This is a genomic window from Cycloclasticus zancles 78-ME (assembly GCF_000442595.1).
Classification (GTDB): Bacteria; Pseudomonadota; Gammaproteobacteria; order Methylococcales; family Cycloclasticaceae; genus Cycloclasticus; species Cycloclasticus pugetii.
The window spans coordinates 633913-749255 of record NC_021917.1 but is presented as its reverse complement, the minus strand read 5'-3'; the positions used below and the strand labels follow the sequence as shown (position 1 = coordinate 749255).

The window sequence follows — 115343 nt, the reverse complement described above, 5'->3', positions numbered from 1 at the left end:
TTGTGCGTATATATGACGTGGTGAACGGTGCACGCTTAAACGTGCTTTTCCACTTTCTTTAATACGTGACCTTGTTTTGGTTGCTCTACGCAAACGTGAAGTTTTCTTATTCATTATTCCGCCTATTTCTTCTTAGCTTCTTTCATAACAACGTGCTCACCAACATACCTAATACCTTTACCTTTGTATGGTTCTGGCGAACGATATGCACGAATATTAGCAGCAACTTGACCAACTAATTGTTTATCACAACCCTTGATAACAATTTCAGTTTGAGAAGGTGTTTCAATCGTAATACCTTCTGGAATATCATATTCAACAGGGTGAGAAAAACCTAAGGTTAAGTTAAGAGTTTTTCCTTTAACCTGTGTTCTGTAACCAACACCACGTAATTCTAATTTCTTTTCAAACCCATCAGTTACGCCAACGACCATATTGTTAACAAGCGCTCGTTGAGTACCGGTTAATGCGATAGAACCTTTCACTTTATTATTTGCTTTAAAGGAAAGAACGTTATCGTTAACATCAATATCAACACACTTAAACAATTCACAGCTAAGCTCGCCATTTTTACCTTTAACAGATAAGTGACCGTTAGCATTGTTGAACTCTACACCTGCAGGCAATACAACTGGATTATTCGCAATTCTTGACATAATAAAACCTAACCTAACTTACGTAACAAAGAACTTCACCACCATGACCTTCAGCTCTCGCTGTACGATCAGCTAACAAGCCTTTAGATGTAGAAATAATAGCCACACCTAAACCACCCTTAACTTTAGGAAGTTCATCTTTTGATTTATAAATACGTAAACCAGGTTTGCTGACACGGTCGATTGTCTCAATAACTGGTTTACCTTGAAAATATTTCAACGTAATCTCTAACTCAGGCTTACTTTTTGAGTCTTCGATTTTAGTCGAACCACTTACAAAACCTTCTTGTTCTAAAATGTTAGCTAATGCTTGTTTTTTAGTAGAAAAGGGCATTCTAACTACAGCTTTTTCAGCAGACTGCGCATTACGAATGCGAGTTAACATATCTGCAATTGGATCACTCATACTCATTTTAATACTCCTTCTTTACCAGCTAGCTTTAGATAAGCCCGGTACATCACCGCGCATCGTAGCTTCACGTAACTTGTTACGTCCAAGACCAAACTTTCTATAGTAGCCATGTGGTCGACCGGTCATATTACAACGGTTACGAACACGAGACGCACTTGAATCACGAGGTAAAGACACTAATTTTGTTTGTGCCTCTGTTACTTGTTCAAAAGTAGACTTAGGGTTTCTAATAATTTCTTTAAGCGCTGCTCTTTTGGCAGCATATTTAGCCACTAAACGAATTCGTTTATTTTCTCTAGCTATCATTGATTTCTTAGCCATTTCTTAACCTTGTTGTTTAATGGGAAAATTGAATGCTTTCAATAAAGCACGACCTTGCTCGTCATTCTTAGCACTTGTCGTAATAGCAATATCCAGCCCACGTAGCGTATCAATCTTGTCGTAATCAATTTCAGGGAAGATTATTTGCTCAGTTACACCAAGAGAGTAGTTACCTCGTCCATCAAAAGATTTATCACTTAAGCCACGAAAATCCCTAATTCTAGGAATTGCAATTGAGATAAGTCTCTGAAGAAAATCATACATACGCTCATTTCGTAAAGTGACTTTACAGCCAATTGGCATATCATCCCTTATTTTGAAACCAGCGATTGATTTTTTTGAAATCGTAATAATTGGCTTCTGGCTTGAAATCTTTTCTAGGTCAGAGACAGCATTTTGGATAATTTTTTTATCAGCAACAGCCTCACCAACACCCATATTAAGTGTTATTTTAGTGATCTTAGGCACTTCCATAACAGTCTTAAGATTCAATTCCTTTAATAAAGCAGGAATGATTTCTTTTTTATAGCGTTCTTCTAAATTTGACATAAAATTCTCTATTTCTTAAGCGTCAAGCACTTCATTATTTGATTTGAAGTAACGAACCTTCTTACCATCTTCAAGTACTTTAAAACCAACTCTATCAGCCTTGTTAGTTTGAGCATTATAGATAGCAACATTAGAGACATTGATTGGCATTTGCTTCTCAATAATCCCACCTTCAATACCTTTATTAGGATTAGGTTTTTGATGTTTTTTTACTGAATTAATTCCTTCAACCAAAACTTTTTCATCAGAAACAACAGAAAGAACTAGGCCTTTTTTACCCTTATCTTTCCCTGTTAAAACGATTACTTCATCACCTTTCTTTATTTTATTCATAATTAATTCAATCAGTTAAATCACTTCAGGCGCTAAAGAAATGATTTTCATAAACTTTTCATTTCTTAATTCGCGAGTAACAGGGCCAAATATACGAGTTCCAATTGGTTGCAAGTTTGCATTTAAAAGCACCGCCGCATTACCATCAAAACGAATAGCTGAACCATCTGGACGACGTATTGCTTTTCTTGTTCTAACGACGACTGCATTATGAACATCACCCTTTTTTACTTTGCCACGTGGGATCGCATCTTTAATGCTGACTTTGATGATGTCACCAATTTTAGCATAGCGTTTATGAGAACCACCTAGTACTTTAATACACATAACATTGCGGGCACCGCTGTTGTCTGCCACATCAAGTCTTGTCTGCATCTGAATCATTACTTAACTCCCACTCACTCTATTTAGTTTTTTCAATGATTTCATGAAGTTTCCATGATTTCGACTTTGAAACAGGTCGACAAGAAACTAAAGAAACGATATCGCCTTCAGAGCATTCGTTACTTTCGTCATGAGCATTATATTTAGTTGATCGTTTAATCACCTTGCCATACAAAGGATGTTTAACTTGACGAGTGACTTTTACAGTGATGCTTTTATCACCTTTATTGCTTGTCACAACACCAGATATAGTTCTTAGAGTCTGCTCTTTTGCACTCATTTAGATTCACCTGCTTGATCATTCAAAATAGTTTTAATACGAGCAATATCACCACGTACTTCACCAAATTGATGAACTTGATTTAATTGACCAGTAGCATTTTGCATACGTAAATTAAATTGCTCTTTTCTTAATTCAAGCAATAATTCGTTAAGCTCCTGAACTGTTTTTTCTCTTAATTCTGATGCCTTCATTACATTATTGTCCGTTCAGCAAATTTTGTTTTAAAAGGGAGTTTTGCAGCAGCTAAATCAAAGGCCTCAACTGCTAACTCTTTTGATACACCCTGCAATTCAAATAACATAGTTCCTGGTTTGATTTGCGCAACCCAGAATTCAACACTACCTTTACCCTTACCCATACGTACTTCAAGAGGTTTTTTTGTAATTGGTTTATCTGGGAACACGCGGATCCAAACCTTACCACCACGCTTAATATGACGTGTAATAGTACGACGACCAGCTTCAATTTGACGCGCAGTCATTCTACCGCGTTCAATAGATTTCAAGCCAAATTCACCAAAACTAACACTACTACCACGATGTGCAAGTCCAGTGTTTCTGTTTTTATGTGCTTTTCTAAATTTAGTTTTTTTTGGTTGTAACATATCGCTTACCTATTCTCCCGTCGCTTCCTTATTACCTAAGATTGGTAGGGCAGACTTTTCGTCAAAAACTTCACCTTTGAAGATCCACACTTTGATACCTAAAATACCATATGTAGTTAGTGCTTCAGTAAATCCATAATCAATATCAGCACGAAGTGTATGTAGTGGAACACGTCCTTCTCTGTACCATTCGTTACGAGCAATATCTGCACCGTTCAAACGTCCACTTACTTTAATTTTGATACCTTCAGCACCTAATCGCATGGTGTTAGTAACCGCTCTTTTCATTGCACGTCTGAACATAATTCGACGCTCAAGCTGTTGCGCAACACTTTCAGCTACTAAAAGAGCATCCAGTTCAGGCTTACGAATTTCCTCGACGTTTATCTGGACAGGCACACCCATGATATTACTTACTTCCGCACGTAGCGAATCAACATCACCACCTTTTTTACCAATAACAATACCAGGACGAGCCGTATGTATTGTAATTTGTGCATTACCAGCAGGACGATTAATTTGGATTTTGCTTACAGAAGCTGCCATTAATTTCTTTTTTAAGAAATCACGTGCAATTAAATCTTGTTTTAACATGTCAGGATACGCTTGTGAACTAGCATACCAACGCGAATTCCAATCTTTAACTATACCAAGGCGTATACCAGTTGTATGTACTTTTTGACCCATATTTATTTACTCTTTTATTTAGTATCACTAACTTCAATAGTTAGATGGCAGTTTCTTTTAAGAATTTTATTACCACGACCTTTAGCACGCGCTTTAAATCGTTTGTAAGTAGGTGCTTCATCAACAAATACTGTTGAAACATATAACTCATCTACATCAGCACCTTCATTATGTTCAGCATTAGCAATAGCAGAATTAAGAAGTTTCTTGAAACTATCTGCTGCTTTACGTGTACTAAAACCCAATAAATTCAAAGCACTCTCAACATCCATGCCTCTGATTTGATTTGCAACTAATCGGCCTTTTTGGGCTGAAAAATTAGCGTTTTTTAATTTAGCTTTAACTTCCATCACTGCACCAATGTTTATCTGGATTTTTTGTCAACAACATGACCACGGTATGTACGCGTTAACGCGAACTCACCTAATTTGTGGCCAACCATATTTTCGGTAATCAATACCGGCATATGCTGTCTTCCGTTGTGAATAGCTATCGTCAAACCAACCATAGTTGGCGAGATCATTGAACGTCTAGACCAAGTTTTAATTGGTCTACGATTATTACTTTCTGCGGCTGCTTCTACTTTCTTCATTAAATGAAGATCAACAAAAGGGCCTTTTTTTATGGATCTTGGCACAATATATCCTTAACGTTTTGTTCTATTTCTAACTATTAATTTATCAGTACGCTTATTTTTACGCGTCTTATAACCCTTTGTTGGCATACCCCATGGAGATACCGGGTGGCGACCACCAGAAGTACGACCTTCACCACCACCATGCGGGTGATCAACAGGGTTCATAGCAACACCACGTACAGTTGGTCTAACACCTCTCCAACGTTTTGCCCCGGCTTTACCAAGGGAAATCAAGCTATGCTCAGAATTACCAACTTCTCCGATAACTGCTCGACAACCAGATAAAACCTTGCGCATTTCGCCAGAGCGTAACCTTAACGTAACATGGTCACCATCTCTCGCAACAATTTGCACAACAGCACCTGCACTACGTGCTATTTGGGCACCTTTATTTGGTTTTAACTCAACACAGTGTACTTGTGTACCAACAGGTATATTCCTCATTGGTAAACAATTGCCTACTGTAATTGGAGCTACTTCAGAAGAAATCACTTCATCACCAACATTTAAGTTTTTTGGTGCAATGATGTATCGTCTTTCGCCGTCATTATATAGTATCAGCGCAATATTGGCAGATCTATTTGGGTCATATTGCAGACTTTCTACCTTACCAGGTACATCGAATTTGTTTCTTTTGAAGTCGATAATACGATAATGTTGCTTGTGACCTCCACCACGATGTCTTGTAGTGATCCTTCCGTTATTATTGCGCCCGCCTGACTTGCTTTTTTTAGCTAAAAGCGGCCCATGTGGTGCAGACTTACTAAGCTCAGCATTTTTTACTCTGATTACAAAGCGTGAGCCTGGTGAAGTTGGTTTTGATTTTACAATAGCCATAAGATTAATTTATCTTCCAGTTAGGCAGAAACAAATTCTATTTCTTGCCCAGATTTAATACGAACATACGCTTTTTTTACATCTGATCTTTTACCAAAACCTTTACCAAAGCGTTTAACTTTTCCTTTTACATTCAATGTTTTTACAGACTCAACATCTACACTAAATAGTTTTTCAACGGCAGCTTTGATATCAGCTTTATTAGCACTGCTATCAACCTTAAAGACATATTGATTATTAAGGTCAGCAGCAATAGAGCTTTTTTCCGTAACAACAGGCGCAGTAATTAACTGCAATAAGAATTCCTGATTCATTTTAAGCGCTCCTCTACTAATGCAATTGCATCAGCTGTTATACAAACTTTTTCATATGCTAGTAAAGAAACAGGATCAATTTCATAAGCAGTACAAACATCAACTTTATGTACGTTTCTACTAGCTAATTGCAAATTAACGTCTTCAGCCGCTAAAACGATTAAAACATTACTTAGGCCATTTTCAGCCAATTTAGCATTTAATAATTTTGTTTTAGGTTCTTCAATACTTAGCTCATCAACAACTACCAATCTATCTTGACGGATAAGCTCAGATAAAATTGACTTCATACCAACAGCGTACATTTTTTTATTTAATTTTTTGCTGTGATCTTGAGGTTTAGCTGCAAACGTTACACCACCAGTTCTCCAAATAGGACTTCTGATTGTTCCTGCACGAGCACGACCAGTTCCTTTTTGTTTCCATGGCTTGATACCACCACCGCTTACTTCTGATCGAGTTTTTTGCGCACGTGTTCCTGCTCTAGCATTCGCCATATAAGTAACAACAAGTTGATGAATTATCCCCTCGTTATATTCTTGGCCAAAGACCGCTTCAGAAACATCTTTACCTACGACAGGCGTTTGAATATTCATAATTTTGCCTATTTATTTGTTTTAATAGCAGGTGTAATAACAATGTCACTATTCTTTGAACCCGGTATCGCACCTTTAATTAATACCACAGACTTGTCTGTATCAATTTTTACGATTTCAAGGTTTTGAGTAGTCACTCTTTCGTCACCCATGTGACCTGACATTTTTTTACCCTTTAAAACACGACCTGGTGTTTGACATTGCCCAATTGATCCAGGCGCACGATGTGATAAAGAGTTACCGTGTGTAGCATCTTGCATTTGGAAATTATAGCGTTTGATAACACCCGCATATCCTTTACCAATACTTTTACCACGCACATCAATTTTTTGACCAGCTTCAAATATATCAAGTGATAAATCAGAACCTACTTCAAGGTCAGAGTCTTCTTCAAGTCTAAACTCCCATAAACCTCTTCCCGCTTCAACACCAGCTTTTTTGAACTGGCCCGCCTCAGCTTTATTAACTCGAGAGTTCTTTACATCACCCGTTGTTACCTGCACTGCAGAATAACCATCGGATTGTTCATTTAAAACACGTGTCACACGATTTGGCAAAATTTGTACTACAGAAACAGGAATTGACTCACCTTCTTCTGTAAACAATCTTGTCATTCCGCATTTACGGCCTACTAAACCTAAAGACATGATTTATCCTTTATTTTATATATTTAAAACTGATTTAATTCAGTTTAATTTGAACATCAACACCAGCTGATAAGTCTAGCTTCATCAGCGCATCAACAGTTTTATCAGTCGGCTCAACAATATCCATCATACGTTTATGCGTACGAAGCTCATATTGATCCCTTGCATCTTTATTAACATGCGGAGAAATAAGCACTGTAAAACGTTCTTTTTTTGTTGGTAAAGGAATAGGACCCATTACTTGAGCTCCTGTACGTTTCGCAGTCTCAACTATTTCACGTGCCGCATGATCTATTAAACGGTGATCAAAGCCTTTTAAACGAATTCTTATGGATTGTTTTGACATTTCAATTACTCAATAATTTTAGCAACAACACCGGCACCAACTGTTCGGCCACCTTCGCGAATAGCGAAACGTAAACCTTCTTCCATGGCAATCGGGTTGATTAATTTGACGGTCATTTGCACGTTATCACCTGGCATCACCATTTCGATACCTTCTGGCAAGTCACATGCACCTGTTACGTCTGTCGTTCTAAAGTAGAACTGTGGACGGTAACCGTTGAAGAATGGTGTGTGACGACCACCTTCATCTTTACCTAACACATAGACTTCTGCTTCGAAGTGTGTGTGAGGTGTGATTGATCCAGGCTTAGCTAATACTTGACCACGCTCTACGTCTTCACGTTTTGTACCACGTAGTAAGATACCAACGTTATCGCCAGCTTCACCTTGATCTAATAATTTGCGGAACATTTCAACACCGGTACACGTGGTTGTGACCGTGTCTTTGATACCAACGATTTCAATTTCTTCACCAACGTTGATAACACCGCGCTCAATACGACCGGTTACAACTGTTCCACGACCTGAGATTGAAAATACGTCTTCAACTGGCATAATGAAGTCGCCGTCTACAGCACGTTCTGGTAATGGGATGTATGAGTCAAGCGCTTCAACTAGTTTAAGCACGGATGGAACACCAATGTCTGATGTATCGCCTTCTAGGGCTTTAAGTGCTGAACCTGTTACGATTGGTGTGTCATCACCTGGGAATTCGTACATGTCTAATAGTTCACGTACTTCCATTTCTACTAGTTCTAATAGCTCTTCATCGTCAACCATATCCGCTTTGTTAAGGAATACGACGATGTATGGAACACCCACTTGACGTGATAACAAGATATGTTCACGTGTTTGAGGCATAGGGCCGTCTGCAGCTGAACATACTAGAATGGCACCATCCATTTGCGCCGCACCTGTGATCATGTTTTTAACGTAATCGGCGTGACCTGGACAGTCTACGTGAGCATAGTGACGTGTATTTGATTCATATTCAACGTGTGATGTTGCAATGGTAATACCACGCTCACGTTCTTCTGGTGCATTGTCAATTTCATCAAAGGCTTTAACTTCTCCACCCATGGCTTCAGCCATAACTTTCGTTAACGCAGCCGTTAATGTTGTTTTTCCGTGATCAACGTGGCCAATTGTGCCTACGTTTACATGGGGCTTATTTCTTTCAAATTTTTCTTTAGACATTGTAAATACCCGTCATTACTTAATATTAATAAAAAATTCTGCTTTTAATCTTTTCTTCTAACGCTTTAGGCACTTCAGCATAACTATCAAACATCATGCTGTATGTAGCCCTACCTTGCGTTGCAGACCTAAGGTCTGTTGCATAACCAAACATCTCGGCAAGCGGCACATCTGCATCAACCATCTTTCCAGCAGGACAATCATCCATACCATGAATAACCCCCCTACGCTTATTTAAATCTCCAACTACGTGACCCATGTACTCTTCTGGTGTAACCACTTCTACTTTCATCATTGGCTCTAGCACTTTAGGATCTGCTTTTGCTGCGCCATCTTTAAAACCAAGTGAGCCGGCTATTTTAAACGCCATTTCATTTGAGTCAACATCATGATACGAACCATCGTACAAAGTAACTCTAATATTTATCATGGGGTACCCTGCTAAAACCCCATTTTTCATTTGTTCTTTGACACCAGCCTCGACCGCACCAATATATTCGCTTGGTACTGAACCACCGACAATCGCATTTACAAACTCAAACTCTTGATCTTCTAGTGGCTCAATCTTCAACCATACATGGCCATATTGACCCTTACCACCAGACTGCCTTACAAACTTGCCTTCTTGCTTCACGACTTGACGGATAGTCTCACGGTAAGCAACTTGTGGTGTTCCAACATTGGCTACCACATTAAATTCTCTGAGCATACGATCAACGATTATCTCAAGATGAAGCTCACCCATTCCAGAAATAATTGTTTGCCCTGACTCTTCATCAGTATGCACTTTAAATGATGGATCTTCTTGTGCAAGCTTTCCCAATGCAACTGCCATTTTATCTTGATCTTGTATGGTTTTAGGCTCTACCGCAATTGAAATCACGGGATCCGGAAACTCCATACGCTCAAGTGTAATGGGTGCATTAATTGAACATAAAGTATCACCAGTAGTAACATCTTTTAGTCCAATTGCTGCCGCTATATCACCAGCATATACTTCTTTAACTTCTTGCCTATCATTCGAATGCATTTGCACCAATCGACCAATACGCTCTTTCTTATTTTTAAGTGGGTTATAAACAGTATCACCTGCTTTTAACACACCTGAGTACACTCTAAAAAATGTTAACGTTCCAACAAATGAATCCGTTAAAATTTTAAATGCTAATGCTGAAAATGGTGAGTCATCATCAGCACTTCTTATTTCTGGCTCTTCACCCTCAGATACTACTGAGGAAATAGCCGGCACATCTATCGGTGATGGTAAAAATTCCACAACCGCATCCAGCATTGCTTGTACACCTTTGTTTTTAAATGCACTACCACATAATACAAGCACTAACTCATTATTGAGAGTTCTCAAACGCAGTCCAAGCTTAATTTCTTCTTTAGATAACTCGCCAGAGTTAAGATACAGCTCCATTAACTCATCATTACCTTCAGCTGCTGCTTCAACTAACTGTTCACGAAGCGCTTCACATTCATCTTTTATTTCTTCAGGTATTTCACCTGTTACATGTGAAACACCCTTATCACTTTCATTCCAATAGATTGCTTGCATACTTATTAAGTCTACAACGCCTTTGAAAGCATCTTCAGCACCAATTGCATATTGCAAAGGCACTGCATTACAACCTAATCGAACTTTTAATTGATCGACCACACGCATAAAATTTGCGCCAGCCCGATCCATTTTATTCACAAACGCTATACGAGGCACTCTGTATTTATCTGCTTGCCGCCAGACCGTTTCCGATTGCGGCTCAACACCACCAACAGCACAGAAAACAGCACATGCTCCATCTAAAACTCTTAACGAGCGCTCAACTTCAATGGTAAAGTCAACATGCCCTGGTGTATCGATAATGTTGATACGATGCGTATCATACTGCTTATCCATCCCAGACCAGAAACATGTGGTGGCCGCTGAAGTTATCGTTATACCACGTTCTTGTTCTTGTTCCATCCAGTCCATGGTAGCTGAACCATCATGAACCTCACCCATTTTATGCGACACACCCGTATAAAACAAAACACGCTCTGTTGTTGTTGTCTTACCAGCATCAATATGAGCCATGATGCCTATATTCCGATAACGCTCAATTGGAGTACTGCGAGGCATCTTTATTCCTAAATTATTCTAAATATAATTACCAGCGGAAGTGAGAGAATGCTTTGTTCGCCTCAGCCATACGGTGAGTATCTTCACGTTTTTTAAATGCAGATCCTCTACTTTCTAAAGCATCAATAACTTCACCTGCTAATCTAGCAGACATAGATCGCTCACTACGTTTACGAGAAGCATCTATCATCCAACGCATTGACAAACCCATTCTACGATTTGGACGTACTTCTACGGGCACTTGGTAAGTAGCACCACCTACACGACGAGACTTAACCTCAACTGCAGGCTGAACTTTCTCTAACGCCTTAATAAGCGCATCAACAGGTTCCGCATGACCCTTGCCTTCAATCGTATCAAGAGCGCCATAAACAATCTTCTCAGCGATTGATTTCTTACCATCAACCATGATCATATTCATAAACTTTGCTAACACTAAATTACCAAACTTTGGATCTGGGAGGATTTCGCGCTTTATCGCTTTTTTTCTTCTAGACATTATTTAAACTCATTTAATATTAGTTTTTAGGGCGCTTAGCACCATATTTAGAACGGCCTCTACGACGCGCTTCTACACCAGATGTATCCAGGCTACCTCGGACTACGTGGTAACGTACACCAGGTAAATCTTTCACACGACCACCACGAATAAGTACAACCGAGTGCTCTTGGAGGTTATGGCCTTCACCACCAATATAGCTAGTTACTTCTGCGCCATTGGTCAGCCTTACACGAGCTACTTTACGAAGCGCTGAGTTTGGTTTTTTTGGTGTTGTTGTATAAACACGTGTACAAACACCCCGTCTCTGAGGACAAGCCTCTAGTGCTGGCACATTGCTTTTTTCTACTTTACGCTTTCTAGGTTTACGAACTAGTTGGTTAATAGTGGTCATATCTAATTTAGAGCTCCAAAAACTCGTGCAAAACATTTTCCACACATCCTATGACGTGCGTTTAAATTCTTATTTAGGTTATTTCAGTAAATATAAAAAATCCAATCTACCGAAGAGCGGGAATTTTAGGCAGATATCACTTATCTGTCAAGCATAATGAGTGCGTAATTATTCTTAGATAAGAAAATGCCAACCCATGGTTCAGGTTGGCATTCTTTAATCCCGCTACAATAGAATAATTAATTATTCTTGCATGTTAAGCGCTTGCTTCAACGCCTCTTCTGCCTCGTCATGTGCTGCTGCTGTAGTCACTTCTTCAACAATCTCTGGGCTCATCGATGCTGCTTTATTTTTCCTGCGTTCTAGGTGATGAGCCAAGCCTGTTCCAGCCGGTATAAGTCGACCAACAATGACGTTTTCCTTCAAACCATGCAAGTCATCTCTGGTACCTCTTACAGCTGCATCTGTTAGCACTCTTGTTGTTTCTTGGAAAGATGCTGCAGAAACAAACGATTCAGTCGCTAAGGATGCCTTTGTAATACCGAGTAGTACATTATCAGCTGTCGCAGGTACTTTACCTTCTGCTTCTAGTTGATCATTAACTTCAAGGAAACGAGTCTTTTCAACTTGCTCACCTTTGATGAATGAACTATCTCCACCAGACGTAATTTCAACTTTTCTTAACATTTGCCTGATAATTACTTCAATGTGTTTATCGTTGATCTTCACGCCTTGTAAACGATAAACATCTTGGATTTCATTTACCAAGTATCTCGCTAACTCAAAAACACCTCTCAATCTTAAAATATCATGTGGCGTTAATTCACCTTCAGCAATGGTTTCACCTTGCTCAACGTGCTCACCTTCAAATACTGTGATGTGTCTCCATTTTGGTATAAGCAATTCTTTAGTTTCACCATCTTTATCAGTGACTACTAAACGACGTTTACCTTTAGTCTCTTTACCAAAACTTACTGTACCAGTCATTTCAGCTAAGATAGCCGGATCTTTTGTTTTACGAGCTTCAAATAGATCGGCCACACGAGGAAGACCACCGGTAATATCACGAGTCTTACTTGATTCTTGTGGAATTCGCGCCAAAATATCAGCATTCTCTACGCTCATTCCATCAGTGACATTAACAACAGCACCTGCAGGCATAACATAATGCGCAACAATGGTAGTACCAGGGATATAGACCGGCTCACCTTGCTCATCAACCAAGGTAATAGCTGGTCTTAAATCTTTACCGCTACTTCCACGCTGTTTCGCATCTGTCACTACTAAAGATGTTAAGCCTGTGATTTCATCCGAATGTTGTTGAACAGATACACCTTCTACAAAATCGGTAAAGATAACTTTACCATTTACCTCTGTAATAACAGGGTGAGTATGCGGATCCCATGTTGCTAAGACCGCACCGGCTGATAAGGTGTCACCTTCCTTAGCTGATAATTCAGAGCCATAAGGTATCTTATAGTTTTCACGAGTACGACCATATTCATCAACAACACTGATCTCACCGGAACGAGAAATAACAATCAGTTTATTCTCTTTGTTCTCAATTGTTTTTAGCTTGTCATTAAACGTTAGTGTACCTTCAGATTTTATCTGAATACTATTGATCGCAGCTGAACTAGACGCCGCACCACCAATATGGAAAGTACGCATAGTAAGCTGTGTACCAGGCTCACCAATTGACTGCGCTGCTACCACACCTACCGCTTCACCTAGGTTAACTAATTGTCCTCGGGCTAAATCGCGGCCGTAACACATCTTACAAATACCCTTACGATTTTCACAACTAATCGCAGAACGGACCATCACCTTATCTACACCCATTTCTTCAAGACGTTCTACCCATGCCTCGTCAATTAGTGTATTCCTTTCAACAATAATTTCATTAGTTGCGGCGCTAATGACATCTTGCGCGATAACTCGACCCAGTATTAAATTACCCAGTGGCTCAACAACCTCTCCACCTTCAATTAGCGGTGTTACTTCAAGGCCATTTTCAGTACCACAATCATCTGTTAAAACGACCATATCTTGTGCCACATCAACCAAACGACGAGTAAGGTAACCAGCATTCGCAGTTTTTAAAGCCGTGTCAGCCAAACCTTTACGAGCACCATGTGTAGAAACGAAGTACTGTAGAACGTTTAAACCTTCTCTGAAGTTAGCTGTAATAGGTGTTTCAATAATTGACCCATCTGGCTTAGCCATCAGGCCACGCATACCAGCAAGCTGTCTAATCTGCGCTGCTGAACCACGAGCACCAGAATCAGCCATCATGTAAACAGAATTAAATGATTTCTCCTTAACTGTTTCACCTTTGGCATCAACGACATCGTCGCTACCTAAGTTATCCATCATTGCCTTAGCAACTTGCTCATTAGTATGAGACCAGATATCAATGACTTTATTGTAGCGTTCGCCATTAGTCACAAGTCCAGATGCATATTGACTCTCAACATCTTTAACTTCTTTTTGCGCTGATTTGATTAATTTACTTTTACTTTCCGGGATAACCATATCGTTAATACCAAACGATACCCCTGACTTAGTAGCATTTGAGAAACCAAGATACATAAGCTGATCAGCGAAAATAACCGTTTCTTTATCACCCAATTGGCGATAAGACGCATCAATTAACTGCATAATCGCTTTTTTAGTTAAATCTTTATTAACTAAATCAAAGTCTAATGATTTTGGAACAATATTCCATACTTGAGCACGACCCGTTGTCGTTTCAACAAGACGTCTGGTCACTGTGGTTTCACCGTTTTCATCGGTGTGCATCTCTTCAATACGAATTTTAACCTTTGAATGAAGACCAACAACGCCTGACTGGATAGCACGTGCCGCTTCTTCTACATCACTGAACGCCATGCCTTCACCAAGACCATTGATACGTTCGCGTGTCATGTAGTACAAACCCAACACAACATCTTGTGAAGGCACAATCACTGGCTCACCGTTTGCTGGAGACAAGATATTGTTTGTCGACATCATCAATGTTCTGGCTTCTAACTGTGCCTCTATCGATAATGGAACGTGGACAGCCATTTGATCGCCGTCAAAGTCAGCGTTAAACGCAGAACAAACTAACGGATGTAATTGAATCGCTTTACCTTCAATCAAGGTTGGTTCAAATGCTTGAATACCAAGACGGTGAAGTGTAGGAGCACGGTTCAGCATGATAGGATGCTCACGAATCACTTCTGCAAGAATATCCCAGACTTCAGGCCCTTCACGTTCAACCTGTTTCTTAGCTACTTTAATGGTTGTTGCTTCACCACGTAATTGTAATTTGTTAAAGATAAATGGCTTAAATAATTCAAGCGCCATTTTCTTAGGTAAACCACACTGATGTAATTTTAAGGTAGGTCCAACAACAATGACTGAACGCCCAGAATAATCAACACGTTTACCTAGTAAGTTTTGGCGGAAACGACCTTGCTTACCTTTAATCATATCAGCTAAAGATTTTAACGGACGACGATTCGTACCTGTAATAGCACGGCCTCGTCTACCATTATCTAACAATGCATCAACAGATTCTTGAAGCATACGCTTCTCATTGCGAACAATGATGTCTGGCGCACTAAGGTCTAATAGACGATGTAAACGGTTATTTCTATTAATAACACGGCGATAAAGGTCGTTTAAGTCTGATGTCGCAAAACGGCCCCCATCTAATGGCACCAAAGGTCTTAATTCAGGTGGAAGTACAGGAAGCACTCTTAAAATCATCCATTCTGGTTTGTTTTTAGATTCAACCAGAGCCTCTAAAACTTTTAGACGCTTAGATATTTTTTTAATCTTCGTTTCAGATTTAGTTGCATTAATATCTGTACGACACGATTCCATTTCAGCGTTCAAATCAAGGGCTTTCAAAAGCCCATCAACCGCTTCCGCACCCATCAGTGCTGTAAATTCATCACCATGCTCTTCAAGGGCATCTAAGTGCTCTTCTTCTGTCATCAAAGTACCGGCTTCAAGCGCAGTTAAACCCGGATCAACAACAACAAATGATTCGAAATACAATACTCGCTCGATATCTCGTAATGTCATATTGAGTAATAAGGCGATACGTGATGGTAGCGACTTAAGGAACCAGATATGAGCAACTGGAGAAGCAAGGTCAATATGACCCATACGTTCACGTCTCACTTTAGACAATGTGACTTCTACACCACATTTTTCGCAAATAACACCGCGATGTTTTAGACGTTTATATTTACCACACAGACATTCATAATCATTAACTGGGCCGAAAATTTTTGCACAGAAAAGGCCATCTCTTTCTGGTTTAAATGTACGGTAATTAATCGTTTCAGGTTTTTTAACCTCGCCATATGACCATGATCTGATCATATCAGGTGAAGCTAGACCTATACGAATGGCATCAAACTCTTCAGTTTGGTTTTGTTGCTTTAAAAAATTGAGTAGATCTTTCAAGACCGTATCTCCTTGTTATCAGTTTTTGTTCAGCTAAATGCTAATAGAAAAAGAAATTAATCTTGTTCTAACTCTATATTGATACCCAGCGCTCTAATCTCTTTAACTAACACGTTAAATGACTCTGGCATTCCTGGATCCATTGTATGATTTCCATCAACAATGTTTTTGTACATTCGTGTACGTCCAGAAACATCATCAGACTTAACTGTTAGCATTTCCTGCAAAGTATATGCTGCACCGTAAGCTTCTAGTGCCCATACTTCCATCTCACCGAAGCGTTGGCCACCAAATTGTGCTTTACCACCAAGTGGTTGTTGAGTCACTAAGCTATAAGGTCCTGTTGATCTAGCATGCATTTTATCGTCAACCAAGTGATTAAGCTTTAGCATATACATGTAACCTACCGTCGTTTCTCTATCAAACGCTTCACCTGTACGGCCATCATAAAGTTGCACTTGACCCGTGTCTGAACGTCCACCAAGTTTCAACATTTGCTTCACTTCTGTTTCTGATGCACCATCAAACACTGGCGTAGCCATCGGAACACCGCCCTTTAAGTTTTCAGCCAATTCTAGAATCTCATCATCACTAAATGAGTCTAAATCTTCTTTACGACCACTGGTGTTATATACTTTATCTAAAAATTTACGCACTTTATCGACATTGGCTTTTGCTTCAAGCATTTTACCAATTTCATTACCTAAACCTTTAGCAGCCCACCCTAAGTGAGTTTCTAGCACCTGTCCAACGTTCATCCGCGAAGGAACACCCAATGGGTTTAGGACAACATCTACAGGGGTACCATCTTCCATATAGGGCATATCTTCTTCAGGTACAATCATTGAGATAACACCTTTGTTACCATGACGACCCGCCATTTTATCACCCGGTTGAATGCGTCGTTTAACAGCTAGATACACCTTAACCATTTTCAATACACCTGGCTGAAGGTCATCACCCATTGTAATTTTCTTACGCTTTTCTTCAAATAATTCATTAAGATCAATTCGTTGCTGTTCAATTTGTTCAGCTACTGCTTCAAGTTGAACATTAAGCCCTTCATCTTTGAATTTAATTTTTAACCAATCATGATTAGAAATACTAGATAGGTATTCTTTCGTAACTTTAGTGCCTTTTTTCAGTTTCTGTGGCCCAGAAACGGCCTCTTTGTCTAAAATAAGCTTTTCAACACGTAAAAACGTATCACCTTCAACAATCCTTAATTGATCATCAAGGTCTTTCTTAACACTGGCTAATTCTGCATCTTCAATTTCAATTGCACGTGCATCTTTATCAACTCCATCACGTGTAAATACTTTTACATCGATGACAGTACCTTGCATGCTTGAAGGAACTCGTAATGAAGTATCTTTTACGTCAGAAGCTTTTTCACCAAAGATCGCCCTTAACAATTTTTCTTCAGCAGTTAACTGACTTTCGCCTTTAGGTGTTACTTTACCAACAAGAATGTCGCCACCTTTAACTTCGGCACCGATATATACAATTCCAGATTCATCAAGCTTAGATAATGCACCTTCACCTACATTTGGAATATCAGCTGTAATTTCTTCAGAGCCTAATTTCGTGTCTCGTGCAACGCAGACTTTTTCTTCAATATGAATGGTAGTCAGGCGATCTTCCTTAACAACTTTTTCAGAAATAAGAATCGAATCTTCAAAGTTATAGCCATTCCAAGGCATAAACGCGACCATCATATTTTGACCAAGCGCTAATTCACCCATGTCAGTCGATGGACCATCAGCAAGAACGTCACCTTTAGCAATCAAGTCCCCTGGTTTTACCAATGGACGTTGGTTAATACAGGTGTTTTGGTTAGATCGTGTGTATTTTGTACAATTGTAAATATCTACACCCGATTCACCTGTTAACGTTTCTTCATCATTAACACGAACGATAATTCTTGACGCATCAACGTCATCAATTACACCACCACGCTCTGCAACAATTGTTACCCCTGAGTCAACAGCAACAGCACGCTCCATACCAGTACCTACCAGTGGCTTATCTGCCTTAAGGGTTGGAACTGCTTGACGCTGCATATTAGAGCCCATCAACGCACGGTTAGCATCATCATGCTCGAGGAAAGGAATAATAGAAGCCGCAACAGATACAATCTGTTTTGGTGATACATCCATATAGTCAATTTTATCAGCTGTTGCAATGGCAAACTCTTCTGCATGACGACATGTCACCATGTCTTCTACAAACCGGCCATTTTCGTCAATTTCAGCATTCGCCTGCGCGATATAGAAACGACCTTCTTCAATAGCTGATAAAAAGTCAACCTGATCAGTTAATTGGCCATCAACAACTTTTCTATACGGAGTTTCTAAGAAACCGTACTCATTAGTACGCGCATAAACAGCTAATGAGTTGATCAAACCAATATTTGGCCCCTCAGGTGTCTCAATAGGACACACTCGACCGTAATGAGTTGCATGCACATCTCGAACCTCAAAACCTGCTCTTTCACGAGCTAAACCACCTGGGCCTAAAGCAGAAACACGACGTTTATGTGTGATTTCTGATAACGGGTTATTTTGATCCATAAACTGCGACAATTGGCTTGAGCCAAAAAATTCTTTAATCGCAGCCGCTACAGGTTTTGCATTAATGATTTCCTGAGGCATTAAACCTTCAGAGTCTGCAATTGAAAGGCGCTCTTTAACAGCTCGTTCAACACGAACTAAACCGACTCTAAATTGGTTCTCAACCATCTCACCAACAGAGCGAATACGTCTGTTACCCAAGTGGTCAATATCATCAACTGAGCCTTCACCATTACGGATACTAATTAGCTCTTTAAGTACATCAATAATGTCTTCGTTACTCAGTACACCAGGACCTGTTATTTCTTCACGGCCAAGACGAAGATTAAACTTCATTCGCCCAACTGTTGAGATGTCATAACGGTCTAATGTGAAAAACAAGTTCTGGAATAACTTTAGCGCTGATTCTTTCGTTGGTGGCTCACCTGGTCTCATCATACGATAAATTTCAACCAAGGCATCTAGCTGATCTACGGTTGAATCAATTTTCAACGTATTTGAGATAAAAGCACCTTTATCAAGATCATTTACATACAGTGTCTCAATTGTCGTTGCACCGCTATGTACAATATCGTCGATATTATCTTCAGTAACCTCTTCATTCAGATCGACAATAATCTCACCTGTTTCTTGGTTAACTATGGGCGTAGCCATAATTTTTCCAATCAGGTATTCACTCGGTACATCAATTTGCTTAACACCAGCTTTGCTTAAGTCACGAATGTGTTTAGCTGTTACTCTACGCCCTTCTTCAATAAGGGTTTTACCATTGACCTTAACATCAAAACCAACAATTTCACCACGTAACCTTTCAGGCACGAGTTCCATTGTGAGTCCATTTTTGTTTAGGTGAAATACATTCTTTTCAAAGAACATATCTATAATTTGATCGTTAGTAAACTCTAACGCTTTAAGTAATACAGTGGCCGGCAATTTTCTACGACGATCGATACGTACATATACGATATCTTTATGATCGAATTCAAAGTCTAACCAAGAACCACGGTATGGAATAACACGGGCAGAAAAAAGTAATTTTCCAGATGAATGCGTCTTACCTTTGTCATGATCAAAGAACACACCAGGAGAGCGGTGCAGCTGCGACACTATAACGCGTTCAGTACCATTAATAACGAACGTACCATTATCAGTCATTAAGGGTAATTCACCCATATAAACTTCTTGCTCACGTATATCTTTTACGCGCTTAGAGCCAGCAGGAGAGTCTTTATCATATATGACAAGCCTGACCTGTACTCTTAATGGTGATGCATATGTAGCACCACGTGATTGACATTCTTTAACATCAAACTTGGGCTTACCCAATCGGTAACTCACATATTCCAAAACAGCATAACCGGTATGACTAGTTATTGGAAACACACTACCTAACGCAGCGTGAAGACCAACAGAGTCAAGTTCATCTGCTTTTGCAACTTCGGATTGAAGAAAACGTTTGTAAGAACTAATTTGTGTTTCTAACAAGTAAGGCGTTTCCATTGCTCCTTCTTGTCGACCAAATGTTTTACGAATACGTCTTTTCTCAGTATATGAGTACGCCATTTTTAAACCCTTTTTAATCAATTACTTCTAAATTTAGACTACATTCCAATTTAGAAACTTAATACCCTACAACGGGAAATAGGCCGACAGTTAACAACTGCCGACCCTATTCTTTTAAAAGCTTTTATAGCTTTTTAGTAACAACAAGAATTACTTAATTTCAGCAGCAGCACCTGCTTCTTCAAGTTGTTTTACTGTTTCTTCAGCTTCATCTTTTGACACTGCTTCTTTAACTGGAGCTGGAACACTTTCTACTAATGTTTTCGCTTCTTTCAAGCCTAGGCCTGTGATACCACGTACCGCTTTAATAGCAGAAACTTTGTTATCACCGAAGCTTGTCATAATAACGTCAAACTCAGTTTTTTCTTCTACGGCAGCCGCTTCGCCACCCGCAGCTGGTGCAGCCGCTACAGCAGCCGCTGCAGACACACCAAATTTTTCTTCCATCGCTTCAACTAGTTCTACGACGTCCATTACACTCATGTTTGAGATTGCTTCTAAAATATCTTCTTTGGAGACAGCCATTGTCTTAACCCCTATAATTTAAATTTGTTTGAAAAAATAATACCTATGCAGCCTGCTTTTGAACGCGGACAGCATCGACAGTTCTAACCAATTTCGCATGTGGCTCAGCAAGCGTTCTGACGAATTTCTCGACAGGTGCTTTCATCACAGACATCAACATACTGATTGCTTGGTCTTTTGTCGGTAGTTTAGATAGTCGTTCGAGTTCTGAAGCCTCAAGTAATTGGCCACTGACAGAAACAAATTTTGTTTCTAGCTTTGCATGGTCTTTACTAAAGGTTTTCACCAATCGAGCCGCACAACCTGGATCTTCCATCGAGAACGCTACAATTAGCGGGCCCAATAAAGCGTCTTGAATACATTCAAAATCTGTATTTTCAACTGCTTTTCGTACCAACGTGTTTTTTACCACACGTAAATACACACCAGATTCACGAGCTTGTTGACGAAGCTCAGTCATCTCAACAACAGTCAAACCACGGTATTCTGCTGCAACCACTGAAAATGCATTTGCAGCTACCTCAGCCACTTCAGCAACTACCGCTTGTTTTTGCTCAAGATTTAGTGGCATATATACCTCCTGACTACTGTATGTAATAACCTAAGTTATTACGGTTTATAAAACCCAAAAAGGGCACCCTAACGGGGCCATCCTTTAAAATAAAATTAAGGACTTTACCGCCTGCGTAGGAAATTAAGCAAAATCTGCTCCTACGGTCTTTGACGATTGTTAATTATTTTAACAATCCAAAGTTTTGCTTCGAATACGAAGCTTCTAGCCAATAGAAACGCTAGATTGATCAACCATCAGACCAGGGCCCATTGTGGTTGACACACTAATTTTCTTTAAGTAAACACCTTTAGCAGCAGCTGGTTTAGCTTTGATCAAATCAGACAACAGTGCTTCCATGTTTTCTTTAAGTGCATTTTCATTAAACGTTGTTTTACCTATACTGCAATGGATAATGCCAGCTTTATCAGTTCTATAACGCACTTGACCACCTTTAGCATTTCTTACAGCGGTTGCCACATCTGCAGTAACTGTTCCAACTTTCGGGTTAGGCATCAAACCACGTGGGCCCAATATCTGCCCAAGTGTACCAACAACACGCATAGCATCAGGTGACGCAATCACAACATCAAAATCCATCTCGCCCGCTTTTACTTGGGCAGCCAAATCATCCATACCTACAACATCTGCACCTGCTTCTGTTGCAGCTTCAGCATTTGCACCTTGAGTAAACACTGCAACGCGAACAACTTTACCTGTACCATTTGGCAATAATGTAGACCCTCTAACATTTTGCTCAGATTTACGTGAATCAATGCCAAGATTGACGCTTACGTCTACTGATTCTTCAAATTTACTGATGGCCAGTTCTTTTAGAATTGAGAACGCATTGTTTGCATCATATGCTTTTCCGGGCTCAACTTTCTCTTTAATTAGTTTTGCTTTTTTGGTTAGCTTAGCCATTTACACACCCTCCACATCAATACCCATACTACGAGCACTACCCGCAATCGTTCTTACAGCAGCATCCATATCAGCTGCAGTAATATCTGCATCTTTTACTTTGGCAATTTCTTCAAGCTGTTCACGTGTCACCTTTGCAACTTTTACAGTATTTGGTGTACCACTACCTTTTTGAATACCGGCTGCCTTTTTTAATAAAATTGAAGCTGGAGGTGTCTTGGTGATAAATGTAAAGCTTTTATCAGCGAAAACTGAAATAACCACAGGGATAGGCAAGCCTTTTTCCATACTCTGAGTTTTAGCGTTAAACGCCTTACAAAACTCCATGATATTTACACCGTGCTGACCCAACGCTGGACCCACTGGTGGACTTGGATTTGCTTCACCTGCTTTCACCTGTAACTTAATATAGGCATCAATCTTTTTAGCCATCTTACTCTCCTAATTGGGTCAAACGCCTTACGGCTCCCCCGTTAATAACAATCAGACCTTTTCGACCTGACCAAATTCTAAGTCTACCGGTGTGGCACGACCAAAGATCAATACGGATGCGCGTAACGAGCTTTTATCATAATTGACTTCTTCGACTGTACCATTAAAGTCTTTGAATGGCCCATCGTTAATGCGAATAACCTCACCTACTTCAAAGAGTACTTTAGGTCGTGGCTTCTCAACACCTTCTTGTATTCTATTAAGTATTTTATTTGCTTCAGCTTCTGAGATAGGTGCTGGACGATCACTTTTACCACCAATAAACCCTAATACTTTATTTGTGTCTTTTACCAAGTGCCAAGTATCATCATCTAGTTCCATTTGAACCAATACATAGCCTGGAAAAAACTTGCGCTCACTTCTTTTTTGCTGACCTTCACGCATTTCTACAACTTCTTCAGTTGGCACTAAGATCTCACCGAACTTATCTTGCATACCTTCACGTTCAATCGCCTCTTCCAATGAGCTTTTTACTCTGTGCTCAAAGTTTGAATAAGCGTGAACCACATACCAACGCAACGTCATATTATTAGCCTTAACCTGTTATATAGCCAATGCCCCACATAAGCAGGCCATCAAACATCCATAATAAAATTCCAACAAACAAAACCATCACTGCAACAATTAACGTCGTCTGCATGGTTTCTTTTTTAGTTGGCCAAACAATCTTTTTAAGCTCAATTTTAGAGCCCTGAGCAAATTGCCACAATGATTGCCCTAAGCCTGTGCTATACACCAAACCAACTGCAAAAGATAACGCAACAAGCAAGCCTATTACTCGAAACAACAAAGACTCATCTGCGTAATAATAAAACCCAGCTATTGACGCGACTATAACTACAACTGCTAACGCTAATTTTGCTACATCCAGTTGACCAGAGCCTTGATCTGTTTCTGCATTCATAGTGATTAATTTCTCTCGATCAAAGTAAGAAAGGTCAGCACCTTCCAAATGGCAGGCCAGGAGGGAATCGAACCCCCAACCTGCGGTTTTGGAGACCGCTGCTCTGCCAATTGAGCTACTGACCTATACTTATTGAATTAAATTTTATTATGTTATTACTCAATAATTTTAGCAACAACACCGGCACCAACTGTTCGGCCACCTTCGCGAATAGCGAAACGTAAACCTTCTTCCATGGCAATCGGGTTGATTAATTTGACGGTCATTTGCACGTTATCACCTGGCATCACCATTTCGATACCTTCTGGCAAGTCACATGCACCTGTTACGTCTGTCGTTCTAAAGTAGAACTGTGGACGGTAACCGTTGAAGAATGGTGTGTGACGACCACCTTCATCTTTACCTAACACATAGACTTCTGCTTCGAAGTGTGTGTGAGGTGTGATTGATCCAGGCTTAGCTAATACTTGACCACGCTCTACGTCTTCACGTTTTGTACCACGTAGTAAGATACCAACGTTATCGCCAGCTTCACCTTGATCTAATAATTTGCGGAACATTTCAACACCGGTACACGTGGTTGTGACCGTGTCTTTGATACCAACGATTTCAATTTCTTCACCAACGTTGATAACACCGCGCTCAATACGACCGGTTACAACTGTTCCACGACCTGAGATTGAAAATACGTCTTCAACTGGCATAATGAAGTCGCCGTCTACAGCACGTTCTGGTAATGGGATGTATGAGTCAAGCGCTTCAACTAGTTTAAGCACGGATGGAACACCAATGTCTGATGTATCGCCTTCTAGGGCTTTAAGTGCTGAACCTGTTACGATTGGTGTGTCATCACCTGGGAATTCGTACATGTCTAATAGTTCACGTACTTCCATTTCTACTAGTTCTAATAGCTCTTCATCGTCAACCATATCCGCTTTGTTAAGGAATACGACGATGTATGGAACACCCACTTGACGTGATAACAAGATATGTTCACGTGTTTGAGGCATAGGGCCGTCTGCAGCTGAACATACTAGAATGGCACCATCCATTTGCGCCGCACCTGTGATCATGTTTTTAACGTAATCGGCGTGACCTGGACAGTCTACGTGAGCATAGTGACGTGTATTTGATTCATATTCAACGTGTGATGTTGCAATGGTAATACCACGCTCACGTTCTTCTGGTGCATTGTCAATTTCATCAAAGGCTTTAACTTCTCCACCCATGGCTTCAGCCATAACTTTCGTTAACGCAGCCGTTAATGTTGTTTTTCCGTGATCAACGTGGCCAATTGTGCCTACGTTTACATGGGGCTTATTTCTTTCAAATTTTTCTTTAGACATTACGCACCTTTTATTCGAATATTAATTTAAATTAAAAACCACAATCACTTCTTAACAACTAGATACAACTGGAGCCCATAATCGGAATTGAACCGATGGCCTCTTCCTTACCAAGGAAGTGCTCTACCCCTGAGCTATATGGGCTTGACCCATGCCGCAATGGAGCGGGTGATGGGAATCGAACCCACGTGTTCAGCTTGGAAGGCTGACGTTCTACCATTGAACTACACCCGCGGTCATTTCGGCTCTACCAAAAATGGTGGAGGGGGGAGGATTCGAACCTCCGAAGGCTGAGCCGTCAGATTTACAGTCTGATCCCTTTGGCCGCTCGGGAACCCCTCCGAAATTAGCCGACTATTGTCTTTGATTTAATTTTGGCTGTCAACAACCAATATACTTCTTAATAAAAGATTTTAGTCTGTATGTAAACTTTGCATTACCGACTGGATATCACCGGCACAAATACCCGGTATTTTCTCAATTGCACGATCCATTGCAGCCTCAATTAATACATTATCCGCTTTACTGGGCGCCTTTAATACATAATTTACAACTTTATTGCGATCACCTGGGTGCCCCACCCCAAGTCTAAGCCTATAAAACTCTTTGGATGATAAATGCGCGATTATATCTCGAAGACCATTATGCCCGCCATGACCCCCTCCTTTCTTCAATCGCACTATGCCAGGCTCCAAGTCCAACTCATCATGCACAATCATGACATTTTCTGGCTGGACAGAATAATACTTTGCATAGGCCGATACTGACAAGCCACTTTTATTCATAAATGTTTGCGGCTTGATTAACCTAACCATGCTGTTACCAATTACGCACTTTGACACATCGGCTTTAAATTTAGCGTCATAATTAAAGCGCACACCTTCTCTTTGAGCCAAAGCATCTAACAATAAAAACCCGACATTATGTCGGGTTTTTTTATACTCATCGCCCGGATTGCCCAGACCGACTATTACTGAAATCATTTATTACTCGCCAGAACCCTCTTCGGACTCACCTTCAGCTGATTCAGCACCTTCAACATCTTCGTCTACTTCTGCTGCTCTGTTGGCTTGAATTGCAACCACCTGCAGATCGTGGTCTTCACCTTGCAACAAGGCAACCATTTCTAGACCATCGGCCAACTTAATGTCGGACAAGTGCAAACTATCACCAATTTCTAGAGCCGATACATCCACTTCTATAAACTCAGGCAAATTATTAGGTAAACATTGGATCTCAACATCCACTAGGCTATGCGTTACCACACCACCCTGTTTAGCGCCCGGAGCCTCTTCTTCACCAATAAAGTGAATAGGCACATGAACTTTTAATTTTTCCTTCATGCTGACACGCATAAAATCCGCATGCATTAAAATATTTTTCGCAGGATGACGCTGTAACGCTTTAATAATAACGCTTTCTTTCTTTCCGTCCACATCAATAGATAAAATATGCGAGAAAAAGGCTTCATTTTCCGTGCTATGCATTAATTGATTATGGCCCAAAGTTATCGAAACAGGTTCTTCACCCGCCCCATAAATTACAGCTGGAACCATTTCTTGTTTGCGTAAACGACGCGTTGCACCTTTACCTAAGTCATTACGAATCGATGCCGCCAATTCAAAGCTGATACTCATCTAACTTTCTCCAAAAATAATATTTAATTTGCGCTAAACAGCGTATTTTGCCACATTTTTTAATCTACGTATAGCGAACTTACTGAATCGCCTTCTACCATTCGACGAATTGTTTCTGCCAGCATCTCAGCAATACTCAATTGTCTTATTTTTTCACAACCCAATGCTGTTTCACTTAAAGGAATTGTATCTGTAACAACCAATTCATCAAGCACTGAACCTGATATATTTTCTATTGCCTTTCCTGATAACACAGGGTGCGTACAATACGCCTTTACACTTATTGCGCCATTATCTTTTAGCGCCTTTGCAGCCAAACACAAAGTACCCGCTGTATCCACCAAATCATCAACAATAACGCATTCTCTGCCGCTTACATCGCCAATAATATTCATCACTTGCGAAACATTAGCCTTTGGGCGACGCTTATCTATTATTGCCAAATCTGCATCGTCTAAGCGTTTTGCAATAGCCCTTGCCCTTACTACACCGCCGACATCAGGCGACACAATCATTAGGTCTTTTGTTTTTCTCTTCCATATATCGCTCAACAAAAGAGGTGACGCATAAACGTTATCAACCGGGATATCAAAAAAACCTTGGATCTGATCGGCATGCAAATCAACTGTTAGTACATGATCTGCACCGGCAGTATCAATCATTTTTGCTATTAATTTAGACGTTATAGGCACCCGCGCTGAACGTGGGCGGCGATCCTGTCTAGCATAGCCATAATATGGAATAACCGCAGTGATACGATTTGCGCAAGCTCTTTTCAGCGCATCAATCATCACCAATAACTCCATCACATGGTTGTTTGTTGGTGCGCATGTTGGCTGTATGATGAACACATCTTTACCACGAACATTTTCGCCAATTTCAACCATTACTTCGCCATCGCTGAATATCTCAACGCTGGCACGGCCAAGCCTCATATTAAGATGACGAACGATATCTTTAGCTAACGATATATTTGCGTTACCAGTAAACACCATGATGCCATTATCTAGCACTATGAACTCCCACTAAAGTATTGAATGATATAAGTATAAAGAATGGCTGGGGCGCCAGGATTCGAACCTGGGATGCGGAGATCAAAACCCCGTGCCTTAACCACTTGGCCACGCCCCAAACTTTATGGCTGCAGATTATACCTGATTTAACCGATTAAAAAACTGTTTAAGCGACTTCTGTAAAGGTGATTCGCTTACGCCCTTTACTACCCACTTATTCCAGCCATCAGGTAACCTTTCTGACAGCAGCACCGCCTCTTGCCGAGTATCGCATTTAGCAAACATACTCGAGCCAGTGCCTGTTAAATAAACCTTAGAGAATTCAGAAAATTGCAGATAAACAGCATCCAACTCTTGACTTATTTCTCTAACAACCGGCAAGCAACTATTATCTTCTTGCCCGTCTAAAAAGTCGCGTATTGTGATGGCTGAATTATCCCGTGTCAAACTGTTATGTGAAAAAACTTCTTTTGTTGAGCAATGATAAGGAGGATTTACCACAACAAACCACTTTTCAGGCAAGTCAATCACTGTCATTTTTTCACCAATACCTTCCGCCCATGCTGACAAGCCCCTAACAAAAACAGGCACATCCGCCCCCAGTTTAAGGCCCAACATTTCCAACTCTTCAACTGAATAACCGAGCCCCCAAACTGCATTAAGCACAATCAACGTAGTGGCCGCATCAGAGCTACCTCCTCCTAAACCGGCACCCATTGGTAATATTTTCTTAAGTATTATCTTTGCACCTAAACTTGCATTTGCTTGCTGCTTTAGTAAATTAGCCGCTTGAACAACCAAATTAGTATTTGTTGCAAGACTGACCGAATTGCAACTTAATGTGATCTCACCATCCTCTGTAGGCACGACGTTTAACCAGTCAGAAATACCTATTAACTGGAAAACTGTTTGCAACTCATGGTATCCATCAGGTCTTTGTCCAACAATATTTAGCATTAAATTTAACTTTGCCGGTGCTGGCCACCAATGCTCTTCCCACTCTGTCACCGCTATTTTTCCATCCACCATTTATCTACAACCAATTTAATTTTTAAGTCTTCTTTTATAAGCGTCACCCTAGCGGGCAATACAACTTCCCCATAAGTCTGAAACCGTTCTAATTGCACATTCCAGCCACCCTGCTCAAACAACACGGTATCATCGAGATATTCCCTGCTTGATGGTCCTTGAAACTCGGGGGATAACACACCTCTCACCCAATATTTCATATGCTTTAAAGGTGCTGAATATCCCAATAATGAAGCCAACTCCTCCTCCGAAACATGCTGTAAAACACCCTCTTCATCGGTCAGTAAAATACCTTGCTTTGAATACAATATTTTTGCAACCACGCCCCCTAATGAGGTGCTTAAGGTCAGGTCATCTATACCCTTTCGATGATTCCACTCTAGCGTTGTAAACCAAGACTGCCGCATATTTCGAACAGATAAACGACCCAGCAAACGCCACTCATTAATAGCTAAAACCTTCTCTGCGTTGTGTAAGGTCGGTAAAGAACTTTCCTCAGTTTTTATAATGCTTGTAGAGGCACAGGCCATCAATTGCGAAACTAACAGAAGACAAACAAGACAACGGGTCATTTTAGTTTCTGCAATACTTCAAGTAGGTAACGGTTATCTTTATCCCGTTTTAGTGCTTCCTCCCAGATGGTACGCGCTTCTTTTTGACGCCCTAGCATCCAAAGAGTCTGACCAAGGTGAGCAGCTATTTCACCTTCAGGTGTTTGACTGTATGCTCTTTTTAACAAAACCAGTGCGCTTTCGTAATGACCTTCACGATAATCCAACCACCCCATACTATCTAAAATAGCGGGGTCATCTGGCTTTAATGAAAGCGCCTGCGTTAGGTAACCCCTCGCTTCTTTAAAGCGAAAGGTTTTACTCGCCAATGCGTAACCCAATGCATTTAAGGCATTAACATCCTTAGGCTCTTTTTCTAATACAAACAATAAGTCTTTCTCTGCAACGGACAATTTATCTAGCTCCGTGGCTGCGATTGAGCGCGCATATCTGAGCGATAAGTTATCCACATTTTCACTAATTGCCGACGATAATAAGTCATAAGCCAGCTGATAATTCTGAACATCCACCAAAAGCTCCGCCTCTAACAGGTAAAACCGTGCTGTATTTTTTGGGTATTCATTGCGCAACTGTTGCAAAACACTCCTGGCGCCTTGCAAATCTCCCATTTCTGACTTAATCATCGCGATTGAGACCCAAGAATCTACATGGTGAACACCATTATCCACCTTCTCAAACCACAACAAAGCATCTTGGTACTGTTTCTGATAATAATATATTCGCCCTAAATAAAAGGCTGACTTCGAAGCAAACACCTCTTCGTTATATAAATTTTCAAATACTTTCGCCGCTTCTATAGGGTTATCCAACTTTAAATAAACAAGGCCCAATGCAAAACTTGCCTCTGGATAGCTTTCCCCATCAGACAACAACTTTAAAAACTGCTCTTTTGCCTCTTCGTACTGTTCATTCTTGGCTAACAACTGACCATAACCCATCAGCAAAGGTTTCGCTTTAAGGTTCTCGACAGCGTTTTTTAAAACCTCTAACGCACGCTCTGTCTCACCTTTTTGCTCCAACACTAGGGCAAGCTGAGCAAACCCCACAGGCCAGGTCGAATCCAACTCAGTAACCTTCACCGCATCCTTTTCGGCTTGAAGCAGTTGCCCTAAATGAGACATCATTTGCGAGCGAGCAAGATAAGCTCCAGCCTCTTCAGGATAATAACTCACCAACTCATCGATCAGATGACCAGCCAAGTCTTTAGACGCATGACGGGAAACAATGTCGCCAATGGCCAGCAAGGTATTTCGTTGAGGCATATCGCTTTCTTTAAGGATTGAAGTAATCAAATCCAAACTCTTCTCTGCCTCACCCGCACGCAAGTAAACTGTTAGAGCAAGCCGTTGCGATTGAAGCGATAGCTCTCCTTTTGCCACCAATATATCAACGGCTAACTTAGCTCCAACGATATCATTACTATACAACGCTATTTGTGCAGCCCTAAGCGCTACCTGTGGATCATTCGAGCGCTTAGCCGCATCAACATAGAATGCAGAAGCCATTTTGACATCCCCACGTTGACCTGCCACCTCGCCACCTAACAAACTATACAATAAAGCAGCATCTAGCTGGCTCGGTTGTACCTGCTTCGTTTTAACCTCAGGCGTTTCTTGCACAAGATTCGATATTGCTTTGCTTGGCTCTACCACTTCAACAGCATCGTTTTTACCTACGTGTGTACAACCTATAGATAAAACAACAAAAACCATCATCACGAACTTTAGAATCATATTTTTCTCACCCACACCCTAATCAACATCAGCCGCCTATAAAACTAACACCTCATTCTCTTTTTACAAGGCAAATCGAAAACTACCTGTTTAAACATATAGAACATTCATAGGGCTAAAACGCTTATAATAACCCAATTAACCTAAAGTAAAACTACCAAAAGCGCATGCTGCTTACGCTCGGACTCAATCACAACACAGCACCTATCGAGATTCGAGAGAAACTCGCTTTCTCTCCTGAGCGCCTCGGTCAATCGCTTCAGTCATTAGCGCAGCTTTCATCCATTGAAGAAGCCGCTATTTTATCCACCTGTAATCGCACCGAAATATACTGTGATATAGCAACGCAACAAACAGATGAACTGATCGCTTGGCTTGCCAGCTACCATCGCCTAGATGAAAGTAGTATTAGAGACTATCTATACAGCCACATTGGCCCCCAATCAATAAAGCACATGTCACGAGTCGCCTGTGGGCTTGACTCCTTAGTGCTTGGCGAACCACAGATTCTTGGCCAAATGAAAACGGCTTATCAACATGCCTCTGAGGCCGGCACCCTAGGAAAGTATCTTGGTCGCTTATTCCAGCACACCTTCCAAGTCGCGAAGAAGGTGCGTACCGATACAGCCATTGGCTCTAGCCCGGTATCGGTTGCTTTTGCTGGCGTAAAATTAGCACAACAAATATTTGGTCAATTACAAGATCAAACCGCCTTACTTATTGGTGCCGGGGAAACTATCGAACTATCAGCCCAACACCTAAAAGAGCAAGGCATTGGTCGATTAATTGTTGCTAATAGAACCCTTGAAAAAGCACACGCCATTGCTTCTCAAGGTAATGGATACGCCATTGAAATTAAAGATATCCCTGAGCATCTCGCCGAAGCAGACATTATCATTTCATCAACGGCTAGCTCGCTACCCATCCTTGGCAAAGGGAGTGTTGAAACCGCCATTTCAAAACGTAAACACAAACCCATGTTTATGATGGATTTGGCAGTACCACACGATATAGAAAAAGAAGTTGGTTCATTAAGCGACGTCTATCTTTACTGCGTAGATGACCTAAAAAATATAGTTGATGATGGACTTCAATCACGTCGCGAAGCGGCCGAACAAGCTGAAGATATAATCGACATTCAAATCTCGCACTTTCAAACATGGCTACGTGCGCAAGATGCTTCAAAAACCATTTACCAGCTTAGAACCCAATCGGACAATATACGTGAGGAACTCCTTCAAAAGGCGATTAGTGCGGTAAAAAACGGCCAGCCCGCTGAACAAGCCCTAGAACGTTTAGCAAACGATCTCACGAAAAAAATATTACACGCACCTAGCAGCACCCTGAAGAAAGCTGCATCCGAAGGTAACAACGAATTACTATTAGCCGCTCAACAACTTTTTAACTTAAATAAATAACGTGAATATAACTATCCTACAAAAGCTAGACACTCTGTCTGAACGTTTCGAAGAAATTGCTGGGCTACTCTCTGAACCCAGCATACAAAGCGATCAAAATAAATTTCGCTCTTTGAGTCAAGAGTATGCCCAATTAGATCCCATTGTTAGCACCTACCAGAACTATCTAGCGACACTAGAAGATAATGAGTCTGCAAAAGCCATGCTGAATGATAGCGACCCGGATATTAAGGCTATGGCAAAAGATGAGTTAAAGGACACTCAAGCAGCCCTTGAAAAACAAGAAAATGAATTGCAAATCCTTTTGTTACCTAAAGACCCTAACGATGGAAAGAATGCTTTTCTTGAAGTTCGTGCGGGAACAGGTGGTGATGAAGCAGCTATTTTTTCAGGCGATCTTTACCGTATGTACCTACGATTTGCTGAGAAAAAAGGCTGGAAGTTTGAAATCATGAGTGAAAACCAAGGCGACCACGGCGGATACAAAGAAATTATCGCTCGAATAGAAGGTCACGACGTGTATTCACAACTGAAATTTGAATCCGGTGCTCACCGTGTTCAACGTGTCCCAGAAACCGAATCTCAAGGCCGCGTTCACACCTCTGCATGCACGGTAGCTATCATGCCTGAAGCCGATGAAAAAGATGATATTGAAATCAACGCTGGCGACTTGCGTGTCGACACTTTTAGAGCATCAGGATCTGGAGGCCAACATGTTAACAAAACAGACTCTGCGATACGTCTTACTCATCTTCCCACCGGCACAGTTGTAGAGTGTCAAGACGAACGCTCACAACATAAAAATAGGGCTCGCGCGATGTCCTTATTAAAAGCCAGAATCATGACCGCTGAACAAGAAAAAGCTGATGCTGAACAAGCTGAGTCTCGTCGTTCGCAAGTTGGTAGCGGCGACCGCTCTGAACGCATTCGAACCTATAACTACCCACAAGGCAGAGTTACCGACCACCGCATCAACTTAACACTGTATAAACTAGATGAGATCATGCAAGGCGCACTAGATCAGGTGATCGACCCATTAATTCAAGAACACCAAGCAGAACAACTAACACAGTTAAGCGCAGAAGAATAAACCCTCGTTTTGAAGCCCCCCTTGACAATAAAAGAGGCTCTTACAGAAGCTGCAAAAACACTGGTTAGCAGTGACAGCTGCGTGCTTGATAGCGAAGTATTACTAGCCTTCGTACTGAATAAAAACCGTAGCTATTTTAGAGCTTGGCCTGACGAGCTTCTAACTACCGAGAAGCTGGACAGGTTTCAGCAACTTGTTGAACAGCGACAAAAAGGGCAGCCGATCGCTTACTTAGTTGGCGAACGAGAGTTTTGGTCACGACGATTTATCGTTTCAAAAGACGTCTTAATTCCTCGACCCGACACCGAGCTACTCATAGAAATTACCCACGAAACGTTCGCTACCGACCAACATTTCTCAGTATTAGATTTAGGGACTGGTAGCGGCGCCATCGCTATCACCTTGGCATTAGAGTTTCCAAACGCCTCGGTGACAGCCCTTGATAACAGCCAAAAAGCCTTAGCGATTGCTGAAAAAAATGCCCTGCAACATAAGGTCCACAATATTCAGTTTTTGCGTAGCGATTGGTTTGAAACAGTGCCCAATACGAGGTTTGATTTAATAATAAGTAACCCACCTTATATTTGCCCAAATGACCCTCACCTTTTAGAAGGCGACCTTCGTTTTGAACCCTCTTCGGCATTGATTGCTCAACACGAAGGCCTACAGGATCTTGAGCATATTACCTCGCAAGCAAAGTCTTTCCTTAAACACAACGGACTTATCTTGTTTGAGCATGGCTTTCAGCAAGGCACTTTGGTCAAAAACTTGTTAGAATTGTACGGATTTAAATCAACCCAACATTTCCAAGATATTCAAGGGCACGTTCGGGCAACATTAGGCACAAAACCATAAACATTAGGGTTAAAAATGCACGAAAAAGAAATTGTCTTACCTAGAAAACTCGTTAATGAATTACTTCATAACGCACAATTATCAGAAGACCTCGAGGTCTGTGGTTTTATCAGTAAAAACAAAACGGGTCAGTACACCTGCCATCCTGTTCAAAATATAGCTGAAACACCTAGCAAGCGTTTTCTAATGGCGCCTGAAGAACAAATCAGCGTAATGAAAGAAATCCGCGATAAGGGTGAAGAGGTTTTTGCTATCTACCACTCGCACCCCACCGCACCCGCTAGGCCTTCAATAAGCGATACTGAAATGCCTTCACACCCCGAAGCCTATTATTTAATTATTTCGCTAAACACCAAAGGTGTCTTAGAGATGCGCTGTTTCAAATTATTACACGATGAAAATATTGTTGAGATAACCCTAAGAATGGTTGAGGAATAACAACCAGACCGGGGCATCCCTTATTGGCTATTTACTTAACGCTATCGTTGCCAAAAACATTGCTCGTTTTAGTTTTCTTTTGGGCTCATCTGCATAGTCGCTCAATATATATGCTTCTCTGTAGGCTGAAACAGCTTCATCATATCTTTTCAAATACATGTTTCCATCGCCGACTAACAACCAGCCTTTAACCGTTGGTTCATCTTTTAGTTTTTCAGATATACGCGCAACCTGCTGCTCAACTTCCGCTTCCTCTGCTGACAAAGTCTTAGTCGCCAGCCCTTCTTGAGTGGGTTCCACGCCATTTTTAGTCGCGTGGCCACAGGCAGCCAACCATAACGCGATAACAAAAACACTCAACACCTTCAATATACTCATAACATCCTCGCTATTTATTCTAATAATTAACGTAACACTTTAAGAGAAACTACCCTTTTAGTTTACTTTCCAGCAATTTATTTAATTCTTGTGGATTCGCCTTACCCTGGGTTTGCTTCATCAACTGACCAACAAAGAAGCCTATCATTTTTGTTTTACCGGCTCTATATTGCTCAACTTGCTGAGCGTTATCAGCCATTAGCTGATCAATCATGTTTTCTAAGGCACCTGTGTCAGAAATTTGTTTCAAACCTTCTCGCTCAATCACGTCGTCTGCAACATCCTGACTATTCCACATAAACTCAAGGACTTGCTTAGCGATTTTTCCAGAAATTGTCTTATCTGCAATGCGTCTAACCAAGCCTCCTAATCGTTCAGCACTCAAGGGACTTTGCTGGATATCTAAATTATTGTTATTCAAGTTTGCGCTCAATTCGCCCATCACCCAATTAGCAACAAGCTTCGCCTCTCCATCTGAAAAGTTAACAGCATCTTCGTAGTAATCTGCCATCGCCCGTTGTGTTGTTAATACGTCGGCATCATACTCACTTAAACCATACTGCTGTTGGAAACGTTGTTTTTTAGCCGCAGGTAATTCTGGCAAGTCATTACGCACTTCATCCAACAACTCTGCTGTGATTTCGACTGGTAATAAATCAGGGCACGGGAAGTATCGATAGTCGTTCGCTTCTTCCTTAGAACGCATAGAGCGTGTCTCATCTTTATTAGCATCATACAAACGAGTCTCTTGAACCACTTGTCCGCCTGTTTCGATCACATCAATTTGGCGCTCAACCTCATGTGCAATGGCTTTTTCAATAAAACGAAATGAGTTTAAGTTTTTTATCTCTGCACGGGTTCCAAAGGCTTCTTGCCCTACTGGTCTGACTGATACATTAACATCGCAACGAAAAGAACCTTCCTGCATATTGCCATCGCAAATTCCTAAATACTGCACAAGAGTATGTAGTTTTTTAACATACGCTACTGCTTCTGCGGCAGAGCGCATATCCGGCTCAGAAACAATTTCAAGCAACGGTGTACCTGCTCGATTTAAATCTATTCCCGTCATCCCATGATAGTCTTCGTGCAACGATTTACCCGCATCTTCTTCTAAATGAGCCCGCGTAACACCTATTGTTTTTGTTTTACCATCCACCTCTATATCTAACCGCCCTAAACCAACAATCGGCTTATCAAATTGACTTGTTTGATAACCCTTAGGCAAGTCAGGATAAAAATAGTTTTTCCGTGCGAACACTGAATATGGAGCGATATGCGCACCAATGGCCAAACCAAATTTCACCGCAAAACGAACGGCCTGCTCGTTCAACACCGGCAATGTACCCGGTAAACCAAGGTCCACCGCACAAGCCTGCGTATTAGGTTCTGCGCCATAAGCCGTTGAAGCACCCGAGAAAATTTTAGATTGAGTCGCTAACTGAGCATGAATTTCAAGACCTATAACTGTTTCCCACTGCATCCTTATACCTCCTGCTCGTATCCAGCCGGCACCGCAAGATGCCAGTCAGTCAGTTGTTGATATTGGTGCGCCACATTTAACAAGCGAGACTCTTCAAAATAATTTCCTATCAACTGCATACCTACCGGCTTGTTCTCCACAAAACCACACGGCACTGACATTCCAGGCAAGCCTGCTAAATTAACACCAATGGTAAAAATATCTGAAAGATACATTGAAACAGGGTCTCCCTTCTTCTCATCTGATTTAAAGGCAACAGAAGGTGCTGTTGCACTAGCGATCACATCTACTTCTTTAAACGCTTCTACGAAATCTTGTTGAATCAAACGACGAACTTGTTGAGCTTTTTTATAATACGCATCGTAATACCCCGCAGACAAAACATAAGCGCCAATCATAACTCTTCGTTTTACCTCGTCACCAAACCCCTCTCCACGCGAACGCTTATAAAGATCCTCTAAGTCTTTTGGCGATTCGCAGCGATACCCAAATCGAACACCATCAAAACGAGACAAATTAGCAGAACATTCAGCGGGGGCAACCACATAATAAGCAGGCACTGATAGGTTAATATTCGGTAGGCTAATTTCTTTCACATGTGCCCCTGCAGACCGAATGGTATCAACCGCTTCTTCTACTTTTTCTCGAATATCACTATCAAGATCATCGGTAAAAAACTCTTTGGGCAAGCCAACGGTCAAGCCTTTGATCGAGTCACCCAAGCCGCTTAACAAATCATCAACGGGTCTATCAACACTGGTTGAATCCCTCTCATCAAAACCAGACATCGCTTGTAGCATGATCGCTGCATCTTCAGCACTTTTCGCCATCGCACCACCTTGGTCCAAACTAGAGGCGAACGCAATCATGCCGTAACGTGACACACGGCCATAGGTTGGTTTAATACCCGTCACCCCACAAAAAGCTGCTGGCTGACGGATCGATCCACCTGTATCTGTACCACTAGCCAACGGCGCCAAACGTGCCGCTACCGCCGCTGCTGACCCACCCGATGAGCCACCTGGGACCGTTTCCAAATCCCAAGGGTTTTTTACTCCACTATAAAAACTGGTCTCATTTGACGAGCCCATCGCAAACTCATCCATATTGGTTTTACCCAACATCACCGCACCAGCTTGTTCTAATTTACTAACCGCTGTTGCCGAATAAGGGGCAATAAAATTATCCAGCATCTTTGAGCCACAGCTTGTTCGTAAGCCTTGTGTACAAAAGATATCTTTATGTAACAAAGGAATCCCCGTTAACAAGCCGGCATCTCCTGATGCAATTAGTTGATCCGCCTGTTGAGCTGCAAGTAATGCGCCGTCTTCATTTAATGTAATGACGCTATTTAACGCCCCATCGTATCGATTGATACGCTCCAAAAAGTATTGACTAAGCTCAACACTGGATATTTGTTTGTTGTGAAGGTCGCTGGACAGTTCTTTTAATGATTTGTTATACATTGATTACCAATACTGTTTAAAAGGTATATATGCTTATCGCTATAAGCCTTTGTTTAAATAAATATGACACCGCCTCGTTAAAGGGCGACTAATCGATCACTCGCGGCACTAAAAACAAACCGTCTTCAATAGATGGCGCATTGTCCTGCAAAATATCACGTTGATTGCTTTCTGATACCACATCCGCCCGTAAACGTTGAAACTGATCAAGTGGGTGGGCCATAGGTTCAATATCAGTTGTATCAACTTGATTCATTTGCTCAACTAACAGCATTATATTCGACAAGTCTGACGCATATGACTCAAGCTGCTCGTGCTGAATACCGAGCCTCGCCAAGTGTGCGATTTTCAGTACATCTTCTGACTGAATTGGCATAAAATAACCCCCTTGTTTTATTCATACTTTAAAACAGTGCAAATTAACACAATTCGCGCCTTGCCCAAAGAGGTAAAGGGTTGTTAAAGTACAAAATTCTCACCACCTACACTTATAAAATTCATGTTTAAAAAAATACGCGGCATGTTTTCCAACGATTTATCCATCGATTTGGGCACAGCAAACACACTAATCTATGCACTTGGCAAAGGCATTGTGCTTGATGAACCCTCTGTTGTTGCCATTCGAGAAGATAAAGTGCGTGGCGAAAAAAGCTTTGCCGCTGTCGGCAGCGAAGCAAAAGCAATGCTGGGTAGAACACCCGGAAATATCACCGCGATTCGCCCAATGAAGGACGGTGTTATTGCCGACTTTACTATCACTGAAAAAATGCTTCAGTACTTTATCCATAAAGTACATGAAGGTAAATTTCTACGTCCTAGTCCTCGTGTGCTTATTTGCGTACCGTGTGGCTCTACTCAAGTTGAACGAAGAGCCATTCGAGAATCGGCATCAGGTGCTGGTGCACGTGAAGTATATTTAATTGAGGAGCCAATGTCAGCGGCAGTTGGTGCAGGCTTACCGATAGATGAGGCACGCGGCTCCATGGTGTTAGATATTGGTGGCGGCACATCAGAAATCGCCGTTTTATCACTCAATGGTATCGTCTACTCGGAGTCAATTCGCGTTGGTGGTGACCGTTTTGACGAAGCGATTATCAATTACGTTCGACGTAATTACGGCACTATCGTCGGTGAATCGACCGCCGAAAGAATTAAACACACGATTGGCTCAGCTTACCCAGCGAATGAAGTTAAGGAAATGACCGTTACGGGTCGAAACCTAGCAGAGGGCATTCCCCGAAGCTTTACACTTAACAGCAATGAAATTTTAGAGTCATTACAAGAACCTGTTACCGCCATTGTTAGTGCTGTGAAACAAGCTCTCGAGCAAACTCCCCCAGAGCTAAGCGCTGACGTTGCTGAAAATGGCATTGTGCTAACCGGTGGCGGTGCATTACTGTATGGTTTAGATGAGCTTATCCATGAAGAAACAGGCGTACCTGTTCGCACAGCTGACGACCCTCTAACTTGCGTTGCGCGAGGTGGGGGCAAAGTACTAGAGTTGATCAATGAAAAAGGGCCTAATACGTTTGCATTAGAGTAAGAATAAGAGGTTATTCGCCATAAAACCAATTTTCTCAAAAGGTCCTGCTACCAGCACACGCTATATTGCCGCCGCCGTTATTTCTATTTTGCTTTTGCTACTTGCACAGCAAACGAATCAACTCACGCGCCTTAAAGACAGCCTTTCTTTTATCGTTCACCCTGTTCTCATCGTTGTGGACCTGCCTAGCCAGCTCTATGCCTGGCTGACTGAAAGCACAACAGAGTTATCTGAATTAGCTGACGAAAATCAACGCCTAAAAGATGAGTTATTATTTCTTAAAGTCAAACTGCAAAAATTTGAGGCGCTTGAAACAGAAAATACCCGGTTGCATAGCTTATTGGAGTCTTCATTCAAAATTGGAGAACAATTTATTTCAGCGTCTCTTATTAAAGTAAACCAACACCCAAACACAACCAATATTGTGATTGATAAAGGCAGTCGTTTCGACCTTTATAAAGGACAAGCCGCCCTCAACGAAGACGGTGTACTCGGTCAGATTACCAACGTTCACCCGCTCACTTCGTCTATCATCCTGATTACTGACCCCAATCATGCTATACCTGTTGAAATAAACCGAACAGGCTTAAGAACCATTGCCTCTGGTAGCGGACTAAAAAATACATTAACGCTACCATACCTACCCCATAATGCTGACATCAAGATAGGCGATTTATTAACGACATCTGGACTGGGCGGTGTTTTCCCATCTGGTTACCCTGTTGCCACCGTCACCAAACTGGCCCCGCTGCCAGGAGAAGCTTTCATGCATGCCGAGGCTAAAACTGTCGCCAAAATAGACAGCACTCGTGACATTTTATTGGTATGGAGCCAACAACAGCCCATTCCTATTTTATCAGGCGCCCCTGAAGAACCAGAAGTACCCACAGACAATGCACGCTAAATCCTCTGGCGGTACCATCATTGGCTTAACTTTATTTTTTTCCATGGCCCTTAGCATTGCACCTTGGCCTGACCATTTGGCTATATTAATGCCCAGCTGGACGTTGCTAACATTAATCTACTGGAGCATCGCTTTACCGCATAAAGTTAGTATCTTGACTGGTTTTTCAACCGGCCTACTGTTCGATGTTTTAACAGGCAGTTTGCTCGGACAAAATGCGCTAATATTCAGTACCGCTTCTTTTTTTAGCCACTCTCTTTATTCACGCCTAAGAAATTATCCTGTGTGGCAACAATCTACGCTTATTTTAATGTTCTTAGGGTGCATAAAACTACTCTCTTTATGGCTTAACCACTTTATTGTTCACATTGAGTATACTTACCAACATGGGCTTCAAGTTCTTTTTAGCGCGCTGGTATGGCCTGCTATATTTGCTGTCTTACGCCTCATCAGAAGACACTTTAAAGTACAGTAACCTCACATGAACACTCGCTTCGACCTCAAGAGCTCACTCCAGGAAAATCGCCTTTTCCTATTGCGAGCCACCACATTGATCGTTTTTGTTCTTATTTTATTTTTTGCGCTGATTGCCCGTCTTACCTATTTACAAATTGCAACACATGAGAAGTATGTAGACCTCGCTCAAAATAACCGCGTAAAACTATCAGTTATTAGTCCTGTTCGTGGTTTAATTTTCGATACAAAAGGTCGCGTTCTTGCTGAAAACAACCCTACTTATAGTCTTGAATTAGTACCGGAACAAACGCCAGACCTTGCGAACACCCTCGAACGCTTGAGCGCCTTATTACCCATTTCTAAAGATGAACTGGCGTTATTTGAAAAACGTAGAAAACAGCAAAAACGCTTCGCTAGCGTCTCCATTAGAAATCGATTAAACGATCAGGAAGTGGCTATTTTTTCTGCCAACCGTCACTTATTTCCCGGTGTTGACATACAGGCACGTCCATTAAGACACTACCCTTTCCCTGAGCTAACCGCACATGTAGTGGGTTATGTCGGCGCCATTAATGAACAAGAGCTGAAAACTATTGAGCCAGCCAACTACCGAGGGACTCGATTTATTGGAAAAACCGGCATTGAAAGAACTTACGAAACTGAATTACATGGTTATGTTGGATACCAGCAAACCGAAAACACAGCACAAGGCAGATCATTAAAAGTCCTTAGCTACACACCACCATTATCAGGTAGCGATCTAACTTTGAATCTAGATATTGAGCTACAAAAAATCGCTCACGACGCACTCGGTGATTACACCGGAAGTGTTGCCGCAATAGATACTCGTACTGGCGCAGTTCGCGCCTTGGTGAGCAAACCAGGCTTCAATGCTAACTTGTTTGCTAAAGGTATCGATCAAGCCTCATACAGCCAATTACAAAACTCTTCAAAACGCCCTTTATTTAACCGCTTTCTTCGAGGGCAATATCCCCCAGGGTCTACCTTAAAGCCATTTTTAGCGCTCGCCGGCCTCGATTACAAAACCGTTCACCCACATCAAAGAATCTTCTGCCCAGGCTTCTATCAACTACCCAAACAAACACATAAATACCGTGATTGGAAAAAAACTGGGCATGGTATGACCACGCTTCATGACTCAATCGTTCAGTCGTGCGATGTTTATTACTATATATTGGCCCATGAGTTAAAAATTGATCGGATGCATGACTTTCTGCAAAAATTTGGTTTTGGGCAAAAAACAGGCATTGACATTCTGGGCGAAAGATCGGGCTTATTGCCCTCAAGAGAGTGGAAGAAACGCACACGAAATCAGGTCTGGTATCCTGGCGAGACATTGATTGCTGGCATAGGGCAAGGTTTCAATTTAACCACACCCCTTCAGTTAGCCCATGCAACGGCTCTTATTGCTAACAAAGGCTCCACACATATTCCATCACTCGTTGCTAAAATTAATGATAAGCCTCGGCAAACATCAACCACCCTGCCAATTACATTAAATAACCCTCAGCATTGGAATACCATTATTGATGCCATGTATGATGTCGTTAACGGTGCGCGTGGCACTGCTCGAAAAATTAGGGAAGGTGCGCCCTACAAAATAGCTGGCAAAACGGGAACTGCTCAAGTGTTTACCATCAAACAAGATGAAAAATATGATGAGGAAAATGTGCAAGAACACCTCAAAGACCATGCCCTTTTTATCGCTTTTGCACCCGCACGTGAGCCTCAATTAGCCGTTGCTATCGTGGTAGAGAACGGTGGTCATGGTGGCTCGGTTGCTGCGCCTATTGCCCGTTCTATTTTCGATCAATATATACAAGTTACCCCATGAATTGGTCTTTCCAAAAAGCCTCACAAATGAGCCTCTATCATCATCGCAAAGAGAGCCTCTTTCAGCGATTGCATATTGACCTCACCTTGCTCATTCTACTGGCCCTCTTATCGTCTATTGGCATTCTTATTTTGATGAGCGCCGAACACCAAAATATTGGATTATTAAACAGGCAAGCCACTCGATTAGCTGTTGCCTTTTTTGCCATGTTTATCATTGCTCAAGTGCCACCTCATGCGTTAAAAATGTTTGCTCCTTGGTTATTTTTTCTCGGCACGCTCTTATTACTGGGCGTGTTATTTGTTGGTGATATGGGGAAAGGCGCTCAACGTTGGCTAGACCTAGGCTTCTTTCGCTTTCAACCCTCTGAATTACTGAAACTGGCAACCCCCATGATGGTGGCTTGGTACCTAGCAGAACGGCGACTACCTCCCAGTCACAAACATGTCGGTCTCGCCACTGTTTTTATAGCTATCCCTACCGTCTTAATTGCCAAACAACCTGACCTCGGTACCGCTATCTTAATAGCCAGCTCGGGATTAACCGTGCTGTTTCTTGCCGGCATTTCATGGAAGATCATCATCGGCGTCATAGCAACTGGCGCAGGACTCGCCCCTGTTCTATGGAGTTTTATGAAAGACTATCAAAAACAACGGGTTCTTACCTTTTTGAGCCCAGAAGAAGACCCATTAGGGGCTGGTTACCACATTATTCAATCAAAAATCGCCATTGGCTCAGGTGGTATCAATGGCAAAGGCTGGATGCATGGCTCGCAAGCACGCCTAGAGTTTTTACCCGAAAGTTCTACCGATTTTATTTTTGCCGTCTTCTCTGAAGAATTTGGCTTGATGGGTTGTGTCGGCTTATTAACCATTTATTTGATTATTTTCATCCGCTCCATTTACATTGCGATTCAGGCACAAGACACCTTTTCACGACTGCTTGCAGGTAGCTTATCGCTAACATTTTTTATCTATTTATTTGTAAACGTCGGGATGGTCACGGGTATTTTGCCAGTCGTTGGTGTACCCTTACCTCTAGTGAGTTATGGCGGTACATCAATGGTGACATTATTACTTGGATTTGGCATATTAATGTCGATACATACTCATCGAAAATTACTTTCTTCTTAAGGACAAACGATGCGCAACATAAAACTTTTTTCTTTTCGATTAGCATTAACCCTTCTATTAACGCTAGTCTCTATTAGTGCTTGCGCCTCAACATCGTCGTCGCCTAGCAACCCTAGCCTTTATCACGACTTTATTGAAAAAATGGTCGAAGAGCACCAATTTAATCGTGACGAATTAACAACCTTATTAAATAAATCGGTTGTTAAAGAAAGCATCTTAAAAGCCATGTCATCACCGGCGGAGAAACGCCTAGAGTGGCACAGTTACCGTAATATTTTTCTTAAACCTAATCGCATTAATGGCGGTATAAAATTCTGGAAAGAAAACAAAGACCTATTGGATGCCGCCACCGAAAAATATGGCGTACCAGCAGAAATCATTGTCGCCATTATTGGTGTTGAAACACGTTATGGTGGCAACACAGGGTCTTATAAAGTCCTCGATGCCCTAACAACCCTTGGTTTTCATTTTCCAAAACGCGCTAAGTTCTTTCAACGTGAGTTAGAGCATTTCTTATTACTGTGTCGTGAAGAAGGCTTTGACCCTTATGAACCCAAAGGGTCTTATGCTGGAGCCATGGGGAAGTCTCAATTTATTTCAAGCAGCTACCGTGCTTACGCTGTTGATGGTGATGGCGATAACAAGCGGGACTTGTGGAATAGCCAGGCTGATATCATTAACAGCGTGGCCAATTACTTTTCAAGACATGGTTGGAAAAACACAGACCTAGTCACACAACAAACTAACGTTACAGGTGATGCTTATAAAACCTTACTCAATCGTTCACTCAAACCAAAGAACACCTTAAAACAACTGGCTGAACATCAGGTGCAAACACCACCTAATCTTGCAGATGACACTATCGTCAGATTATTGGAACTTAAACAAAAAGACCAATCGGAATTTTGGCTAACATTTCATAATTTCTATGTCATCACCCGCTACAACCATAGTCACTTATACGCAATGGCCGTTTATCAACTTGGTCAAGAAATTAAAAAGGGCTTTATAAATAACACATGATCCGCCTTCACTTTTTTTTATTATGCTGCTTGTCTGCTTACTTTTTAATAGGCTGCACAAGCCAACAACCTTTCGTTACCGATAGCGCCCCATCCGTTCACCCTGCCGGTATTGAACTAACCCCAGATGCGATCCCTAAAATAGAAGCTAAGAGCCGTGGAGGCAACCCCAGCTCCTATGAAGTTTTTGGCAAAAAGTATTACGTACAAGCGTCCAGTAAAAACTTTGTTCAACGCGGCCTCGCCTCTTGGTACGGCACTAAATTTCATGGCAATAAAACTTCGAACGGTGAAACCTACGATATGTATGCAATGACTGCCGCGCATAAAACCCTACCTATCCCAACCTATGTCGAAGTCACTAATCTTTCTAATGGCAAAAAAATCATTGTTCGCGTTAATGACCGTGGCCCTTTTCATGATGAACGAATTATAGATTTATCGTATGCCGCTGCCGCTAAACTCGGCACCCTTAAAAACGGCACATCAATGGTAGAAATCAAAGCCCTCGACCCTCACACCTATCTTTCAACCTCTTTAGATGAGCCACCTGCCGCACCAAAAAGCGACCTCACCTTAAGGTATACTGTTCAGCCACCTCAACCCTTTACTGAACAAAAGGGTTTGTTATTTATTCAAGCGGGGGCCTTTAGCTCTGAAGAAAATGCCAATAAACTCAAATATGAATTGACCAATTTACTAAAAACCCCAGTCACCATAGAGTCTGGTGGTAGCACGTCAAAACCATTGTATTTTGTGCGTGTCGGCCCTTATATACGAATGAAAAGTGCCGACTCAACAAGATCAAAACTTTACGAGTTAGGCTATAAGAGCACTTTTTATATCTCTAAATAAGCCAGCTAAAACAGCCTTCCTCCTAGCCCTTAATGATACGTTTTGCATGATATAATCCGAGCTTATCGTTACCCTAATACCTAACATTGCATTAATATGAAAAGAATTATCCTGCTGCTGAGCTTTTTTCTCTCTTCTCAAGCCATCGCGTTACCTATTCCTTCCGCCCCAAATTTAAAAGCGAGAAGCTACCACCTGACCGACTTTCACAGTGGAACAGTTTTAGCCTCTAAAGACCCTGATTTAAAACTAGCCCCCGCCAGCATGACAAAAATCATGACTGCGTTAATTGTCTTTCGTGAACTAAACCATGGAAATTTGAATTTAGACGATCAAGTTCGTATTAGTGAAAAAGCATGGCGAACTCCTGGTTCTAGAATGTTTGTGGAAGTTAATAAATTCGTTACGGTCGATGATTTAATTCACGGAATGCTTGTGCAATCAGGTAACGATGCCACTGTTGCATTAGCCGAACATATCGCAGGGGATGAATCAACTTTTGCACAATTAATGAACCAAGTTGCTAAAGACCTTGGCATGAAAAATAGCCACTTTACTAATAGTTCTGGTCTGCCCGACGAACAGCATTACACTACCGCTAGAGACCTCTCAGTTCTAACTCGCGCCTTAATCATTGAGTCTCCCGAGTTATATAAAATAAATGCGATCAAATCATTTTCTTTTAACGGTATTACTCAACAAAATAGAAACAAGCTGTTATGGCGTGATAGCACAGTAGACGGCGTTAAAACAGGGCATACAGAGGACGCTGGTTATTGTTTAGTTTCATCTGCTGTTCGCGACAATATGCGTTTAATTTCTGTCGTTATGGGCACAGACAGCGTAGCTGCACGAAATGATATCAATCAGGCCTTGCTGAATTATGGTTACCGTTTTTATAAAACTCACTTGCTGTATAAAGCACAACAATCACTAACCACCACCCGCGTCTGGAAAGGCGCGATTAAATCTTTACCAGTAGGCTTGGCGAAAGACCTTTACCTGACTATTCCTCGCAATGAATATAAATCATTAGATGCGAGCCTAGAGTTAAACCCCCAGCTGATTGCACCCATAAAAAAAGGCCAACTTGTTGGCAACGCGGTTATTCAACTTAAAGGTGACATTATTGCCAAACGCCCACTCATTGCTTTACAAGATATTCCGGAAGGGTCATTTATGGACATCCTAAAAGATGAAGCATTGTTATTGCTTGAGTAGGAGAATTGATGGTGTCGCACAAAACTGATGTTTTCCTTAATGGCCAATTTCTGCCACTAGCTGAGGCTAACGTTTCTGTATTAGACCGTGGTTTTTTATTTGCCGATGGTGTGTATGAAGTTATTCCTGCATACGGCGGCAAGCTTTTTCGCCTTCAACAGCACTTAGACCGCCTCAATAGTAGCTTAGCCGCTATTCGCATGAAACCGGTCATGAGTGATCAACAATGGACAAAAACACTCTCCCAACTGGTTTCACCGCATACGCAATCTGACCAATCGGTCTATGTTCAAGTAACACGTGGTGCTGGCACAAACCGTGATCACCAATTGCCAACTGAGTACTCCGCAACAACTTTTGCAATGTGCCAAACAATAGACCCCAAGAGTCTCGATTCTATTGCTAACGGCATTAACGCTATCACTTTAGATGATATTCGCTGGGATTGGTGCCATATAAAATCCGTCGCCTTACTTGGCAATATATTATTGAAGCAACAAGCCAGTGATCAAGGTTGTACTGAGGCTATTTTATTACGTGATGGTTTTGCAACCGAAGGGTCTGCTAGTAACTTGTTTATCGTTAAAGACCAGCAACTTATTACGCCACCCAAAAGCCATCATTTATTGCCCGGCATTACACGTGATCTTGTTTTAGAGCTTGCTATCAAAGAAGGCATTTCATGCATTGAGCAAGAAATATCAGAACAACAACTGTTTGATGCTGATGAAATTTGGTTAACCAGCTCTACCAAAGAAATTATGCCTGTAGTTAAATTAAACCGCCAAGCGGTCGGCAACGGACAACCGGGGAATTTATGGCAACAAGTCTCAACCAGCTATAGTCAATTTAAGAACCAATTGAGAAACCAGTAAAATGACTGATAACCCAGACGATCAACATAATGCATTAATGGACTACCCTTGTGAGTTCACCATCAAAACAATGGGGCTATCAAACATTGAGTTTGACGTAATCGTTGTCGAGATTGTGCGTCGCCACGCGCCTGATCTGAGTGAAAATGCGGTATCGTCGAAATTCAGTAAATCTAAAAAATACGTGTCTGTTAGCATCACCCTTACTGCTCAAAATAAACAGCAAATGGATGCCATTTATCAGGACTTAACGGACTGCGAACACGTTTTAATGTCTCTGTGAGCATTGACACAACACCCCCAGATTTACCATTAGTTATTCGTCAGCTTAACCAGCAGGACTACCTAGCAACCTGGGAAGCGATGAAAGCCTTTTGCATTGATCGTACCGGCGAAACACATGATGAAATTTGGTTTGTTGAACACCCCTCTGTTTTCACCCAAGGGGTGAGCGGTAAACCCGAACACGTCTTGAGTGCCAGTGATATTCCTATTATTCAAACAGACCGTGGCGGTCAAGTCACCTATCACGGACCTGGGCAATTGGTCATGTACGTTTTATTGGATTTACGCCGCCTAGGAATAGGTGTTCGTGCACTGGTTGATGTGCTCGAAAATATTACTATCTCAGGGTTAAAGAAATACGGATTAAAGGCTGCTGCACAAATAGATGCGCCGGGCGTCTATCTTAATGATAAAAAAATTGCTTCCTTAGGTTTACGGGTAAAAAAAGGCTGTAGTTATCATGGACTCAGCATAAATGTTGATATGGACCTAACACCCTTCAGCTTTATTAACCCCTGTGGTTATAAAGGTCTCGAAGTTACCCAATTATCCAAACATGGCGTAAAATGCACTACTGCAGACTTTTCAGCCGTTTTATTGCATGAATTAAAAGAACAACTCAATTATTCCCAATTAATACTCGGCCCCAATACACTACACGTTTAACACTATGTCACACGATACTGATACTTTAAAAGCACCCTCTCGCGCTACGCCCGAAACACATCAACGCAGTGAAGCAAAGTTGGCTCGCATTCCGATTAAAGTTGAGAAAAAAGCTGACATTTTACGCAAACCCAAATGGATACGTGCAAAAGTACCCAGCGGAAACCGCGTTAACGCCATAAAAAAGGCTCTTCGTGAACACGGTTTATATTCCGTTTGTGAAGAAGCGGCTTGCCCAAACCTTGGTGAATGTTTTAATAATGGCACCGCCACCTTTATGATTATGGGTGATATCTGTACACGGCGCTGCCCATTTTGTGACGTTGCTCATGGTCGGCCAAACCCGCTAGATAAAGATGAACCACAAAAACTCGCCGACACCATTAAAGATATGAAGCTCCGTTATGTGGTCATTACATCGGTAGACCGTGATGATTTACGTGATGGTGGCGCCGACCATTTTGCCCAATGTATTAGTGCCGTGCGTGAAAAAAACCCTACTATACAAGTTGAAGTGCTAGTCCCTGACTTTAGGGGCCGTATGGATATCGCGGTCAACATATTAGCGCAAACACCACCAGATGTTTTTAATCATAACCTAGAGACCGTTCCACGTTTATATAAAAAAGCGCGCCCCGGCTCAGACTATCAGTGGTCGCTTGATTTATTAAAGCGTTACAAAGACGCCCACCCTGATATTCCAACTAAATCGGGACTTATGCTTGGTTTAGGGGAATCCAACGAAGAAACCTTAGCGGTAATGCGAGATTTACGCGCGCATGGATGTAACATGCTGACATTAGGCCAATACTTACAACCTAGCCAAGGGCATTTAGCTGTGGAACGTTATGTCACCCCAGAAGAGTTTGATGAATTAGCCAAACTCGGCAAAGAGATGGGCTTTTCACACGTCGCCAGTGGACCGATGGTTCGCTCTTCTTACCATGCCGATCAACAAGCCTCCGGGGTCATCGACTAGCCTAACGTTTGAGTGGCGTTAACGCTGTTTAAGCTTTAACGCCAACTCAGCAAGCCTTTCCGGTGTTCCTACATCAACCCACTCCCCCCGATGAAGCTCGCTGCTCACTCGCCCCTGCGCTATAAACTGACGAATAATCGGTGCTAAAGGAAAAACACCCTCTGTTTGCTGTTCAAAAACAGCGCGGCTAAACACGCCGATTCCACTGTAAGTATAACGTTGACTGTCTTGATTTTTTTGCTCGCCATCCAGCAAGCAAAAATCACCGTGTTGATTATGATCAGGATTATTAACAAGCACCAGATGAATATCTTTCACTGTCTTGTTTCTTAAACGCTGGAATGGAAAATCAGTCCATACATCCGCATTGACCAATAAAAACGGTTCATCACCTAATAAAGGCAAGGCCCTAAAAATTCCACCGCCTGTTTCTAAGGCGTTATCGCCTTCATCTGAATATTCAATGTGAACGCCCCACTGCTCCCCTTTTCCTAAGGCCGTTTTTATTTGATCGCCCAAATAGGCCACATTAATAACAAAGTCATTAAACCCTTGCGATTTTAACGCCAATAGGTGATGCACAATTAACGGCTGACCCGAAATTTCAAGCAACGGTTTCGGGCAATTATCGGTTAAGCGGCCCATTCTTTCGCCTCGACCTGCCGCTAAAATCATGACCTTCATGCTTCTTCGCGCTCTTGTTGAAGCGTTGTAAATCTCTTCATTAATTGGTACTTATTAATCAAATCTGCTAATGGTTTTAATGTTTCATAACGTGAACACACACGGGTTATATACGCCAGTGTGCGCGGTATATCCTTTAAGTAGCCTTTTTTACCATCCCTTAATAGCAAACGAGAAAAGATACCTACTGCTTTCATATGTCGTTGAACACCCATCCAATCAAACCATTGGTAAAAACGAAGCGAGTCAAAATCATCGCTACAACCACGTTGCTTACGTTGTTGTAGAAACGCATCCAGCCAGGCATAAATTTTTTCATCTGGCCAATTTATATAACAATCCCTGTATAAAGAGACTAGGTCGTAGCTTATTGGCCCGACAACAGCATCTTGAAAATCAATCACCCCTGGGTTGTTCTTCTGTGTCACCATCAAGTTTCTTGAATGGTAATCTCTGTGTACAAAAACCTGTGGCTGCTCGAGAGCAGAGCCTGTTAAGGCGTTTTTAACAGTCACTAGTGTTTTCTTATCTTCAGATGATAACTCTACACTTAATAGCTGACTGATAAACCACTCATCAAACAAGCCCATTTCTTTGTGAAGCAACTGAGAATCATAATGCGGAATTGACAGTTCTTTCAGCGCTAAAGCATGCATCTTATGTAGAACAGTCGCAGCATCTTGGTAGAGCCCATTAACAGACATTTCGTTTAATTTATCCAAATAGCTGTCTGTTCCTAAATCACTGAGCACGAGAAACCCTTCTTCAAGCGATTTGTAAAAAATTTCCGGTGCATAAATGCCGTTTTCGCGTAATACCTCAGCTATCATGATAAAAGAGGTACAGTCTTCTTGAGCAGGGGGCGCATCCATCACAACAAAAGATTGTGCCTGACATTTAACCCGAAAATAACGTCGAAAACTTGCATCACTTGAAGCAGGCTCACAACTAAAATCATCGGTTAAGAGAACCCCCGACAACCATTTAATTAAACGCTGCTTACGCTCATCTCTTACCATAAAAAATACTCTATCAGACCTAATTAACGCAGACCGAAAGTTGCGTGTTAATATATCGAAAAAATTACATGCTATCGTTGAAGATAAGCACCATTCTATGCGATTTTATACAACTTACGTTAGACTCAAGCAAAAAGGTTCAGCCATTATCTGCTCATACAAACACTTTCTTTTAGCCCTAGTGCTTTTATTGATGGCAAGCCAGGCATTTGGTTTCAGTAACTCTCAGTGGGATTGTAAATTAGCAAATGATGGTCAAACCTGGGATTGTTCCGCGTCTACCAAACCGATTGAAAAAAGTGCCAAAGTAGATAGTCCGCAACAACCCTCTAAGGATCAAACAACCATTGCAGACAACACGACTGATAAACCAGCGCCCCCCTCTGTTCCAAGGGTTCGAGTTGCTGGCCAACCAAAAGTCATACAAACAAGCAAAAAAGCACCAACTCAGACTCAAGTCACAACATTAAAAAACACTGGCTCATGGGATTGCAAAACTGGTGAGAATGGAACATGGGACTGCTCACAAACCAGCGCGCCTTCTACAATGGTTGCCACCCTAGACAATAGACAGAGCATTGCCTTGTATGATGATAATGCAGGCCGGGTTAGAAATAATGCGCTGTTTCATCAAATGGTTAGGCAACTTAAAGTTGACCCTTGGGACACTTGTGAAGTCACTACCGACTCACTTCGCGAAAGCAGAAACAGCATTCAGCAAAATCGTTTAAATTCTGAGGTAAACATACAATCAGACTACGCCGAAGTCCTTGATAAAAGTAATGCCAAATTTAGCGGCGATGTCTTGGTTAATCGTGCTGATCAATCTATTACCGCCGACCAACTGACATATAATAATCAACAAGAAAGCGCCTCTGCTTCAGGTGATGTTTTCTACCAAGAAAATGGTTTCGCCTTGCACAGTGACCAAGCTGAACTACAGCTTGCTAAGGATACCGGGCAATTTAAAAACAACCAATTTATTCTTGAAACCACACACGCTCGCGGCAGCACCCAAACAACAACACTGGTTAACCGTAATATCACCCAGTCAACAAACGTTACTTACACCACCTGCGCACCGAGTGTTAGTGACTGGGAGTTACAGGCAAGAACACTTGAGTTGAACAAGGAAACTGGTCGCGGAACTGGACGTGACGTATGGGTTGAAGTATTTGATATTCCATTGCTTTATACGCCTTACATTAGCTTCCCTATTGATGACCGACGTCAATCTGGGGTCTTGACACCGACCTTTGGAAGTTCTGACACAACAGGCGTTGATTTCTCTCTCCCTTACTATTGGAATATTGCGCCAAACTATGATGCAACTATTACTCCTCGCATCATGAGCAACCGAGGGTTTATGCTCGGAGGCGAATTTCGCTACCTAACAGGTAGCAGTGAAGGACAGGTAGCTGCTGAAATTCTAAGCGATACTGAGACGAGCGACTTACGAGGTCAATTTTCATTACAAAACCAATCAACCATTACATCTCGTTTGAGCTCAGATATAGACTTAAACTACATCTCCGATGATGATTATTTTGAAGATTTTGGTAATAGCCTCATCAGCTCTAGTAACCGTTACCTAAAAAGCCAAGCCAGTTTAAATTACCGTGCCGATCACTGGAGCTTACTAACTAAAATAGATAACTATGACTCTATTGATGAATCCCTCTCTAGCACCGCACGTCCTCATCGCCGTTTACCTCAGGTGCTGTTTAATTTACGTGAAACAGACGTATTTGGTATCGCTAAAGTCGATATGCGCAATGAGTTTGTTTACTTCGACCATAGCTCAGATGTAGATGCCAAACGTGTAGACCTTCACCCAGGCATTAGCGTTCCTTTAAGAAACGCCAGTGGCTTTATAACCCCAAGACTAAGCCTAAGACATACCGAATATCGCCTAAACGACCAAGCAAGCACTGTTAACAGTGCCCAAAGCAGAACGCTTCCAATACTCTCTGTAGACTCTGGATTGTTTTTTGAAAGAGACCTTAATTTTGCCAGTGGCATGATACAAACACTGGAACCACGCGTATATTATTTGTACGTTCCCCATGAAGACCAAGATGATATTCCATTGTTTGATACCTCTGAATATGACTTTAGCTTTAATCAATTATTTAGAGAAAACCGTTTCTCCGGCGCTGACAGAGTAGCCGACGCTAACCAGCTTACCTTAGCAGTCACTTCACGTTTTATTGAGTCTAATACGGGTAATGAACGCCTAAGAGCCAGTATTGGTACCGTTGTTTACTTTGACGACCTTGATGTACAACTTAAACCAACCAACAAGCCTATTACCGACGATACTTCTGACTTAGTAACAGAAGTTTCCGCAAAAATCACAGACACATGGTCCGCTCGTTCAGCCTTGCAATACGACCCACATGCTGGCAAAACAGAAAAAGCAACTCTGGGTCTTCACTACCAAGATGGGGCAAATCGTTTATTTAACGCAACCTACCGTTCACGCTATGAAGGCACTACTGACTTCAGAGGAAACTCTAATGATATTGAACAAACCGACTTATCATTCAAATGGCCAATTAGCAAAGAATGGAGTACGGTTGGCCGCTGGAATTACTCACAAGAGCATAACCTAGCACTTGATACCTTCTTAGGGTTAGAGAAAGACACCTGTTGCTGGCGCTTAAGAGTCATCGCTAGGCGCTACGTTAACGACGCAATAGACGAAGAAGCTAAAGAAGGCATTTTCTTTCAATTTGAACTAAAAGGCCTTACCAGCTTTGGTGAAAAACTAGACTCTTTCCTTGAAGAAGGCATATTAGGCTACCAAATACCCGAGCAATAACGTTCAGAAAAATCACTCTCAACAGTAAATAGAAGGTTACATAATAGCAATCCAAATGTTATTTTAACCTTCTATTTAAGCCCCTTTTAACTTGTGAATCTTTCCATCATGAATAATCTTAATCGCGCTCTCTTTATTAATGCAATCGTGCTATGTAGCTTCCTTTCGCCTGCTGTCTTCGCACAAGAGTCTATGAACCGCATTGTCGCCATTGTTGATAAAGGCGTTATTTTAAAAAGCCAATTAGACGAGCAAGTTAAACAAACCTACCAACGCCTACCCGCTGAACAACGTGCCTCAATATCAAGAGACGATATTGAAAAACGCGTATTAGACCGTATGGTACAAACCGAACTACAACTACAAATTGCTAGACGAAGTGCAATGAAAATCTCTGACGCGGAAATCGAAGACTCCATGCAACGTATCGCAGCCGCCAATAAACTTTCAACAGAAGAATTTTTAGACGTTCTACAAAAAGATGGCGTTACGCTGAAGTCTTTTAAGAACTCAATTAGAGATCAGATGTTAGTCAGACGTGTACAAGCAAGTTATGTACATCATGAAGTTAAAGTTTCAGACCAAGAAGTCGCCAGTTTTCTAAACTACCTAGAACAAAGCGAAGGAGACCAGTCTACAGAGTATCATTTAGGACATATCCTCATTGCTACGCCTGAAAACGCATCACCACAACAAATAACAACCGCTCGTAACAAGGCAGAAAAAATTATTACTAGCCTTAAACAAGGAAAGAAATTCTCTACGCTGTCCATTGCAAATTCAGACGCCAGCAATGCATTGGATGGTGGTGACCTTGGGTGGATGAAATTAGCGCAAATGCCGTCATTATTAACGCCCTTCGTTGAGAAAATGCAAGTCAATGAGTTTTCAGACCCTATTGAAAGCCCTAGTGGGTTCCATATTATTAAACTGTTTGGGACACGTGGCCAACAAAAGGTAATGATTACTAAAACACATGTTCGTCATATTCTTATTAAAATTAATGCATTGATTACCGATCAAATTGCGCAGGACCGATTGCTCAATCTTAAACAGCGTATTGAAAACGGCGAAGACTTTGCTGCATTAGCAAGAACAAACTCCGAAGATAGAGGGTCAGCCATTAATGGCGGCGACTTAAATTGGGTGCAACCCGGTGCTCTGGTGCCTGCTTTTGAAGCCGCCATGAACACACTCGAGATCAATGAAATTAGCCAACCTGTACAAACCCAATTCGGCTGGCACTTAATTCAAGTGTTAGGTCGCGAGGAACAAGATAACACCCAACTGATGCGCGAAGCTCAAGCACGTTCTCAACTACAAAAACGTAAAGCAGATGCTGCGATTGAGTCGTGGTTAACTAAGTTAAGGGATGATGCTTACATTGAATATCGCTTGGATAACTAATTATCTTTTTTATCCAGTGATCATGTAATCATGCCATTACCTCGAATTGTTATTACACCTGGCGAACCTGCCGGTATTGGGCCTGATATTTGTCTGCAAATCTGCCTGAAACCATGGCCCTGCGAGCTTATTTTTGTCGCTGACCCTAACCTGTTAGCCCGTAGAGCTACTGAACTAAACCTTTCCATCGACATTCAACAAGCAGACCTAAGGCAAGCCTCTAGCGCCCATAAACCCGGCACTATGAACGTGTTTCCAATTAAACTCGCTAAGCAAGAAATTAGTGGGCTCTTGGATGTCAGCAATGCCGCGTATATCGTTGAAACGCTCAAAGCCGCCGCTCAACTTTGTCTCGACAATCAATGCCAAGCACTCGTTACTGGGCCTGTCCAAAAGAGTGTTATTAATGATGCTCATATACCCTTTTCTGGCCACACTGAGTTTTTAGCTGATTATTGCGGCAGCTACCCAGTAATGATGCTAGCGACCAAAACCTTACGAGTTGCTCTTGCAACAACGCACCTTCCACTAAGCAATGTTAGCGCAGCCATTACCCCTACTTTACTGGAAAAAACGATTACAATTTTAAACCATGATCTTCAACGGCAATTTGCCATCGCCAACCCGCGAATCGCCGTCTGTGGGCTCAACCCCCATGCAGGTGAAAATGGTCACTTGGGCAATGAAGAAATTAACACCATTATTCCTTCACTTGAAAAATTACGCCTAAATAATATCTGCCTGACTGGCCCCCTGCCGGCTGACACCGCGTTTACACAACCCGTGCTTGAAAAACATGATGTGGTGTTAGCAATGTACCATGACCAAGGCTTACCAACCCTTAAGTTCTCTGGCTTTGGCGACGCTGTTAATATCACCTTAGGTCTACCAATTATTCGCACATCTGTTGATCACGGCACAGCTCTTGATTTAGCCGCCACAGGAAAGGCCAGTGCAAGCAGTTTAGCATCTGCTTTAGACACTGCCATACAACTCGCACAAAGGTCAACCCTTGAACAAACAACATAAAGCTCGTAAACGCTTCGGCCAGAATTTTCTACAAGATAGCCAAATTATTCATCAGATAATCATGGCCATAGACCCTATCGCCACTGAACACCTTGTTGAAATTGGACCAGGTCAAGGCGCTATTACAGAACCACTCCTTGATGCTCAATGTGAGCTTGATGTAGTAGAGTTGGATAGAGATTTAGTAGAGCAACTAACTAGCCGCTTTTCTCATATCGACCGCTTTACCCTTCACAGTGCAGATGCCTTAACCTTTGATTTTGCTGCTTTAGACCATGGCCAGCCATTGAGAGTTATTGGGAATTTACCTTACAATATTTCAACGCCCTTATTGTTCCATCTATTAACCCAAGCCTCGCATATCAAAGATATGCATTTTATGTTGCAAAAGGAAATTGTTAATCGGCTTCAAGCACAGCCTGGCAGCAAGCAATTTGGTCGCCTAAGTATCATGGTGCAACTTCATTGTCAGGTTGAAGCACTATTTGATGTCGAACCAGAATGTTTTCACCCACAACCTAAAGTCATGTCGAGTATCGTCCGTATTACTCCTTACCGCCAACAAAAATACCTGATTGATGATATGCAGCTATTTGAAACCATAGTAAAGGCCGCCTTTTCTCAGCGTCGTAAAACCATTAAGAACACATTAAAAAATATTTGTGATGACAACGCACTTGACGCCGCTAACATCGCCCCCAGCCTTCGTGCAGAAGCCCTGACAATTGATGACTTCGTTAACCTTAGCAATCAACTCAGTCGTGCTTAAGTTAAATTATTGAGCAACCAACGCTACTTCAACAGGATATATCAGCTGTATTACGTGGTAGGACAAGTACAAGTAACAAAACGTTAATAATAAACTCACACCCAAACTCTTTTGTATTGTTTGTCGAATAATATTTGCCAGCACAGCAAAGCTCCAACAAACAATTAGAAAGACGACCAAACCTAGCACGCCGGTTGAGCCTTCATTACCAGTCATACCACCCATCAAAAAAACAAATGGAGCACTGATTACGGTAATTAAAGCACCGCTTCCGTAAATCGCTGTTACTGATTGATTAAAACGATTCTTGAGTGCAAAGAAACTCAATAATATATAGACGAATAAGCCCAACAATATGGTTTCAATGAAGGATTGAACAACTGCCTCACCGAATGCCATAGAACTTGAAAGCAGTAAACTACCTGATAGAAAATAAATAAAAAATACGGCTTTCAATAATATTGTAGAGTCCGGCACATCTTGCGGCCCTTTCTTGATGAGACAAAGATCAACAAATAGCCGTAACACTGTTTTAAAATCATTATTCATGCCGCAAGTATGCTGTACCATAGGCGTTTATTCAATGCGCTTTGTGTAAATCGAAATGAGATTAAGTGAAAATGATCAAATAGAGCTCAGGATTATTGAACTCAACCAAGAACATCAAGATTTACACTATATCATCGACCATTTAAGTGAAGAAATTCAGCCTGATCAACTGAGGATTCGTCGATTAAAAAAAAGGCGACTATTTATAAAAGATCAAATCGTACACTTGAAAAGCACCTTAATCCCCGACATTGATGCCTAATGGAAAAAATTAGTTACGAACAATACCTACAACTGATTGACGGTGCGCAGGTAATAGAAAAAGATGGCGCCGGTATAAAAGTACTGGATACTCAGCAAGGTGAAATCATTAAATTATTTCGCCGAAAACGATTCTTTTCGACTGCTCTTTTAAAACCTTACGCGGTTCGTTTTGTAAACAACGCTCAACAGCTTGACACCCTTGGTATTCCAACGGTTAAAATTAATCGACTACTTTGGTGTCACAGCATTAAGCGTCATCTCATTGTATACCAACGCTTAGACGGCTTATTACTGCGCGATGTCTTAAGCGATAGCACACTCAATAGCGATGCCCTCTTTCGACAATTTGGAAGCTTTATTGCCAAGCTACACAATAAAGGAGTTTATTTCCGCTCTGCCCATTTAAAAAACATTCTTGTTTGTCCTAATGGGGACTTTGCACTGATTGATATTTCAGATATGCAAATCAAGAAAAAAGCCCTCAAGTTAACGTTACGCATACGGAATTTTCAACACATACTTCGTTATCAGGCAGATAAAGACTTACTCAAAAAACACACTGAAGCCTTTCTTTCAGCTTACCTTGAGGCCAGCCCGTTAAACAAAACCGATGCAGCAGCTCTAAACCGTGGCTTACAGTCTAATTTGAGTAATACATCAGCGACGTAAACAAAGTACTGCAAGAACACATCACCTAGTCGACGTTATGTTTTCTCACTAAAATATCTTCCATCACTAAATATTCCAAGTCAGACCCATAAAACATATTTAGGGCATCGGTTGGTGAACACACCATTGGCTCTCCACGACGGTTTAGCGAGGTGTTTAACACAACCCCATTGCCGTTGAGCTTTTCAACTTCGCTAATCAGCGAATAATAACGAGGGTTAGTTTTTTCAGTGACAATTTGTGCCCGTGCTGTTCCATCTTCATGCACTACTTCCGGAATACGTTGTTTCCAACTTTCTGCCACATCAAAGGTAAACGTCATATAAGGGCTTGGGTGATCGGTTTGCAATATATCCTCAGCCACTGTATCTAAAATACTTGGGCAAAAAGGTCGCCAACGTTCGCGGTATTTGATCTGTGCATTAATTCTATCTGCCACACCTTTACTACTGGGGTTGCCAATAATACTTCTATTGCCTAACGCACGAGGGCCAAACTCCATACGGCCTTGGAACCATGAAATAGGGTTACCCTCAGCCAACAACTTAGCTGTGTATTGCGTCGTATTTTCCAACACTTCATACTTTGGTTTATTCGGGTGATCTAAACAGGCCTGAATACACTCTTCATTGGTGTATTTTGGCCCAAGGTAGACATGTTCCATTTTTTCAATCTCATCGCCTAATTCTTGAGCCGCATAACTCGCCGCACCAATCGCTGTTCCTGCATCACTTGCAGCAGGTTGTACAAACAGTTCCTTAACATCAGGTCGAGCAATAATGCGCTGGTTCAATTTAACATTAAGAGCAACTCCACCGGCGTAACATAACTTGCCAGTTTCTTTTAAGGTGTCGCCTAGATAGGTATCAATTAGGCCCAGCGCTACTTTTTCAAGCAAGGCTTGAATGCTTGCAGCATAATCAATATACGGGTCATCAATCTCATCACCTTCACGCTTTGGCCCCAGCCACTCAATCAACTTTGGACTAAAGAAATAGCCTTTGCCATTTTCTTTATAACGACGTAAGCCCAAGCAATTAACCAACTTAGTATTCACTCGGAAATCCTTACCATCGGTTTCAATTAAACGTGAAAAATCAAACCGGGAAGGGTCGCCATAGGGTGCCATCCCCATTACTTTAAACTCGCCATCAAGCATTTCAAAACCGAGAAATTCGGTAATTGCGCCATAAACACCGCCCAGTGAATCAGGATCATAAAATTCTTTTATTTTATGAATTTTTCCATGTTCACCGTAACCGAAAAAGGTGGTTGCGTATTCACCTTTTCCATCAATGCCAAGAATAGCTGTTTTTTCTTTAAAACCACTTAAGTGATACGCACTACTCGCGTGCGCTAAATGATGTTCAACTGGAACATACTTAACACGCTGAGAGCCAATGCCAAGGTCATCGAGCATTTTCATAACACTATTGAAGTTACGCTCATATCGACGGTTACCATTAAACAATGCCATCAGCGCACGATCCGGCGCATACCAATGCCGTTTTGCATAATGCCATCTCGCTGGACTAGATAAGCCTATTTTCGCGTACGGAAACGCCACTACGTCGACATCGCTTGGTTTAATACCCGCGTACTCTAGACAGAACTTGGTAGATTCGTAGGGAAACTGACCTTTTGCGTGTTTATCTCGTAAAAAGCGCTCTTCTTCAACCGCCGCAACTAATTTCCCATCAATATATAACGCTGCTGATGCGTCATGACTAACTGCACCCGACAAACCTAAAACTATCATAAATAATCCGTTTTCAATTCCTGTTATTTCACCTAGCTTGGTGATTCTTTTTGCAGCATTTTACAGGATCCAAGGTTCTTGCTGTTTATAATTTCAACCCACAAGACAGCCTTTTCAGCGCCCATTAAATTTATTTTTTATTCAGCTTATTCCAAAGCCGTTGTGAACCATTGCTCAAATAGCTCTCACCTTGGTAGGTCTTATAAAATGCTAACTTATCTTCATCACTCCACGTCTTAGCATGTCGTAATAAGGTATCTAAATCCCTATACATAGCTTGCTTCTTTGTCAGCACTTTTTTTACTTTTTCCAAGTCTATAACGCGTAAATCCACCCCACCCGCTGCTAATTGCTTTGCGAAAACATGCTTTGGATATAAACAGTTATGCTGAAACTTATGCTTATGCATGCTATGGAGTAGTTCAGCCAGTTTTTCAAATAGTGCCGTTTTTTGTTGTTCGTTTGCTAACAGTGCCGAGCCCATCCTATAGTCTTCGGACGATAGCGGAGCATAACCAGACAATTCCTCGGTCATAATAAAAGCACGTTGATGCCCATCTTGCTTCCATTGTTCAAAAAAAACGACTTCTAACGATGGAATATTATGCTGCTGAAAAGCACGAATAACATTGAATTCTCTAGCAAACGTGGAAAACCCTTTAATGGGGTGCCCCAGTGTACGCGTCACATGGTCCTCTTGACGTTTTAAAAACACCCCGACTGAACCACCTAGCGGCAACTTTAACTCAACCCTAGAAACTCCGCTCCAACCACCTCGGCGGTAATTGGGCTCTTCAAACCAATCTGCTTTCAGCGCCCATACTTTTTCATAACTGTCTAAGTCATTAAAAACGAGTATGTCCCGCCATTTTTCAGCTATATAATGTTTCATTTGATCACCAACTTACACATCTAATGTCCTCTAGGAAATCATTATATCGGTATATTTTTCACGGTACTCGATTAAATATAGTCCCTCAATACCGCTCCACTTTATCGACTATCGGGCTCAATGATGCATCGAACTGGCTAACGTTTAATACTGGTGAAACTTTATCATCAGGCAAAACCACCTGCCTAAAAATTACTCTGCCAAGCAATCAAGGAGTTTTTTATTTCAAAAGGTATGTCTATAAAAAAAATCGCTGGGAATTTTTCTTACGCCGAAGCAAAGCCGCTAATGAGTCAATTAACTACCAACGTTTTAAGAACATCGGCATTCCAACCTTAGATACCATTGCCTTATATGAGCAACGCTCCTTTGGCCGCTTAGAGGCTACTTGCATCGTGACAAAGGAACAACCTAATAGCATGCAATTAGATCACTTTTTCAAAAAAGTCCTGTTAAAAATGCCCAACCGTGAGCGCAGACTTATACTTAATAGTCTTAAGGAACAATTATTCCAACAAATAAGAACCGCTCATAACACAGGGCTGTTTCATTTAGATCTCAAATGGCGGAATATCCTTATCCAACAAACAGGACAGACTTACACACCTATTTGGATAGATTGCCCTCGAGGGATTCAGCGTAAATTTTTTAATTACCGCCTTAAGGTGGCCGACTTAAGCGGCTTAGCCCGCAAAGCACTCTGCTTCTTTACCACCCAACAATTATACAGAATGCTTTATTCTTACCTTGGTCCCTCCGCATCAAAAGCAGAGGCTAGAAAGCTGTTTTTGGATATTGCCAAGCATTTAAGCCGCCGCCCACCTAAAAAGATAACGCCTTAAGCTTTTATCGGTTTAGCTTTTAAGATCCGTGCTTTTCTTTTTACTGCAGCCCAAAACTTTTTGTTCCCGGTTAATTCTTTAGTCGCTTTATTCCCAGTGTAGTGATAGATAAAGTAAAACAAATCCTGACGACTGAGGCCAAGATCCATACTTGAAAACCACAAAGCGGCCAAATCTTTTACTAACCAGCGCATCGGCGTTTTAGCTCTTATTTGTACCCGATGTAAGTCTATTAAATAAAGATCAACATCTTTATTGCCATTAAAAACTTCAAGTTCATTCTCTTTCAATAAAAAATGGCAAATATACAAATCTCGATGATTAATGCCATTTTCATGCATTTTCCGCGTTATGCTAGCCACACATCTAATCAATGCTCGCTTTAATTTTAGCGAAGGCTTATCTACTGCCCAATTTGCACAGAAATCTTCTAAGCTTATGGCCGGTTCAAGTGACCGTGTTAGCACAAAGGATTCTTGCTCGGCGATATTCCACCCACGCCGCCCATAAGCTGCAAGTGTCATCGTCTTAATGCCAAGCTTTGTTAGATCACGAATGGCATCATATTCATTTTCGGCACCCAATATAGGTAAACGCCCCTGAATAATGTTTTTTAAAATCTCCTTCCAACCAACACCGTGGTGAATTTTTGCAAAGTAAAACGTCTCCTTAAGAAGAAACTTAAATGTTTTACGTCGCGCCACTTGTCGATACATTTCACCGTCAAGTGCCATTAACTGATCAAAGCTAGGGGTGTCGCCCCAATCTTTTTGAAACTCTTCCGTTACTTCAAGTTTCATTCCGTTTCCTATTTATGACAGTTTCAATCGCCTCTACTGCTTTTTCAGGCATGCTGTATAAGTCTTCTTTGTTTGCAAATGCTAATGCATGGTCACGCCGTTCATTGGTTTTACCATCCGTTAGCATGCTCACTAACTGTTCATTAAGTAACTGCTGATTAAAGGGTGACGACATTACTGCACCTGCTTTAGACTGCGTAACATACTTTGCATAACCACACACATCCGTTACCAACATGGGTAGACCTGCAACCATTGCTTCTAAAATAACCGTTCCCGTATTCTCCTTACGCGCAGGATGTAACAGCAGATCAGCCGCTAATAAAAAATCAGGCACATCTGACCGCCCTCCCATTAAGTGAACCCGTTCACTTACCTTGTTTTCTCGGGCCAAACGCTCATAGCTAGAAAGGTCATCTTCACCAACAACCATTAAAGACGTTTTACTCTTCAACCCTTCAGGTAACGCCGCTATTGCTTTTATCGCTCGGTCAACGCCCTTGGTTTTAAACCCAGTTCCAACCATCAAGACCATTAAATCTTGCTCAAGCATGCCTAGCTGTTGACGAAAAGCTGCCCGCTTACGAAGTGCATCTAATGGTCTACGTCGGTTGATATCAATGCCTGGCGGTAACATCACTAACCTTTCAGCAGCAGTCTGGTAGTGCTTTTTAAACAGTGCCATTTGCACATCTGATATCATCAAACATACCGTACGACTGGGTGCTTTGAAAACAGCTTTTTCCACCCCAGCGTAAAAACGATATCGCGGATTGAGTTTATTGAAAAACGACCGGGCAGAAAAGCGATCGATGTAACAAGGATCCGCGGCATAATACACATCAACACCGGGAATTTTATTAAAACCGATCACTGCCTCATACGATTGTTGCTCCAACCTTGATCTCAATTGCCGGTGAAAGTCAGCAACTTTGGCATGATTACTCCACCCCGAGGAACGCAACACAGAGACATTATAGCCAGCCTTTTGATCACCTTGCCATTCCATTACATACACATCAACTTGGTAACCTTTTTCAAGGCAAATATCCGCAATACGCATAAAATCACGCGCTAGTCCGCCGTACGGGAAATACTTATAAAGTGCAAAAGCTAAACGCATGGAAGCTAAAATAAAATCCTATTGAATTAAAATAATTTTACCCCTAAACACCCTAGCAATGGTCAAACTATGCGTTAAAATGTTGGATTGTTAAGCGCAACGGTTAAACATTGAACAAGCAAACTAAAAAAGCCCCATCCAGCATTAAAATTTACTTAAGGCTGCTTGAATACGTTTGGCCCTATTGGAAGCCTTTTTCCGTTAGCCTATTAGGTTTTTTCATTTTTGCCCTCACACAACCTGCGCTTGCTGCCTTGATGGAGTACTTAGTTGATTCACTTCAAGCTGAACAACGTGATGAAATTTACTGGGTTCCGATCGCAACAGTTGGTATTGTTTTTTTTAGGGGGATTGGTTCATTCCTAGGCAGTTATTATATTGCTAAAGTTGCTAATAACGTTGTACATACCTTACGTTGCAAAATATTTAACAAATATACCCACTTACCGCACGGATTTTTTGACGACCAAAACTCAGGACACCTTCTTTCTCGAGTGACCTATGATGTTCAGCAAGTGACTGCTGCAGCCACGGATGCCGTTAAGATTATTGTTCGAGAGGGCCTTACTGTTATTGGTCTTCTTGGCTACTTAATGTACATGAACTGGATGCTCTCTCTTATTTTCATAGCGATAGCGCCCATCATCGGGCTTCTTGTTAATTACGCCAGTAAGCGATTTAAAGCGATTAGCAAAAACATTCAAACAACAATGGGAGACATTACTCACGTCTCATCAGAACTCATCAAAAACTATCGCGTCGTTCGTAGTTTTGGTGGTGAGGATTACGAAAAAGAACGTTTTACTAAAGCCAGCCTGTCAAATTTTAAACAAACCATGAAAATGGTGCAAACTGGTGCCATTAACACGCCAGTGCTTCAACTCATTGTTGCTTGTGCGCTGGCATTAATGATCTACCTGGCTCTGCTTTTAATGACTAACGCCTCTCCTGGCGAGTTTGTAGCCTACATTACAGCGGCAGGTTTAATACCAAAACCCATTCGGCAGCTGAGCGAAGTGAACGCTAAAATTCAAAAAGGCATTGCCGGTGCCGAAAGCGTCTTTAACGTGTTAGATGAAATCCAGGAAGATGATCATGGTCAATACCAACCCAGCCGTATAGAAGGGAAAATTGACATCAAAAACCTGAGCTTTAGTTATTCAACCGGGCAAAAAAACATATTAAAAAATATCAACATTTCAATTAAACCTGGGACAACTGTTGCCTTAATAGGTCGCTCAGGCAGTGGAAAAACAACCTTATCTAATTTAATACCACGATTTTATAATCATCAACAAGGGGAAATTCTTATTGATGATGTGGACGTTAACGATTACAAACTTGCTAATTTGCGCGAACATATCTCGTTAGTCACCCAAAATGTTACGCTGTTTAATGACACGATTGCCAACAATATCGCCTATGGCACTCTGCAAAAAAAACCTCTTGAGTTGATCAAGCAAGCCGCCAAAGAAGCCAATGCCTATGAGTTCATTGAACAACTGCCTGACGGTTGGGATACATTAGTGGGAGAAAATGGTTTAAAACTGTCCGGTGGGCAACGGCAACGTATAGCGATTGCAAGAGCCTTACTAAAAGATGCGCCTATTCTCATTTTAGATGAAGCCACATCTGCCTTGGACACTGAGTCAGAACAACTGATTCAAAATGCACTTGAAAAAGCCATGAAGAACCGTACTACTATTGTCATAGCGCATAGACTCTCAACCATTCAAAATGCTGATGAGATTTTAGTGATGGACCAAGGTGAAATTATTGAATCTGGAACGCATAGCAGCCTATTAGAAAACAGCGGGCTTTACGCAAAGTTATTAAAAAACCAAGTAAATAATACTTAGACATATGAAGGAAAAAATTATTCATTCGCTAACCAACTCGAATGACGCCACTCAAACTGAGTTACGAACCCTTCTCTTTTTTACTGTCGTTATAAGTTTACTTTTATCGTTGTCTCAATTGATAGATGATTCCGTTATCAATAGTGACGGAATATTTTATTTGTATCTAGCATCACTCATTCAACAAGGAGGGTGGCAAGCTGCAACAGAGGCCTATAACTGGCTCTTTTACCCTTATATTATCTCACTAGTTTCTACACTGACTTCACTTACTTTAGAGTCTTCAGCTCATGTCTTGAATGCATTATTTACAGCGACTACTTGTGCCGCATTCATTCTGCTCATTAAAGAGTTTGGTGGCAAACAAAAAGTACACCTGTATTGTGCTAGCTTAATTATTCTCTGCTATCCAAACTTAAATGAATATCGTAACCTAATCATCCGAGATCATGGTTATTGGGCATTTTATCTACTCAGCTGCTATTTTTTTATTAAAGCCTATAAAAAACCAACACTAAAAACTGTTATTTCTTTAGCATTATTCACTTCTATAGCTGCTTTATTTAGAATTGAAGGTGTCATTTTTATTATCACCTTACCGCTACTATTATTACTTCGTCATATTTCGTTAGTACAAAAACCAAACTCTCTTACAATTTTAATACTTGCGGCTACTTTACTGAGTGTCTTTGCCTACAGCAGTACTTATCAACCTTTAAACGTCAGTGGCTTCACAAAATTCAACCAACTTCAGCAAGCCCTTACATCCGCTATTACAAGTATTTCATCTGCTCTTAGTTCAACCCAAACATTCATCAATACACTTTCTCCCCAAGGCTTTTCTAATGACTATGCCCCTGCTCTTCTTATCTTCTTTTTCATACTTGTTTTATTAACTGAAATAGTTAGCGCAACCAGCCCTCTTTATGCCCTTGCCTTAACGTCCATCTTTTTCTTAAAAAGAACAGTCTTAAACCGCCAATTAATATGGCCATGGATTTACCTAATAGCCATTAACATTATTATTTTATGTGGTTTTCTAACGTCTACATACTTCCTCGCAGGGCGCTACCCAATTCCTCTTGCTCTAATACTCATCATTCCACTACCCTTTTTAGTTCAATTAGCTTACCAACAACTACAAAAAAAAGCTTTTTCAACAACACAAACGTACATAGCAAAAATTACGCTCGTATTCTTTATAGTCTTAACTTTTGATGGGCTCATATCAACGGGCGTCAGCAAGGATTACTTGAAGGATGCAGGCCGATGGATTGCTGCAAATAAAGACAAAAACGCTTTATTATTCACCAATAATCAATTTGTCAGTTTCTATGCTGGCGCTCATAATGGAAAACGAATTAACGAACCTAGCTTTAACACCGTGATTCGAGAAATAAATAATGGAAAGTTAAATCAGTTTGACATTTTGGCTGTACAAATCAGCCGAAAGAACACTGATGGCGCCTCAAGCTTGCTTACTTCATTAGCTATCGAACCAGTAAAAGCTTTTAAGAACCGTAAAGGTGATAGTGTTTTTATTTTTAAACCATAAATTATTAATGCTTTTTAATAACTACGAGTTTATTTTTGCTTTTCTACCCGTATCAGTCATGATCTTTATTCTATGTTAACGGGTTGGCAACAAGGAGCTGACATCACTTTAGTTTATTTCATGCTCACTTTTCTTTTATGGATAGTGGTGTAGTGACCGGTTGAATCCATAGGTGCTTTAAAGCGATACGCTGCGATAATGGCCCTGAGTACATCAGCCAAACTCTTAAAAAATGGACAGTAAACAGGAAATTACGTTACTTTATGTTCAGCTGGGCAAACCAACTCAGAATACCTATATTGAACGATTCAACCGAACAGCTCGACATGAATGGTTAGATTTACACCTATTTGAGTCTATTGAACAAGCTCAATTATTAGCCACAAAGTCGCTTTGGTCTTACAATAATGAACGTCTGCATACAGCAATTGGGGCGTACCGCCTAGACGTTTAATAAATGCAGCATAACCTCTACTTAAAACTTCGGTTACTTATGGGGGGGGGATTACAACAAACATTAGGACTAATTCTTTGTAAGCGACTACAAAATAATTTCGGCATCTAGGCCTATCATCAACAATCTTAAAAACTTATTCCACCTAACCCTGTTCAATAATGAAAAAAAAACATCATAAAAAAATTTTAATTCTTGATGGAATTAGCGGCGTCTCTCTGGCTAAAGACATATCAGAGTCCATTATATCTGCTGGCATACATTGCGACTACATTGATTGCGCTCAACTTAAGAAAAAAAAGTTTTACAAGCCAAGGCAGGCTATCAATAAGATCATTCAGAAATCTTTATTTTCCCAAGAGTTTTACTATACGCCAAAAATACCCTCTCAAATTTTCGCACAAGCGATTGAAGCCAGCCAAGCTAACATTGTTTTTGTAGTCGGCTTTTTATACCGTTTTATTGATATCGAATACATTATTCATCTAAAAGAAAAACAGGGGTTTTCCTTATATTTATACGATACAGACAGCTGCAACCTATTTTCCAGAAGAAGAGAGTTACTGTATTTTATCAACCAAGAGTTCCCCATCTATGACCGTGTATTCTCTTTTTCATCTGTAATGGCAAACTTCAGCAACAAGCTAAATAAAACTGAAGCTTATTACTTCCCTTTTGGTTCAAAAGACATCCCGCCGCCAACAAACAAGCAAAAAGAACACGATGTCTTTTTTATTGGCAGTGCAGACTTAAGACGAATATTTCTGCTTGAAAAACTCACTAAACATAACACCGTTATTTATGGGAGCCGCTGGGGAAAAAACTGGTCAGTTATTTCCTCACAGTTGCAAAAGAAAATTATTGAACAAAACTTATGGGGCAAGGAGCTCCACCAACACCTTCACCAAAGTAAAATCATCCTAAATATAACCCGATCAGGTTTTTATGGCGTTGAAACTGGGTTAAACCTAAGAATATTTGAAACACTAGCAGCAGGTGCATTTCTATTAACCGACTACTGTGACGAGTTAGCCGATCTATTTACAATTGGCCAACATATTGAAGCATTCAAGTCATCAGAAGAAATGGTTGACAAAGTTGATTACTATATTAAAAACTCCGACAAAAGAGAGAAAATAGCGCGTAACGGCCTACAGCTATTTCATGAAAAGTTTAGCTGGGATAAGCGTGTAGCAGAACTTCTACCGCTCCTTTAACAAAAGGACTAAACTGATATCAAACGATTAAAGCTCTTAGCCACAGCCTCAATAGAAAAATTCTTATGTACACGACTAAAGCCTTTTTCCACTACGATACTGCCATCAACTCGCGCTATAACCCTAATAAATAACTTAGTCAAAGCAGCTGAATCCGCAAACTCAAACAAATAACCCGCATCAGAAACCACTTCGCTTGCCCCACCGCAGTCACTCGCAACGACAGGGACTTTAGCAACCATTGCTTCTAATAAAACCAAGCCAAAAGGCTCCTTATCGGATGATAAGGCAAACAAGTCGAAAGCTTTATAATAGTTAACCGCATCTGGTACTTGACCTAAGAATAATGCTTGCTGCTCAACCCCTAGTTCCCGAGCTAAATCTTTTAATTGTTGCTCTAAGCGACCAGTACCGAGAATAACGAGCTGGCTATTGGCGTACTGTTTATGAAATTCGCTAAACGCACGTATCAACGTCGCTTGGTCTTTATCTGGGTGTAACCGCCCAACATTACCAATTATAAATGCTTGGTCATTTAAGCCTAAAAAGGCTCGTGCTTTTTCCTTATCCAATTGCTTAGATGCAACCGCGGCTACATCTATCGCGTTATATAGCGTTTGCACTTTATTCCTTGGAAGCAAAGGCATTGAGTCCCTAATATCATCTCTAACAGCATTAGAAACACCTAGTATTATTAAACGCTTAGCAACTAGGGAAAGAAGCAACCTCCGACCCAAACTTTTAAATGCGCCAAAAGCATGTATAACCCCCACCCGTTTAAACTTTAAACCTAACAAGCACACCATTGTTGCTAAATAAATGGCCTTATACCGATGGCAAATAACAAGGTCAAACTTCTCATGTTTTATAAGTTTATAAAGCTTAACTATCAGTCCCAACTTCATCCCTTTTAATTGTTTTGAATCACACCCCCAAAATATCACTTTAGATGCTTTTGTCGTTTGCTTTACCTCACCCGATTCATTACCTGTCAAGTACAACGTAACAACTTCATTAGTTTTATTTAACATTGACTCATATTGCTTGCTCACACCTAAAAATGGTGCGTTATACCCATGTGATATTTGAAGTATTTTCATTTCACTTAAACTACTGTTTTTGGAGTTAGTCTGAACTTTTCTGAATTTCATACATATAATATTCTGCTAGATTTAGGCTGCCAGTATACTTGTGCCAAAGGCAACCAAAAAATAAACCACAAGCTGTTCGGGTTTGTTTTTAACCCTCTACCATCAAAAAGCAAGTCAACAACTCCCGTTAATAAGCCAAATCCCATTAACAGTAACCAAGTAATAATGATAATGGCAAAGGGGCAGATATAACGACCAAACGCTTGATCTTTTATTAACGAAGGGGCGGCCAATAAAACCAATAGATAAAACCCAATATTAGCTAATTTAGAGGTTGGCGCTGCATACATAAAGAAAATAAATGCCAGTAACGCATAAGGAATATTGTTCAATAAAAAGCGCTGGAATCCACCTGCTTCTCATCTATTTAATGAATCGTCCTGCATAAAACCGTTCTCTTATAATTTTATAGCCATGCTTTTTATAACGCCTTTAGTCGTCCGCCAGCAATTTGTCAGTAAGATCTGAAAAATAAGGGTTTACCTTCCACTGGTCTGGCCAGCTAATTTGAAATCGTGCGATATCTTTCTTAAATTGTCGCCAAAAATTGGCAGGCGATTGTTCTGCATTCAAGCCATCTAAGTCAATAAATAAAGGTCCATCTTCAGGACATAAAATATTTTGTGCTTTTAAATCGCCATGACTAATCTGACTGCGTTTTAATAGTAAAAACAAGTTCACTATTTTTCTTGCCCAGTGCTTTTTACTCTCATCATCATATAGATCACTGTCATAGATCTCCCACGCCTGAGGCGCGTCAATATATTCTGATAATAAATAAGAACGTCGCCTTAGCGGCCCGCAACGTTGCTCAATCATCACGTATGATTGCGCGGTCGGTATACCTAGCATTTCTAATAAAAGCCCATTTCTCCATGATACCGCTGCTCTTGACCATTTCAAACCTCTGATCAGGCTGTGTATCGGTTTTTTAATGTTATAGCGTTTTAATACATAGGCTTGACCGGCAATATCCACTCGAGCAACGGTGGCTGTACCGCCGTCTTTCAACAGCTGGCCGTTATCGATTAAGCCGTCTAAATCAGCCAGTGCTAAGGCCATGTCCTTAGAATAAATATTTCTTTTAGCCATTAAAAATCGTAACGTATTATGTTCGCTGATATAGTCCGTACAGGAACGAAATACCTTTTTATTAATAAACTTTTTTTGCCGCCAACGTCGCTGCTCGATCAATGCTTGCTGCCAAGAGCCTTCATTCAGGTTTTGCCATTGCGGTAAGTTTTTCAACACCCTTGTTAACAGCTGAAATGCCTGCTGATCCAACGTAACCGGTAGCTGAGCATACAGTAACGCCAAATTTTTAACGGCTATTGGCTGACTGAGAGGATCGTTTTTTTTACTGATATCACCTGCATCAATCAGGTACACTTCACCTTGACGGTATAAGAAGTTATCTAAATGAGCATCTTTTATTTCAAACCCTGCTTGCTGACAGGCCAACATTAGCTCGGTGATTGCCAGTAACCTAGCTTCAAACTCTACTGGCTCAGGCTGCCTCCAAAAAAAAGATGATAATGTTTCAGCGTCCTCAATATATTGAATAATCAACAACCCATAGTCAGCTTGTTTCTCACTATAAAGCACCTCAGGTGCGCTAATGGACGACTTTTTCAAAGCCTGTAGTGTTAGCGCTTCCTTCATTAACTTTGCATTAAAACCAGGCCCATAGAAAAGCTTCGCTATCACAGGTTTTCCCTGCCACATCGCTCGACAGGTTAAACGCCTAGTCGGCAAGTGTCTTAAACATGTATCTAGTTGCAACACCCCATGCTTACTTGTTAGCTCAAATGCTTCATCAGGTTTTTTTGCCCACGCATCAAGCGCACTCACGGTGATTAACGTGTTTGTATTCATAGCATTAGATCCTGTAATTTTTGCCAAACCAGTTCCGCTGGTAAGGTTTGGTAACAAGCCGGCACCACCTCAGCTGGATGCTTATATTCACAGGCTTTTTTTAAGCAGGGTGAACAACTGAAATCAGCTTGTAAGCTTATATTTCTTGCCCCCATACTGCCCGTTAATGCGGCACTCGTTGAACCATAAATAGTAACAGCCGGTATACCACAGGCCGCTGTTAAGTGAGCCAATCCGCTGTCCACACCCACCACGCCATTGGCATGTATTAACACTGAAGCTAACTCTTTAATTGATGAACGAGTCAACACCTGTACAGCACTTGATGTAGCGGCCATGTCTTCAGCACGTTGCTTTTCATGCTCATTCCCCCAAGGTAAATAGATTGTAAAACCTTGCTTTTCAGCCAACTTAATCAGTCCCTGCCAATATTCAATAGGCCAGTGTTTACTCGCCCACGTCGTACCATGAAGAAACACCAGATAAGGCTTTATTAGTTTTTTAGAAGAAGGGAGTCGTTCCTTCCCTAGACCATAGTCAGGCGGGTCTGTTGGTTCAGCATAAGCCAGACTTTTGGCAAATAACTGTCTAACTCGTGTAATGGCGTGTTGACCTTTTTTTACCTCTATAGCTTGCTGATAAGCAAGGGCAGCCAATGGTTCTCGGCAACTGCTTTTTGCTAAACCGTAGCGCTTGCCTTTAGCAAACCGACTTAACACAGCGCTTTTAATTAATCCCTGCGCATCAATCACCAAATCATAATGCTGCTGTTGAATAGCTTTAATACTGGCGCGAATTTCCGCACGAGATGCCCATAGGTTGTTGCGCCAACGACGTATTGAGACTGGAAGAACGCGGTCAACACTCGGGTGTAAACGAGGAATGTCTTGAAACGAGTCTTCGACCACCCAATCAAATGAAATACCTGGAATAGCTTTTGTTGCATCGCTTAAGGCGGGCAATGTATGAATAACATCGCCCAACGATGAGGTCTTAACGACTAATACTTTCATCTGTCATCAATGAGGAAATACCCAATAAAGTGGTCACCCGATCAGCTGATATTTTGGTTAGGCAATCTAAATGCCCCAGTGGGCACTCTCGCTTAAAGCAGGGCGAGCAAGCTAAGTTCAAACTAATAACATCTGCCTCTGGGTGCAAAGGTGGGGTAAAATTTGGATCGGATGAACCATAAAGCGCAATGATTTTAATATTAAGAGCGGCGGCAACATGCATTAAGCCAGAATCATTGCTGACGACCGCATCACAAAGTGACATCAGGTCTAACGCTTCTGTTAGGCTTGTTTTTCCAGCAAAATCACGGCAACCCCCGCCACTTAACTCATTAATGCTTGTTGCCACTGCTTCGTCTTTTGCCGAACCGAATAGATACACTTGCCAGCCATTTTCTATAGCTTTTTTTGCCACCTCAGCATAATGCGTTTCAGGCCAACGTTTTGCCGGGCCATATTCTGCCCCTGGGCAAAGCCCAAGTATTTTCCCTGCCTTGGTGGGCAATAAAAACGTTTCAGTTGTTTTAGCAACACTCGCTGGATCAACTAATAAACGTGGCTGTGGGATAACGGGCAAAATAGCACACGGTTCGGTAGCCAAGGCCACAAAACGTTGCACTGTTTTAGTCAAAAAAACTTTATTAAGTTTCCGTGTATTATTCAGTAAGCCCCAACGCATCTCACCCCAAAAACCAGTACGCTTAGGTATATTGGCAAAATAAGGAACTAAGGCCGATTTCCATGAGTTTGGCAATACAATCGCTTCGTCATAATTTTCATCACGTAGCGATACACCCAAATTTTTGCGGCCCTTGAAATTAAACTGTCCATGCCCCAATGGCATAACTATCGCTTTACGTACTTCAGGCATCCGCTCCATCAACGCTAATGACCATTGCGGTGCCAGCACATCTATTGAGCAATGTTGATATTGCTCTTTAAGTGCTATAAATAAACTTTGTGCCATCACCATATCGCCGACCCACGAAGGGCCTACGATTAGTATGCGATAAGGGTTACTCAAGCCTATTATACGTAAGTTAGCCAGTCACTATGCTGAGCGGAGCGACCTTGGACGGCATCAAAATACATTGTTTGTAAGCGTTCGGTAATTGGGCCACGACCCCCATTGCCAATGGTTCGATCATCCACTTCACGAATAGGGGTTACTTCGGCGGCTGTTCCGGTAAAAAACGCTTCATCGGCGACATAAACCTCATCACGTGTGATTCTTTTTTCAACGACTTCTAAGTTACACTCTTCAGCCAGTTGGAAAATGGTTTCGCGCGTAATCCCTTCTAATGCAGAGGTTAGGTCGGGCGTAATTAACTTACCATTGCGTACAAGAAAGATGTTTTCACCGCTGCCTTCTGCCACATAGCCTTCGTGATCGAGCAACATCGCTTCATCGTAACCGCATGAAATAGCTTCTTGCAGCGCCAAAATAGAGTTCATATAGTTTCCATTTGCTTTAGCTTTGCACATCACACTATTCACATGGTTTCTGATATAAGAAGATGTACGAATGCGAATACCTTTTTCTATACCGTCTTCAACAAGGTATTTACCCCATTCCCATGCCGCAACCATGACGTGAACTTTCAGGCTATCGGCACGTATACCCATTCCTTCAGAACCGTAAAAACACATCGGACGCAAATAAGCAGACTTTAACTTATTTTTAGCCACTGCCTCGCGCTGCACCTGGTTTAGCGTAGCTTTATCAAACGGAATTTGCATATTTAAAATATGAGCCGAGCGGAACAAACGGTCAGTATGATCCTGCAATCTGAAAATAGCGGTGCCTTCATTTGTTTCATAGGCACGTGTGCCTTCAAACACACCCATACCATAATGCAGAGTATGCGTAAGCACGTGGACTTTGGCGTCGCGCCAATCTACCCATTCACCGTCCATCCAGATGACGCCATCTTTGTCATCCATTCCCATAGTTAACTCCTAATTTATTTGTGAAACTAAACGACAATTCGTTTAGTTATTTATCATTATTTCATCCCAAACTAACGCCACCTGCCGAACCTGCTCTTCAACCACATCAACTGGTACCATTGTTGGCTGTTCTGCTAATGAAGCATGATGCGAGGCTTCTCGATAGGCTTTGTATGCCCCATCAAGATTCTGCTGTTGTAACGTCGATAAGAAACCAATCTTGTTCAATTCATGTAACAGACGAATATTGTCTGTATACGTTAATAGACTGTCATGTTCATTAGCATTAGCCAATACACCGAATTGTACAATAAACTCAATATCGACAATACCTCCAACACCATGTTTAAGATCAAAAAAGCCCTGCTTTTTAGTCAGTAACGTTGAACGCATTTTTTCTCGCATTTCAACCACCTCATTTCTCAAGGTTGTTATATCTCGTCGAAGCCCTAACACCTCACTTCGAATCTTGTTAAATCGCTCAGCTACGTCAGAACATCCAGCAACAAATCGCGCACGTACTAGAGCCTGATGTTCCCACGCCCATGCGTTTTTTCGCTGATATTGCTCAAATGATGACTCACTGCTAACTAACAGACCAGAATTTCCATTCGGCCGCAGTCGTAAATCCATTTCATACAATAAACCAGAAAAAGTACGCGTTACCATGTAAGTAATAATTTTTCGCCCCAAGCGCATATAGAACTCACCCAATGAAATCGCACGATCACCCACTGTCATCTCATCTATTTGAGCCTCTTTATGCAAAAAAACCACATCAAGATCTGACCCAAAGCCCAGCTCAATACCCCCCATTTTTCCAAAGCCAATCACCGCAAAACCACTCACCGACTGCGCACTTGCATTCGCGGGCGTTCCATATTGTGCACAGATCGATTTCCAACTCAATGTCACCACTTTTTCAACAATGACCTCTGCTATCTCCGTCAGTTTATCGCTCACCACCATTACCGGCAAAGTACCTGTTAAATCTGAGGCGGCAACATGTAAAACACTGGTTTGCTTAAACAACCTTAATGCTTCCATCTGAGCTTCAATATCGTCCGAGTCTATAGATAATAAGGCATTATCTAAATCAGCTTGAAGCTCATCTTTTGACGGCACCTGATATAAACTATGAGGATCAATCAATTCATCCAATAGAATGGGCGATCTTGTCACCTGCGTTACAATCCAAGGGCTCAATATCGCCAACCGAGTTAACTGATTAAAGACGCTTGGGCTTTCAACCAAAAGAACTAAGTACGCAACACGGTTACAAATCTTTTCAAGCATAGCCAAAAAAATAAGCACTGTTTTTTCTTCTGGCTCCACTATGAGTAAACGCTCTAACAACATGGGCAATAACCGAACGATATATTGCCGACCTTTCTCCTGTAATTGTCTAACCGGATAACTGTGGCAAAAATGGATAATGCCTTTTCGCGTTTCCTCACTCACTGAGCCACCTTTGGCGGCTAAAAAGCTATCCAGCCCCTCCTCAGTTAAGTCTAACCAGTCGGTATTATCAGTTTGTTCGGTAGGCTCATCAAAATCGACCAGCCTGTCAAAATATTGATGTACTCGCTTCATCGTTTGTTGTGTTTTTTCAAGCAGCTCAAGCCAGCTTGAAAAGCCCATTGAAAGTACTAGCCGCAGCTGGTTTTTAGTATCGGTGGGTAAATCATGTGTTTGCCGATCATCTATCTCTTGAATATGATTTTCTAAACGACGTAAGTAGCGATAATCTTCGCTAAGTTCTTGCGCTGCTAATGGTGAAATTTGATTCCTATCAGCCAATAAGCCTAACACTTTCAAAATACCACGCGCTTGCAACGCTTTATCCCGACCACCTCGAATCAGCTGGAACGCCTGGCCAATAAATTCAATTTCCCGAATACCACCCGGCCCTAATTTAACATTATGCTCAACACCCTTTTTTTGTAACTGCGCTTCAATCTGTCGCTTCATCACGCGAATAGAGTCGAACACGCCATAATCTAAATAACGGCGAAAAACAAAGGCCTTTATCATCGTCGTAAGTTCAGCCTTACCTTCTTTACTTCCGGTTATCAGCCGTGCCTTCACCATCGCATAACGCTCCCACTCTCGCGCATGGCTTTGGTAATAAATTTCCATGGCATCGTGGTTTAGCACTAATGCCCCACTTTCACCAAAAGGGCGTAACCGGGTATCTACGCGAAAGACAAAACCATCCACTGTAACCTTGTCTAGCAAGCGAATAACCATTCTGCACATTTTAGTAAAGAACTCTTCATTACTTGTAGACCGTGTACCATCGGTTTCACCCCTTGATGGGTAACAAAATATAAGGTCTATATCCGAGGAAAAGTTAAGCTCCTTCGCGCCCAGTTTCCCCATACCAATCACTATTAACTGCTGCTCTTTGCCTTGCTCATCACGGGGAATACCCGAGCGTGCACAAGCCATCGAATACGCCCATTCCACTGCACATCGGATCAACGCATCAGCCAATGCAGACAAATACTGCAAAATTGAATCGACCTCAGCGCCAGCGAGATCAAGCCAAGCAATCTGTAACATGTATTGATTGCGAAACTGGCGAAGCAGGCGCATCATAGTCGCTTCATCAGTAACTCCATCGACCCTGCCCGTTAACTCTTCAAATAGGCTATCAACACACCAGTTAATTGGGTCCACCCCTTGCAATAGCTTCTCGCTTATCTCAGGAAAGCGTACTGCTTGGCGTTGAATAAACGAACTACTCGCCAGAACTCGGCCAGCTAAATGAGCATCCATTTCTGCAAGCCTACGTTGATCAAATAAATCCGGCAGCTCACTGACCATATGAGTTATATCTGCATGCAATTCGCTAGGCAATTGAGCCAATAATTCACTACTGTCTAATATTGTCATAAAGTTACTTTAATCGTAAATATCTCTGTCATAGTCTAATATCATATCCTTTCTATAAATTTAGTCTAAAATCATTGTACTTCTTTACACCCTAGTCTATAACGGGGTATTAAATCAAAACTCAATAAAATCAATCATCTATATAATGAACATTGTTATTTATAAGGTTACCCATATGATCATCGATTTAGCAGTACAGGTTGCTAAAAAAAACCACTCAAAACTCTACTGCTACGTTACGGCGCCTTAAACATAACTAAACCAATGAAAGATGATATGTTTAACCAAAAGGGTTTCTTAATAAATGAACAAACGTCTTCTGCTAACTCTTCCTCAATCGTAGAGCCTCAAACAACTTCAAAGATTAAAGAAAAACTGGGCATCGGAAGAGATTTCTTTCAAGCAACGATGGAGTCAGTGCATGAAGGCGTTATCGTTACCGACCTCAACGGCATCATTCACTATAGCAACCCCGCTGCCCATAAGTTATTAAACACTCAACAAAAAGACTGTACCCACCAAGCTATTGATGAGGTTTTAATATTAAAAACCAATGAATCGTTGCCCATTGAGTTGGTTAATATCAATAAAGAAACGTTGGAAGCAAAACAACAAGTTGCTTTTATTGAGCACGAAGATGGCAACAAATCTACGATTGAGTGGTCTCGCACTTTTATAACCAACAAAAATGCCGAACGTTTAGGGCTTGTCTTTACTATTAACGACATTACAACGGCCTATCATTTAACCAACCAATTAAAGCATCAAGCCTCTCATGACTCATTAACCGGCTTATTAAACCGTGGTGAATTTAGCCGCCGCTTATCAAACTGCCTATCTGCAACTCAAGAAGCCAATATTAGACATAGTCTGATCTTTATAGACCTCGATCAATTTAAAATAGTTAATGACACCTGTGGACACCAAGGTGGCGATCAATTACTCAGGCAACTCTCCTCCATTCTTTCGCCTTTAGTCCGAGGACGAGATACCTTAGCAAGACTTGGTGGCGACGAGTTTGCCATTTTATTGGAAGCGTGCCCGAAAGAGGCTGCACTTAAAGTGGCTAACGACGTCTTATCCACCATACAAAAGTTTCGTTTCACCTGTGATCATAAAACGTTTGATATCGGCGCCAGTATGGGCATTGCACACTTTTCTTCCGGATTACAATCTGAAAGTGACCCACTAACAGTCGCTGATGCTGCTTGCTATAAAGCAAAAGAAGAGGGTAGAAACTGTATTATAGAAATGGATATCTCAAATGTTCAGCAACAGCCGGGCATACCTCAACACCAAATGCAATGGCTTAACAAGCTAAACACTGCGCTCGACACCGACCAATTCATTCTCTATCAACAAAGAATAGCCCCAACCAACCCTGGTAGTAACCAATCTTTACATTACGAAGTCCTACTCAGAATAAAAGATAATGAAAGACTCATCAGCCCCGGCGCTTTCTTACCACCAGCTGAACGTTACGGGCTGATACACCGAATTGATCATTGGGTCATTAAAAACACATTGGCATGGCTGTCTGAGCACCCTGATGTGTTAGCGAAAACAAAATTATGCAGCATTAACCTATCAGGCCTATCGTTGTCAGACGAGGATCTTTCCCATTATGTCACTCGATACCTCAAACAATATGCTATTGATTGTAAAAAAATATGCTTTGAAATAACCGAGTCATCGGCCATTCAAAACTTATCGTTGGCATTTGAGTTCATACACAATATGCACGAGTTGGGCTGCTCTTTCTCATTAGACGACTTTGGTACGGGCATGTCATCCTTCTCTTACCTTAAGCAATTACCCGTTAATCATTTAAAAATAGACGGTAGCTTTATTCGTCATATTGAGTCCGACCCCATTGATTTAGCGATGACCCGCTCCATCAATGAAATTGGTCATGTTATGGGCATGAGTACAATTGCTGAGTTCGTTGAAAATGAAGAAATTTTTCAGCTGCTTAGGCAACTCGGGGTAGATTATGCTCAAGGCTACCACATAGCTAAACCCGCACCCCTAGATGAACTGCTTGATCACCTAACTTAAAGCCTTACCATTTTTAACCGCAGCGCATTGGCAATCACTGATACAGAGCTTAAACTCATCGCTGCGGCGGCAATCATCGGCGACAATAAAATCCCTAAGAAAGGGTACAACACGCCTGCTGCAACCGGCACACCTAAGCTATTGTAAAGAAAAGCAAACACAAGGTTTTGCCTGATATTTTTCATCGTTGCTTTACTCAATTTACGCGCGCGGACGATACCTCTCAGGTCACCCTTAACTAGTACAACTCCAGTGCTTTCAATAGCAATATCCGAACCGTTGCCCATTGCAATACCTACATTTGCTTGCGCCAGCGCGGGGGCATCGTTAACACCATCCCCAGCCATCGCTACCACATGGCCATCAGCTTGAAGACTTTTAATAACATCCGCTTTTTCTGCCGGTAAAACACCCGCTTTAAATTCATCAATCCCCAACTGATTGGCTACCTGCTCAGCTGACCCCTGCTGGTCACCCGTTAACATCACGACTTTTACACCAGCTTGGTGCAGTTGATCTATCGCCTCATGTGTTGAAGGCTTTATTTCATCCTTTAATAAAAACACTGCACAGGCCTGATCATTTACCGCCATATACAATAAAGTTTCTCCTGCACTGTTATCAGATAACGACAAGCTATTAAAATCACCCGTATCGATCCCGTTATCATCGAGAAAACGTTTATTCCCTAACAATACAGACTGCTGATTAATCTCACCAGACACTCCTTTTCCAGTAGTAGCATTAAAATCAACCACCTCAAGCAGAGTTAACTCTTGCGCTGCATTCACAACCGCCTCCGCCAGTGGATGTTCACTGACTTTTTCAAGGCTTGCCGCCAATAAGAGCGCCTCATCAGTCGTCATCTTCCCTAGTGTTTTGATACCCGTTACACTGGGCTTCCCTTCTGTTAATGTGCCGGTTTTATCAACCACCAAGGTATCCACCTTTTCCATCAACTCTAACATTTCAGCATTTTTGATTAACACGCCCATGTTCGCACCACGTCCCATACCCACCATAATCGACATCGGTGTCGCTAAACCTAGGGCACACGGACAGGCAATAATTAACACCGCAACGGCATTAACAACAGCCAAACTTAGCGCATATTCGGATGCCAAGGCATACCAGGCAAAAAAAGTCACCACAGAAATACTAACAACAATCGGGACGAACCACGACGCTACAACATCCGCCACACGCTGAATCGGCGCACGACTACGCTGTGCCTCGCTAACCATATGAATGATTTGTGACAACAACGTCTCATTGCCCACGTGCTGCGCCGTTAAGGTAAAGCTGCCAGTGCCATTAACTGTACCGGCAATAACTGAGTCTCCTGCTGTTTTCTCCACCGGCACAGGCTCACCGGTGACCATCGACTCATCTATTGAGCTACCGCCATCGAGTAAAACACCGTCCACAGGCACTTTATCGCCTGGGCGAACACGCAGCACATCACCGACAACAACATCTTCTAATAAAATTTCCTCTTCATCGCCATGCCCATTCACCCGTCGCGCTGTATTAGGTGATAGCCCCACCAACAAATGAATTGCTTTGTTGGTTTGACCGCGTGCTTTTAATTCCAACACTTGACCCAACAATACCAAGGTAATAATCACTGCAGCCGCTTCAAAATAGACAGCAACAACACCCTGTGCATTGAACATTGAGTCCGGAAAGGCATTAGGGAAGAACACCGCCACGAGGCTATACAGCCAAGCGACGGTTACACCCAAGCCGATCAAGGTGAACATATTAAGGTTCCATGTTTTTATCGACTGTACGGCGCGTTCAAAAAACGGCCAGCCCGCCCATAATACAACCGGGGATGCCAGTAGTAGCTGAATCCATTGCCATGTTTTGGCCGATAAAAATGATAAAAACAAATCCCCTACCACCATTTCTGACATGGCTATAATAAATAACGGCACTGTAAATATAAGACTAAAGGTAAACCGTCGACTCATATCATCTAATTCTGGGTTTTCCTCTTCCAAAACCACCGTTCGCGCTTCCAAAGCCATACCGCAAACCGGGCATGAACCCGGTGACTCTTCCACCACCTCCGGATGCATAGGGCAAATATACTCGGTCTTTTTAGATGGAGGCACAAAGGCCTCCGGCTCCAATGCCATACCACATTTTGGGCAAATACCTGGGCTATCACTTTCAACACCCGGACACATTGGACAGATATATTTTGCCCCCGGAACAATCTCAGCTTCAGGCCGCGGCTGACCCGACAGGTACATGTCTTGATCTTTGTTAAATTTTATCAGGCAGCCTTCACAACAAAACCCATACCATTGGCCCTTATATTCCGTCTGATACTGAGTATCTTTAGAAACATCCATGCCACATACAGGGTCTTTATGGCTCATTCCCTTCTCCTGTTGAGCTTCATGACAACAATCATGCATGTTAGCAACTCCTCATAAAAAAACTGATCAAGATTATTGATAAACTATATTCACACCTCTAAGGCTTTAGCGTTCTTCCAGACCACAAGCCCTGTTGCGATAATAATGACATGAATAACCAGCGTAATCAGTGCCACAACAACATCCTCATGGTTCATCGCACTGTAGATATCCCAAATACCAAAGATCGTTTCTGTGATAAACACCACAGGAATCAGCGCAGGATAGTAGCGCATTGGGTTTCGTGCGCCAGCAATCAACACCACGCCTATTGCTGCTAAACCAAGCCCTACAATCAACCAAGCATCTAGCAACAATTGAAATATAACCTCATCTTGATATAGCTCAACACCTGGATACATCAATGGTACTTGCGGCCCCCAAAGGCTTGGCCACAATAACACCAAGTTTAATATATAAAAAATACCAACACCGACCATCCAAACTTTTAAGCCTTTCATCAGATTGCTCTCCTAGATTTTGATTAATTTTTTAAAGCACGAATACACTAGCATTTACTTAACAATAATCAAAGAACGGCGTTACAATGAAACTAAGCATATTGATGCTTTTAGTAGACAATGACCCACATTTATTTTGGGATTTTTAACTAACGATAATTATAAGGAATAACACGTATGAAACTTTATTACTCCCCAGGATCATGTTCTTTATCTCCACATATTGCTATTCATGAAGCAGGTTTAACAGCTAAAACAGAGCTAGTAAAAGTAGACTTGCAATCACACACTCTCGAGAATGGTGATAACTATCTTGACATTAACCCTTGCGGTTATGTGCCTGCGTTACAGCTTGATAGCGGTGAGTTTTTATTCGAAGGTCCTGCTATTGTGCAATACATCGCAAGCTTAGCACCTGAAAAAAACCTAGCACCTGCTGCTGACACGTTTGAACGTGCAAAGTTACAGCAATGGTTAAACTTTTTATCAACAGAATTACATAAAGGACTTGCGCCTTTATTTAACCCTGCTCTTTCTGATGATACAAAAGGTGTTTTTATTGAAGGTTATAGCAAGCGCCTAACTCAATTAGTTGAGTCAATGGGTGATAGTGAGTACCTAGTAGGTGATCAGTTCTCAGTAGCAGATATCTACTTATTCGTTATCTTAAGCTGGCACCCATACTTTGAATTTGATGCCTCACCTTGGCCATCACTTAAAGCATTCCAAGAGCGTATTGGCTCTCGCCCTGCTGTACAAGAAGCACTTAAGCATGAAGGTTTAGCTTAAGTCTTAAGCAAGTAATCGAGGTGCCCATAAGGCACCTCGGTTATTTCATTACAATTTAACGCAAACATTCCGTGTTTCAGTATAAAACTCTAAGGAATGAACACCACCCTCTCGTCCAATACCTGATTGCTTAGAGCCACCAAAAGCGGTTCTTAAATCACGTAAGAACCAGCTATTAATCCAGGTAATACCCACATTAATTTTGGCAGCCACGCGGTGAGCGCGTGACAAATCCCGTGTCCATACGGTTGTTGATAAACCATATTCTGTATCATTGGCCCAGTTAATCACTTGTTGCTCATCGTCAAATGGCGCAATGTGGCAGCAAGGGCCAAAAATTTCTTCCTTCATGACCGTTGCATCTTCTGCAAGCCCTGTCCAAATGGTTGGCTCCACCCAAGCACCCTCTTTTAATTCTTCTGGCATGCTGGGAACGCCACCTCCCGTGACAACTGTTGCGCCTTCCTCAACTGCTTTTGCATAATAAGACAGTACCTTTGCTTGATGCTCATGGCTAATCATTGGGCCAAAATTACAGTTTTCATCATCCGGCCTACCGTGGCGCACTTTTTCGACTTTTTTCTTCAGTGCTTCCACAAATTTATCAAAAATGGGCCGCTCAACATAAACACGCTCCGTGCCTAAGCAGACCTGTCCAGAATTCAAGAATGAGGACTTGTATATCCCATCAACCGCTTTATCAAAATCACTATCCGCAAAGACAATACCCGCATTTTTACCACCCAGCTCAAAGGAAACATCTCGCATCCCCTCCGATGCGGCTTTCATAATAGCCGCTCCTGTAGTCGTTTCACCGGTAAAGGTAATAGCGTCTACCTTTGGATGATGTGTTAAATACTCACCGGCAGAGTCAGGCCCAAAACCGTGAACAACATTAAACACGCCTTTTGGTACGCCTACTTTATTCATGACTTCACCCAATAAAGCAGTGGTTAATGGCGTCTCTTCAGAAGGCTTAACCACCACTGTATTACCACAAGCCAGCGCAGGCCCTACTTTCCACGTCATTAACAAAAAGGGCGCATTCCAAGGCGACACCACACCAACAACCCCTTTTGGTACACGAATAGCATAGTTCAGCGCACCTAAACCATCCGGCGTTGTCGTTTGAAATGACTCATTCGGAACATTCTTAATGACATCAGCAAAAATTTTAAAGTTTGCCGCGCCTCTAGGAATAAACGCATGCGTCATAATACTTTTAGGTTGCCCCGTATCTGCCATTTCCGCTTCTACAAAATCATCAAAACGTCGGGTAATCTCATCGGCAACACCATATAAAATCTCAACGCGTTGCTCCATGGTAAAAGCTCCCCATTCACCATTTAAAGCGGCACGCGCTGCGTGGACTGCACGATCAACATCAACCTTACCCCCTTCAGATACCTGAGCAATAAGGCGCCGGTCAACAGGGGAGCGTTTTTCAAATGATTTACCGTCAACAGCGGATACAAACTCGCCATTTATGAAATGATTAATATGTTGCATATGCCTTCCTTAAATAGTTAACTGAATGATAAAACAATTTATTCTACCGTGGCTAAATACACCACGCATTGATCATCATCAATCATAGTCTTTAAACGACTTAAAATTAATGTCATCAAAACACAAGCTTATCTAAAATAAGCCAATATCTGAGTTTTAATACCTTACTTTAAAGCTTTAAACCCTGCATTATCAAACAACCTGTCGCTCAAATCTAACTAAAGATAGATTTTTTTAAATTTTTTAAACTACAATGACTTTAATCAATATTTTATTCTAAAGAACTTAAAAATCACTTTTGGAGAACAGTAATTCATGAATAATGAGGAAAAAAGCACGTCTAATTGGTCTATCAATGAGATCAAAAAGTTAGTCAGCGACAAAAACGGAATTATAGATGCACGCATCTATAATGATGAGGCACTCTATGAACTTGAGCTTGAACGTGTATTCGCTCGTTCATGGATCCTACTTGGACACGAGAGTCATGTTCCTAATACCGGCGACTTCCTAAACACTTATATTGGTGAAGACCCTGTCATTCTAGTGCGACAAAAGGATGCTAGCCTTCGTGTTTTCTTAAACCAGTGCCATCATCGAGGCATGAAATTATCCCGTGATGACGCAGGCAACGCCAAAGCATTTGTTTGCACATACCACGGCTGGGCTCACGACATTTCTGGCCAGTTAATTGATATCCCCTTCGAGAAAGAAGGCCATTGTGAGCCCCTAGATAAATCAGAGTGGAGCCCCTTGCAAGCACGTGTTGAAACCTATCGCGGACTCATTTTTGCCAACTGGGATGAACAAGCACCTTCGTTAGACGAATACCTATCTGACTCAAAACCTTATATCGATGTGATGTTTAACCGAACCGAGGCAGGCACAGAAGCCATCGGCGGCATTCAAAAATGGGTTATCCCCACCAACTGGAAATTTGCTGCCGAACAATTTTGTAGCGATATGTATCATGCTGCCACTATGTCTCACTTATCTGGTTTTACCGCTGGTTTACCTGAAGAGCTTAACTTGAACGATATTGATATCCCAACTCAAGGCAACCAGTTCCGCGCTAAATGGGGCGGTCATGGCACCGGGTACTATGTAGATCAACCCGGTCTTTTGCAGGGCATTATGGGCCCGGCCATTACTGAATATATTACCACCAGCCCGCAGGCCGAGATCGCTTCAAAACGCCTAGGTCCTATGTTTGGTCAACGTATGATGGGGCAACACATGACCATCTTCCCTACTTGCTCCTTTTTACCGGGCGTTAACACCATCCGTACTTGGCACCCTCGTGGCCCTAACGAAATCGAAGTATGGGCATTTATTGTGGTTGATGCTGATGCACCTGATCATATTAAAGAAGAGTTCAGAAAACAGAATATTCGCACCTTTTCTGCCGGTGGTGTTTTTGAACAAGACGATGGTGAAAACTGGATTGAGGTTCAAAAGCTTTTCAGAGGCAATAAGGCTCGAAAAACTAAGCTTAATATGCAAATGGGGTTAGGTGACTCAACTACCGATCACCCTGACTTCCCTGGCCGCATTAGTGGTGTTTACAGTGAAGATGCCGCTCGTGGCATGTATCAGCACTGGTTAAGAATGATGACTGAGCTCAGCTGGGACACCTTAAAACCTTAACTTTAAGAGCTGATCTTAACCTAAAAATTACTTTTGGAATCGACTATGGCCTCACCTATTAACATTAAAGAAATTATTTCAAGCCCTGCGGCTGACCTTGCACTACAAAACGAAATTGAGCAGTTTTATTACCGCGAAGCGCTACTATTAGACAACATCAAATACGAAGATTGGTTTGCCTTATTAGATGACGACATTCACTATTATATGCCCATTAGAAGAAACGCTATGCAACGACGTGGACGCGCTCGAGCTAGTGATTTAGTTGAATATACTAACCAGCATGAATTCGCTCATTTCGATGAAGACAAAACCACAATGAACGGACGTTTAAGAAAGCTTCTCAGTGACTTTAGTTGGTCTGAAAACCCAGCTTCGCGAACACGTCACACCGTTTCAAACGTGATTATTACCGAAGGTGAACAGAAAGACACCTTCAATGTTTGCTCATCATTTATTGTTTATCGAAACCGCTTAGAAACGCAGGTGGATATTTTTGCAGGCGAACGTCACGACGTGCTGCGCCGCTCAGATAATACATTAGGCTTTAAAATAGCCAAACGTACCATTTTAGTAGACCAAAGCACCATCCTATCAAACAATATTAGTATCTTTTTCTAGTTAGATAGAAACCAGACTACCATGAGGTTGTTGCCAATATTCGCAGCGACCTCATGGCATAATAAACTCTGCTCTAAAATACCCTTGATCCAAAGAGTAGCCGAACCGACAGCCAGATTCTTTCGGCCTTAGCGCATCACCACTAAACCCTCATATACCTGCCACAGCAACCGCTAACGAGCCAAACATTAGCAAACCGCCTGCTAGTCGACTAATTAATTGTTTACGCGTCAGTTTTTCCATTTGGCTCAAACCAAACCGGGCTAATACATAAACCACACCTACGGCAATAAAGCCTCTTGACGCTTGCACAATATTTATCATCGTTGCCTCTTCCGATAACTTAAACGCATACATCAAAATAATAAGCCCCATGAAGTGCGCTAACGCATATATAAGCAATGATTTACCAAACGGTTTTGAAACCTTCCAGTCATTTTTAAACAAAATTGGTGAAAGTGGCATTAATAATACGGCTGGAACAACAAAAACAAACACCGCCAATTCCAACCCCCCCATGCCATTTTTCAATACATGGACGACAATTATATCGGCCAAGGCAAAGAAGAAACACGTTAACAATACAAAGAACAATGCCAACGGCGAGCCATGTAATTTACCGTCATTTAAAAAAAACAAACTAACGAAAGCACCTAGCCCTGCAAGATAGACACTCGGCGGATAGGTTTGTTCAAAAAACAGTACCGACAAGCCAGCCACTGCAAAAATTTTACAGCCCAACATCGGCACTACAAATGACGCATCACCATGCCGCATTGCATTGAGATAACTTGTTTGTCCCAATAGCACGAGCACACACATCGATAAGACTAGCCAAAACTGCTCCCATAATTGTGCTAAATCAACAAACGGCAATAATAGTACCGCTAGAAACCCCACTGCATACTGACTGTAAAAAGCTAACTTTTGGCGATTCAAAGAATGCGCTAAGAACTGTTTAGTATACGTAAAGCTAAACGCATGAAAAACAGATGCCAGCAATGTTAGCCAGACATAGGAGGGGATAATTGATATCAAAATGATGTCCTAGGTAGGAATAAACCAGAATATTATTACAAGCTAATATAATACCAATATTCAGGCTCTGTATCAGCTTTATTAATGACAGTTTACCTTAACATCCGTATCAATATGACTGACTGTGATTCACTACTCATTCGCTAACACTTTTAATACTTAAACAGCATATACAAATTTATTTAATACGAACCAACCATGCCACATTAGCCCATAACAACAAGGCGCTGGGTTAAATGAAAGAGCGACCTCCTTTAATATCACCTATCTCATTTAAATTTTTCATGGCGCATTAAAAAAGCTTATGAGCACATCACCCATAAGCTTTTTATAAAACAAGAAAAAGGCTAATCCTTATTAAAGCGATCTAGCAAAGAGCCAGCAGCTGCCTTTAACAATAAGGTATCTGCTCCAATCAAGAAAAAACTAGCTCCCATTTGTTGGTAGCGCTCTGCTTGTTCAGGATCACCACAATAAACACCCACCGGCTTTCCAAGTTCATGAACACGCTTAATTGATCGCTCAACGACCTTACAAACTTCAGGGTGTCCAGGTTGACCTATATAGCCCATTGCAGCCGCTAAGTCTGCAGGGCCTATAAACACCGCATCTACACCATCAACTTGAGTAATCGCATCAAGATCCGCAATGCCTTCTTTACTTTCTAGCTGTAAGACTAAACAAATATTATCGTCTGCTTGTTGAAGGTAATCTTTGATGCTCCCCCAGCGAGTTGCTCGGGTCAAAGCCCCTCCCATACCTCGCACACCCTTTGGTGCATAACGTACTGCGTCAACTATTTGCTTTGCTTGTTCAGCGGAATCAACCATAGGAATAAGCAATGTTTGCGCACCAATATCAAGCACCCTTTTAATATCGCCAACATTATGATCTTGCAAGCGAACAACTGAGTTAACGTCATACGCACTCATCGCTTGCAGTTGATGCATAATATTTTTGATATCATTCGGGCCGTGTTCGGCGTCGATCAACAACCAGTCAAAACCGGTCGTCGCCATCAGCTCTGCTGCCGTAGAATCGGCCAGTGCCATAAAGGCGCCCAGTTGTTTTTTATTCGCCTGTATCGACTGCTTAAATATATTCTTTGTCATCGGTAATGACATATTTCTCTACCTCTTAAATATTTAATTAGACGAAACGGAATCCAATGCTACCCAAAGTGCCAAAATCAGCATGAAAAGTATCTCCACGTTCGACTGACAAAAGGCGCGTAAATGAGCCACCTAATATCACTTGCCCCGGTTCCAGCGATATACCATGCGGAGCAAAACGCTTTGCCAGCCATACAATCCCATTACCTGGGTGATTAAGCACGCCCGCAGAAACGCCCGTTTCTTCGATTAAACCATTACGCGAAATGACACCACCTATCCATCTTAAATCAACATCCATTGGCTTTACTGGTCGGCCACCAGTAATTAAACCAGCACAAGCAGCATTGTCCGCAATAGTATCAAACACTTTGCGTCGTTTGCCGGTTTCTGGGTCTACACGTATTACCCGTGAATCAACTATTTCTACAGCTGGACAAACATAGTCAGTAGCTTTCAGCACATCCGTTAGCGTAATATCTTCACCAACAAGGCGTTTCCCTAAAACAAATGCTATCTCTACTTCAACCAACGGCGCAATAAAACGGTCAAATGGAATTTCAGAGTTATCTGAAAATACCATATCATCCATTAACGTACCGTAATCAGGCTCGGTTATTTGCGATGCCATTTGCATAGCACGGGATGTTAAACCAATTTTTCGCCCTACAATTTTTCGCCCTTGAGCCAACCTAATTTTTGTCCATTCAGCTTGGATGGCATAACCATCTTCAATGGTCATTTCAGGATACAGCTGAGAGAACTGCGGGATAGTCTCACCACTGGCTAGCGCTTTATCAAGCGCTAGCGCAGAGGCTTCTAATATTTTTTGGTCTAACACCTGATTTCTTTACCCAAGAAGTGAGACATAATAATTGGATACATACCGTCCCAACGTTGTGTTTGAGCCCAGTGACCACAACGATCCAATACATGTAGCTCAGCACGTTTCAAATGCTGTAAGAAGTACATGCTAGTTTCTAGTGGTACCACTTTATCTTGACGACCGTGAATAATCGCCCATTCATGGTCCATAGAAGCAAGGATAGGTGGTGGAATAACGAGCACTGTATTCATCTCTTCATTCATCGCTTTAAACATTACTTCTTGAATAGGACGCATTTTAGGGTCCATTGCTTTATCAAAACGATCTTGCATCACTGCTTCTAAATCTTCAAAGATACTTGGATCATAAACAAAGCTTTGAATTAACTCACGGTAACGCGCTTTTCTTGGATCATCATAAAAAGTCATCATACGTGTAAGCGTGGATGATTTTTCGAATGGCGCACCGATAGCGCCCATCAACATACACTTATCAAAACGATCTGGCATTTCAACAACACACTGCATAGCAAGCGCACCACCCATTGAATTACCAATAATATGTGTTTTTTCAATGCCTAACTCATCAAGCAAGCCTTTAATTTGTTCCACTCGATAGCCCATCCATCTAGCAATTTTTGTCGGCACTTCTTTCGGTAATTCTGATTGGCCGAAACCAATCGCATCCGGTGCAATCACATAAAAATCTTTTGCTAAAATAGGAGCACATTGCGCCCAATTTGACATCGCACTGGCTCCTGGGCCTGCACCATGTAATAACAATAGCGGTGGATTTTTAGGGTTTCCCGCAATAATGCAGTTACTTGCAAGCTCCCCAGAAGGGATCATTTTCTCAACCATTTCAAAACTCATATTTCTCTTCCTCTATATTAATTTATAAAAAACTTCTACAACTCTAAAAACGATGGCCCTTAAAAGGCCCATTAGTTTATTCACCACTATAAAATAACAGTATTCATTTAACGTCTGCTATAACACTGGTCCACCACGTTTAAGCCAATCTTGCATATCCCAATACTCACGCCACGAACTTATTTTGCCATTATTATCAAACTCAAATATACCTAATACTGGCAGTTCTTCCATCATCGTGCCATCTTTAAAAGCAAAGGTATCGACTCGTTCGGTTACAACACGCTTACCATCTGCCACCAAGGTTAATATTTTAAATTCAGTGCTTGCTGTCATCTTTAAAAAACCTTCTACAGAGCCTGCTATTTGCTCGCGGCCCTTTAATGGCCCTAGCGGTAAGTTATGGTAAACAGCATCATCACTCATTAACGATAAGATTGTATCCTGATCCATTTCATCCCAAGCCTCACAGAATCGCTTAACCGTTTCCTCATTATTGGTTACCAGCATACCCCCTCCTTCTTATTTATGAGAACCGCGCTTTTCATACCACTTAGGGCTAGCATTCAACATGCACGACATAAAACGCAGATGTTGGCGACTCAAAAGAAAACTAACACTTGTTATTTTTACAGATCAGCATAATGCTAACCACTTACAGCGACTAAATCAATGCTTTTTATGCTTGAGATTTAGTAAAAATCTACTCTTAACTTTAATCTAATTCTCAAGTCGAAGTAAAGCTAGTTGATTCTCCTCATTATTGTATTTTTTTTAAAACTTTGGCAGGCCATCATCATTCAGCTGTTCTTGTTTTAGACTGAGCTTTTAAAAAGCAATGTCAGCTATAGTTTCGATAGAACCAAGTTACCTATATGATCAACCTGACATTGCCAACCAGCGGCTAGGTACGTGGTTGCCACCTGTTCAACAATGAGCGCTTCCCCATTAATTACGTCATTCGACATTAACTCTTTTCGTTGGTAAATGTGCATTCCATCATCCATTTCAACAGGCACCTTACCGTCTTTATCACGTGAACACTGTTCAACTAACCTAGGCTTCGGCATTTCACCCGATAATGACACCCTCAGATTAACTAATTCAACGGCCAGCTCTAGATCATGCCCATAACGGCTCTTATGCATCGTATGAAAGTCTTTAGTCACTGTCGCCGAATCACTCCATTGTATTGGCAACGTATACGACTGACCGACATACCTTAGATCAACCAGGTAGTTTATTTTTATATCGTCTAAGGACACGCCTTCCGCCATTAATTCTGCTTGGCCTTGCCTCACTAAAGTTAAAAAACCATGCTCTATTTGCTCAACAGCTACATCATCCAACCGCCCTAGTAAGCTTCGGGACAACTCACGCGAGCGTGGCGCTGCTAACATCCCAAAGGCAGACAGCACACCCGAGTTAACAGGGACTATGGCTGTTTGCATTCCCAAAGCCTCCGCTAAAGCACACACATGCAAACTGCCTGCCCCACCAAACGTCATTAAGGCATAAGGCCTTGGATCAATACCACGCTGAATTGAAATAACACGTAACGCTCGTGCCATATGTTCATTCGCTAACTTAATAACCCCTTGCGCTGCCTCTTTAGGTTCACATCCCAAGTCTGCCGCTAAGCTCTCCATTGCTTGATTTGTCGCCTTTATATCTAAGGGCATATCACCACCAAGAAAATAACGCGTATTAATTCTAGCCAAATATACATTGGCATCCGTTACTGTTACTGCCTGCCCGCCTTTGCCATAACAAGCTGGCCCAGGTGAGGCACCCGCAGATGCAGGTCCAACACACAGCAACCCACCTGCATCAACAGATGCAATAGAGCCACCGCCTGCACCAATGGTATGCATATCCACCATAGGAACCGCAACGGGATAACCCTCAATTTGCCCCTCGTTTGTTAACGCTATCGCACCATCTAATAAGGCCACATCCGTAGACGTCCCCCCCATATCCAACGTTAACAGACGATCAAACCCTGCTTTTTCACCTATATGTAATGCGGCCATTAATCCACCAGCAGGGCCAGACAAAAGCATTCGAACCGCTTGTTTACCTGCCTGTTCTGCCGCTATCGTTCCACCAGAGCTTTGCATCACAGAAACGGATGATGCTTTAACTGCTGCTCTTAGTCTATCTAGATAACCAATGACTAACGGCCCAACATAAGCATTCAACCAAGTCGCCATACCGCGTTCATATTCTTTATATTCAGCCAAAACCAGCGATGAACGCGATACAAATAAACCTTCAGGCATGGCCGCCTCTAATCGTCTTTCTGCTGCATCATCTAAAAAAGAGAATAATAAATTAATCGCAACTGCTTCTGGTTCTAGATAATTTATTTTTGAAATCAATGTTGCGATCTGCTCATCGCTTAGCGGTTCAATCACTTCACTCTGCGCTGAGACACGCCCGCCCGTTTCCAAACACAAGTTTGAGGGCACCGGCGGCTCTTCCGGTTTTGGGTTTAAGTTGTAAAGCTCTTTCCTTGCTTGGCGACCTATCGTTAACATATCCGCTAAGCCATGGTTTGTCACAAAGCAGCAACGGACACCTTTTTTTTCTAATACAGCATTAGTCGCCACTGTTGATCCATGCACAATCAACAAACTTTCATTATCAACGCCCAAGGCATTAATGCCTTGCAAAATAGCTTTTTCAGGAGCCTCTGGGGTTGAAAGCACCTTATGAATACGCACGCCTTGATCGTCTATGTAAACAAAATCGGTGAAAGTGCCGCCAGTATCTATACCTAATAACATGAAAAAAGCTCAACCTTTTAAACCTGTATTTTTACATGCCTCTATAATAGATTCACCCCTATTTATCTGACCATCGTTGCTTGAAAGGAAGTCAGGCACATATTAGACTCCTTCGTTTAACCCCCTAAACTAAGATCACAGATACTAAATTTGATGAGCAGCCTAATAGAAGTTAACCATTTATCGCGTCAATTTGGTCACCATTGTGCTGTTGACGATGTAAGCTTTTCGCTTAATAAAGGCGAGGTTCTTGGCTTTTTGGGGCCAAATGGGGCTGGTAAATCAACCACCATGAAAATGATTTGTGGCAACTTAACACCCACCGTCGGTGAAATTAAAATTAATGGTTATGACATTATCGACCAACCCAAACTTGCCAAAGCTGAATTAGGGTTTTTGCCTGAAATACCCCCTGTTTATCCAGATCTGACGGTAGATGAATACCTGCGCTACTGCGCCAAACTGCATGGTTTACGTAAACACGCCATTAAACTCTCTGTAGAACGTGGAAAGCTAAAATGTGGTTTAAGCGACATGGGGCATCGTTTAATTGGCAATTTATCAAAGGGTTATCAACAACGCGTTGGTATTGCTCAAGCTATTTTACATAACCCATCGGTGATTATTTTAGACGAACCCACGGTTGGCCTAGACCCTATTCAAATTTTAGAAATTCGTGAACTCATTCGTGAACTTGGCAATGAACACAGTGTCATTTTATCCACTCATATACTGCCCGAGGTTCAGCATTCATGCAGTAGAGTACAAATCATTCATCACGGAAAACTGGTATTAAATGAGCCTGTTGAAGGCTTATCTCGCAGAATGACGTCTTCGAGCTTAATAGTGCGCTTTCGTCAACAACCGAACGAGGAAGTACTGCAAAACGTGCCCAACATAACAGCCCTTGAAGCCCTCGACACCGGGCAGTACCTGATTCAGCATACCCAAGGCACTAGTATCTCAGAAACGATAGTCGAGCTGTCGGTAACAAATAACTGGGGCTTGCTAGAGTTGACACCTCAGCAACACGATATGGAACAAATTTTCCTTTCACTCACTCAACATTCAAATAACCATGAATAGTTTCACGATTGCCAGCCGAGAACTGCGCAGTTTATTTCTGTCACCACTTGCGTGGACCATTCTCGGTGTTAGCCAGCTTATTTTGGCCTACATGTTTTTAACACAAATTGATTATTATTTAGCGATACAACCCAAACTTATTGGTATACCGGGTGCGCCTGGCGTAACCGATCTGATTGTCGCACCGCTGTTTGGTAATGCTGCTGTCATCTTGTTACTTATTATTCCACTGCTAACCATGCGAACCATCAGTGATGAACGCCGCAACAAAACCATTAGCTTGCTGTTTTCTGCTCCCGTCAGTCTAACTGAAATTGTGCTTGGTAAATTCCTTGCCATTTTTGCTTTCTTACTGATTATTCTTTTATCCATCACCCTAATGCCGCTCTCGTTATTGACTGTAGGCGAACTCGATATAGGCAAGCTTTTCGCCTGCCTGCTTGCCATGGTCTTACTGATGGCTTCGTTCAATGCGCTAGGGCTTTACATGTCTGCTATTGCCTCTCAACCAACGGTTGCAGCAATCGGAAGTTTTGGCGCTTTATTACTCTTATGGATTATTGATTGGGCTGGTAACAGCAGCAGTGTGCTTGAATATATTTCTATCATGCGACATTTCGAAAACTTACTACGCGGCTTAATACACTCGACTGATATTTTTTACTTTATTTTGTTTATAGCCGGGTTTTTAATTCTCAGCATTCGTCGATTAGATAACGACCGTTTACAAAAATGAAAATATCCCGCAAAGCACACCAATTTATTCGGCTGCAAAATGTCGTTTTCACACTTTTATTTCTTGGCGTACTTGGCCTACTCGCTTGGCTAAGCACACAATATACCGCCCAATTTGATTGGACAGCCAATAGTAGAAATTCGTTATCTACCCCGAGCATCCAATTACTGAAACAATTAACACACCCCATAGAGGTAGACGCGTACGCCACTGAAAATGATATTTTGCGCCAACAAATCTCTGAGCTTATTGATAAATACAGCCACCATAAAACAGATATTACATTAACCCTTATTAACCCCGATATACGCCCTGACCAAGCACGTGAAGAAGGTATCACCGCCGATGGTGAGTTAGTGATTCGCTATAACGGTAAACGCGAATCACTACAACAATTAAACGAGCAAGCCTTTACCAATGCCCTACAAAGGCTTGCTAATAGTGATCAGCGTTGGGTTGTTTTTCTCACCGGGCACGGCGAGCGCAACCCAGCAGGCCATTCAAATTATGACTTTGGCCTATTCGCAAACGAATTAAAAAACAAAGGCATTAATAGCCAAACCATTAATCTAATGGATACGCCATCCATACCAAACAATACATCCTTGCTCGTCATCGCTGACCCACAGGTAAATTACCTAGCCGGAGAAATCGACGTGATAAAACAATATCTTGCTAAAGGTCGGGCATTATTATTGTTGGGCGAACCTAATCAATCCGAACCTCTTAAGCCTTTAACAGAACTGTTAACGATTCAAATCTTGCCCGGCACTGTGGTCGATGCCACTACCCAAGTCTTTGGTATTGATGACCCAACCTTTGCCTTGGTCACCGCATACCCTAACCATTTAGCAACCAAACATTTAAAGGCTATGAGCTTGTTTCCAGGCGCCGCTGGGCTCAGTCTATTAGCTAACAGCCCTTATCAAGCCGCCCCCTTATTATCTACGCTGGAACGTTCATGGACAGAAACAGGTGATATTGAAGGGCAAATACAATTTGACCCCGATACGGATGAAAAGCAGGGCCCCATTACAATTGGTTATGCGCTGAATAAAAAAGATGACAATACCAAAGAGCAGCGCATTATTGTTTTGGGCGATGCGGATTTCTTATCCAATACTTTTCTTGGTAATGGCGCTAATTTAGACCTTGGTCTTAGCCTAATTCAATGGCTCAACCACGACGACTCCTTTATTGATATTCCTGCAAAAACAGCGCCCGATACCACACTAGAAATAAGCCAACAGTGGTCGCTTATTTTTGGTCTTGGGTTTTTGTTTCTGCTACCGGCCCTCTTTATCGTCAGTGGCCTGCTCATTTGGCTTAAACGCAAAAAACGTTAAGCTATGAAAAATCGTCTACTTATCAACTTGCTACTAATTACCTTAGTGGTCTGTCTAGGCATGATTGCGTGGCTAAAGCCCGGGCATGAAGCCCCTAAAAAAACCAACCTAGCTGGGTTAGACATCAACACTATTCAGCACATTAAGATCGAGCGAACAGCGGCTAATACCATCGAATTAAAGCGCCTACAAAACCAGTGGTACTTAACCCAGCCTGTCAACACACTAGCCTTAGCAGGCAAGGTAGAAAGGTTACTTAAAATATCTCAGATCAAACCAACCACTAGCTACCCATTAGAAAAACAGCCACTCAGTCAATTTGGCCTAGATACACCAACAGTTAAGGTCTCTTTTAACAAAAAAACACTCAATATTGGCAAAACAGAAAGCGTTCAATCACGTCGCTACGTCAGCAACGACACACAATTATTTTTATTAGATGACACTTTTTTACATCATCTAACCGCGCCTGTTGATGCTTATATTGACACTCGGCTGATACCCAATAACGGTCAGATTATTGGCTTAAAAACACCCGAGATAACGCTTCAACGACAAGAAGATAATACTTGGAAAAATATCCAATCACCCACTGACGAGCTCTCATCAGACGCGGTTCAAATGCTTCTCGATGAATGGCGATTTGCCCGCGCTATTACTGTTACTACAAAATTCGACGCCACACCTACCGAGCAGATTATTATTTCTCTCTACGAGCAGCCAAACTTGACCTTTCATTTAATAAAGCAAAAAGACAGCGTCTTGCTAGTCTCCAATGATAAAAAACTTGCATATCAGTTTAGTGATACAAAATATAAGAAAATGACAACTCTACCGAGATTGGAGACACCCAATGCCTGAGTTACCAGAAGTCGAAACGACTCGTCGCGGAATTGCCCCTCATATTGAAGGCAAACAAGTTTCACAGGTCATTGTCCGACAAGCAAAATTACGTTGGCCCGTTAGCCCAGAAGTTTCCACCTTATTACCGGGTCTTTGCATTAACCATGTTAAACGTCGTGCAAAATACCTATTGCTTGAAACCGATAAGGGCACGTTAATTATCCACCTAGGCATGTCGGGTAGTTTACGCATCGTTCAGGCTTCAACGACACCAGAAAAACACGAGCATATTGACATTATTTTTAGTAATAACACCTGCTTGCGCTATAAAGATCCGCGCCGTTTCGGTTCGCTGTTATGGTCAACAGATGTCATTGAAAATCACAAATTAATACAACACCTTGGGCCAGAGCCTTTATCCGACGCATTTAATATTGACGATTTTTATCCAAAGGCTCAATTAAAAAAAACACCCATTAAAAGTTTTATTATGGATGGGCAAGTCGTTGTCGGCGTTGGTAATATTTATGCTAGCGAAGCATTATTTCAGGCAGGCATTCACCCTAAACGTGCCGCTAACAAAGTTTCTAAAAAGCGCTTGATTAACCTCGTTTTTGCCATTAAAAAAATCCTAGCGCAAGCTATACAACAAGGCGGCACAACGTTAAAAGATTTTGTTAACAGTGACGGCAACCCTGGTTATTTTCAACAAACACTTAATGTTTACGGGCAAAAAGACAAACCTTGCCCAAGGTGCAAAGCACCCATTAAACAAATCATTATTGCTCAACGATCGACCTTTTACTGCACCCACTGCCAACGTTAAATACTTGACGAGCTAACGCCTGCCAATAACGTTTTTTAATTCTTTATTAGGCATACCCTCCTAATTCCTATAGAGTTATAGCTCTAAAGGGAGTTTGCTTGTTTCAGTTAAAAAATAAATTTATTAACCAATTATTCGGCAGTTTTATGGACCTGCTGCCAATTTTTTCAGTGGTTCTTTTTTTTCAGTTATTTATTCTGCGCCAACCCATCCCCAATATAGCGGATATAGCTATTGGTACAGCTTTTGTTGTACTCGGCTTAACGCTGTTTATTCAAGGTCTTGAAAAAAGCCTATTCCCCATTGGTGAGACCATGGCCTATGCGTTTGCTAAGAAAGGTAGCTTATTGTGGTTACTAGTCTTTGCCTTTTCATTAGGCTTTGGCACCACTGCAGCCGAACCCGCCTTAATTGCTGTTGCCGACGAAGCAGCACGTATTGCAGCGGAAGGTGGCATGATCGAGAAAACTAACAAAGCAAAAGAATCTTATGCTTTTGGTCTTCGGTTTACCGTTGCCTTCTCTGTGGGCTTTGCCATTTTGTTAGGGGTACTAAGAATTATTCGTGGCTGGCCTCTGCATTATTTGATTATTCCAGGCTATATCGGCGTTGTGGTGATGACTTTTTTTGCACCCGAATCAATTATCGGTATTGCCTACGATTCAGGTGGCGTTACTACGTCTACTATCACAGTCCCCTTGGTAACCACTCTCGGCGTTGGCTTAGCCTCAGCCATTCAGGGCCGCAACCCAATGACTGACGGTTTTGGCTTAATTGCCTTTGCATCACTCACCCCGATGATTTTTGTGATGGCATACGGGGTCATTTTATAATGATATTGCTGGCGGAATTGTGGAGCACTTTCTTAAGTACCTTACGTGATGTCGCGCCAATTATTTTTGTTATCCTTTTCTTTCAATTGGTCATTATCCGACGACCATTTAGTCATTTGAAAAACTTAATAACCGGAATGGTTTACGTAGTCCTAGGGATGACTTTCTTTCTTGTGGGTTTAGACAAAGCCCTTTTTCCTTTAGGCACCAGCATGGCCGAACAATTAACCAGCCATGACTTCATCAACCCAACAACCGATCAACGTATTTCTATTGCTTGGCAAGACTATTATTGGGTTTATATTTTCGGGGGCTGTATTGGCTTTGCTACAACATTAGCAGAACCTGCTCTTATTGCTGTTGCTATCAAAGCTCAACAAATTTCTGGTGGTACTATTAAAGCTTGGTACCTAAGGTTGGCTGTGTCTATTGGTGTTGCAGTTGGTATTTCACTAGGGACATTTCGAATTGTAAGCGGCATTGATTTATATATGTTTATTATTGCTGGCTACGTCGTTGTCATTATCCAGACTATTTTTTCACCAAAACTCATCATTGGCCTTGCTTATGATTCAGGTGGCGTTACCACATCAACCGTCACCGTACCGCTAGTTACCGCATTAGGTATCGGTTTAGCTTCAAGCATTCCTGGCCGAAACCCATTGATGGATGGTTTTGGCCTTATTGCCTTTGCCAGCCTATTTCCCATCATGACTGTGTTAGCCTACGCACAATTTGCTGAGTGGATAAATCATCGCGCACAACTTAAACAAGCAGACCAAATAGGAGAATAAAATGCACTTTAAACTCATTATCGTCTTTGTTGATGACAACAAAACTGACAAAGTCCTTAAAGCGGCTAGAGAAGTAGGCGCCACCGGCGCTACTATTATCAATAATGCACGCGGCGAAGGTATTAAACAGCAAAAAACATTCTTGGGTCTAAATTTAGATACTCAACGAGATGTTTTGCTTTTCTTGGTCGAAGAACATTTAAGTCGAAAAATTATCGAAGAGGTATCACGAGCGGGTTTATTCGATGAAGAACCGGGCAGCGGCATCGCCTTACAAATAGATGTTGAAGATGCTATTGGCGTGCTACATCAAGCAAAAAAAATTACCCAATCAATAGAGACAGAACTATGAATGATGCAAAACTTATCACCGTACGCGATGTGATGAAAACCGAGTTTTATATGATTGATGGAACAGCCACCATCACAGAAGCTATTAGAATGATGAAAAAAAATAAAACCTCGGTTTTATTTGTCGATAAATTTCACGAACATGATGAGTATGGCGTGATTAATGCGGGCATTATTGCAAGACTTGTTTTGGCAAAAGATAGAGCACCCGACCGTGTCAATGTATACGAAATAAATGAAAAGCCACTCATTAACGCACACCCCGACATGGATATTCGTTACTGTTCTCGTTTATTTGCGCGCTATAATTTGATGCGCGCACCGGTTATGGAACAAGGCAAAATTATTGGTGTTGTTAGTCCTATTCAGCTAGTGCTTGATGGTTTATGTGAAATTACTGGCATTTGTTAATTAGCCGTATAAAAAGCTCATCAAAAACGCAGCAACGCGATTTATTTTGCTGTGCTTAAAGGTACTGACTCAACAATAGCTGCCCCAGATCCTCTACGGTCACTGGCGGCAACAAGTTTATTAGACTTTTTATCCCACAAGACTGCGTGCATATTGCCATAATGCCTTCCAACAGACTTTAGTTTGTGGCCTTTTTCGGTCAACTCCAGCAAAGTTTCTGCTTTAAAAGTATCTGGCTCATGTTGAATAACATCCGGTAAGTATTGATGATGATAACGTGGCAAGTTGACCCAAGATTCAGGACTATGTCCTTGCTCGGCATCCAAAATACCCAATAACACCATACTAATAATTCGGCTGCCTCCTGGTGTACCCAAAACGCCCACTTTTTCCTCTGTTTCAATAAAAGTTGGAGACATGCTCGATAACATTCGCTTACCTGCTGCGATTGCATTTGCCTCTCCGCCCACCAAGCCGTATACATTTGGTGTGCCTGGCTTAATAGAAAAATCATCCATTTCATCATTCAACAAAACACCCGTCCCTTGAGGCACAAATCCAGAACCAAATGGGTAATTAATCGATAAAGTTGCCGCCACACGGTTACCCCTTTTATCGATCACAGAGAAATGCGTTGTATCATGTCCTTCAATTTCGTTTAAACCACTAATGTGTTGACTGGGTGTAACCTCATCTAGCCTTAAATCTTTAGAGATAGTATGGGCATACGACTTTTCACTCAGCTCACTTACTGGCACGCTGACAAAATCACTATCGCCCATGTGTAATGCACGATCACGGTACGCTCGTTTCATTGCTTCAACCACAACATGAATTCGTGTGGCTTCGTCCATCGTTGACAAGTCATATTGTTCTAAAATATTTAGCGCAATAGACAACACCAATCCACCCGATGAGGGCAAAGCAGCACTGGTCACCTTGATATTTTTATAATGCGCAACCACCGGCAAACGCTCTTTCACTGTGTATCGAGCCAAATCCTCTTTGGTCCATATGCCCCCAGCTTGTTGCACACCTTTTACTAACTTATCTGCAAGCTCTCCACTATAAAACCCATCAAAACCTTGTGTTGCCAATAACTGCAAAGTATTAGCTAAATCGTTTTGTATAATGTTTGTGCCCAAGGCAGGTACCTTTCCATCACTTAGGAAAATAGCCTTCGCAGAGTCATTTGACGCTAAAACCGCCTGACGAAATTTAGCCAATCGCTGGTAATGCTCGTTAACTAAAAAACCGTCTTTAGCCAGCTTTATCGCCGGCTGCAAACTATCCGACAGTGCTAATACTCCATAATGCTTTGCTAAATGATCTAAAGCAGCTGGTAAACCCGGAATACCGGCAGCTAATGCCCCATCGACCGAGGCATTCTTAATTGGCTCACCCTGACTGTCTAAATACATATCACGTGTGGCGGCCAAAGGCGCTACTTCACGCCCATCTATCATCACTTGTTTACCATCATGTTGGCGATGTAATAACCAAAATCCACCACCACCCAGTCCAGAACCGAAGGGTTCGACAACTGCCAGTGCCGCACTAACGGCAATGGCTGCATCAAAAGCATTACCTCCTTGGTTGAGCACACTAAGTCCTGCTTGAGTTGCCGCCGGGTGTGCACTTGCTACTGCTTGTTGATGCAGCTGTGTGGCAGGGGTTGCATACGCTGTTATTGCAAATAAAATACTGGTGAAAAAAAGAATTTTTTTCATTTTTTTAATCCTCATTTGTCGCCATTAATTGCTGATATTTCAATAAAAGCTGATCGTTAGTTTCTTCGTTATTCGGATCTTTTGGTATACATTCAACGGGGCAGACTTCCACACACTGAGGCGTATCAAAATGCCCGACACACTCTGTACAAAGGTGAGAGTGTATTTCGTAAATTTCTTCGCCCATAAAAATCGCATCATTCGGGCATTCAGGTTCACAAACATCACAGTTGATGCACTCATCGGTAATAATTAATGACATTTTTCTAATTCACCTTAGCTAAAATAGCTTTTTCAATCTCATGCGGAACAAAATCACTGACCTGCCCACCAAGCCGTGCAATATCGCGCACCAAGGTCGAGGAAACATCACACCAGTCAGGGTCGGTTGTTAAAAATACCGTTTCTAATGCTGGCATCATTTTTTTATTCATACCTGCCATTTGTGATTCATATTCAAAATCCGCAATGCTGCGAATGCCTCTAACAACAATATTGGCTTTATGTTCTTTTGCTAAATCAACCAGCAGGCCATCAAAAAACACCACGTCAATATTGTCATATTCACATAATGCTTGTTTTGCCATATCCAAACGCTCTTGGCTTTCAAATAAAGGTGACTTACCTGCACTTTTTGCAACCGCCACCACTATCGTATCGAATAATTTGCTGGCTCGCTGGATACTATTAATGTGTCCATTTGTCATCGGATCAAACGTTCCAGGGTAAATTGCTTTTTTAATCATTTGCTTCTCGATGATATAGGTAATAGGCCACTTGACCTGTTTTTTTTTGTCGGTGCTCTGTCCAGTTTTTTGGCAGAAAATCTAAATTTAGCGCGTTTTCGCATTCCAAATAAATAACAGCATCATCCGATAAGCAGCCACTTTCTTCAAGCCGTTTCACGCATTCACTAAGTTCACCTTGCTTAAACGGTGGGTCAAGAAAAACAACATCAAATAGCGCATCTGTTTGTTTACGCTTATCGTTTAAAACATCCAACGCCATTCGTTGCATTAATTGAATATTATCTGCTTTTATCAGTTCTTTATTCGTCCTTAGTGCCTTTATTGCCTTAATATCTTTTTCCACCATTAAAACAGAACTCGCACCACGCGATGCCGCCTCAAACCCTAATGCACCACTACCTGCATATAAATCTAAACAATTAGCTTGCGGTAAGTAAGGTTGCAACCAGTTAAATAGCGTTTCACGAATTGGGTCTGTAGTTGGACGCAAACCGTCAATACTAGGAAATTCGAGTTTACGCCCTCGCCATTGTCCACCAATGATACGAACACGGTTTCCCTTAGCAGCCATTAATCTTTTTGTACGACAGATTGGCCAGCAGTTACCATGACCATTTTTTCCATCTTCAGATGTCTTTGGAAAGCTTGTTTTATTTGCTGCTGTGTGACCGCTTCTATTTTCTGCATATAGCTATTTAAATAATTTAAGGGCGCACCACTAACAACGATTCTCACCACATTTCCTAACAATTTTTTATTGCTGTCTAACTTAAGCGCGAAGCCCCCTATGATATTTTTCTTAGCGGCCATTAGCTCTTCATCTGTTGGTCCGTCCTGTATAAAAGTTCGCAACGTTTGTTTAACAGCCATTGACGCTTCCTTTGCTTTTTCATTACGTGTCTGTAGGCCCATTACAAATGGCCCCTTTTGAATCATCGGGTGAAAATAACTGTAGGCACTGTAGGCCAGCCCTCTTTCTTCACGAATTTCTTTAACAATGCGTGAGCTAAACCCGCTGCCACCGAGAATATGGTTACCCACATACAATGGAAAGTAGTCTGGATCATTATGCTGTAATACCGGCAAACCATACAGTAAGTGCGTCTGCTCAGATGGATATTCTAGATGAATAACCTTACCTTTTTGCGGCGTCAGCACCGCTTCAATCGGCGCCGCTTTTTTACCCGCTAACAAATCAACCACCAACTCCTCCACCATGCGTTCGGCCTGATCACGCGAAATACCGCCGACTAAAACAACCGCAAGGTTATTGGCTACATAATACTGCCGATAAAACTGCTTTAAGTCGTTAACTTGAATCTCTTTCACCGTACTTTCGACACCTTGTATTGCATGCGAATAAGGGTGGTTTTTATATATTTCTTGGTAGAGCGCCAATTGCCCCAGTACTCCCGGTGACTCTTGGCGCTGCTTAATCCCCAGTAATGTACGAGCCTTAATTCGATTAAAGTCCTGCAGAGGAAAGCTCGGTTTGCTTAATACTGCTTTCAATAACTGCCACGAGGTTTGTAGCGCTTTTTCATCTGTTAAGCTTCGGTAACTAATTGTTGTTAAGTCACGCGATGTTGATGCGCTGAGTTGCGCCCCAACACTGTCTAGTCGCTCTGCAATATCTTGCGCATTAAGCCCCGCTGCACCTTGAGTCAGTAAAGCACTGGTTAACGCTGCCACGCCATTTTTATCTCCGTCCGCTGAACTGCCTGCCCGCAAGACTAGTTGTGCGTCTAAAATTGGCAACCCTTCAGTTGGCACAAAATATACCTGAACGCCGTTATTTGTTTGCCAATGTTGAATACTTGGGAGAGCCAGCGATAACGGGCTGAGTAACAACAGAACACTACTGACTATAACCTTTATTTTAATTTTCATTAGCGTCCCCCATCGGCAGCATATGAACGACTGTTAAATGATCTTCAATCAAATATTGTTGTGCAACGGCACGAACTTGCTCAGCCGTCACAGCGTTTACTTTTTCAACATAATCATGCGCTTTTTGCCAACCAACACCTACAGTTTCAAGCATACCCAACTGCATCGCCTGATAAAAATTGGAATCTTTTTCATACACCGATGCCGCTATCACTTGCGCTTTAACCCTGTTCAATTCTTTTTCCTCAATTAAATCCGTTTGCAAGTTTGCTATTTGCTCCACTAAGGCCTCCTCAAGCTGTTGAATGCTTTTATCTGCAGCCGGCGCACCATCAAACAAAAACAATGTCGGTAGCCGAGCATTCATGTCGTACCCTGCACTGGCACTGGAGGCAACTTGAGAACCCCGTACTAAATTTGAGGGCAATCGTGCACTACTACCGCCGCTTAAAATACCGGATAACACCTCTAATGCGTACACATCCTCTTCATTCTGCACAGTGTTGAGCACAGGTACTTTGTAGCCCATCAATAAATAAGGGACTTTAGCATTCTGCTTCACAATACTACGTCGCACACCCACCTGTGGCACTTCTGTTCTTTTTTTAACCGGCTTAAACGCGACCGCAGGAATAGGCTCAAAATATTGTTCTGCCAACTGAAAGACCTGCTCATGCTGAACATCACCGACAACCACCAGTGTTGCGTTATTTGGCGAATACCACTGTTTATACCAAACCGCTAAATCCTCTAGTTCCATATCTTTTAAGTCCTGCATCCAACCAATGATAGGGTTTCGATAGGGACTACTGGTGTAAGCCAGTGCTTTAAAGTATTCGTACGCCTGACCTCGTGGTTTATCTTCAGTACGCATACGGCGCTCTTCCATAACCACTTGCAGCTCTTTGCTGAACTCCTTTTCTTGCAACTTTAAATTTTGCATCCGTTCTGCCTCAAGCCGCAGACTTACCTCAAGGCGTGAGGCCTCCATGGTTTGAAAATACGCCGTATAATCAGCACCGGTAAACGCGTTTTCACGACCGCCATTTTCAGCAATTATTTTAGAGAACTCACCCGGCTCTAGGTTTTCTGTTCCTTGAAACATCATATGTTCTAGTACGTGCGATACACCGGTAATACCATCATGTTCGTAACTGGCCCCGACTTTATACCAAATTTGCGACACCATAACGGGTGCTCGCCGATCTTCTTTAACCAACACTTTTAAGCCATTTTTTAGCACTTTTTCGTGTACCATATCAGGCAGAGTTTCTGGCGAAGCAAAACTGTTCAGCGAATAAACGATATTCAGAATAAAAAGTGCCACAAATAACTTCTTCATTTAGTTCTCACTTAACTTTAAAACGAATTTAGAATAGGGATTTTACGATAAAGTTCCCACCAATAGACACAATATCATGTTTGGATTTGGCAAAAAGAAAGATACCGACACAACTAAGCAGCCGCCTGTCGAAGAACCTAAAGAAGGTTTTTTTGGCCGCTTAAAAAACCAGTTAACAAAAACACGCAGCGGATTGACCGGTGGTTTAGGTAATTTATTTTTAGGGAAAAAACAAATCGACGACGATTTGTTTGAAGAATTAGAAATGTTACTGCTAACAGCTGATGTCGGCATTGAAGCCACTCAACACATCATTTCAAATTTAACTCAGCGAGTTGCGCGCAAGCAGCTAGCCGACCCACAGGCTCTCACCCAAGCACTTCAAGAAGAGATGCTATCGATCCTTGAGCCAAACCAACAAGCTTTAACCATTCCTGACAGTGACGGCCCTTTCGTTATCTTAGTGGTCGGCGTTAATGGCATGGGTAAAACGACGACCATTGGTAAACTGGCTAAACGTTTACAAGCCGAGGGCAAAAGTGTCATGTTAGCGGCTGGCGATACATTTAGGGCCGCTGCGATTGAACAATTACAAGAATGGGGGAAGCGTAACGACGTTGAGGTTGTTGCTCAACATACTGGGGCTGACTCTGCTTCGGTTATTTACGATGCCTTTGAGAAGGCAAAAGCGCGCAACATTGACGTCTTACTGGCAGACACTGCTGGCCGCCTACATACCCAAACAAACCTAATGAATGAGTTAAGCAAAATCAACCGTGTTATTAAAAAACTGGATGACAGCGCGCCACACGAAACCATGCTGGTTCTTGATGCAGGCACCGGACAAAATGCCCTCGCCCAAGCTAAGAATTTTGATAAAGCCACCCCACTAACTAGCATCACTCTTACGAAATTGGACGGCACCGCAAAAGGTGGTATTATTTTCGCCATTGCCAATCAATTCAAACTACCCATTCGTTTTATTGGTATTGGTGAAGGCATCAATGACCTACGTCCTTTTGATGCCGCCGAGTTCACCACGGCTCTATTTGAAAAATCTGAAACTGACCATTAGCGCTCATGCTTCAATTTATCAACGTCAGCAAACGTTACCCTGGTGGTGCCGATGCGCTTAAAAACGTTAATTTCGAGTTAGAAAAAGGCGAAATGGCCTTTCTTACCGGCCACTCTGGTGCGGGTAAAAGCACCTTACTAAAACTTATCGCGATTCTTGAACGTAGCACGCAAGGTCAAGTGATGCTCGACAACCAAAACATTGGCCGCCTTTCCAAACGGCTTGTTCCCTATGCTCGGCGTAAAATTGGCATGATATTTCAAGATCATCGTTTACTGCATGACCGTACCGTTTTTGATAATGTCGCCTTACCTTTAATTATTGCTGGACTGGATCGTCATGAAATTCAACGCCGTGTTCGCGCAGCGTTAGATAAAGTCAATTTACTTGGAAAAGAAAAGCGCTACCCCATCACTTTGTCTGGCGGTGAGCAACAACGTATTGGTATTGCACGGGCAGTTGTTAATAGGCCGCCAATGATTTTAGCCGATGAACCAACAGGAAACTTAGACCCTGCTTTATCCGAAGAAATAATGCAATTGTTTGAACAGTTTAACCAAGTGGGCGTGACTGTACTGGTCGCAACTCATGATATTGCCCTTATTGAACGCATGAATTATCGAACATTAGTACTTTCTCAAGGTGAAATAGTGAGCAATCATGGCTAGTCGTCGACAAAACGTACAAAGACCTACTAGTCTATTTAGTTTACGTGCTTACGTGCTAATTCACTTGCATACTTTTTTTGCCAGCCTTGGTCGTTTTTCAAGAGCACCCTTTAACTTTATGATGACGGTCAGCGTCATTGCCATAACATTATCCCTGCCGTCCGGTTTATTAGTTTCTATTAACAACCTTCAATCACTTAGCGGGCAAATTGACTTAAACAACAATATTTCATTATTTCTTGATCAGTCGGTCAACCTTGAGCAAGCGTCCAAACTCAGTCAGGCACTACATGAACATGATCAGATCACCCAATCACTTTTAATTAGTAAGCAAGCAGCTCTAGAAGAGTTTCAGCAATATAGCGGATTTGGTTCAGCCATTAGCGCACTTGCCAGCAATCCATTACCGCATGTTATCCAAATCACCCCTATTATTCAGCTAAACAACCGTGAGGCACTTGAGGCCCTGGTTAATGAACTTAAACAACGAGCCGATATCGAACTGGTCCAACTGGATATGGGCTGGCTCGACCGGTTAAATGGCATCCTCAACATAGCCCAGCGTGGTGTTAGCATTATCACTGTATTACTGGGTTTTGCTGTACTCTTAATCGTTAGCAATACTATTCGATTAGAACTGCAACACCGTCGTGATGAAATTGACATCACTCGACTGGTGGGTGCAACACGCAGTTTTATTATGCGCCCATTTATCTATAGTGGTTTTTGGTATGGTTTTCTGGGTGGTATTTTCGCTTGTTTGCTGGTTAATTTATCTGTGTGGCTAATTGATGGTCCCACCAGTTCTTTATCTGCTTTATATAATAGCTCGTTCAGCCTTAGCTTTATGCCTTTAGGGCATGCTATTTTATGGGTTATCTTCTCTATCAGCCTTGGTATTATTGGTTCATGGCTGGTTGTTAGTCGATACTTATCAGAACTAGAAAACTGAGTATCATAAAGCCTTTAAATTGCTTTATAAAATGAACCTTTGTTATACTTGCTGGTCTTATATTGTGAGTGTTAAGTTATTCAAGCACACAAAAGGAGGGATAGTATGACTCATGCTTTAGCATTACCTAATCAATTATCAGCTGGATCTTTAGATGCTTATATAGCCTCTGTTTCCTCTGCGCCTGCGTTAACGGTAGAGCAAGAAAGAGATTTAGCAAATCGTTTACGAAATGAAAATGATTTAGAAGCTGCTCGCATGCTCGTTTTATCTCATATGCGTTATGTTATCCATATTGCCAAAAGCTATAGTGGCTATGGCCTTGCACTGCCAGATCTCATTCAAGAAGGTAGCATTGGCTTAATGAAAGCCGTTAAACGCTTTGACCCTGACATGGGGGTTCGTCTTGTCTCGTATGCCGTACACTGGATTAAATCTGAAATTCATGAATTTGTAATCAAAAACTGGCGTATTGTTAAAATTGCGACGACAAAAGCTCAGCGCAAACTGTTCTTCAACTTAAGAAAGCACAAAAAGAACCTAGCATGGCTAGACGAAAATGAAGCCGACGCTATTGCAAATGACCTAGGTGTCGATAAATCTGCCGTTTACGAAATGGAAAAGCGTTTGAGCAATTTTGATATGGCTTTTGACGGTCATCAAGATGACAACACAGAATCAGACGAATTGATTCATACGCCTGCGACATTTGTGACTAAAGAAGAACACGACCCTGCTACTTTACTAGAAACATACAACGAAGAGGCTCACGATGCTTCTCGCTTAAATACTGCCCTTAGCAACCTTGACGATAGAAGTCGATCAATTTTAGCAGAGCGCTGGTTAAGCGAAAAGAAATCAACTTTGCATGAGTTAGCAGATAAATATCAAGTCTCTGCTGAACGTATTCGTCAATTAGAAAAAAATGCGATGAATAAGGTAAAGCAAGAATTAATTGAGTATAGAGCCTCTTAAAACCGCCTAAAGCCCAAGAATCTCACCTTGGCTTTAGGCGTAGAGTCAGCTGTTTCCCGACTTGTATCATCTCGACCTGCTTTAAAAAACTCATCCCTAATAAAACAACCTCACCATCCATATGTGGGTTGATATGTGCCGCAACATTTTTTAGTTCAATCGACCCAAGGCTAACCGACTCAAGCGTAACCCGATACACCACAATATCACCATTGGCGGTTCGCGTTCTTTGCGGGTAACCTTCCGGCAATCCCATCTGTTTAGCAACTTTAGCGGGAATACTGATATTGGTGGCTCCAGTATCCAAAACAAACATAACCCAATGACCATTCAATTTGCCATTCGCTACATAATGACCTTGTTTATTTTGTTGTAACGTTACCTCAGCCACACCATCCAAGTCATAGATAACATCAGGGCGCTCGTTGGGGTTCGCTTGCAAGTCAAGGTATCGATCGAAGCCTATCACTAACATGGCTAAAAGGCCCAACCATGTTAGCCAAACCATTATTTTTGAAAGCTTAGTATTCGGTTCTACACTTTTCATTAGCAAATATTACACACACTTACGGCTCACCGCATTATGACAGGTAGTTATTTAACTCGCTGTATGTGTAACGGTATTAAATATTTTGCCTATTTAAATCAAAGATAATGATCGATAAGTAAGGCGGCGAATAACAGCATTAAATATAGAATTGAGTATTTAAATGCTTTCATTGCAATAATGTCATCAGCTGTTTTCTTAAGCAGCACCGCATAATATAAAAAACCGAAACCTAAGCCGATAGCACTAACCAAATAGAGCATGCCACTCATGCCTGTCAAATACGGCAATAAACTCACTAATATTAATAAAACCGTATAAAAAACAATGTGTAACCTAGTAAATTCGGCGCCATGAGTCACCGGTAACATCGGAATATCTGCTTTAGCGTATTCCTCTCTTCGCGCAACAGCCAGTGCCCAAAAATGTGGCGGCGTCCAAATAAAAATAATTAGGAATAACAATAAAGCATGTGGGTCAATTGTCGATGTAACCGCACTCCAGCCCAATACAGGAGGCGCTGCACCCGCAGCACCACCAATAACAATGTTTTGCGGTGTAGCATGCTTCAAATAAACGGTATAAATAACTGCATAACCAATTAATGAAAGAAAGGTTAAAAAGGCCGTTAACTCATTTACCAGAAAGATTAGCACTAGCATTGCAATAGCACCAATCGTAAAGGCAAATCCAAGCACCTGTGTACCGTTCAAATCCCCATGTGGTAATGGTCGCCCTTTTGTACGAGCCATTTTGGCATCAAATTTTTGATCTAGGTAATGGTTAATCGCTGCTGCTGAAGATGCTGCCAAACCAATTCCAATCGTGCCGAATACCAATGGTTGCCAAGGCACCATGCCCGGCACTGCTAAAAACATTCCAACCACTGCTGTAAAAATAATCAGCAGGACTACCTTAGGCTTACATAATTCGTAATAGCTTTTCCAACTAATAGTGTTAGTTGAATCATTAATCATCTGTTCACTCAAAATATAACCCTAAATTATAGTACTGGCTTACCAAGCCTAAATCTTACATACACTACACTTAATAAAAGTAATGCTGCTACTGCATTATGCGCGACAGCAACGTGTAGAGGCAAATTTAGCAACACATTTAATATGCCCAGCATTACTTGCATAAATAATAGAGCACCAAGCATTATTGCTTCTTTGACGGCACTTAAACGGATCAGTAAATATATCAAGAAACTAAATAATATAGTTGTTATTAAGGCGCCTATACGATGCACCCAGTGTATAGCTGCACGCGCTTCATTACTTAACACACCAAACTCATAGTCCACACCTAAGCCACGCCATAACACAAACCCTTCTTTATAATCCACAGCTGGGTTCCAGCTAGTACCAAAACAAGTCGGAAAGTCTGGGCAAGCCAACGCTGCGTAGTTTGTACTTGTCCAGCCGCCTAAGGCAATTTGCACGACTAATACTAACAGAGCAACTGATGTAACACCCCTGACAGTGTTTTTTTTGTCTGTCTGTGCTAACCGTTTTGTCTGAATACGCAGCAACAGCAACAATAACAAACTAAGTGTTGCTAACCCACCGAGCAAATGACTCATAACAATCGCCGGTTTAACCAACAAAGTTACTGTCCACATTCCAAGCGCCCCTTGAAACATAACTAACAATAATAATAACGTCGTTAAGCCTCGCTGACCAAGCTCTGGTTGCCTCCAAGCCATAATCGTTAATATTAGTATTACAAGACCTAGGCCACTAGCAAAATAACGGTGTATCATTTCCTTCCACGCTTTAGATACCTCTAGAGGGCGCTCAGGGTAATGTTCAGCGGCATGCGCAACACCTTCATGCGATTCGTCGACAATGAGGCTTCCGTAGCAACCAGGCCAGTCTGGGCAACCTAGCCCTGCATCTGATAAGCGAACATATGCGCCCAATACAACGACAAACAAGGCCAAGAGTATTGCAAAAATAGTTAAGTTTCTGAACATGTTTTTAACCTATTTGGGAGGCCTTAAATAAAAGTTTAAGGTCTTTTTGAATACCATATGGGTCTGCGTCTTGCGAATATTTCATCATGATGTTCCCAAGAGGATCCAACAGCAACATATCACCATCGTTGATGTTTTTAACATTAGCTTGTAACTTTGCAAGATGCTGATCACTCCAACGTAAAACAAACAACTCAGGAGCCTGTGAAAGAAACACATTATCTTGATGTTCGGATTTGTCTAAATATACTCTTTTTAATCGCTTCGCATCTTTGTTTAACAATACGTGCAGTTGTTGAACAATATGAACAGACTGTTCACACAATTCAGAACACTCCCCATCCGTATCAATATGCACAAGAACCCATCGCCCCTTCAAGTCCTTGATCTCATCTTCTGAACCAACAAAGTAGTCACTTAATTCAGAAGGTATTGCTGGTACAATTAATTCACCATAGTTTTTAGTACTGCCACCGTCAAGCCATTGTGGATTATTGAACAATAGCCAGGCCGTTAAAACTGGCACAGCAAACATACTTGCAATAAATATAAGTTTAAGTCTATTTTTAATGACGTTATCCATTCTTTTTTCTACCTAGTTTTATGGTTAATACAAAATAAATAATGACCCAAGCCGTCGCTAAAGCAAACCATTGAAATGCGTAGCCATGGTGTTTTTGTGGGCCCATCTTCATTGGAACCCAACGACGATCATAGCCATTAGGTTCTTGTTGGTTTAATAACAGTTGATATGGCAAAACAGTATAACCTAAGCGTTCCGACACCTTATCGACATCAATTAATTGCGTTACCGAAGGCCAACCATTAGACAGTGTATCTGCTCCATCTAGCTTTATACCAACACTGGGGAAATGATCTAGTTTCCCACTAATTGTAACCCCATTAGCCGGTAAACTGACATTTGGTAAAATATCTCTAGTCGGTCCAGCAGGCACCCACCCTCGATTCAATAAAATTGCTTCTGAAGCATTTAATTTTAAAGGTGTTAATACAAAGTAGCCCTGTCGACCATCTTTCACTTGATTATCTATTAAAATTTGTTGATCTGTGTCTAACAAACCAGTTGCCTTAACTGGCCAGTAACGTAAGCCTTTATTAGCTCTCAACTGCAACGTTGACAACTCAACAGACTCCATGTTCATTCTGATGGACTGCAAATCTAATATATCTTGCTTTTCTTGAGCTCTATTAAGCTGCCAATTACCCAAACTTAGAAGCAATAACAAAACCAATATGGCAAGTATTGTTAAATATATATTCGCTTTGAATTGCATAATAAAATATTGTTAGTCTTTACACTAAGTTTAAATGACAATAGGAACATTATAATTTGAGAAATATGCAATGAACCCCTTCATTAAATACCTAATTGT

At 41.7% G+C, this 115343-nt stretch carries 119 protein-coding genes, 5 tRNA genes, 1 pseudogene and 1 other annotated feature (2 of these 126 only partly in view); of the genes and pseudogenes, 45 read left to right on the top strand and 80 right to left on the bottom strand.

From position 1 onward, the window contains the following. The 42 genes from rplR to CYCME_RS03530 all read right to left on the bottom strand — a co-directional run. Positions 1-114 carry the 5' end (the start) of a 50S ribosomal protein L18 gene (rplR, locus tag CYCME_RS03735; protein ID WP_015006503.1) on the bottom strand. 240 nt of this gene lie to the left of the window's left edge, so only the first 114 of its 354 coding nucleotides appear in the window; the start codon lies at positions 112-114; its stop codon lies off the left edge, out of view. A gap of 8 nt (positions 115-122) precedes the next feature. Then, positions 123-656 carry a 50S ribosomal protein L6 gene (gene rplF, locus CYCME_RS03730; RefSeq protein ID WP_015006504.1) on the bottom strand — a complete coding sequence of 178 codons (534 nt, stop codon included), beginning with the start codon at positions 654-656 and terminating at the stop codon, positions 123-125. A 13-nt stretch (positions 657-669) separates the two neighbouring features. Further along, positions 670-1068, bottom strand: coding sequence for a 30S ribosomal protein S8 (rpsH, locus tag CYCME_RS03725; protein WP_015006505.1), 399 nt, complete (start codon positions 1066-1068; stop codon positions 670-672). A 15-nt stretch (positions 1069-1083) separates the two neighbouring features. Further along, positions 1084-1389 (bottom strand): 30S ribosomal protein S14, encoded by a 306-nt coding sequence (gene rpsN / locus CYCME_RS03720; RefSeq protein WP_015006506.1) that lies wholly within the window; start codon positions 1387-1389, stop codon positions 1084-1086. A gap of 3 nt (positions 1390-1392) precedes the next feature. Continuing rightward, positions 1393-1938 (bottom strand): 50S ribosomal protein L5, encoded by a 546-nt coding sequence (gene rplE, locus CYCME_RS03715; RefSeq protein ID WP_015006507.1) that lies wholly within the window; start codon positions 1936-1938, stop codon positions 1393-1395. A 15-nt stretch (positions 1939-1953) separates the two neighbouring features. Continuing rightward, positions 1954-2271, bottom strand: coding sequence for a 50S ribosomal protein L24 (gene rplX, locus CYCME_RS03710; protein WP_015006508.1), 318 nt, complete (start codon positions 2269-2271; stop codon positions 1954-1956). Between the two features lie 15 nt (positions 2272-2286). After that, positions 2287-2655 carry a 50S ribosomal protein L14 gene (rplN, locus tag CYCME_RS03705; RefSeq protein WP_015006509.1) on the bottom strand — a complete coding sequence of 123 codons (369 nt, stop codon included), beginning with the start codon at positions 2653-2655 and terminating at the stop codon, positions 2287-2289. A 19-nt stretch (positions 2656-2674) separates the two neighbouring features. After that, positions 2675-2935 (bottom strand): 30S ribosomal protein S17, encoded by a 261-nt coding sequence (rpsQ, locus tag CYCME_RS03700; protein ID WP_015006510.1) that lies wholly within the window; start codon positions 2933-2935, stop codon positions 2675-2677. Further along, a complete protein-coding gene (gene rpmC / locus CYCME_RS03695) occupies positions 2932-3129 on the bottom strand; it encodes a 50S ribosomal protein L29 (RefSeq protein ID WP_015006511.1) in 198 nt (65 codons plus the stop codon). Before rpmC ends, rpsQ begins: the two co-directional genes overlap by 4 nt. Beyond that, positions 3129-3542 carry a 50S ribosomal protein L16 gene (rplP, locus tag CYCME_RS03690; RefSeq protein ID WP_015006512.1) on the bottom strand — a complete coding sequence of 138 codons (414 nt, stop codon included), beginning with the start codon at positions 3540-3542 and terminating at the stop codon, positions 3129-3131. Before rplP ends, rpmC begins: the two co-directional genes overlap by 1 nt. A gap of 9 nt (positions 3543-3551) precedes the next feature. Beyond that, positions 3552-4229 carry a 30S ribosomal protein S3 gene (rpsC, locus tag CYCME_RS03685; RefSeq protein WP_020932177.1) on the bottom strand — a complete coding sequence of 226 codons (678 nt, stop codon included), beginning with the start codon at positions 4227-4229 and terminating at the stop codon, positions 3552-3554. A 14-nt stretch (positions 4230-4243) separates the two neighbouring features. After that, on the bottom strand, positions 4244-4579 hold the full coding sequence (gene rplV, locus CYCME_RS03680; RefSeq protein WP_015006514.1) for a 50S ribosomal protein L22: 336 nt from the start codon (positions 4577-4579) through the stop codon (positions 4244-4246). Positions 4580-4593: 14 nt separating this feature from the next. Beyond that, positions 4594-4866, bottom strand: a complete 273-nt coding sequence (gene rpsS / locus CYCME_RS03675) for a 30S ribosomal protein S19 (RefSeq protein WP_015006515.1) — start codon at positions 4864-4866, stop codon at positions 4594-4596. 9 nt (positions 4867-4875) lie between these two features. After that, entirely contained in the window at positions 4876-5703 is an 828-nt protein-coding gene (gene rplB, locus CYCME_RS03670) for a 50S ribosomal protein L2 (RefSeq protein WP_016389917.1), read from the bottom strand. A gap of 20 nt (positions 5704-5723) precedes the next feature. Then, the gene (gene rplW, locus CYCME_RS03665) at positions 5724-6017 is read right to left on the bottom strand and encodes a 50S ribosomal protein L23 (RefSeq protein WP_015006517.1); all 294 of its coding nucleotides are present in this window, start codon (positions 6015-6017) and stop codon (positions 5724-5726) included. Then, the gene (gene rplD, locus CYCME_RS03660) at positions 6014-6613 is read right to left on the bottom strand and encodes a 50S ribosomal protein L4 (protein WP_015006518.1); all 600 of its coding nucleotides are present in this window, start codon (positions 6611-6613) and stop codon (positions 6014-6016) included. The genes rplW and rplD overlap by 4 nt, the downstream gene beginning before the upstream one ends. Before the next feature lie 8 nt (positions 6614-6621). Continuing rightward, positions 6622-7260 carry a 50S ribosomal protein L3 gene (gene rplC, locus CYCME_RS03655; protein WP_015006519.1) on the bottom strand — a complete coding sequence of 213 codons (639 nt, stop codon included), beginning with the start codon at positions 7258-7260 and terminating at the stop codon, positions 6622-6624. Between the two features lie 34 nt (positions 7261-7294). Then, a complete protein-coding gene (rpsJ, locus tag CYCME_RS03650; RefSeq protein ID WP_015006520.1) occupies positions 7295-7606 on the bottom strand; it encodes a 30S ribosomal protein S10 in 312 nt (103 codons plus the stop codon). A gap of 5 nt (positions 7607-7611) precedes the next feature. Then, the gene (gene tuf / locus CYCME_RS03645; protein WP_015006521.1) at positions 7612-8802 is read right to left on the bottom strand and encodes an elongation factor Tu; all 1191 of its coding nucleotides are present in this window, start codon (positions 8800-8802) and stop codon (positions 7612-7614) included. Positions 8803-8827: 25 nt separating this feature from the next. Beyond that, the gene (gene fusA / locus CYCME_RS03640; protein WP_020932176.1) at positions 8828-10924 is read right to left on the bottom strand and encodes an elongation factor G; all 2097 of its coding nucleotides are present in this window, start codon (positions 10922-10924) and stop codon (positions 8828-8830) included. Between the two features lie 28 nt (positions 10925-10952). Then, positions 10953-11423, bottom strand: a complete 471-nt coding sequence (gene rpsG, locus CYCME_RS03635) for a 30S ribosomal protein S7 (RefSeq protein WP_015006523.1) — start codon at positions 11421-11423, stop codon at positions 10953-10955. A 19-nt stretch (positions 11424-11442) separates the two neighbouring features. Next, entirely contained in the window at positions 11443-11817 is a 375-nt protein-coding gene (rpsL, locus tag CYCME_RS03630) for a 30S ribosomal protein S12 (RefSeq protein ID WP_016391041.1), read from the bottom strand. A 243-nt stretch (positions 11818-12060) separates the two neighbouring features. Then, entirely contained in the window at positions 12061-16281 is a 4221-nt protein-coding gene (gene rpoC / locus CYCME_RS03625; protein ID WP_015006525.1) for a DNA-directed RNA polymerase subunit beta', read from the bottom strand. 56 nt (positions 16282-16337) lie between these two features. After that, entirely contained in the window at positions 16338-20417 is a 4080-nt protein-coding gene (gene rpoB / locus CYCME_RS03620) for a DNA-directed RNA polymerase subunit beta (protein ID WP_015006526.1), read from the bottom strand. Between the two features lie 150 nt (positions 20418-20567). Beyond that, the gene (gene rplL / locus CYCME_RS03615; RefSeq protein ID WP_015006527.1) at positions 20568-20942 is read right to left on the bottom strand and encodes a 50S ribosomal protein L7/L12; all 375 of its coding nucleotides are present in this window, start codon (positions 20940-20942) and stop codon (positions 20568-20570) included. 43 nt (positions 20943-20985) lie between these two features. Continuing rightward, positions 20986-21513, bottom strand: coding sequence for a 50S ribosomal protein L10 (rplJ, locus tag CYCME_RS03610; protein ID WP_020932175.1), 528 nt, complete (start codon positions 21511-21513; stop codon positions 20986-20988). Positions 21514-21559: 46 nt separating this feature from the next. Then, positions 21560-21684, bottom strand: a sequence feature (ribosomal protein L10 leader region). Positions 21685-21717: 33 nt separating this feature from the next. Then, positions 21718-22416: a 50S ribosomal protein L1 gene (gene rplA / locus CYCME_RS03605; RefSeq protein ID WP_015006529.1), complete on the bottom strand. Its 699-nt coding sequence runs from the start codon at positions 22414-22416 to the stop codon at positions 21718-21720. Continuing rightward, positions 22417-22848, bottom strand: coding sequence for a 50S ribosomal protein L11 (gene rplK, locus CYCME_RS03600; RefSeq protein ID WP_015006530.1), 432 nt, complete (start codon positions 22846-22848; stop codon positions 22417-22419). 51 nt (positions 22849-22899) lie between these two features. Beyond that, the gene (gene nusG / locus CYCME_RS03595) at positions 22900-23433 is read right to left on the bottom strand and encodes a transcription termination/antitermination protein NusG (RefSeq protein ID WP_015006531.1); all 534 of its coding nucleotides are present in this window, start codon (positions 23431-23433) and stop codon (positions 22900-22902) included. A gap of 10 nt (positions 23434-23443) precedes the next feature. Beyond that, the gene (gene secE, locus CYCME_RS03590) at positions 23444-23812 is read right to left on the bottom strand and encodes a preprotein translocase subunit SecE (protein WP_020932174.1); all 369 of its coding nucleotides are present in this window, start codon (positions 23810-23812) and stop codon (positions 23444-23446) included. Positions 23813-23861: 49 nt separating this feature from the next. Beyond that, positions 23862-23937: transfer RNA gene (locus CYCME_RS03585), tRNA-Trp, on the bottom strand. A 30-nt stretch (positions 23938-23967) separates the two neighbouring features. Next, on the bottom strand, positions 23968-25158 hold the full coding sequence (gene tuf, locus CYCME_RS03580; protein ID WP_015006521.1) for an elongation factor Tu: 1191 nt from the start codon (positions 25156-25158) through the stop codon (positions 23968-23970). A gap of 69 nt (positions 25159-25227) precedes the next feature. Continuing rightward, a tRNA-Thr gene (locus tag CYCME_RS03575) sits at positions 25228-25302 on the bottom strand. 16 nt (positions 25303-25318) lie between these two features. Next, positions 25319-25392, bottom strand: a tRNA-Gly gene (locus CYCME_RS03570). 23 nt (positions 25393-25415) lie between these two features. After that, a tRNA-Tyr gene (locus tag CYCME_RS03565) sits at positions 25416-25500 on the bottom strand. A 71-nt stretch (positions 25501-25571) separates the two neighbouring features. Next, positions 25572-26141: an aminoacyl-tRNA hydrolase gene (gene pth, locus CYCME_RS03560; RefSeq protein ID WP_015006533.1), complete on the bottom strand. Its 570-nt coding sequence runs from the start codon at positions 26139-26141 to the stop codon at positions 25572-25574. Between the two features lie 3 nt (positions 26142-26144). Further along, positions 26145-26795, bottom strand: coding sequence for a 50S ribosomal protein L25/general stress protein Ctc (locus CYCME_RS03555; RefSeq protein WP_016390630.1), 651 nt, complete (start codon positions 26793-26795; stop codon positions 26145-26147). A gap of 59 nt (positions 26796-26854) precedes the next feature. Beyond that, the gene (locus CYCME_RS03550) at positions 26855-27790 is read right to left on the bottom strand and encodes a ribose-phosphate diphosphokinase (RefSeq protein ID WP_016390629.1); all 936 of its coding nucleotides are present in this window, start codon (positions 27788-27790) and stop codon (positions 26855-26857) included. Between the two features lie 61 nt (positions 27791-27851). Continuing rightward, positions 27852-27926: transfer RNA gene (locus CYCME_RS03545), tRNA-Gln, on the bottom strand. Between the two features lie 17 nt (positions 27927-27943). After that, entirely contained in the window at positions 27944-28837 is an 894-nt protein-coding gene (gene ispE, locus CYCME_RS03540) for a 4-(cytidine 5'-diphospho)-2-C-methyl-D-erythritol kinase (protein WP_015006536.1), read from the bottom strand. Then, entirely contained in the window at positions 28819-29409 is a 591-nt protein-coding gene (gene lolB, locus CYCME_RS03535) for a lipoprotein insertase outer membrane protein LolB (RefSeq protein ID WP_041932889.1), read from the bottom strand. The genes ispE and lolB overlap by 19 nt, the downstream gene beginning before the upstream one ends. Next, the gene (locus CYCME_RS03530; protein WP_020162523.1) at positions 29406-31142 is read right to left on the bottom strand and encodes a tetratricopeptide repeat protein; all 1737 of its coding nucleotides are present in this window, start codon (positions 31140-31142) and stop codon (positions 29406-29408) included. Before CYCME_RS03530 ends, lolB begins: the two co-directional genes overlap by 4 nt. Positions 31143-31309: 167 nt before the next feature. Between CYCME_RS03530 and hemA the strand changes: the two genes are divergently transcribed. Genes hemA through CYCME_RS03510 form a run of 4 tightly spaced genes read left to right on the top strand, consistent with a single transcriptional unit; the run spans position 31310 to position 34943 of the window. Further along, a complete protein-coding gene (gene hemA / locus CYCME_RS03525) occupies positions 31310-32560 on the top strand; it encodes a glutamyl-tRNA reductase (RefSeq protein WP_016390626.1) in 1251 nt (416 codons plus the stop codon). 1 nt (position 32561) lies between these two features. Beyond that, entirely contained in the window at positions 32562-33650 is a 1089-nt protein-coding gene (gene prfA, locus CYCME_RS03520) for a peptide chain release factor 1 (protein ID WP_016390625.1), read from the top strand. Between the two features lie 21 nt (positions 33651-33671). After that, positions 33672-34505 carry a peptide chain release factor N(5)-glutamine methyltransferase gene (gene prmC / locus CYCME_RS03515; RefSeq protein ID WP_020932171.1) on the top strand — a complete coding sequence of 278 codons (834 nt, stop codon included), beginning with the start codon at positions 33672-33674 and terminating at the stop codon, positions 34503-34505. Between the two features lie 15 nt (positions 34506-34520). Further along, complete coding sequence (locus CYCME_RS03510) at positions 34521-34943, top strand: Mov34/MPN/PAD-1 family protein (RefSeq protein WP_020162525.1); 423 nt, start codon at positions 34521-34523, stop codon at positions 34941-34943. A gap of 27 nt (positions 34944-34970) precedes the next feature. On the opposite strand, the gene CYCME_RS03505 is transcribed toward CYCME_RS03510, so the two are convergent. The 4 genes from CYCME_RS03505 to gatC all read right to left on the bottom strand — a co-directional run bounded on the left by CYCME_RS03505 (position 34971) and on the right by gatC (position 38646). Beyond that, on the bottom strand, positions 34971-35321 hold the full coding sequence (locus tag CYCME_RS03505) for a hypothetical protein (protein ID WP_016390623.1): 351 nt from the start codon (positions 35319-35321) through the stop codon (positions 34971-34973). 49 nt (positions 35322-35370) lie between these two features. Beyond that, positions 35371-36804: an Asp-tRNA(Asn)/Glu-tRNA(Gln) amidotransferase subunit GatB gene (gene gatB / locus CYCME_RS03500; protein WP_020932170.1), complete on the bottom strand. Its 1434-nt coding sequence runs from the start codon at positions 36802-36804 to the stop codon at positions 35371-35373. A gap of 2 nt (positions 36805-36806) precedes the next feature. After that, positions 36807-38270 carry an Asp-tRNA(Asn)/Glu-tRNA(Gln) amidotransferase subunit GatA gene (gene gatA, locus CYCME_RS03495; protein ID WP_020162528.1) on the bottom strand — a complete coding sequence of 488 codons (1464 nt, stop codon included), beginning with the start codon at positions 38268-38270 and terminating at the stop codon, positions 36807-36809. A gap of 88 nt (positions 38271-38358) precedes the next feature. After that, positions 38359-38646, bottom strand: a complete 288-nt coding sequence (gene gatC, locus CYCME_RS03490; RefSeq protein WP_015006546.1) for an Asp-tRNA(Asn)/Glu-tRNA(Gln) amidotransferase subunit GatC — start codon at positions 38644-38646, stop codon at positions 38359-38361. Between the two features lie 123 nt (positions 38647-38769). On the opposite strand from gatC, the gene CYCME_RS03485 reads away from it, so the two are divergent. From CYCME_RS03485 to lipA, 12 genes are all read left to right on the top strand, one after another. Then, positions 38770-39813 (top strand): rod shape-determining protein, encoded by a 1044-nt coding sequence (locus tag CYCME_RS03485; RefSeq protein ID WP_015006547.1) that lies wholly within the window; start codon positions 38770-38772, stop codon positions 39811-39813. 88 nt (positions 39814-39901) lie between these two features. Then, the gene (mreC, locus tag CYCME_RS03480; RefSeq protein WP_015006548.1) at positions 39902-40717 is read left to right on the top strand and encodes a rod shape-determining protein MreC; all 816 of its coding nucleotides are present in this window, start codon (positions 39902-39904) and stop codon (positions 40715-40717) included. Continuing rightward, positions 40707-41192 carry a rod shape-determining protein MreD gene (mreD, locus tag CYCME_RS03475; protein ID WP_015006549.1) on the top strand — a complete coding sequence of 162 codons (486 nt, stop codon included), beginning with the start codon at positions 40707-40709 and terminating at the stop codon, positions 41190-41192. The genes mreC and mreD overlap by 11 nt, the downstream gene beginning before the upstream one ends. Before the next feature lie 6 nt (positions 41193-41198). Continuing rightward, on the top strand, positions 41199-43028 hold the full coding sequence (gene mrdA, locus CYCME_RS03470) for a penicillin-binding protein 2 (RefSeq protein ID WP_020932168.1): 1830 nt from the start codon (positions 41199-41201) through the stop codon (positions 43026-43028). Continuing rightward, positions 43025-44161 (top strand): rod shape-determining protein RodA, encoded by a 1137-nt coding sequence (gene rodA / locus CYCME_RS03465; protein ID WP_020162530.1) that lies wholly within the window; start codon positions 43025-43027, stop codon positions 44159-44161. The genes mrdA and rodA overlap by 4 nt, the downstream gene beginning before the upstream one ends. 9 nt (positions 44162-44170) lie before the next feature. Continuing rightward, positions 44171-45184 carry a lytic murein transglycosylase B gene (mltB, locus tag CYCME_RS03460; protein ID WP_015006552.1) on the top strand — a complete coding sequence of 338 codons (1014 nt, stop codon included), beginning with the start codon at positions 44171-44173 and terminating at the stop codon, positions 45182-45184. Then, positions 45181-46038: a septal ring lytic transglycosylase RlpA family protein gene (locus CYCME_RS03455; RefSeq protein ID WP_020932167.1), complete on the top strand. Its 858-nt coding sequence runs from the start codon at positions 45181-45183 to the stop codon at positions 46036-46038. The genes mltB and CYCME_RS03455 overlap by 4 nt, the downstream gene beginning before the upstream one ends. Positions 46039-46134: 96 nt before the next feature. Beyond that, on the top strand, positions 46135-47259 hold the full coding sequence (locus CYCME_RS03450) for a D-alanyl-D-alanine carboxypeptidase family protein (RefSeq protein ID WP_020162533.1): 1125 nt from the start codon (positions 46135-46137) through the stop codon (positions 47257-47259). A gap of 8 nt (positions 47260-47267) precedes the next feature. Continuing rightward, positions 47268-48134, top strand: coding sequence for a D-amino acid aminotransferase (locus CYCME_RS03445; RefSeq protein WP_015006555.1), 867 nt, complete (start codon positions 47268-47270; stop codon positions 48132-48134). A gap of 1 nt (position 48135) precedes the next feature. After that, positions 48136-48417: a YbeD family protein gene (locus tag CYCME_RS03440; protein ID WP_015006556.1), complete on the top strand. Its 282-nt coding sequence runs from the start codon at positions 48136-48138 to the stop codon at positions 48415-48417. Continuing rightward, complete coding sequence (lipB, locus tag CYCME_RS03435; RefSeq protein WP_016390614.1) at positions 48414-49085, top strand: lipoyl(octanoyl) transferase LipB; 672 nt, start codon at positions 48414-48416, stop codon at positions 49083-49085. Before CYCME_RS03440 ends, lipB begins: the two co-directional genes overlap by 4 nt. Before the next feature lie 4 nt (positions 49086-49089). Next, on the top strand, positions 49090-50064 hold the full coding sequence (gene lipA, locus CYCME_RS03430) for a lipoyl synthase (protein WP_015006558.1): 975 nt from the start codon (positions 49090-49092) through the stop codon (positions 50062-50064). Positions 50065-50082: 18 nt separating this feature from the next. On the opposite strand, the gene murU is transcribed toward lipA, so the two are convergent. Further along, entirely contained in the window at positions 50083-50748 is a 666-nt protein-coding gene (gene murU / locus CYCME_RS03425; protein ID WP_020932166.1) for an N-acetylmuramate alpha-1-phosphate uridylyltransferase MurU, read from the bottom strand. Further along, positions 50745-51767 carry an aminoglycoside phosphotransferase family protein gene (locus tag CYCME_RS03420; RefSeq protein WP_020932165.1) on the bottom strand — a complete coding sequence of 341 codons (1023 nt, stop codon included), beginning with the start codon at positions 51765-51767 and terminating at the stop codon, positions 50745-50747. Before CYCME_RS03420 ends, murU begins: the two co-directional genes overlap by 4 nt. Positions 51768-51864: 97 nt before the next feature. Between CYCME_RS03420 and CYCME_RS03415 the strand changes: the two genes are divergently transcribed. The 4 genes from CYCME_RS03415 (at position 51865) to rsmA (ending at position 57796) form a co-directional block, all read left to right on the top strand. After that, entirely contained in the window at positions 51865-54591 is a 2727-nt protein-coding gene (locus CYCME_RS03415; RefSeq protein WP_041932888.1) for an LPS-assembly protein LptD, read from the top strand. A gap of 108 nt (positions 54592-54699) precedes the next feature. Then, positions 54700-55998 carry a peptidylprolyl isomerase gene (locus CYCME_RS03410; RefSeq protein ID WP_020932163.1) on the top strand — a complete coding sequence of 433 codons (1299 nt, stop codon included), beginning with the start codon at positions 54700-54702 and terminating at the stop codon, positions 55996-55998. Between the two features lie 30 nt (positions 55999-56028). Next, positions 56029-57027, top strand: coding sequence for a 4-hydroxythreonine-4-phosphate dehydrogenase PdxA (pdxA, locus tag CYCME_RS03405; RefSeq protein ID WP_020932162.1), 999 nt, complete (start codon positions 56029-56031; stop codon positions 57025-57027). Then, on the top strand, positions 57011-57796 hold the full coding sequence (gene rsmA / locus CYCME_RS03400; protein WP_041932887.1) for a 16S rRNA (adenine(1518)-N(6)/adenine(1519)-N(6))-dimethyltransferase RsmA: 786 nt from the start codon (positions 57011-57013) through the stop codon (positions 57794-57796). The genes pdxA and rsmA overlap by 17 nt, the downstream gene beginning before the upstream one ends. A gap of 6 nt (positions 57797-57802) precedes the next feature. Here rsmA and CYCME_RS03395 read toward each other — a convergent pair whose 3' ends face one another. Further along, positions 57803-58345, bottom strand: a complete 543-nt coding sequence (locus tag CYCME_RS03395; RefSeq protein ID WP_041932886.1) for a hypothetical protein — start codon at positions 58343-58345, stop codon at positions 57803-57805. A gap of 55 nt (positions 58346-58400) precedes the next feature. On the opposite strand from CYCME_RS03395, the gene CYCME_RS03390 reads away from it, so the two are divergent. Next, positions 58401-58607, top strand: a complete 207-nt coding sequence (locus tag CYCME_RS03390; protein WP_020932159.1) for a DUF465 domain-containing protein — start codon at positions 58401-58403, stop codon at positions 58605-58607. Continuing rightward, a complete protein-coding gene (locus CYCME_RS03385; RefSeq protein WP_020932158.1) occupies positions 58607-59278 on the top strand; it encodes a lipopolysaccharide kinase InaA family protein in 672 nt (223 codons plus the stop codon). Before CYCME_RS03390 ends, CYCME_RS03385 begins: the two co-directional genes overlap by 1 nt. A gap of 25 nt (positions 59279-59303) precedes the next feature. On the opposite strand, the gene CYCME_RS03380 is transcribed toward CYCME_RS03385, so the two are convergent. Both CYCME_RS03380 and CYCME_RS03375 read right to left on the bottom strand, forming a co-directional pair. Then, complete coding sequence (locus tag CYCME_RS03380) at positions 59304-61037, bottom strand: carbamoyltransferase (protein ID WP_016390605.1); 1734 nt, start codon at positions 61035-61037, stop codon at positions 59304-59306. Positions 61038-61167: 130 nt separating this feature from the next. Next, a complete protein-coding gene (locus CYCME_RS03375) occupies positions 61168-61929 on the bottom strand; it encodes a lipopolysaccharide kinase InaA family protein (RefSeq protein ID WP_020162542.1) in 762 nt (253 codons plus the stop codon). A gap of 23 nt (positions 61930-61952) precedes the next feature. On the opposite strand from CYCME_RS03375, the gene CYCME_RS03370 reads away from it, so the two are divergent. Further along, complete coding sequence (locus CYCME_RS03370) at positions 61953-62771, top strand: lipopolysaccharide kinase InaA family protein (RefSeq protein ID WP_020932157.1); 819 nt, start codon at positions 61953-61955, stop codon at positions 62769-62771. Here CYCME_RS03370 and rfaP read toward each other — a convergent pair. Then, entirely contained in the window at positions 62768-63571 is an 804-nt protein-coding gene (rfaP, locus tag CYCME_RS03365) for a lipopolysaccharide core heptose(I) kinase RfaP (protein WP_020932156.1), read from the bottom strand. The genes CYCME_RS03370 and rfaP overlap by 4 nt on opposite strands. Next, on the bottom strand, positions 63561-64694 hold the full coding sequence (locus CYCME_RS03360; RefSeq protein ID WP_020932155.1) for a glycosyltransferase family 4 protein: 1134 nt from the start codon (positions 64692-64694) through the stop codon (positions 63561-63563). The genes rfaP and CYCME_RS03360 overlap by 11 nt, the downstream gene beginning before the upstream one ends. Positions 64695-64804: 110 nt before the next feature. On the opposite strand from CYCME_RS03360, the gene msbA reads away from it, so the two are divergent. The 4 genes and pseudogenes from msbA to CYCME_RS03340 all read left to right on the top strand — a co-directional run bounded on the left by msbA (position 64805) and on the right by CYCME_RS03340 (position 69779). Continuing rightward, positions 64805-66553: a lipid A export permease/ATP-binding protein MsbA gene (gene msbA / locus CYCME_RS03355; RefSeq protein ID WP_041932885.1), complete on the top strand. Its 1749-nt coding sequence runs from the start codon at positions 64805-64807 to the stop codon at positions 66551-66553. 4 nt (positions 66554-66557) lie between these two features. Beyond that, entirely contained in the window at positions 66558-68108 is a 1551-nt protein-coding gene (locus CYCME_RS03350; protein WP_020932153.1) for a glycosyltransferase family 39 protein, read from the top strand. A 185-nt stretch (positions 68109-68293) separates the two neighbouring features. After that, positions 68294-68562, top strand: a pseudogene (locus tag CYCME_RS03345) (integrase core domain-containing protein); the annotation flags it as partial. A gap of 161 nt (positions 68563-68723) precedes the next feature. Beyond that, positions 68724-69779 carry a CgeB family protein gene (locus tag CYCME_RS03340; RefSeq protein ID WP_020932151.1) on the top strand — a complete coding sequence of 352 codons (1056 nt, stop codon included), beginning with the start codon at positions 68724-68726 and terminating at the stop codon, positions 69777-69779. Positions 69780-69787: 8 nt separating this feature from the next. Here the strand turns inward: CYCME_RS03340 and CYCME_RS03335 are convergent, their stop codons facing one another. The 7 genes from CYCME_RS03335 to glnE all read right to left on the bottom strand — a co-directional run bounded on the left by CYCME_RS03335 (position 69788) and on the right by glnE (position 78666). Continuing rightward, entirely contained in the window at positions 69788-70930 is a 1143-nt protein-coding gene (locus CYCME_RS03335) for a glycosyltransferase (protein WP_020932150.1), read from the bottom strand. Beyond that, complete coding sequence (locus CYCME_RS03330) at positions 70927-71262, bottom strand: hypothetical protein (protein ID WP_041932884.1); 336 nt, start codon at positions 71260-71262, stop codon at positions 70927-70929. Before CYCME_RS03330 ends, CYCME_RS03335 begins: the two co-directional genes overlap by 4 nt. A gap of 100 nt (positions 71263-71362) precedes the next feature. Beyond that, positions 71363-72805: a lipopolysaccharide kinase InaA family protein gene (locus tag CYCME_RS03325; RefSeq protein ID WP_020932148.1), complete on the bottom strand. Its 1443-nt coding sequence runs from the start codon at positions 72803-72805 to the stop codon at positions 71363-71365. Further along, positions 72802-73818: a lipopolysaccharide heptosyltransferase I gene (waaC, locus tag CYCME_RS03320; RefSeq protein ID WP_041932883.1), complete on the bottom strand. Its 1017-nt coding sequence runs from the start codon at positions 73816-73818 to the stop codon at positions 72802-72804. The genes CYCME_RS03325 and waaC overlap by 4 nt, the downstream gene beginning before the upstream one ends. After that, positions 73799-74791, bottom strand: a complete 993-nt coding sequence (waaF, locus tag CYCME_RS03315) for a lipopolysaccharide heptosyltransferase II (RefSeq protein ID WP_051184132.1) — start codon at positions 74789-74791, stop codon at positions 73799-73801. Before waaF ends, waaC begins: the two co-directional genes overlap by 20 nt. 56 nt (positions 74792-74847) lie before the next feature. Then, a complete protein-coding gene (locus CYCME_RS03310) occupies positions 74848-75768 on the bottom strand; it encodes a branched-chain amino acid transaminase (RefSeq protein WP_020932145.1) in 921 nt (306 codons plus the stop codon). 42 nt (positions 75769-75810) lie between these two features. Continuing rightward, positions 75811-78666: a bifunctional [glutamate--ammonia ligase]-adenylyl-L-tyrosine phosphorylase/[glutamate--ammonia-ligase] adenylyltransferase gene (gene glnE, locus CYCME_RS03305; protein WP_020932144.1), complete on the bottom strand. Its 2856-nt coding sequence runs from the start codon at positions 78664-78666 to the stop codon at positions 75811-75813. 276 nt (positions 78667-78942) lie between these two features. Between glnE and CYCME_RS03300 the strand changes: the two genes are divergently transcribed. Continuing rightward, the gene (locus CYCME_RS03300; protein ID WP_223253222.1) at positions 78943-80724 is read left to right on the top strand and encodes an EAL domain-containing protein; all 1782 of its coding nucleotides are present in this window, start codon (positions 78943-78945) and stop codon (positions 80722-80724) included. Here the strand turns inward: CYCME_RS03300 and CYCME_RS03295 are convergent. Then, the gene (locus tag CYCME_RS03295; RefSeq protein WP_223253221.1) at positions 80721-83114 is read right to left on the bottom strand and encodes a heavy metal translocating P-type ATPase; all 2394 of its coding nucleotides are present in this window, start codon (positions 83112-83114) and stop codon (positions 80721-80723) included. The genes CYCME_RS03300 and CYCME_RS03295 overlap by 4 nt on opposite strands. A gap of 89 nt (positions 83115-83203) precedes the next feature. Continuing rightward, a complete protein-coding gene (locus tag CYCME_RS03290; RefSeq protein WP_016390589.1) occupies positions 83204-83614 on the bottom strand; it encodes a BphX family protein in 411 nt (136 codons plus the stop codon). Between the two features lie 177 nt (positions 83615-83791). Here CYCME_RS03290 and gstA point away from each other — a divergent pair, with 177 nt between their 5' ends. Next, positions 83792-84403: a glutathione transferase GstA gene (gene gstA / locus CYCME_RS03285; RefSeq protein WP_015006586.1), complete on the top strand. Its 612-nt coding sequence runs from the start codon at positions 83792-83794 to the stop codon at positions 84401-84403. Positions 84404-84451: 48 nt separating this feature from the next. On the opposite strand, the gene CYCME_RS03280 is transcribed toward gstA, so the two are convergent. Further along, entirely contained in the window at positions 84452-85912 is a 1461-nt protein-coding gene (locus tag CYCME_RS03280; protein ID WP_020932141.1) for a 2-hydroxymuconic semialdehyde dehydrogenase, read from the bottom strand. Between the two features lie 315 nt (positions 85913-86227). Here CYCME_RS03280 and CYCME_RS03275 point away from each other — a divergent pair, with 315 nt between their 5' ends. Together CYCME_RS03275 and CYCME_RS03270 are read left to right on the top strand one after the other, a co-directional pair. Next, complete coding sequence (locus CYCME_RS03275; protein ID WP_020932140.1) at positions 86228-87559, top strand: SRPBCC family protein; 1332 nt, start codon at positions 86228-86230, stop codon at positions 87557-87559. Positions 87560-87604: 45 nt separating this feature from the next. Beyond that, positions 87605-88180, top strand: a complete 576-nt coding sequence (locus CYCME_RS03270; RefSeq protein ID WP_016390586.1) for an aromatic-ring-hydroxylating dioxygenase subunit beta — start codon at positions 87605-87607, stop codon at positions 88178-88180. Between the two features lie 150 nt (positions 88181-88330). Here the strand turns inward: CYCME_RS03270 and CYCME_RS03265 are convergent, their stop codons facing one another. The 6 genes from CYCME_RS03265 to CYCME_RS03240 all read right to left on the bottom strand — a co-directional run bounded on the left by CYCME_RS03265 (position 88331) and on the right by CYCME_RS03240 (position 94817). After that, entirely contained in the window at positions 88331-89218 is an 888-nt protein-coding gene (locus CYCME_RS03265) for an EamA family transporter (RefSeq protein WP_020162556.1), read from the bottom strand. A gap of 347 nt (positions 89219-89565) precedes the next feature. Beyond that, the gene (locus CYCME_RS03260) at positions 89566-90342 is read right to left on the bottom strand and encodes an HpcH/HpaI aldolase family protein (RefSeq protein ID WP_020932139.1); all 777 of its coding nucleotides are present in this window, start codon (positions 90340-90342) and stop codon (positions 89566-89568) included. 25 nt (positions 90343-90367) lie between these two features. Beyond that, complete coding sequence (hpaH, locus tag CYCME_RS03255; protein ID WP_015006592.1) at positions 90368-91171, bottom strand: 2-oxo-hept-4-ene-1,7-dioate hydratase; 804 nt, start codon at positions 91169-91171, stop codon at positions 90368-90370. Next, positions 91165-92028, bottom strand: a complete 864-nt coding sequence (locus CYCME_RS03250) for an alpha/beta fold hydrolase (RefSeq protein ID WP_015006593.1) — start codon at positions 92026-92028, stop codon at positions 91165-91167. The genes hpaH and CYCME_RS03250 overlap by 7 nt, the downstream gene beginning before the upstream one ends. A gap of 117 nt (positions 92029-92145) precedes the next feature. Next, entirely contained in the window at positions 92146-92538 is a 393-nt protein-coding gene (locus CYCME_RS03245; RefSeq protein ID WP_015006594.1) for a limonene-1,2-epoxide hydrolase family protein, read from the bottom strand. Positions 92539-92873: 335 nt separating this feature from the next. Further along, positions 92874-94817 (bottom strand): hydantoinase/oxoprolinase family protein, encoded by a 1944-nt coding sequence (locus tag CYCME_RS03240; RefSeq protein WP_020932138.1) that lies wholly within the window; start codon positions 94815-94817, stop codon positions 92874-92876. A gap of 153 nt (positions 94818-94970) precedes the next feature. Here CYCME_RS03240 and CYCME_RS03235 point away from each other — a divergent pair, with 153 nt between their 5' ends. The 9 genes from CYCME_RS03235 to CYCME_RS03195 all read left to right on the top strand — a co-directional run bounded on the left by CYCME_RS03235 (position 94971) and on the right by CYCME_RS03195 (position 102043). Continuing rightward, positions 94971-95903, top strand: a complete 933-nt coding sequence (locus CYCME_RS03235; protein WP_015006596.1) for an ABC transporter ATP-binding protein — start codon at positions 94971-94973, stop codon at positions 95901-95903. Next, complete coding sequence (locus CYCME_RS03230; protein ID WP_015006597.1) at positions 95896-96639, top strand: ABC transporter permease subunit; 744 nt, start codon at positions 95896-95898, stop codon at positions 96637-96639. The genes CYCME_RS03235 and CYCME_RS03230 overlap by 8 nt, the downstream gene beginning before the upstream one ends. Further along, positions 96636-97985, top strand: a complete 1350-nt coding sequence (locus CYCME_RS03225; RefSeq protein WP_020932137.1) for a GldG family protein — start codon at positions 96636-96638, stop codon at positions 97983-97985. Before CYCME_RS03230 ends, CYCME_RS03225 begins: the two co-directional genes overlap by 4 nt. Before the next feature lie 3 nt (positions 97986-97988). Beyond that, entirely contained in the window at positions 97989-98846 is an 858-nt protein-coding gene (locus CYCME_RS03220) for a DUF4340 domain-containing protein (protein WP_020932136.1), read from the top strand. Next, positions 98839-99654 (top strand): bifunctional DNA-formamidopyrimidine glycosylase/DNA-(apurinic or apyrimidinic site) lyase, encoded by an 816-nt coding sequence (mutM, locus tag CYCME_RS03215; protein ID WP_015006600.1) that lies wholly within the window; start codon positions 98839-98841, stop codon positions 99652-99654. The genes CYCME_RS03220 and mutM overlap by 8 nt, the downstream gene beginning before the upstream one ends. A gap of 98 nt (positions 99655-99752) precedes the next feature. Continuing rightward, on the top strand, positions 99753-100487 hold the full coding sequence (locus CYCME_RS03210) for a DUF1538 domain-containing protein (protein ID WP_015006601.1): 735 nt from the start codon (positions 99753-99755) through the stop codon (positions 100485-100487). Beyond that, a complete protein-coding gene (locus CYCME_RS03205; RefSeq protein WP_020932135.1) occupies positions 100487-101281 on the top strand; it encodes a DUF1538 domain-containing protein in 795 nt (264 codons plus the stop codon). The genes CYCME_RS03210 and CYCME_RS03205 overlap by 1 nt, the downstream gene beginning before the upstream one ends. A 1-nt stretch (position 101282) precedes the next feature. Further along, positions 101283-101633, top strand: a complete 351-nt coding sequence (locus tag CYCME_RS03200; RefSeq protein ID WP_015006603.1) for a P-II family nitrogen regulator — start codon at positions 101283-101285, stop codon at positions 101631-101633. Beyond that, positions 101630-102043, top strand: a complete 414-nt coding sequence (locus CYCME_RS03195) for a CBS domain-containing protein (RefSeq protein ID WP_015006604.1) — start codon at positions 101630-101632, stop codon at positions 102041-102043. The genes CYCME_RS03200 and CYCME_RS03195 overlap by 4 nt, the downstream gene beginning before the upstream one ends. A 41-nt stretch (positions 102044-102084) precedes the next feature. Here the strand turns inward: CYCME_RS03195 and ggt are convergent, their stop codons facing one another. The 6 genes from ggt to CYCME_RS03165 are packed head-to-tail and all read right to left on the bottom strand — an operon-like array spanning position 102085 to position 107754. Then, positions 102085-103773, bottom strand: a complete 1689-nt coding sequence (gene ggt, locus CYCME_RS03190) for a gamma-glutamyltransferase (protein WP_020932134.1) — start codon at positions 103771-103773, stop codon at positions 102085-102087. Between the two features lie 4 nt (positions 103774-103777). Further along, complete coding sequence (locus CYCME_RS03185; protein WP_015006606.1) at positions 103778-104035, bottom strand: YfhL family 4Fe-4S dicluster ferredoxin; 258 nt, start codon at positions 104033-104035, stop codon at positions 103778-103780. Positions 104036-104039: 4 nt separating this feature from the next. After that, a complete protein-coding gene (gene coaD, locus CYCME_RS03180) occupies positions 104040-104519 on the bottom strand; it encodes a pantetheine-phosphate adenylyltransferase (RefSeq protein WP_015006607.1) in 480 nt (159 codons plus the stop codon). After that, complete coding sequence (rsmD, locus tag CYCME_RS03175) at positions 104512-105093, bottom strand: 16S rRNA (guanine(966)-N(2))-methyltransferase RsmD (protein WP_020932133.1); 582 nt, start codon at positions 105091-105093, stop codon at positions 104512-104514. The genes coaD and rsmD overlap by 8 nt, the downstream gene beginning before the upstream one ends. Continuing rightward, positions 105093-106412, bottom strand: a complete 1320-nt coding sequence (locus tag CYCME_RS03170) for a M16 family metallopeptidase (protein WP_020932132.1) — start codon at positions 106410-106412, stop codon at positions 105093-105095. Before CYCME_RS03170 ends, rsmD begins: the two co-directional genes overlap by 1 nt. Beyond that, positions 106402-107754: a M16 family metallopeptidase gene (locus CYCME_RS03165; RefSeq protein WP_016390576.1), complete on the bottom strand. Its 1353-nt coding sequence runs from the start codon at positions 107752-107754 to the stop codon at positions 106402-106404. The genes CYCME_RS03170 and CYCME_RS03165 overlap by 11 nt, the downstream gene beginning before the upstream one ends. A gap of 76 nt (positions 107755-107830) precedes the next feature. Between CYCME_RS03165 and ftsY the strand changes: the two genes are divergently transcribed. The 4 genes from ftsY to rpoH all read left to right on the top strand — a co-directional run bounded on the left by ftsY (position 107831) and on the right by rpoH (position 111424). Then, a complete protein-coding gene (gene ftsY, locus CYCME_RS03160; RefSeq protein WP_016390575.1) occupies positions 107831-108829 on the top strand; it encodes a signal recognition particle-docking protein FtsY in 999 nt (332 codons plus the stop codon). Between the two features lie 5 nt (positions 108830-108834). After that, positions 108835-109497: a cell division ATP-binding protein FtsE gene (ftsE, locus tag CYCME_RS03155; RefSeq protein ID WP_015006612.1), complete on the top strand. Its 663-nt coding sequence runs from the start codon at positions 108835-108837 to the stop codon at positions 109495-109497. Further along, complete coding sequence (gene ftsX, locus CYCME_RS03150) at positions 109490-110449, top strand: permease-like cell division protein FtsX (RefSeq protein ID WP_016390574.1); 960 nt, start codon at positions 109490-109492, stop codon at positions 110447-110449. The genes ftsE and ftsX overlap by 8 nt, the downstream gene beginning before the upstream one ends. A gap of 105 nt (positions 110450-110554) precedes the next feature. After that, positions 110555-111424, top strand: coding sequence for an RNA polymerase sigma factor RpoH (rpoH, locus tag CYCME_RS03145; protein ID WP_015006614.1), 870 nt, complete (start codon positions 110555-110557; stop codon positions 111422-111424). Between the two features lie 22 nt (positions 111425-111446). Here rpoH and CYCME_RS03140 read toward each other — a convergent pair whose 3' ends face one another. From CYCME_RS03140 to CYCME_RS03120, 5 genes are all read right to left on the bottom strand, one after another. Further along, positions 111447-111971 (bottom strand): retropepsin-like aspartic protease family protein, encoded by a 525-nt coding sequence (locus tag CYCME_RS03140; RefSeq protein WP_041230537.1) that lies wholly within the window; start codon positions 111969-111971, stop codon positions 111447-111449. A gap of 98 nt (positions 111972-112069) precedes the next feature. Then, on the bottom strand, positions 112070-112960 hold the full coding sequence (gene cyoE / locus CYCME_RS03135) for a heme o synthase (protein ID WP_020932131.1): 891 nt from the start codon (positions 112958-112960) through the stop codon (positions 112070-112072). A gap of 14 nt (positions 112961-112974) precedes the next feature. Continuing rightward, positions 112975-113949 carry a COX15/CtaA family protein gene (locus tag CYCME_RS03130; protein ID WP_020162563.1) on the bottom strand — a complete coding sequence of 325 codons (975 nt, stop codon included), beginning with the start codon at positions 113947-113949 and terminating at the stop codon, positions 112975-112977. 4 nt (positions 113950-113953) lie between these two features. After that, complete coding sequence (locus CYCME_RS03125) at positions 113954-114532, bottom strand: hypothetical protein (protein ID WP_015006618.1); 579 nt, start codon at positions 114530-114532, stop codon at positions 113954-113956. Beyond that, positions 114525-115190 (bottom strand): SURF1 family protein, encoded by a 666-nt coding sequence (locus CYCME_RS03120; RefSeq protein WP_236886361.1) that lies wholly within the window; start codon positions 115188-115190, stop codon positions 114525-114527. The genes CYCME_RS03125 and CYCME_RS03120 overlap by 8 nt, the downstream gene beginning before the upstream one ends. 124 nt (positions 115191-115314) lie before the next feature. Between CYCME_RS03120 and CYCME_RS13295 the strand changes: the two genes are divergently transcribed. Further along, positions 115315-115343, top strand: partial view of a DUF2909 domain-containing protein gene (locus CYCME_RS13295; RefSeq protein WP_020932129.1) — the 5' portion only. It continues 220 nt past the right edge of the window; 29 of the gene's 249 nt are visible here — the first part of the coding sequence; it begins with the start codon at positions 115315-115317; the stop codon falls past the right edge of the window.

Excerpts from the sequence above, each read along its gene's own strand:
- rplF (WP_015006504.1), bottom strand. The coding sequence starts at position 656 with ATGTCAAGAATTGCGAATAATCCAGTTGTATTGCCTGCAGGTGTAGAG.
- rpsH (WP_015006505.1), bottom strand. The coding sequence starts at position 1,068 with ATGAGTATGAGTGATCCAATTGCAGATATGTTAACTCGCATTCGTAAT.
- rpsN (WP_015006506.1), bottom strand. The coding sequence starts at position 1,389 with ATGGCTAAGAAATCAATGATAGCTAGAGAAAATAAACGAATTCGTTTA.
- rplE (WP_015006507.1), bottom strand. The coding sequence starts at position 1,938 with ATGTCAAATTTAGAAGAACGCTATAAAAAAGAAATCATTCCTGCTTTA.
- rplX (WP_015006508.1), bottom strand. The coding sequence starts at position 2,271 with ATGAATAAAATAAAGAAAGGTGATGAAGTAATCGTTTTAACAGGGAAA.
- rplN (WP_015006509.1), bottom strand. The coding sequence starts at position 2,655 with ATGATTCAGATGCAGACAAGACTTGATGTGGCAGACAACAGCGGTGCC.
- rpsQ (WP_015006510.1), bottom strand. The coding sequence starts at position 2,935 with ATGAGTGCAAAAGAGCAGACTCTAAGAACTATATCTGGTGTTGTGACA.
- rpmC (WP_015006511.1), bottom strand. The coding sequence starts at position 3,129 with ATGAAGGCATCAGAATTAAGAGAAAAAACAGTTCAGGAGCTTAACGAA.
- rplP (WP_015006512.1), bottom strand. The coding sequence starts at position 3,542 with ATGTTACAACCAAAAAAAACTAAATTTAGAAAAGCACATAAAAACAGA.
- rpsC (WP_020932177.1), bottom strand. The coding sequence starts at position 4,229 with ATGGGTCAAAAAGTACATACAACTGGTATACGCCTTGGTATAGTTAAA.
- rplV (WP_015006514.1), bottom strand. The coding sequence starts at position 4,579 with ATGGAAGTTAAAGCTAAATTAAAAAACGCTAATTTTTCAGCCCAAAAA.
- rplB (WP_016389917.1), bottom strand. The coding sequence starts at position 5,703 with ATGGCTATTGTAAAATCAAAACCAACTTCACCAGGCTCACGCTTTGTA.
- rplW (WP_015006517.1), bottom strand. The coding sequence starts at position 6,017 with ATGAATCAGGAATTCTTATTGCAGTTAATTACTGCGCCTGTTGTTACG.
- rplD (WP_015006518.1), bottom strand. The coding sequence starts at position 6,613 with ATGAATATTCAAACGCCTGTCGTAGGTAAAGATGTTTCTGAAGCGGTC.
- rplC (WP_015006519.1), bottom strand. The coding sequence starts at position 7,260 with ATGTCTTTAGGTTTAGTAGGCCGTAAATGCGGAATGACAAGATTGTTT.
- rpsJ (WP_015006520.1), bottom strand. The coding sequence starts at position 7,606 with ATGTCAAAACAATCCATAAGAATTCGTTTAAAAGGCTTTGATCACCGT.
- tuf (WP_015006521.1), bottom strand. The coding sequence starts at position 8,802 with ATGTCTAAAGAAAAATTTGAAAGAAATAAGCCCCATGTAAACGTAGGC.
- fusA (WP_020932176.1), bottom strand. The coding sequence starts at position 10,924 with ATGCCTCGCAGTACTCCAATTGAGCGTTATCGGAATATAGGCATCATG.
- rpsG (WP_015006523.1), bottom strand. The coding sequence starts at position 11,423 with ATGTCTAGAAGAAAAAAAGCGATAAAGCGCGAAATCCTCCCAGATCCA.
- rpsL (WP_016391041.1), bottom strand. The coding sequence starts at position 11,817 with ATGACCACTATTAACCAACTAGTTCGTAAACCTAGAAAGCGTAAAGTA.
- rpoB (WP_015006526.1), bottom strand. The coding sequence starts at position 20,417 with ATGGCGTACTCATATACTGAGAAAAGACGTATTCGTAAAACATTTGGT.
- rplL (WP_015006527.1), bottom strand. The coding sequence starts at position 20,942 with ATGGCTGTCTCCAAAGAAGATATTTTAGAAGCAATCTCAAACATGAGT.
- rplJ (WP_020932175.1), bottom strand. The coding sequence starts at position 21,513 with ATGCCACTAAATCTTGAGCAAAAACAAGCGGTAGTTGCTGAAGTGGCT.
- rplA (WP_015006529.1), bottom strand. The coding sequence starts at position 22,416 with ATGGCTAAGCTAACCAAAAAAGCAAAACTAATTAAAGAGAAAGTTGAG.
- rplK (WP_015006530.1), bottom strand. The coding sequence starts at position 22,848 with ATGGCTAAAAAGATTGATGCCTATATTAAGTTACAGGTGAAAGCAGGT.
- nusG (WP_015006531.1), bottom strand. The coding sequence starts at position 23,433 with ATGACGTTGCGTTGGTATGTGGTTCACGCTTATTCAAACTTTGAGCAC.
- secE (WP_020932174.1), bottom strand. The coding sequence starts at position 23,812 with ATGAATGCAGAAACAGATCAAGGCTCTGGTCAACTGGATGTAGCAAAA.
- tuf (WP_015006521.1), bottom strand. The coding sequence starts at position 25,158 with ATGTCTAAAGAAAAATTTGAAAGAAATAAGCCCCATGTAAACGTAGGC.
- pth (WP_015006533.1), bottom strand. The coding sequence starts at position 26,141 with ATGATTTCAGTAATAGTCGGTCTGGGCAATCCGGGCGATGAGTATAAA.
- CYCME_RS03555 (WP_016390630.1), bottom strand. The coding sequence starts at position 26,795 with ATGAGTATCAGCTTTGAATTGGCGGCATCGATTCGTAATGACTTAGGT.
- CYCME_RS03550 (WP_016390629.1), bottom strand. The coding sequence starts at position 27,790 with ATGGTGTTTACTGGTAACGCAAATATATCGTTAGCTAAAGATATCGTT.
- ispE (WP_015006536.1), bottom strand. The coding sequence starts at position 28,837 with ATGGTGGATGGAAAAATAGCGGTGACAGAGTGGGAAGAGCATTGGTGG.
- lolB (WP_041932889.1), bottom strand. The coding sequence starts at position 29,409 with ATGACCCGTTGTCTTGTTTGTCTTCTGTTAGTTTCGCAATTGATGGCC.
- CYCME_RS03530 (WP_020162523.1), bottom strand. The coding sequence starts at position 31,142 with ATGATTCTAAAGTTCGTGATGATGGTTTTTGTTGTTTTATCTATAGGT.
- hemA (WP_016390626.1), top strand. The coding sequence starts at position 31,310 with ATGCTGCTTACGCTCGGACTCAATCACAACACAGCACCTATCGAGATT.
- CYCME_RS03510 (WP_020162525.1), top strand. The coding sequence starts at position 34,521 with ATGCACGAAAAAGAAATTGTCTTACCTAGAAAACTCGTTAATGAATTA.
- CYCME_RS03505 (WP_016390623.1), bottom strand. The coding sequence starts at position 35,321 with ATGAGTATATTGAAGGTGTTGAGTGTTTTTGTTATCGCGTTATGGTTG.
- gatB (WP_020932170.1), bottom strand. The coding sequence starts at position 36,804 with ATGCAGTGGGAAACAGTTATAGGTCTTGAAATTCATGCTCAGTTAGCG.
- gatA (WP_020162528.1), bottom strand. The coding sequence starts at position 38,270 with ATGTATAACAAATCATTAAAAGAACTGTCCAGCGACCTTCACAACAAA.
- gatC (WP_015006546.1), bottom strand. The coding sequence starts at position 38,646 with ATGCCAATTCAGTCAGAAGATGTACTGAAAATCGCACACTTGGCGAGG.
- CYCME_RS03485 (WP_015006547.1), top strand. The coding sequence starts at position 38,770 with ATGTTTAAAAAAATACGCGGCATGTTTTCCAACGATTTATCCATCGAT.
- mreD (WP_015006549.1), top strand. The coding sequence starts at position 40,707 with ATGCACGCTAAATCCTCTGGCGGTACCATCATTGGCTTAACTTTATTT.
- mrdA (WP_020932168.1), top strand. The coding sequence starts at position 41,199 with ATGAACACTCGCTTCGACCTCAAGAGCTCACTCCAGGAAAATCGCCTT.
- rodA (WP_020162530.1), top strand. The coding sequence starts at position 43,025 with ATGAATTGGTCTTTCCAAAAAGCCTCACAAATGAGCCTCTATCATCAT.
- mltB (WP_015006552.1), top strand. The coding sequence starts at position 44,171 with ATGCGCAACATAAAACTTTTTTCTTTTCGATTAGCATTAACCCTTCTA.
- CYCME_RS03455 (WP_020932167.1), top strand. The coding sequence starts at position 45,181 with ATGATCCGCCTTCACTTTTTTTTATTATGCTGCTTGTCTGCTTACTTT.
- CYCME_RS03450 (WP_020162533.1), top strand. The coding sequence starts at position 46,135 with ATGAAAAGAATTATCCTGCTGCTGAGCTTTTTTCTCTCTTCTCAAGCC.
- CYCME_RS03445 (WP_015006555.1), top strand. The coding sequence starts at position 47,268 with ATGGTGTCGCACAAAACTGATGTTTTCCTTAATGGCCAATTTCTGCCA.
- CYCME_RS03440 (WP_015006556.1), top strand. The coding sequence starts at position 48,136 with ATGACTGATAACCCAGACGATCAACATAATGCATTAATGGACTACCCT.
- lipA (WP_015006558.1), top strand. The coding sequence starts at position 49,090 with ATGTCACACGATACTGATACTTTAAAAGCACCCTCTCGCGCTACGCCC.
- murU (WP_020932166.1), bottom strand. The coding sequence starts at position 50,748 with ATGAAGGTCATGATTTTAGCGGCAGGTCGAGGCGAAAGAATGGGCCGC.
- CYCME_RS03420 (WP_020932165.1), bottom strand. The coding sequence starts at position 51,767 with ATGGTAAGAGATGAGCGTAAGCAGCGTTTAATTAAATGGTTGTCGGGG.
- CYCME_RS03415 (WP_041932888.1), top strand. The coding sequence starts at position 51,865 with ATGCGATTTTATACAACTTACGTTAGACTCAAGCAAAAAGGTTCAGCC.
- CYCME_RS03410 (WP_020932163.1), top strand. The coding sequence starts at position 54,700 with ATGAATAATCTTAATCGCGCTCTCTTTATTAATGCAATCGTGCTATGT.
- pdxA (WP_020932162.1), top strand. The coding sequence starts at position 56,029 with ATGCCATTACCTCGAATTGTTATTACACCTGGCGAACCTGCCGGTATT.
- CYCME_RS03395 (WP_041932886.1), bottom strand. The coding sequence starts at position 58,345 with ATGAATAATGATTTTAAAACAGTGTTACGGCTATTTGTTGATCTTTGT.
- CYCME_RS03390 (WP_020932159.1), top strand. The coding sequence starts at position 58,401 with ATGAGATTAAGTGAAAATGATCAAATAGAGCTCAGGATTATTGAACTC.
- CYCME_RS03385 (WP_020932158.1), top strand. The coding sequence starts at position 58,607 with ATGGAAAAAATTAGTTACGAACAATACCTACAACTGATTGACGGTGCG.
- CYCME_RS03380 (WP_016390605.1), bottom strand. The coding sequence starts at position 61,037 with ATGATAGTTTTAGGTTTGTCGGGTGCAGTTAGTCATGACGCATCAGCA.
- CYCME_RS03375 (WP_020162542.1), bottom strand. The coding sequence starts at position 61,929 with ATGAAACATTATATAGCTGAAAAATGGCGGGACATACTCGTTTTTAAT.
- CYCME_RS03370 (WP_020932157.1), top strand. The coding sequence starts at position 61,953 with ATGTCCTCTAGGAAATCATTATATCGGTATATTTTTCACGGTACTCGA.
- rfaP (WP_020932156.1), bottom strand. The coding sequence starts at position 63,571 with ATGAAACTTGAAGTAACGGAAGAGTTTCAAAAAGATTGGGGCGACACC.
- CYCME_RS03360 (WP_020932155.1), bottom strand. The coding sequence starts at position 64,694 with ATGCGTTTAGCTTTTGCACTTTATAAGTATTTCCCGTACGGCGGACTA.
- CYCME_RS03350 (WP_020932153.1), top strand. The coding sequence starts at position 66,558 with ATGAAGGAAAAAATTATTCATTCGCTAACCAACTCGAATGACGCCACT.
- CYCME_RS03340 (WP_020932151.1), top strand. The coding sequence starts at position 68,724 with ATGAAAAAAAAACATCATAAAAAAATTTTAATTCTTGATGGAATTAGC.
- CYCME_RS03335 (WP_020932150.1), bottom strand. The coding sequence starts at position 70,930 with ATGAAATTCAGAAAAGTTCAGACTAACTCCAAAAACAGTAGTTTAAGT.
- CYCME_RS03325 (WP_020932148.1), bottom strand. The coding sequence starts at position 72,805 with ATGAATACAAACACGTTAATCACCGTGAGTGCGCTTGATGCGTGGGCA.
- waaC (WP_041932883.1), bottom strand. The coding sequence starts at position 73,818 with ATGAAAGTATTAGTCGTTAAGACCTCATCGTTGGGCGATGTTATTCAT.
- waaF (WP_051184132.1), bottom strand. The coding sequence starts at position 74,791 with ATGGTGATGGCACAAAGTTTATTTATAGCACTTAAAGAGCAATATCAA.
- CYCME_RS03310 (WP_020932145.1), bottom strand. The coding sequence starts at position 75,768 with ATGGGAATGGATGACAAAGATGGCGTCATCTGGATGGACGGTGAATGG.
- glnE (WP_020932144.1), bottom strand. The coding sequence starts at position 78,666 with ATGACAATATTAGACAGTAGTGAATTATTGGCTCAATTGCCTAGCGAA.
- CYCME_RS03300 (WP_223253222.1), top strand. The coding sequence starts at position 78,943 with ATGTTTAACCAAAAGGGTTTCTTAATAAATGAACAAACGTCTTCTGCT.
- CYCME_RS03295 (WP_223253221.1), bottom strand. The coding sequence starts at position 83,114 with ATGAGCCATAAAGACCCTGTATGTGGCATGGATGTTTCTAAAGATACT.
- CYCME_RS03290 (WP_016390589.1), bottom strand. The coding sequence starts at position 83,614 with ATGAAAGGCTTAAAAGTTTGGATGGTCGGTGTTGGTATTTTTTATATA.
- gstA (WP_015006586.1), top strand. The coding sequence starts at position 83,792 with ATGAAACTTTATTACTCCCCAGGATCATGTTCTTTATCTCCACATATT.
- CYCME_RS03280 (WP_020932141.1), bottom strand. The coding sequence starts at position 85,912 with ATGCAACATATTAATCATTTCATAAATGGCGAGTTTGTATCCGCTGTT.
- CYCME_RS03275 (WP_020932140.1), top strand. The coding sequence starts at position 86,228 with ATGAATAATGAGGAAAAAAGCACGTCTAATTGGTCTATCAATGAGATC.
- CYCME_RS03270 (WP_016390586.1), top strand. The coding sequence starts at position 87,605 with ATGGCCTCACCTATTAACATTAAAGAAATTATTTCAAGCCCTGCGGCT.
- CYCME_RS03260 (WP_020932139.1), bottom strand. The coding sequence starts at position 90,342 with ATGTCATTACCGATGACAAAGAATATATTTAAGCAGTCGATACAGGCG.
- CYCME_RS03250 (WP_015006593.1), bottom strand. The coding sequence starts at position 92,028 with ATGAGTTTTGAAATGGTTGAGAAAATGATCCCTTCTGGGGAGCTTGCA.
- CYCME_RS03245 (WP_015006594.1), bottom strand. The coding sequence starts at position 92,538 with ATGCTGGTAACCAATAATGAGGAAACGGTTAAGCGATTCTGTGAGGCT.
- CYCME_RS03240 (WP_020932138.1), bottom strand. The coding sequence starts at position 94,817 with ATGTTATTAGGTATAGATACTGGCGGCACTTTCACCGATTTTGTTTAC.
- CYCME_RS03235 (WP_015006596.1), top strand. The coding sequence starts at position 94,971 with ATGAGCAGCCTAATAGAAGTTAACCATTTATCGCGTCAATTTGGTCAC.
- CYCME_RS03230 (WP_015006597.1), top strand. The coding sequence starts at position 95,896 with ATGAATAGTTTCACGATTGCCAGCCGAGAACTGCGCAGTTTATTTCTG.
- CYCME_RS03225 (WP_020932137.1), top strand. The coding sequence starts at position 96,636 with ATGAAAATATCCCGCAAAGCACACCAATTTATTCGGCTGCAAAATGTC.
- CYCME_RS03220 (WP_020932136.1), top strand. The coding sequence starts at position 97,989 with ATGAAAAATCGTCTACTTATCAACTTGCTACTAATTACCTTAGTGGTC.
- mutM (WP_015006600.1), top strand. The coding sequence starts at position 98,839 with ATGCCTGAGTTACCAGAAGTCGAAACGACTCGTCGCGGAATTGCCCCT.
- CYCME_RS03205 (WP_020932135.1), top strand. The coding sequence starts at position 100,487 with ATGATATTGCTGGCGGAATTGTGGAGCACTTTCTTAAGTACCTTACGT.
- CYCME_RS03200 (WP_015006603.1), top strand. The coding sequence starts at position 101,283 with ATGCACTTTAAACTCATTATCGTCTTTGTTGATGACAACAAAACTGAC.
- CYCME_RS03195 (WP_015006604.1), top strand. The coding sequence starts at position 101,630 with ATGAATGATGCAAAACTTATCACCGTACGCGATGTGATGAAAACCGAG.
- ggt (WP_020932134.1), bottom strand. The coding sequence starts at position 103,773 with ATGAAAAAAATTCTTTTTTTCACCAGTATTTTATTTGCAATAACAGCG.
- CYCME_RS03185 (WP_015006606.1), bottom strand. The coding sequence starts at position 104,035 with ATGTCATTAATTATTACCGATGAGTGCATCAACTGTGATGTTTGTGAA.
- coaD (WP_015006607.1), bottom strand. The coding sequence starts at position 104,519 with ATGATTAAAAAAGCAATTTACCCTGGAACGTTTGATCCGATGACAAAT.
- rsmD (WP_020932133.1), bottom strand. The coding sequence starts at position 105,093 with ATGGCTGCTAAGGGAAACCGTGTTCGTATCATTGGTGGACAATGGCGA.
- CYCME_RS03170 (WP_020932132.1), bottom strand. The coding sequence starts at position 106,412 with ATGAAAATTAAAATAAAGGTTATAGTCAGTAGTGTTCTGTTGTTACTC.
- CYCME_RS03165 (WP_016390576.1), bottom strand. The coding sequence starts at position 107,754 with ATGAAGAAGTTATTTGTGGCACTTTTTATTCTGAATATCGTTTATTCG.
- ftsY (WP_016390575.1), top strand. The coding sequence starts at position 107,831 with ATGTTTGGATTTGGCAAAAAGAAAGATACCGACACAACTAAGCAGCCG.
- ftsE (WP_015006612.1), top strand. The coding sequence starts at position 108,835 with ATGCTTCAATTTATCAACGTCAGCAAACGTTACCCTGGTGGTGCCGAT.
- ftsX (WP_016390574.1), top strand. The coding sequence starts at position 109,490 with ATGGCTAGTCGTCGACAAAACGTACAAAGACCTACTAGTCTATTTAGT.
- rpoH (WP_015006614.1), top strand. The coding sequence starts at position 110,555 with ATGACTCATGCTTTAGCATTACCTAATCAATTATCAGCTGGATCTTTA.
- CYCME_RS03140 (WP_041230537.1), bottom strand. The coding sequence starts at position 111,971 with ATGAAAAGTGTAGAACCGAATACTAAGCTTTCAAAAATAATGGTTTGG.
- CYCME_RS03130 (WP_020162563.1), bottom strand. The coding sequence starts at position 113,949 with ATGTTCAGAAACTTAACTATTTTTGCAATACTCTTGGCCTTGTTTGTC.
- CYCME_RS03125 (WP_015006618.1), bottom strand. The coding sequence starts at position 114,532 with ATGGATAACGTCATTAAAAATAGACTTAAACTTATATTTATTGCAAGT.